Annotated in this window: 100 protein-coding genes, 1 tRNA gene and 4 pseudogenes (2 of these 105 cut by a window edge); 66 read left to right on the top strand and 39 right to left on the bottom strand. The window is 45.0% G+C overall.

The window, feature by feature from the left end; genetic code table 11:
• Together NDJ01_RS24640 and NDJ01_RS24635 are read left to right on the top strand one after the other, a co-directional pair.
• Positions 1–1,810 carry the 3' portion of a methyl-accepting chemotaxis protein gene (locus NDJ01_RS24640; protein WP_258587563.1) on the top strand. 191 nt of this gene lie to the left of the window's left edge, so only the last 1,810 of its 2,001 coding nucleotides appear in the window; its start codon lies beyond the left edge, outside the window; its stop codon occupies positions 1,808–1,810.
• Between the two features lie 300 nt (positions 1,811–2,110).
• The gene (locus tag NDJ01_RS24635; protein WP_048625240.1) at positions 2,111–2,590 is read left to right on the top strand and encodes a Dps family protein; all 480 of its coding nucleotides are present in this window, start codon (positions 2,111–2,113) and stop codon (positions 2,588–2,590) included.
• 99 nt (positions 2,591–2,689) lie between these two features.
• On the opposite strand, the gene NDJ01_RS24630 is transcribed toward NDJ01_RS24635, so the two are convergent.
• The 5 genes from NDJ01_RS24630 to NDJ01_RS24610 form a co-directional block, all read right to left on the bottom strand.
• Positions 2,690–3,310, bottom strand: a complete 621-nt coding sequence (locus NDJ01_RS24630; RefSeq protein ID WP_258587562.1) for an HAD family hydrolase — start codon at positions 3,308–3,310, stop codon at positions 2,690–2,692.
• Between the two features lie 142 nt (positions 3,311–3,452).
• Positions 3,453–4,529, bottom strand: coding sequence for a PQQ-dependent sugar dehydrogenase (locus NDJ01_RS24625; protein ID WP_258587561.1), 1,077 nt, complete (start codon positions 4,527–4,529; stop codon positions 3,453–3,455).
• A 138-nt stretch (positions 4,530–4,667) separates the two neighbouring features.
• Positions 4,668–5,816: an L-threonine dehydrogenase gene (gene yiaY, locus NDJ01_RS24620; protein WP_005391135.1), complete on the bottom strand. Its 1,149-nt coding sequence runs from the start codon at positions 5,814–5,816 to the stop codon at positions 4,668–4,670.
• Positions 5,817–6,149: 333 nt separating this feature from the next.
• Positions 6,150–6,800 carry an isoprenoid biosynthesis glyoxalase ElbB gene (gene elbB / locus NDJ01_RS24615; protein WP_150917930.1) on the bottom strand — a complete coding sequence of 217 codons (651 nt, stop codon included), beginning with the start codon at positions 6,798–6,800 and terminating at the stop codon, positions 6,150–6,152.
• 12 nt (positions 6,801–6,812) lie between these two features.
• Positions 6,813–6,962: a hypothetical protein gene (locus NDJ01_RS24610; RefSeq protein WP_006742043.1), complete on the bottom strand. Its 150-nt coding sequence runs from the start codon at positions 6,960–6,962 to the stop codon at positions 6,813–6,815.
• Between the two features lie 120 nt (positions 6,963–7,082).
• Between NDJ01_RS24610 and yddG the strand changes: the two genes are divergently transcribed.
• The gene (gene yddG, locus NDJ01_RS24605) at positions 7,083–7,985 is read left to right on the top strand and encodes an aromatic amino acid DMT transporter YddG (protein ID WP_258587560.1); all 903 of its coding nucleotides are present in this window, start codon (positions 7,083–7,085) and stop codon (positions 7,983–7,985) included.
• 91 nt (positions 7,986–8,076) lie between these two features.
• Here yddG and NDJ01_RS24600 read toward each other — a convergent pair whose 3' ends face one another.
• Both NDJ01_RS24600 and NDJ01_RS24595 read right to left on the bottom strand, forming a co-directional pair.
• The gene (locus NDJ01_RS24600) at positions 8,077–8,973 is read right to left on the bottom strand and encodes a cation diffusion facilitator family transporter (protein WP_005391129.1); all 897 of its coding nucleotides are present in this window, start codon (positions 8,971–8,973) and stop codon (positions 8,077–8,079) included.
• Between the two features lie 176 nt (positions 8,974–9,149).
• Positions 9,150–10,028: a LysR family transcriptional regulator gene (locus NDJ01_RS24595; RefSeq protein WP_006742040.1), complete on the bottom strand. Its 879-nt coding sequence runs from the start codon at positions 10,026–10,028 to the stop codon at positions 9,150–9,152.
• A 171-nt stretch (positions 10,029–10,199) separates the two neighbouring features.
• On the opposite strand from NDJ01_RS24595, the gene NDJ01_RS24590 reads away from it, so the two are divergent.
• Positions 10,200–10,775 (top strand): class I SAM-dependent methyltransferase, encoded by a 576-nt coding sequence (locus tag NDJ01_RS24590; protein ID WP_258587559.1) that lies wholly within the window; start codon positions 10,200–10,202, stop codon positions 10,773–10,775.
• Between the two features lie 156 nt (positions 10,776–10,931).
• Here the strand turns inward: NDJ01_RS24590 and NDJ01_RS24585 are convergent, their stop codons facing one another.
• Positions 10,932–12,905 (bottom strand): acetoacetate--CoA ligase, encoded by a 1,974-nt coding sequence (locus NDJ01_RS24585; RefSeq protein WP_258587558.1) that lies wholly within the window; start codon positions 12,903–12,905, stop codon positions 10,932–10,934.
• A 222-nt stretch (positions 12,906–13,127) separates the two neighbouring features.
• On the opposite strand from NDJ01_RS24585, the gene phhA reads away from it, so the two are divergent.
• On the top strand, positions 13,128–13,922 hold the full coding sequence (gene phhA / locus NDJ01_RS24580; RefSeq protein ID WP_203347321.1) for a phenylalanine 4-monooxygenase: 795 nt from the start codon (positions 13,128–13,130) through the stop codon (positions 13,920–13,922).
• On the top strand, positions 13,912–14,250 hold the full coding sequence (locus NDJ01_RS24575) for a 4a-hydroxytetrahydrobiopterin dehydratase (protein WP_005375563.1): 339 nt from the start codon (positions 13,912–13,914) through the stop codon (positions 14,248–14,250). Before phhA ends, NDJ01_RS24575 begins: the two co-directional genes overlap by 11 nt.
• A 71-nt stretch (positions 14,251–14,321) precedes the next feature.
• On the opposite strand, the gene NDJ01_RS24570 is transcribed toward NDJ01_RS24575, so the two are convergent.
• Complete coding sequence (locus NDJ01_RS24570; protein WP_258587557.1) at positions 14,322–16,091, bottom strand: choice-of-anchor I family protein; 1,770 nt, start codon at positions 16,089–16,091, stop codon at positions 14,322–14,324.
• Between the two features lie 198 nt (positions 16,092–16,289).
• On the opposite strand from NDJ01_RS24570, the gene NDJ01_RS24565 reads away from it, so the two are divergent.
• Complete coding sequence (locus NDJ01_RS24565) at positions 16,290–16,634, top strand: HopJ type III effector protein (RefSeq protein WP_053807797.1); 345 nt, start codon at positions 16,290–16,292, stop codon at positions 16,632–16,634.
• A 38-nt stretch (positions 16,635–16,672) separates the two neighbouring features.
• On the opposite strand, the gene NDJ01_RS24560 is transcribed toward NDJ01_RS24565, so the two are convergent.
• Complete coding sequence (locus tag NDJ01_RS24560) at positions 16,673–16,981, bottom strand: cysteine-rich CWC family protein (RefSeq protein WP_258587556.1); 309 nt, start codon at positions 16,979–16,981, stop codon at positions 16,673–16,675.
• Between the two features lie 143 nt (positions 16,982–17,124).
• Between NDJ01_RS24560 and NDJ01_RS24555 the strand changes: the two genes are divergently transcribed.
• Together NDJ01_RS24555 and NDJ01_RS24550 are read left to right on the top strand one after the other, a co-directional pair.
• On the top strand, positions 17,125–17,340 hold the full coding sequence (locus tag NDJ01_RS24555; RefSeq protein WP_005391112.1) for a DUF3820 family protein: 216 nt from the start codon (positions 17,125–17,127) through the stop codon (positions 17,338–17,340).
• Positions 17,341–17,380: 40 nt separating this feature from the next.
• Positions 17,381–17,626 carry a hypothetical protein gene (locus NDJ01_RS24550; RefSeq protein WP_258587555.1) on the top strand — a complete coding sequence of 82 codons (246 nt, stop codon included), beginning with the start codon at positions 17,381–17,383 and terminating at the stop codon, positions 17,624–17,626.
• 139 nt (positions 17,627–17,765) lie between these two features.
• On the opposite strand, the gene NDJ01_RS24545 is transcribed toward NDJ01_RS24550, so the two are convergent.
• Positions 17,766–18,014: a hypothetical protein gene (locus NDJ01_RS24545; RefSeq protein WP_046873682.1), complete on the bottom strand. Its 249-nt coding sequence runs from the start codon at positions 18,012–18,014 to the stop codon at positions 17,766–17,768.
• 493 nt (positions 18,015–18,507) lie between these two features.
• Here NDJ01_RS24545 and NDJ01_RS24540 point away from each other — a divergent pair, with 493 nt between their 5' ends.
• Positions 18,508–18,987, top strand: a complete 480-nt coding sequence (locus tag NDJ01_RS24540) for a DUF1456 family protein (RefSeq protein ID WP_053807794.1) — start codon at positions 18,508–18,510, stop codon at positions 18,985–18,987.
• A 934-nt stretch (positions 18,988–19,921) separates the two neighbouring features.
• On the opposite strand, the gene NDJ01_RS24535 is transcribed toward NDJ01_RS24540, so the two are convergent.
• Complete coding sequence (locus tag NDJ01_RS24535; protein WP_258587554.1) at positions 19,922–21,526, bottom strand: S8 family peptidase; 1,605 nt, start codon at positions 21,524–21,526, stop codon at positions 19,922–19,924.
• Between the two features lie 402 nt (positions 21,527–21,928).
• On the opposite strand from NDJ01_RS24535, the gene NDJ01_RS24815 reads away from it, so the two are divergent.
• Positions 21,929–22,057 (top strand): IS1 family transposase, encoded by a 129-nt coding sequence (locus NDJ01_RS24815; protein ID WP_371131087.1) that lies wholly within the window; start codon positions 21,929–21,931, stop codon positions 22,055–22,057.
• Between the two features lie 15 nt (positions 22,058–22,072).
• A pseudogene (locus NDJ01_RS24810) lies at positions 22,073–22,222 on the top strand (IS1-like element transposase); the annotation flags it as partial.
• Positions 22,223–22,445: 223 nt separating this feature from the next.
• Here NDJ01_RS24810 and NDJ01_RS24525 read toward each other — a convergent pair.
• Both NDJ01_RS24525 and NDJ01_RS24520 read right to left on the bottom strand, forming a co-directional pair.
• Positions 22,446–23,630 (bottom strand): hypothetical protein, encoded by a 1,185-nt coding sequence (locus NDJ01_RS24525; protein ID WP_053807792.1) that lies wholly within the window; start codon positions 23,628–23,630, stop codon positions 22,446–22,448.
• 562 nt (positions 23,631–24,192) lie between these two features.
• Positions 24,193–25,275: an ABC transporter substrate-binding protein gene (locus NDJ01_RS24520; protein WP_053807791.1), complete on the bottom strand. Its 1,083-nt coding sequence runs from the start codon at positions 25,273–25,275 to the stop codon at positions 24,193–24,195.
• Positions 25,276–25,483: 208 nt separating this feature from the next.
• On the opposite strand from NDJ01_RS24520, the gene NDJ01_RS24515 reads away from it, so the two are divergent.
• The 8 genes and pseudogenes from NDJ01_RS24515 to NDJ01_RS24480 all read left to right on the top strand — a co-directional run bounded on the left by NDJ01_RS24515 (position 25,484) and on the right by NDJ01_RS24480 (position 32,782).
• Complete coding sequence (locus NDJ01_RS24515) at positions 25,484–26,536, top strand: iron ABC transporter permease (RefSeq protein ID WP_053807790.1); 1,053 nt, start codon at positions 25,484–25,486, stop codon at positions 26,534–26,536.
• A 2-nt stretch (positions 26,537–26,538) separates the two neighbouring features.
• Positions 26,539–27,306, top strand: coding sequence for an ABC transporter ATP-binding protein (locus NDJ01_RS24510; protein WP_053807789.1), 768 nt, complete (start codon positions 26,539–26,541; stop codon positions 27,304–27,306).
• Between the two features lie 728 nt (positions 27,307–28,034).
• Positions 28,035–28,811 (top strand): MBL fold metallo-hydrolase, encoded by a 777-nt coding sequence (locus tag NDJ01_RS24500; protein ID WP_031817663.1) that lies wholly within the window; start codon positions 28,035–28,037, stop codon positions 28,809–28,811.
• Between the two features lie 96 nt (positions 28,812–28,907).
• Entirely contained in the window at positions 28,908–29,879 is a 972-nt protein-coding gene (locus NDJ01_RS24495) for a GlxA family transcriptional regulator (protein WP_065771895.1), read from the top strand.
• 384 nt (positions 29,880–30,263) lie between these two features.
• The gene (locus NDJ01_RS24805; protein WP_368043220.1) at positions 30,264–30,473 is read left to right on the top strand and encodes a DUF6538 domain-containing protein; all 210 of its coding nucleotides are present in this window, start codon (positions 30,264–30,266) and stop codon (positions 30,471–30,473) included.
• Between the two features lie 18 nt (positions 30,474–30,491).
• Complete coding sequence (locus NDJ01_RS24490; RefSeq protein WP_053808948.1) at positions 30,492–30,869, top strand: hypothetical protein; 378 nt, start codon at positions 30,492–30,494, stop codon at positions 30,867–30,869.
• Between the two features lie 148 nt (positions 30,870–31,017).
• Positions 31,018–31,200 (top strand): annotated as a pseudogene (locus NDJ01_RS24485) (IS5/IS1182 family transposase); the annotation flags it as partial.
• A 244-nt stretch (positions 31,201–31,444) separates the two neighbouring features.
• Positions 31,445–32,782: a serine hydrolase gene (locus NDJ01_RS24480; protein WP_065646940.1), complete on the top strand. Its 1,338-nt coding sequence runs from the start codon at positions 31,445–31,447 to the stop codon at positions 32,780–32,782.
• 37 nt (positions 32,783–32,819) lie between these two features.
• On the opposite strand, the pseudogene NDJ01_RS24475 reads toward NDJ01_RS24480, so the two are convergent.
• Positions 32,820–33,335: pseudogene (locus NDJ01_RS24475) on the bottom strand (linear amide C-N hydrolase); the annotation flags it as partial.
• Positions 33,336–33,639: 304 nt separating this feature from the next.
• On the opposite strand from NDJ01_RS24475, the gene NDJ01_RS24470 reads away from it, so the two are divergent.
• The gene (locus NDJ01_RS24470; RefSeq protein WP_258587553.1) at positions 33,640–34,641 is read left to right on the top strand and encodes a hypothetical protein; all 1,002 of its coding nucleotides are present in this window, start codon (positions 33,640–33,642) and stop codon (positions 34,639–34,641) included.
• A 122-nt stretch (positions 34,642–34,763) separates the two neighbouring features.
• On the opposite strand, the gene NDJ01_RS24465 is transcribed toward NDJ01_RS24470, so the two are convergent.
• A complete protein-coding gene (locus NDJ01_RS24465) occupies positions 34,764–35,570 on the bottom strand; it encodes a sulfite exporter TauE/SafE family protein (protein WP_006742023.1) in 807 nt (268 codons plus the stop codon).
• Between the two features lie 122 nt (positions 35,571–35,692).
• Here NDJ01_RS24465 and NDJ01_RS24460 point away from each other — a divergent pair, with 122 nt between their 5' ends.
• Positions 35,693–36,487, top strand: coding sequence for a helix-turn-helix transcriptional regulator (locus tag NDJ01_RS24460; RefSeq protein WP_053808952.1), 795 nt, complete (start codon positions 35,693–35,695; stop codon positions 36,485–36,487).
• Between the two features lie 258 nt (positions 36,488–36,745).
• Here NDJ01_RS24460 and yidZ read toward each other — a convergent pair whose 3' ends face one another.
• Both yidZ and NDJ01_RS24450 read right to left on the bottom strand, forming a co-directional pair.
• The gene (gene yidZ, locus NDJ01_RS24455; RefSeq protein WP_258587552.1) at positions 36,746–37,702 is read right to left on the bottom strand and encodes an HTH-type transcriptional regulator YidZ; all 957 of its coding nucleotides are present in this window, start codon (positions 37,700–37,702) and stop codon (positions 36,746–36,748) included.
• Entirely contained in the window at positions 37,677–38,882 is a 1,206-nt protein-coding gene (locus NDJ01_RS24450; RefSeq protein WP_258587551.1) for an MFS transporter, read from the bottom strand. The genes yidZ and NDJ01_RS24450 overlap by 26 nt, the downstream gene beginning before the upstream one ends.
• A gap of 37 nt (positions 38,883–38,919) precedes the next feature.
• Between NDJ01_RS24450 and NDJ01_RS24445 the strand changes: the two genes are divergently transcribed.
• Together NDJ01_RS24445 and NDJ01_RS24440 are read left to right on the top strand one after the other, a co-directional pair.
• Positions 38,920–39,078, top strand: coding sequence for a hypothetical protein (locus NDJ01_RS24445; RefSeq protein ID WP_258587550.1), 159 nt, complete (start codon positions 38,920–38,922; stop codon positions 39,076–39,078).
• A 381-nt stretch (positions 39,079–39,459) separates the two neighbouring features.
• Positions 39,460–40,710: a DEAD/DEAH box helicase gene (locus tag NDJ01_RS24440; protein ID WP_065646945.1), complete on the top strand. Its 1,251-nt coding sequence runs from the start codon at positions 39,460–39,462 to the stop codon at positions 40,708–40,710.
• A gap of 150 nt (positions 40,711–40,860) precedes the next feature.
• Here the strand turns inward: NDJ01_RS24440 and NDJ01_RS24435 are convergent, their stop codons facing one another.
• The gene (locus tag NDJ01_RS24435; protein ID WP_005391068.1) at positions 40,861–41,274 is read right to left on the bottom strand and encodes a VF530 family DNA-binding protein; all 414 of its coding nucleotides are present in this window, start codon (positions 41,272–41,274) and stop codon (positions 40,861–40,863) included.
• A 486-nt stretch (positions 41,275–41,760) separates the two neighbouring features.
• Between NDJ01_RS24435 and NDJ01_RS24430 the strand changes: the two genes are divergently transcribed.
• Positions 41,761–43,218 (top strand): DUF3360 domain-containing protein, encoded by a 1,458-nt coding sequence (locus NDJ01_RS24430; RefSeq protein WP_005391067.1) that lies wholly within the window; start codon positions 41,761–41,763, stop codon positions 43,216–43,218.
• Between the two features lie 196 nt (positions 43,219–43,414).
• Here NDJ01_RS24430 and trpB read toward each other — a convergent pair whose 3' ends face one another.
• From trpB to NDJ01_RS24410, 4 genes are all read right to left on the bottom strand, one after another.
• A complete protein-coding gene (gene trpB / locus NDJ01_RS24425) occupies positions 43,415–44,638 on the bottom strand; it encodes a tryptophan synthase subunit beta (protein WP_258587549.1) in 1,224 nt (407 codons plus the stop codon).
• Positions 44,639–45,050: 412 nt separating this feature from the next.
• Positions 45,051–47,297 (bottom strand): ribonuclease R, encoded by a 2,247-nt coding sequence (rnr, locus tag NDJ01_RS24420; protein ID WP_258587548.1) that lies wholly within the window; start codon positions 47,295–47,297, stop codon positions 45,051–45,053.
• A 294-nt stretch (positions 47,298–47,591) separates the two neighbouring features.
• On the bottom strand, positions 47,592–47,804 hold the full coding sequence (locus tag NDJ01_RS24415) for a cold-shock protein (RefSeq protein ID WP_005375644.1): 213 nt from the start codon (positions 47,802–47,804) through the stop codon (positions 47,592–47,594).
• A gap of 307 nt (positions 47,805–48,111) precedes the next feature.
• Positions 48,112–48,360, bottom strand: coding sequence for a hypothetical protein (locus NDJ01_RS24410; protein ID WP_005391061.1), 249 nt, complete (start codon positions 48,358–48,360; stop codon positions 48,112–48,114).
• A 287-nt stretch (positions 48,361–48,647) separates the two neighbouring features.
• On the opposite strand from NDJ01_RS24410, the gene pcp reads away from it, so the two are divergent.
• The 4 genes from pcp (at position 48,648) to NDJ01_RS24390 (ending at position 52,260) form a co-directional block, all read left to right on the top strand.
• The gene (gene pcp, locus NDJ01_RS24405) at positions 48,648–49,286 is read left to right on the top strand and encodes a pyroglutamyl-peptidase I (RefSeq protein WP_258587547.1); all 639 of its coding nucleotides are present in this window, start codon (positions 48,648–48,650) and stop codon (positions 49,284–49,286) included.
• A 197-nt stretch (positions 49,287–49,483) separates the two neighbouring features.
• Positions 49,484–49,747 carry a hypothetical protein gene (locus tag NDJ01_RS24400; RefSeq protein ID WP_047009320.1) on the top strand — a complete coding sequence of 88 codons (264 nt, stop codon included), beginning with the start codon at positions 49,484–49,486 and terminating at the stop codon, positions 49,745–49,747.
• A 63-nt stretch (positions 49,748–49,810) separates the two neighbouring features.
• Positions 49,811–50,797 carry a GTP-binding protein gene (locus NDJ01_RS24395; protein WP_258587546.1) on the top strand — a complete coding sequence of 329 codons (987 nt, stop codon included), beginning with the start codon at positions 49,811–49,813 and terminating at the stop codon, positions 50,795–50,797.
• Positions 50,798–50,967: 170 nt separating this feature from the next.
• On the top strand, positions 50,968–52,260 hold the full coding sequence (locus NDJ01_RS24390) for a DEAD/DEAH box helicase (RefSeq protein WP_005386186.1): 1,293 nt from the start codon (positions 50,968–50,970) through the stop codon (positions 52,258–52,260).
• A 63-nt stretch (positions 52,261–52,323) separates the two neighbouring features.
• On the opposite strand, the gene NDJ01_RS24385 is transcribed toward NDJ01_RS24390, so the two are convergent.
• From NDJ01_RS24385 to NDJ01_RS24375, 3 genes are all read right to left on the bottom strand, one after another.
• A complete protein-coding gene (locus tag NDJ01_RS24385; RefSeq protein WP_258587545.1) occupies positions 52,324–55,350 on the bottom strand; it encodes a DUF6701 domain-containing protein in 3,027 nt (1,008 codons plus the stop codon).
• 307 nt (positions 55,351–55,657) lie between these two features.
• The gene (locus tag NDJ01_RS24380) at positions 55,658–56,497 is read right to left on the bottom strand and encodes an arginase family protein (protein ID WP_006742009.1); all 840 of its coding nucleotides are present in this window, start codon (positions 56,495–56,497) and stop codon (positions 55,658–55,660) included.
• Between the two features lie 6 nt (positions 56,498–56,503).
• The gene (locus NDJ01_RS24375; protein ID WP_005391048.1) at positions 56,504–57,238 is read right to left on the bottom strand and encodes an IclR family transcriptional regulator; all 735 of its coding nucleotides are present in this window, start codon (positions 57,236–57,238) and stop codon (positions 56,504–56,506) included.
• Between the two features lie 348 nt (positions 57,239–57,586).
• Here NDJ01_RS24375 and NDJ01_RS24370 point away from each other — a divergent pair, with 348 nt between their 5' ends.
• On the top strand, positions 57,587–59,059 hold the full coding sequence (locus NDJ01_RS24370; RefSeq protein ID WP_258587544.1) for an EAL domain-containing protein: 1,473 nt from the start codon (positions 57,587–57,589) through the stop codon (positions 59,057–59,059).
• On the opposite strand, the gene modF is transcribed toward NDJ01_RS24370, so the two are convergent.
• A complete protein-coding gene (gene modF / locus NDJ01_RS24365; RefSeq protein WP_258587543.1) occupies positions 59,047–60,501 on the bottom strand; it encodes a molybdate ABC transporter ATP-binding protein ModF in 1,455 nt (484 codons plus the stop codon). The two genes, NDJ01_RS24370 and modF, sit on opposite strands and share 13 nt — an antisense overlap.
• 284 nt (positions 60,502–60,785) lie before the next feature.
• Between modF and NDJ01_RS24360 the strand changes: the two genes are divergently transcribed.
• Positions 60,786–62,336 (top strand): PAS domain-containing methyl-accepting chemotaxis protein, encoded by a 1,551-nt coding sequence (locus tag NDJ01_RS24360; RefSeq protein WP_237284312.1) that lies wholly within the window; start codon positions 60,786–60,788, stop codon positions 62,334–62,336.
• A gap of 161 nt (positions 62,337–62,497) precedes the next feature.
• On the opposite strand, the gene NDJ01_RS24355 is transcribed toward NDJ01_RS24360, so the two are convergent.
• Positions 62,498–62,588 (bottom strand) — tRNA-Ser (locus NDJ01_RS24355).
• Positions 62,589–62,917: 329 nt separating this feature from the next.
• On the opposite strand from NDJ01_RS24355, the gene NDJ01_RS24350 reads away from it, so the two are divergent.
• Positions 62,918–63,598, top strand: a complete 681-nt coding sequence (locus NDJ01_RS24350; RefSeq protein ID WP_005391037.1) for a MaoC family dehydratase — start codon at positions 62,918–62,920, stop codon at positions 63,596–63,598.
• A gap of 59 nt (positions 63,599–63,657) precedes the next feature.
• Here the strand turns inward: NDJ01_RS24350 and NDJ01_RS24345 are convergent, their stop codons facing one another.
• The gene (locus NDJ01_RS24345; protein WP_258587542.1) at positions 63,658–64,482 is read right to left on the bottom strand and encodes a phosphate ABC transporter substrate-binding protein; all 825 of its coding nucleotides are present in this window, start codon (positions 64,480–64,482) and stop codon (positions 63,658–63,660) included.
• A 266-nt stretch (positions 64,483–64,748) separates the two neighbouring features.
• On the opposite strand from NDJ01_RS24345, the gene NDJ01_RS24340 reads away from it, so the two are divergent.
• On the top strand, positions 64,749–65,102 hold the full coding sequence (locus NDJ01_RS24340; RefSeq protein WP_258587541.1) for a DUF3024 domain-containing protein: 354 nt from the start codon (positions 64,749–64,751) through the stop codon (positions 65,100–65,102).
• Between the two features lie 40 nt (positions 65,103–65,142).
• Here the strand turns inward: NDJ01_RS24340 and NDJ01_RS24335 are convergent, their stop codons facing one another.
• A complete protein-coding gene (locus tag NDJ01_RS24335) occupies positions 65,143–65,952 on the bottom strand; it encodes a helix-turn-helix transcriptional regulator (protein WP_258587540.1) in 810 nt (269 codons plus the stop codon).
• Positions 65,953–66,024: 72 nt separating this feature from the next.
• Complete coding sequence (rnb, locus tag NDJ01_RS24330; RefSeq protein ID WP_046873665.1) at positions 66,025–68,028, bottom strand: exoribonuclease II; 2,004 nt, start codon at positions 68,026–68,028, stop codon at positions 66,025–66,027.
• Between the two features lie 413 nt (positions 68,029–68,441).
• Between rnb and NDJ01_RS24325 the strand changes: the two genes are divergently transcribed.
• Positions 68,442–70,388 carry a DEAD/DEAH box helicase gene (locus NDJ01_RS24325; RefSeq protein ID WP_258587539.1) on the top strand — a complete coding sequence of 649 codons (1,947 nt, stop codon included), beginning with the start codon at positions 68,442–68,444 and terminating at the stop codon, positions 70,386–70,388.
• Between the two features lie 73 nt (positions 70,389–70,461).
• On the opposite strand, the gene NDJ01_RS24320 is transcribed toward NDJ01_RS24325, so the two are convergent.
• Positions 70,462–72,000: a bifunctional diguanylate cyclase/phosphodiesterase gene (locus NDJ01_RS24320; protein ID WP_258587538.1), complete on the bottom strand. Its 1,539-nt coding sequence runs from the start codon at positions 71,998–72,000 to the stop codon at positions 70,462–70,464.
• Between the two features lie 363 nt (positions 72,001–72,363).
• Here NDJ01_RS24320 and NDJ01_RS24315 point away from each other — a divergent pair, with 363 nt between their 5' ends.
• The 9 genes and pseudogenes from NDJ01_RS24315 (at position 72,364) to NDJ01_RS24280 (ending at position 81,189) form a co-directional block, all read left to right on the top strand.
• Positions 72,364–73,557 (top strand): acetate/propionate family kinase, encoded by a 1,194-nt coding sequence (locus tag NDJ01_RS24315; protein ID WP_104970111.1) that lies wholly within the window; start codon positions 72,364–72,366, stop codon positions 73,555–73,557.
• A gap of 354 nt (positions 73,558–73,911) precedes the next feature.
• Positions 73,912–74,691: pseudogene (locus tag NDJ01_RS24800) on the top strand (PAS domain-containing protein); the annotation flags it as partial.
• Positions 74,689–75,225, top strand: a complete 537-nt coding sequence (locus NDJ01_RS24795; RefSeq protein WP_370687804.1) for a methyl-accepting chemotaxis protein — start codon at positions 74,689–74,691, stop codon at positions 75,223–75,225. The pseudogene NDJ01_RS24800 and the gene NDJ01_RS24795, both read left to right, overlap by 3 nt.
• A 290-nt stretch (positions 75,226–75,515) precedes the next feature.
• The gene (locus NDJ01_RS24305; protein WP_005391019.1) at positions 75,516–76,118 is read left to right on the top strand and encodes an ABC transporter permease; all 603 of its coding nucleotides are present in this window, start codon (positions 75,516–75,518) and stop codon (positions 76,116–76,118) included.
• Between the two features lie 24 nt (positions 76,119–76,142).
• Positions 76,143–77,312 carry an ABC transporter ATP-binding protein gene (locus NDJ01_RS24300; RefSeq protein WP_258587537.1) on the top strand — a complete coding sequence of 390 codons (1,170 nt, stop codon included), beginning with the start codon at positions 76,143–76,145 and terminating at the stop codon, positions 77,310–77,312.
• Positions 77,309–78,043, top strand: coding sequence for an ABC transporter permease (locus NDJ01_RS24295; protein WP_253651246.1), 735 nt, complete (start codon positions 77,309–77,311; stop codon positions 78,041–78,043). Before NDJ01_RS24300 ends, NDJ01_RS24295 begins: the two co-directional genes overlap by 4 nt.
• A gap of 35 nt (positions 78,044–78,078) precedes the next feature.
• The gene (locus NDJ01_RS24290) at positions 78,079–78,960 is read left to right on the top strand and encodes a glycine betaine ABC transporter substrate-binding protein (RefSeq protein WP_258587536.1); all 882 of its coding nucleotides are present in this window, start codon (positions 78,079–78,081) and stop codon (positions 78,958–78,960) included.
• 4 nt (positions 78,961–78,964) lie between these two features.
• Complete coding sequence (locus NDJ01_RS24285) at positions 78,965–79,801, top strand: nitrilase-related carbon-nitrogen hydrolase (protein ID WP_258587535.1); 837 nt, start codon at positions 78,965–78,967, stop codon at positions 79,799–79,801.
• 14 nt (positions 79,802–79,815) lie between these two features.
• The gene (locus tag NDJ01_RS24280) at positions 79,816–81,189 is read left to right on the top strand and encodes an MmgE/PrpD family protein (protein ID WP_258587534.1); all 1,374 of its coding nucleotides are present in this window, start codon (positions 79,816–79,818) and stop codon (positions 81,187–81,189) included.
• A gap of 37 nt (positions 81,190–81,226) precedes the next feature.
• Here NDJ01_RS24280 and NDJ01_RS24275 read toward each other — a convergent pair whose 3' ends face one another.
• A complete protein-coding gene (locus NDJ01_RS24275) occupies positions 81,227–82,183 on the bottom strand; it encodes a GlxA family transcriptional regulator (protein WP_005375751.1) in 957 nt (318 codons plus the stop codon).
• A gap of 154 nt (positions 82,184–82,337) precedes the next feature.
• Between NDJ01_RS24275 and NDJ01_RS24270 the strand changes: the two genes are divergently transcribed.
• The 5 genes from NDJ01_RS24270 (at position 82,338) to NDJ01_RS24250 (ending at position 88,941) form a co-directional block, all read left to right on the top strand.
• Positions 82,338–83,231, top strand: a complete 894-nt coding sequence (locus tag NDJ01_RS24270; RefSeq protein WP_258587533.1) for an alpha/beta hydrolase — start codon at positions 82,338–82,340, stop codon at positions 83,229–83,231.
• 58 nt (positions 83,232–83,289) lie between these two features.
• Positions 83,290–84,159, top strand: a complete 870-nt coding sequence (locus NDJ01_RS24265; RefSeq protein ID WP_258587532.1) for an amidohydrolase — start codon at positions 83,290–83,292, stop codon at positions 84,157–84,159.
• A 55-nt stretch (positions 84,160–84,214) separates the two neighbouring features.
• On the top strand, positions 84,215–87,262 hold the full coding sequence (locus NDJ01_RS24260) for an FAD-binding and (Fe-S)-binding domain-containing protein (RefSeq protein ID WP_258587531.1): 3,048 nt from the start codon (positions 84,215–84,217) through the stop codon (positions 87,260–87,262).
• A 208-nt stretch (positions 87,263–87,470) separates the two neighbouring features.
• A complete protein-coding gene (locus NDJ01_RS24255; RefSeq protein ID WP_046873653.1) occupies positions 87,471–88,349 on the top strand; it encodes a DMT family transporter in 879 nt (292 codons plus the stop codon).
• Between the two features lie 40 nt (positions 88,350–88,389).
• Entirely contained in the window at positions 88,390–88,941 is a 552-nt protein-coding gene (locus NDJ01_RS24250; protein WP_256964611.1) for a DUF2301 domain-containing membrane protein, read from the top strand.
• Positions 88,942–88,949: 8 nt separating this feature from the next.
• On the opposite strand, the gene NDJ01_RS24245 is transcribed toward NDJ01_RS24250, so the two are convergent.
• The 5 genes from NDJ01_RS24245 to NDJ01_RS24225 all read right to left on the bottom strand — a co-directional run bounded on the left by NDJ01_RS24245 (position 88,950) and on the right by NDJ01_RS24225 (position 93,967).
• Positions 88,950–89,858, bottom strand: coding sequence for a hydroxymethylglutaryl-CoA lyase (locus NDJ01_RS24245; protein ID WP_258587577.1), 909 nt, complete (start codon positions 89,856–89,858; stop codon positions 88,950–88,952).
• Positions 89,858–90,697, bottom strand: a complete 840-nt coding sequence (locus NDJ01_RS24240) for an enoyl-CoA hydratase-related protein (RefSeq protein ID WP_005390997.1) — start codon at positions 90,695–90,697, stop codon at positions 89,858–89,860. Before NDJ01_RS24240 ends, NDJ01_RS24245 begins: the two co-directional genes overlap by 1 nt.
• Before the next feature lie 29 nt (positions 90,698–90,726).
• Positions 90,727–92,331 (bottom strand): carboxyl transferase domain-containing protein, encoded by a 1,605-nt coding sequence (locus NDJ01_RS24235; RefSeq protein ID WP_258587530.1) that lies wholly within the window; start codon positions 92,329–92,331, stop codon positions 90,727–90,729.
• Positions 92,332–92,356: 25 nt separating this feature from the next.
• On the bottom strand, positions 92,357–93,526 hold the full coding sequence (locus NDJ01_RS24230; protein WP_258587529.1) for an isovaleryl-CoA dehydrogenase: 1,170 nt from the start codon (positions 93,524–93,526) through the stop codon (positions 92,357–92,359).
• Positions 93,527–93,592: 66 nt separating this feature from the next.
• Positions 93,593–93,967 carry a MerR family DNA-binding transcriptional regulator gene (locus tag NDJ01_RS24225; protein WP_012842485.1) on the bottom strand — a complete coding sequence of 125 codons (375 nt, stop codon included), beginning with the start codon at positions 93,965–93,967 and terminating at the stop codon, positions 93,593–93,595.
• A 277-nt stretch (positions 93,968–94,244) separates the two neighbouring features.
• Between NDJ01_RS24225 and NDJ01_RS24220 the strand changes: the two genes are divergently transcribed.
• The 14 genes from NDJ01_RS24220 to NDJ01_RS24155 all read left to right on the top strand — a co-directional run bounded on the left by NDJ01_RS24220 (position 94,245) and on the right by NDJ01_RS24155 (position 111,080).
• Entirely contained in the window at positions 94,245–95,456 is a 1,212-nt protein-coding gene (locus NDJ01_RS24220; RefSeq protein WP_258587528.1) for a thiolase family protein, read from the top strand.
• Between the two features lie 23 nt (positions 95,457–95,479).
• A complete protein-coding gene (locus NDJ01_RS24215) occupies positions 95,480–96,973 on the top strand; it encodes a CoA-acylating methylmalonate-semialdehyde dehydrogenase (RefSeq protein WP_258587576.1) in 1,494 nt (497 codons plus the stop codon).
• A 19-nt stretch (positions 96,974–96,992) separates the two neighbouring features.
• Complete coding sequence (locus NDJ01_RS24210; protein ID WP_258587527.1) at positions 96,993–98,147, top strand: acyl-CoA dehydrogenase family protein; 1,155 nt, start codon at positions 96,993–96,995, stop codon at positions 98,145–98,147.
• A 38-nt stretch (positions 98,148–98,185) separates the two neighbouring features.
• A complete protein-coding gene (locus tag NDJ01_RS24205; protein WP_258587526.1) occupies positions 98,186–98,971 on the top strand; it encodes an enoyl-CoA hydratase in 786 nt (261 codons plus the stop codon).
• A gap of 8 nt (positions 98,972–98,979) precedes the next feature.
• Entirely contained in the window at positions 98,980–100,119 is a 1,140-nt protein-coding gene (locus NDJ01_RS24200; RefSeq protein WP_258587525.1) for an enoyl-CoA hydratase/isomerase family protein, read from the top strand.
• 11 nt (positions 100,120–100,130) lie between these two features.
• Positions 100,131–101,036, top strand: coding sequence for a 3-hydroxyisobutyrate dehydrogenase (gene mmsB, locus NDJ01_RS24195; protein ID WP_258587524.1), 906 nt, complete (start codon positions 100,131–100,133; stop codon positions 101,034–101,036).
• 110 nt (positions 101,037–101,146) lie between these two features.
• Complete coding sequence (locus NDJ01_RS24190; protein WP_258587523.1) at positions 101,147–101,905, top strand: SDR family oxidoreductase; 759 nt, start codon at positions 101,147–101,149, stop codon at positions 101,903–101,905.
• A 791-nt stretch (positions 101,906–102,696) separates the two neighbouring features.
• Positions 102,697–103,578, top strand: coding sequence for a ubiquinol oxidase subunit II (gene cyoA / locus NDJ01_RS24185; protein WP_005388604.1), 882 nt, complete (start codon positions 102,697–102,699; stop codon positions 103,576–103,578).
• Positions 103,579–103,583: 5 nt separating this feature from the next.
• Positions 103,584–105,620, top strand: coding sequence for a cytochrome o ubiquinol oxidase subunit I (gene cyoB, locus NDJ01_RS24180; protein WP_005375781.1), 2,037 nt, complete (start codon positions 103,584–103,586; stop codon positions 105,618–105,620).
• On the top strand, positions 105,610–106,212 hold the full coding sequence (gene cyoC, locus NDJ01_RS24175; RefSeq protein ID WP_258587522.1) for a cytochrome o ubiquinol oxidase subunit III: 603 nt from the start codon (positions 105,610–105,612) through the stop codon (positions 106,210–106,212). The genes cyoB and cyoC overlap by 11 nt, the downstream gene beginning before the upstream one ends.
• A complete protein-coding gene (gene cyoD, locus NDJ01_RS24170; RefSeq protein ID WP_012842490.1) occupies positions 106,212–106,523 on the top strand; it encodes a cytochrome o ubiquinol oxidase subunit IV in 312 nt (103 codons plus the stop codon). Before cyoC ends, cyoD begins: the two co-directional genes overlap by 1 nt.
• Complete coding sequence (cyoE, locus tag NDJ01_RS24165; protein WP_167394230.1) at positions 106,484–107,398, top strand: heme o synthase; 915 nt, start codon at positions 106,484–106,486, stop codon at positions 107,396–107,398. Before cyoD ends, cyoE begins: the two co-directional genes overlap by 40 nt.
• A 665-nt stretch (positions 107,399–108,063) precedes the next feature.
• A complete protein-coding gene (locus NDJ01_RS24160) occupies positions 108,064–109,167 on the top strand; it encodes an NADH:flavin oxidoreductase (RefSeq protein ID WP_258587521.1) in 1,104 nt (367 codons plus the stop codon).
• A gap of 527 nt (positions 109,168–109,694) precedes the next feature.
• Positions 109,695–111,080, top strand: coding sequence for an FAD-binding oxidoreductase (locus NDJ01_RS24155; RefSeq protein ID WP_258587520.1), 1,386 nt, complete (start codon positions 109,695–109,697; stop codon positions 111,078–111,080).
• Between the two features lie 105 nt (positions 111,081–111,185).
• Here NDJ01_RS24155 and NDJ01_RS24150 read toward each other — a convergent pair whose 3' ends face one another.
• Positions 111,186–112,076: a LysR family transcriptional regulator gene (locus NDJ01_RS24150; protein WP_258587519.1), complete on the bottom strand. Its 891-nt coding sequence runs from the start codon at positions 112,074–112,076 to the stop codon at positions 111,186–111,188.
• A gap of 155 nt (positions 112,077–112,231) precedes the next feature.
• Between NDJ01_RS24150 and NDJ01_RS24145 the strand changes: the two genes are divergently transcribed.
• From NDJ01_RS24145 to NDJ01_RS24130, 4 genes are all read left to right on the top strand, one after another.
• Positions 112,232–112,630: a RidA family protein gene (locus tag NDJ01_RS24145; RefSeq protein ID WP_005375789.1), complete on the top strand. Its 399-nt coding sequence runs from the start codon at positions 112,232–112,234 to the stop codon at positions 112,628–112,630.
• 73 nt (positions 112,631–112,703) lie between these two features.
• Positions 112,704–114,164 (top strand): aldehyde dehydrogenase family protein, encoded by a 1,461-nt coding sequence (locus NDJ01_RS24140; RefSeq protein WP_258587518.1) that lies wholly within the window; start codon positions 112,704–112,706, stop codon positions 114,162–114,164.
• A 69-nt stretch (positions 114,165–114,233) separates the two neighbouring features.
• A complete protein-coding gene (locus NDJ01_RS24135; RefSeq protein ID WP_006742451.1) occupies positions 114,234–115,223 on the top strand; it encodes a membrane dipeptidase in 990 nt (329 codons plus the stop codon).
• 109 nt (positions 115,224–115,332) lie between these two features.
• Positions 115,333–115,343, top strand: the 5' end (the start) of a protein-coding gene (locus NDJ01_RS24130) for a BCCT family transporter (RefSeq protein ID WP_253657991.1). Its footprint extends 1,591 nt past the window's final position; only the first 11 of its 1,602 coding nucleotides appear in the window; its start codon is at positions 115,333–115,335; its stop codon lies beyond the right edge, outside the window.

Raw genomic sequence — 115,343 nt, 5'->3', positions numbered from 1 at the left:
TTCTATTCGAGCCTACATGTTGCTAGGCGGCGATGAAGAGGCTAGCGCACGTCTGAGTGAGGACGTGCGTAATATCATGGTGTCAACAGACGAGTCGCTTCCGACGTTGCAGGCTTTGATCTCTGAACAGGATTTTCAAGCGATCCAAAGCCAGTGGGATGCGGTCAAAGTCTCTTTGAACAAGCTGATTGAACTTAGCCACAGTGATGAGAACTTACCCGCGCACAACCTCTTTATTAACGAAGCGGCACCCATTGCAGAAGTGGCACTTGATCAGCTTCAAAGCTTAATCAACGAAGAGTCAGGAAACCCATTTGGTGGAGACAGAAAGCGTCTGTTTAAAGTCTACGCCGACAGCTATACCTCGCTCGCCAATGCACTGTCTGCTTTGCGAGATTTCCTGTTGTACGGGCAGCAAGATCATCTGGACAAATACCACGACTTGATTAAGTACCACAATCAGTCTGTGGCGGAAATCGATAGCAAACTCGACAGACTGACTGATAACGACCAATCGTTGTGGTCACTGTTTAAAGAAATGCAGCAACTGTACTTTCCGTTAGCAGAGCAGGTAATTGCATTGCGTCAATCGCCAGAGTGGAATGAATCAAACTTGTTGATGGCGAACGAACTGTTGCCAGCAGCGGATGCATTAGACCAAAGCTTAGAGACGATCGTATTGGCTCAACAAAGTCGTGCAGATAAAAGCGGACAGGGTATCAATCAGTCGATCAAGAACGTACTCACCACCATGCTGATTGCAGCGGCATTGGTTTTGTTTGCCGCAGTAGCGATTTCAAAATACATGGGCAATACCATTGGTCGTCGAGTGAAAAACTTATCGGAGCGAGCAAAGACGATCGCTTCAGGGGACGTTTCTCAACCTCCGCTCACCGTTGTTGGGAAAGATGAATTGGCAGACCTTACCGATTCGATTAACCGCATGAACCAATCGTTAGCGAGCATCGTGGCAGGGGTGAGTGAGAAAGCGCACCAAGTGGATACCAGTATGGGGGCTTTGTTGGAATCGGCGCAAGTCACTTCATCGAATGTTGAACAGCAACAGACCAGCATTGTTGAAATGGGAAGCCAATTGGATGAAATCGCTTTAGCCGCGCGTAACACCCTAGATCAAGCCAATCAATCGGTGCAGAAGCTTTCTGATTCAAAAGGCGAGATTGAACAAGGTCGCGATGCGCTAGAGCAAAACAAAGTCACGATGGAAAGCTTACATGGCAGCATTGAAACCGCGAGTACGCAAGTGACGCAGTTAAGCAAAGAGAGCGAAGCCATTGGCCGAGTGACGGAAGTAATTGAAGGCTTGGCAGAGCAAACTAACTTACTGGCATTGAATGCCGCGATAGAAGCAGCGCGTGCGGGTGATCAAGGGCGAGGCTTTGCGGTTGTGGCGGACGAAGTACGTATGTTAGCGACTCGCACTACTCAGTCGACGACAGAAATCAACGGCATCATTAATGCGATTCAACGCTCGACTAATTCGGTAGTTGAGGAAATTGAACACAGCCAATCACTTGCGGAGCAGGGCGCGGAGCACATTGAAAAAGCGGTAACTCGTTTGCTTGTTACTACTGAGCAAATTGGCTCTTTGAATGAACAAATGGCAGAACTTGCGGCAGCGGCAGAGCAGCAATCTCATGCGACCAATTCCATCACTGGATTAATGTCCGATATTACTCAATCAGTGGATGAGGTTTCGAATAACAGCCAATGTGCATCAGAGATATCATTGCAAGTAAAAGAGCAAGTTACCGAGCTGAATCAACAGATGGCGACCTTCAAGATGGCGTAGATAAGGTTTGCATCTTTTCATCAACTTTTGATTGTTAACCAAATAGTAAAAAAGCCCCAATCCTTTTCACACAAAAAGGGTTGGGGCTTTTTGTTGGATGATACGCCGATATTTGTCTACTTGCTCATTGGATTTAGCTATTTAAATCATAGCTAAAACCAAATTTTCTTCACCGAGCCGGAGTCGTAATATGACTCCATCGGCAGCAAATACTGCAAAAGAATTTTTAAACTTTATACCGATCTGAGTAAGAGAATCGTTCGTTACTACGATTGGTATCATCCTTCTAGGAGTAAGATTATGAACAAACAAGTAAGCCTAATTGGTCTAGACAGCGAACAATCAGCACAACTAGCTCAACAGCTAAATCAACTACTAGCGCATTACCAAGTGTTGTACATGAACTCACGCGGTTACCACTGGAACATCAAAGGTCAGCAATTCTTCGAACTGCACGTAAAATTTGAAGAGATCTATACGGATCTACAAACCAAAATCGATGAGCTTGCAGAGCGTATTCTTACCTTGGGTCATACACCAGCGCACGCATTCAGCCACTACTTGGAAGCAAGTGAAATTAAAGAACATCAAAACGCGACTTCTGGTAAGGAGTGTGTACAAGGTCTGGTTCAAGGCTTTAGCGTTCTACTTCTAAAACAGCGTGAGATTCTACAAAACGCGGGTGAAGCAGGCGACGAAGGTACCGCGGCATTGATGGGTGACTACATCCGTGAGCAAGAAAAATTAATGTGGATGCTTAACGCTTACCTACAAGGCTAAGCGACGCATCACCCGAGCACTCACTTGGGGGCGCATAAATAAATCGGGAATAAGTCAAAGGAGCACGCGAGTGCTCCTTTTGTTTATGAAAGTGCCTAGTTAGTCGTGAATGTGCTTAAAAGACTGAAAATGTTCGAGTAAATCGGTCAGTTCTGTTACAGCAAGAGAGGCGGAGTCGTGGAATTGTGCTGTCGTATTGTGGTGAACAAGACAGGATGGCATTTGGGCGTTGTATGCGGCTTGTAGGTCATAAAGGAAATCGCCCACATAAAGTACTTCATCTGGCATTAATCGCCACTCTTTGGCTAGGACTTGGAGCGATAAAGGAGCAGGTTTTGCTGGGTAGCATTCACGAGTGAGGACATGTTCAACATCAATTCGGTTATGTTCCAACTTACGCTGCGTAGCGATCAAACAGTTGCGCGTTACTATCGCGGTTTTAACTTTATGCTGATGTAAGTATGCCAAAAGCTCGTGGCAACCCAGCATCGGAGATGATTGCTCAGCATCAGAAATTTCATGATCAAAGATAACATTATGGGCATGCTCTCTCTGATGTGGATGGTCAAGCTTATCAACAAAATCCAATAAATCTTCGTTTTGTGGACAGCCTAGTTGCTGACGAAGATCTTTGAAGTTCATATCGGAGCTGACGAGCGTATTGTCTAAGTCGAAAATAACGGCTTTGACTCTTTCAAGTTTTAATGGAAAAGGAACCATGATGACCTCGTACGACTTAAACCAAGCTATCTTTCTAAAAACAAAAGGTTATTGTTAATTTTAGATTCAAACGTGTTACTTGTACGAAAATAAATCACTGATACGTCACAAATTAAATAGTCTCAATAATGTTGGTGTTTGATTACTTCTCTTCAAGACGGAAAATTTTGCCTGTATCTGTTGAAAAATAGACATAGCCATCCGGACTGATGGTGATATCTCTGACTCGCTCGCCAAGATTCTCCATCAATCTTTTTGATTCGGTGAGCTTGCCATTCTCAATAGAAACCACGTTGATGTGCGCCAGCTTCAAGGCACCGGCGAGGATTTTTCCATCCAACTCTGGGTACTTATCACCACGATACACCACCATATTGCTTGGCGCGATAGACGGAATATAAACCAACTTTGGGTCTTCCATATTCGGTAAGCTTTTCGCTTCTCCAACGTCTAACGGTCCCCAATACTCTTTACCCTGAGAGACTTTTGCCCAGCCGTAGTTTGCACCTTTCCTAATCAGGTTGATTTCATCACCACCACGAGGGCCATGCTCAATCGACCAAAGTAGTTTTGTTGCTTCGTCGTAAAACATGCCTTGTGGGTTACGGTGCCCGTAACTCCATATTTCAGGGCGAGCCTCAGAAGTCTTGAATGGATTATCTTGTGGTACCGAGCCATCAAGGTTGAGGCGAAGAATAGTGCCTGCATGGGTTTGAGTGTCTTGCCCATTATCACGTTCGCCACGGTCCCCAATTGAGAAGTAAACCTTGTCATCGACAAACGCAATACGGCTGCCGTAATGACGGCTGGTGTCCGTGATGGCGTCGGCGACAAAGACGTCTTTCCAACCCACAAGTTGATTGTTTTTCAATTGTGCGGTCGCTAAGGCTACAGTATTTCCTTTATCGATACGTTTGCTGTAAGTAAAGAAAAACTGTGGATTTTGTGGAGCGGTATTCGGCACTAGCGCTACATCTAATAAACCAGCTTGCCCACTGGTGTTCACATTCGGTACTTTGAAGAGGGTTTGCTGTTTTCCCGAAGCAATATTAAGTAATGAAACGGTGCCGTTTTTTTCATTCACGATCATTTGTTGCTTATCGAGAAATTCAATTCCCCATGGGATTTGAAACCCATTGGCAACCTCATTGGCGCGATATTCCGCAGCATCGATAGAAAAAGCTAGGCAAGCGAGTAGGGTCGCAGTGATAGTTCTCATGGTTCCTTCCAATATGAATCCAAGATACTTAAAAACTAACACTAAAAGAGGACGTTTGGCAGGGTATGCGAACATAAAAAATCCCCAATACGAGATCGGGGATTGAATTAAGACTAGAGAATTGTTTACTTAGCGAGCCTACATCGCTTCTTCGAAGATCTTAGAGATCTCTTCGTGCGTTGCTTGTTTCGGGTTGGTGAAACCACAAGCGTCTTTTAGCGCGTTGTCCGCTAAGGTTGGGATATCTTCTAGCTTCGCACCAAGCTCTTTTATGCCTGATGGGATGCCGACATCTTTAGCGAGCTCAACGATAGCATCAATGGCCGCCGCAGCACCTTGCTCTGCTGACATACCTTCAACATCAACACCCATTGCTTTAGCAACGTCACGTAAACGCTCTGGACATACTTGCGCATTGTAACGTTGTACGTGAGGTAGAAGAATTGCGTTACATACACCGTGTGGTAGGTCGTAGAAGCCGCCTAGTTGGTGCGCCATTGCGTGAACGTAACCAAGAGATGCGTTGTTGAATGCCATACCTGCCATGAACTGTGCGTATGCCATTTGCTCTCGAGCTTCAAGGTTTTCACCGTTTTTCACTGCTGTGCGAAGGTGAGCTTGAATCAGTTCAATTGCTTTGATTGCTACCGCGTCAGTGATTGGTGTCGCAGCGATAGATACGTAAGCTTCAATCGCATGTGTTAGCGCATCCATACCAGTTGCGGCAGTAAGAGACGCAGGTTTAGCAAGCATCAACTCAGGATCATTCACTGACATCAATGGTGTTGTGTGCTTGTCCACAATCGCCATCTTAATGTGGCGCTCTTCATCTGTGATGATGCAGAAACGCGTCATTTCAGAAGCAGTACCAGCCGTTGTGTTGATTGATACGAGAGGCAGCATTGGTTTTGCTGATTGGTCAACGCCTTCGTAATCGCCGATCTTGCCGCCGTTTGACGCCACTAAAGCGATACCTTTTGCACAATCGTGCGGTGAGCCGCCTCCGAGTGAGATAACGAAGTCACATTCGTTTTCTTTTAGTAAAGCTAAGCCATCATTAACGTTGGTGATAGTAGGGTTTGGTTGAGTGCCATCGTACACAACGGTTGCTACGTCGCGTTCAGTGAGAAGGTCTTGAACTTGTTTGACTACACCGATTTGGTTAAGGATCTTATCCGTAACGATCAAACCTTTTTTAAAGCCTTGAGATTGGATGCTGTCTGCTGCGTCTTTTAAACAACCAGCGCCCATTAGGTTTACCGTAGGGATAAAAAATGCACTTGTCATATTGGATAGCTCCGTCGTTATTTTTAATAATCTTTCTTAATTTGCCATTTACTGTCGCACACTCGTTTCCAGATTGAAGTTGATCTGAAGCAAGTTTACCTATTTAGAGGTATTTGCAAGAGAAAAACTGTGACAGTGATCTTGTTGCACAGCGTATAGGTGCAACACAGATATAAAGTAGAACAAATATGAAACCAGTGACGCAATCGATTGGTAAAAATTGATATCTAATACGGATATATCTCTAAATTAGACTAAAGTATAAAAAATCCCCATTAATAACTTAACTATCAATGGGGATGAGAGGTAGGTTTATAAGTTATCTATCAATAATTAGGCAATTTCAATCAGCTTTGATACTAACTTTTCGATACCTGATGCCGCTTGAGAGATATTCTCTGCCAACATATAAGCAGGGGTTGATAGAACGAGGTGTGTTTCATCAAAAACGATATCCTCGACAGAGCAAGTGATGTGCTCGCCGCCCATTTGATTAAATGCTATCGAGATCGCTTCATCGTTGCCTACGGTGCCTTTCACGCCTTGATCATAAATCATCGGAATAATGACTGGTGAAATACACAGATAACCTGCTGGCTTTTTCGCATGAGCGAATGCGCGACATGCTTGAGCTACGTGTGTATTAATCGAGCACTCAGCCCCTGATACTGCGAAGTCAGTGAGGTTTTTAGCGGCACCAAAACCGCCAGGTAATAGTAGAGCATCAAACTCATCTGGGTTTAATCTTGCAACATCATCAATATTGCCACGTGCAAGGCGTGCAGATTCCACCAACACATTTCGTGTTTCGTCCATCTCTTCGCCAGTTAGATGATTAATCACGTGTAATTGATCGATGTTAGGAGCAAAGCAATGCCATGATGCGCCTTCTTTTTCAATGGCATGGAGTGCTAATACGGCTTCATGCAGTTCTGTGCCATCGTAAACACCTGAACCACTGAAGATAACTGCGACTTTTTTCATTTGAGAATTCCTTTAGTCTGAGGTTTCCGTTTGTTGCTCTGTTTCTTTTAGATGTTGAGTGCTCGAATCAGTTTCGGCGATTTCGCTATCGTCGTCTTCTTCATCATAGTAGCGCACAACAAAAGGTGTAAGCATAACACTCGAGGGCAGAAAATGTTTCATATCGACTCCAACTGCGTAATGGAGTGATTTTTATACTGATTTTTATAAAACAGTACGTTGAATCTGATCATTTTTGAGTTAAGCTGATGTTTCCTTTGGCATTCGTGAGTGGTAGGTCACATGAAATCAGTGCAATTTCGTTTCACACTTTATGGTTGTATTGCCATCCTCTCTTGGAGTTGCTTACTTGGCATTGCCAGGTTGGTAACCGAGAGCCTAGGTCCCGTGGGCGGGGCGGCCATGTTGTACTCTCTCAGTTCTATTTTCCTTCTTATCGTAGTTGGCATTCCGAAGTTATCGTACTTTTCTCCAAAATATCTCGTGCTTGGTGGCGCAATGTTCGTTTGTTATGAAATATTTCTCGCTTTATCTCTGGGATATTCCAACTCGCGTGCGCAGGCTATTGAGGTGTCGATTGTCAACTACCTTTGGCCAGCACTCACTGTTTTGTTTGCGGTTTTAGGCAGTAACAAAAAAACAAACTGGCTGCTTTATCCAGCGGTTGCGCTGGCGTTTATCGGAGTCTCGTGGACGGTGAGTGGTGAGAATGGCTTATCCGTTACTCAGATTATGTCCAATGTCAGTAGTAACCCTTTGGTGTACTTTATGGCTTTCGCAGGAGCTGTTATATGGGCCTTTTATTGTAATTTAACCCAGAGGCAGCAATCCAAACATAACGCGATTACGTTGTTTTTTATTGCTACTGCTGTTTCGTTATGGGTGAAATATGCGTTTGCTGATGAGCCAGAGATGACTTTTTCATGGGAAGCAATGGGCTACCTTTTTGCTTCTGCGGCGTTGATGGCTGGTGGTTATGGTTTGTGGAACATCGCGATTGTTGGCGGAAACATGGTCTTTCTTGCGACGCTTTCTTACTTTACGCCCATTTTCTCTGCGCTGTTTTCTTCCATTATTCTTGGTGTGACGTTGAGCCCGAGCTTTTGGCAGGGGGTTGTGATGGTTACGGTGGGCTCTTTGCTTTGCTGGGTTGTCACCAAGGAGAAGCGTGAAGCTGCAGGTTAAACCAAAATTATCTGGTTTTATCTTTGCGCTGTATGCTCAAATGACAGAAAGAAAAAAGTTCCCGACCGAGGGAGCTTTTTTCTTTCGTGTTCTAACAGTTTGCGACGTTTAAATGGAGTTGCAGTTTGAATCTGTGCTTCGACAGACGTTTCGTTAACTGAGTACGAGTTTGTTCCAACTTATCTAATGCGATGGTGTCGTCATCGACGTGCAAATCGATGTTAATACGAAGCTCTTGGCCCACTTTAGTGATACCCGCTAACTTCAGCTGGTGGTCAGATGTTTTTTCTATCTCTAGTACATCATTGCCAACGACCTGACATAGCTCTTTGCTTGGTGTCATCATTAGTAGTTCACGTAGTGCACCAACCAACATATCAAAAGGAACTTTCAGAAAGTAGAAGCCCATTAGCACCATCATCATAGGATCGGCATAAACCGCATATTCAGCGAATGGCGTTAGTGATACAACCCAAGCAGCAACAAATCCTACCGTCACCGCTACACTTAATAGCGTATCCATCTGCCACTGTTTTTTCTCTGCTTCAATCAAGCCTGATGAGAAGCGACGGCTGCGTTTCGCCATAAACCACCAAGCGTAACCACAACCGATGACGTTTACGATGCCGAAGAGAGTGGCAATAGAAGCATCGACTTCACGGCCTCCGGACATCAATGCTGAAATTGCAGAGTAAAGAGAAAAGCTTACAACCACTAAAATAACAGCCGCTTTTATCGCAATAACGATTGGCTCTAAGACCGCTTTTCCAAATGGGAATACAGATTTTGAGGGCTTGTTAATATAGTAGGAAGCGGCCAGTGACAATAAAGTTAACAGTAAGCTGACCAAAGAGTAAACACCGTCAAAAACGATGACAATTGATCCTACAAGCAAGCCAAGTACCATACCACCAGCAGCGAACCCAGATGCTAAAAGGGCTGAAATGGTTAGAATACGGTTTTCGTTTTTGCTTGTCCTGTCACACATAAAAGATGCCTTTAAATTTTAATACCTTACTATTCTTCTCGCATAAGGTAATTTAGGCAACCACTAAGTGATCAGGTTCTAATCTAAAAAGTTGCGTTTTTGTTTATGTTCTTATAAAACAATGATTTGCTGCATGATTGTGGTGCCAATAAAATTGGCGCTCACTGATAAAATGTTTAGAAGTCAAATAAATACTCGCTCAATTTATCCGCTAACCATGTCATTGCTGGGTGCTCAGTTTGACCGTTAGGTGAAAACATACAGTAGTCTTCTTGTGTCAATCCGTATGTATGCTTGATAACGGCGAGCTTTTGCTGGCGAAGGTAATGGCGGATTAATGGTTCTGGCAGTACACCCCAAGCGTCTTCTTCTAAGATGGTGTTGAGCATGTAGTCAAAACTCGAAAAGCCAATGTATCGAGTCGAGAAAGGCTGCAGTTCAGGGTTGTCTTTCTCATTTAGGTACACCATCAACGCTTGCATCTGGCTGCGCAGATCTTCGTCTGAGACTCGGCGCATCTTACTTAGGCGATGTTCTGCACTGCATACTGACATCATACGTATCTTGCCTAGCGGGTTATACACGATACGAGGATCGTCGACGCGCTCATAATCAACACCAAAGGCAAAATCCACTTGGTGGGTACTGACTAAGTTGGCCAAGTCGCCACTGGATGCCAAGATTAAGTTGAAGGTTGTGGAAGGGAAGCGGTTATTCAGTGTATGAGAAAGCTCCTGCCAGAGATCATCAGGTAAGGAGTCGTCACGTGCTACCCAAACTTCCGCGTTAAAACCTTCTGAGATTTGAGCACAGGTTTTTCTTATCCGCTGTGCGATGATAAGTAGGTGTTCGCAATCTTTGTAAATGGCTTTCCCAGCTTCAGAGAGAGTGAGCTGGTTGCCAGTTCGGGTAAACAACTCAACGTTGAGATCTTTCTCTAAAGCCTTAATCGACATACTGAGTTTGGTGCGATTACAATCGAGTTGCCTTGCTGCTTCAGAAACAGAACCACACTCAGCGATGGTGCAGAAGGCTTCTACTTGAGTTAAGTTCATGATTTGACACAACCAATAAATGAATTCAAATAATTTGGGTATTATGCAGATGTGCTCCCAAAGCCGTGAAAGATTATCGAAAAAAACGCGAATCCGCCAGATAAGTCTATGGTCTTTTAACGGTTTTGCGGTAATCTATGTGGGTTACAAAAAGTGAACATGGAGGCCACGATGGCACAAGATTGGGACGGCTTAGCAAAAAACTGGGAATCAAATCCAGCAACAGAGCAATTTGCGCAGTCGGTGTTTGAGCAGTTACAACAGCTAACTCAGCTTGATGGCATTAAAGTACTAGATTTTGGATGCGGAACAGGGCAGTTAAGTCAACGATTGTCACCGATGGTTAAAGACATCGTAGCATTAGACGCATCGGAAGCCATGATTGAAGAACTCGATAAAAAAGAGCTTGCCAATGTAGAACCTGTCGTAGATGCATTGTCTCGCGGCTTGGTCGCTCAGCATCCAGCGTTTCGTGGACAGTTTGACCTAGTAGTTGCATCGTCAGTTTTAGCGTTTGTGGAAGACTTAGACGCGTCATTAAAAATCTCGCATTCTTTACTTAACCACGGCGGTTACTTTGTTCATTTTGATTGGATTGCAGAATCTGAACAAGACGGTTTTACCCTTGCGAAGTCTAAACGTGCTTTGAAAAATGCAGGTTTTACTGAGGTTGAATCGCAACACGTTTTTGACATTACATCTGACGGTAAAACAATGTCGGTATTAATGGGGCTTGGTCGCCGTTAATACTGAATAAAGAACACCACATGATAAAAGCGAGCTACCTAGCTCGCTTTTTTTCTTATCGGTTGAGGGTATGTACCTAAGTTAATCTCACTTGTTCTTCAACCTGTCGCTGGGGGTGTAAGCAAAGTGGTTCTCTAACAACCAAGTGTTCTGAGGTTATTTTTGGGCGACTATCCTGCGGATCTCCTCCAACACTTCAGGGTTGGCTATTGCGCCTAAATTTTCTACGCTCCGATTGTTAACGACTTGCTTAACGGCTAACTCGACCAATTTTCCCGAACGGGTCTTAGGTATATCGCTTATTGCGTAAATTGCACTAGGTACATGTCTTGGAGAACATGCAGATTTTAGCTGTGCTTTGATGGAGGCGATCATCTCGTCGTTGAGCTCTATCCCTTTCATTAATTGGACAAACAGCCATATTTGTTCGTTGCGATCAACTTCTTTTCCTACTGCGATGGAATCTAGAATACCGTCTATACTGTTCACTTGCTGATAGATTTCGGCCGTGCCGATTCTTACGCCACCGGGATTCAACGTGGTATCACTTCGACCATAAAACACGTATCCACCAACGCTGGTCTGTTCAACATCGTCGCCGTGGTGCCAAATATTGTCGAACTTATCCCAATAAGCACGATGATATCTTTCCCCGGTGTCGTTCCAAAAGCCAGCGGGGAAGTTGGGCAATGAATTGGCACAAACCAACTCACCGCGCTCTCCAATTACGCTATTACCTTGCGGGTTAAAGACTCTGACATCGACCCCTAACCCCGCTGATTGGCACTCTCCTCGATAAACGGGAGAAATAGGGTTGCCTAACACAAAGCAGCCACAAATGTCTGTCCCGCCTGAGATTGATGCGAGGTGTACATCTTCTTTAATGTGCTGATAGACATAATCAAACTGCTCTGGATACAGAGCCGAGCCCGTTGAACAAATGGTTTTCAGACTTGGAAATGCATCACTTTTCGGTGGAGAAAAAGAAACTTTTTCCAATGCCTCTAGGTATTTCGCCGAAGTTCCAAACAGCGTCACTTCGGCTTGTTCAGCGAGGTCCCAAAGCACGTTATGAGTGGGATAAACAGGGCTACCATCAAAAATTACTAAACATGCGCCGCTTGCGAGTGAAGAAACGTGCCAGTTCCACATCATCCAGCCACAGGTCGTGTAATAAAACACTCTGTCGTTCGGTTGGATGTCGCAATGCAGTTGGTGCTCTTTCAAATGGTTAAGCACTGTTCCGCCGACGGAATGAACGATGCATTTCGGTTTGCCTGTCGTGCCTGAAGAATAGAGCACAAAGAGCGGATCGTTAAAATTAACACGAGTAAAAGTCAGCGCTTCGGGTGTATATTGATTCAGGACGTTTTGCCAATCTTGAGTGCAGACGTCGCATTCAAAAATGTGTGGTTTCAGGTAGCTAATTTGGCAAACCTGTTTAAGACCATCAAGATGATCCGCAATATGCTGGTTTTTCTCAGACATATCGAAAGTTTTGCCATTGAATGTATAGCCATCACAAGTAAACAGGATTTTAGGTTTCACTTGACCAAAGCGCTCCAAAACGCTTTCAACGCCAAAATCAGGTGAGGTAGAAGTCCAGGTTGCCCCTAAACTGGTGGTTGCTAACATGGCTATCACCGTTTGAGGTAAGTGAGGCAAATAGCCAGCGACGACATCACCTTGCTTGATTCCACATTCTTTCAACCATTGCTGGACACTCGAAACTTCTTCACACAATTGTTTCCATGTGTAGGTTTGCTTTTCTTCACGTTCATTTTCAAACCAAATCGCGAGATCATCGGGTTGGTGACACGCGTAGGTTAGCAAGTTTTCTGCGTAGTTAATTTGTGCGTTTGGGAACCATTTCATGTCCCTATTTTCGACGGGTTGCTGCCAGCGACTTTTTGCTTGCTCCTTTACGGTCTCTCCTTGAGTACCAATGACGTCGCAGAATAACCAGACTTCTTGCCAAAATTTTTCCACATGATCGAGCGACCATTGATGCAGATCGGCGAAGTTTTCAATGGTATTTCCTTGTCGATTAATGTGTTCAATAAACTGTGTGATGTTGGCTTCTTCGATACGACTTTCGCTCGGTTGCCATACTTTGCTGCTCTCGCGCATAGGTCCCTCTATAACAAAGTGGTAACAGATTTTAGTTTGAGAGGAATACACGATAAAGTCAAACAAGCTAGATATTATATCGTGTCATAAAAATCATGCAGTTACGGCGCATTGTAAACAATATGTTACATCGGATCGATACTGAGAAAATCGTGTAGGGATTGGAAGCTCTCAAGACTGAAGATAGGCTTAATGTAAAGGATTTGTTAATGGAGATGTGCCATGACTCAGTATCGTTCTAAACCCGTAAACCAGGAAGGCAGGGTTGAATGGAGCCGTGAAGAAGACGCCATTTGGCGAGATTTGGTAACACGACAAATGGGTGTGATCCAAAACAGAGCTTGTGAGGCTTATTTACACGGTTTAACGCTGCTTGATTTACCTCAAGACCGCGTTCCTCAATTGCCAGAAATTAATCGTGTCTTGATGGAGACAACAGGTTGGCAAGTGGAGCCCGTTCCCGCGCTTATTGATTTTGACCGTTTTTTTAATCTGCTCGGTAATAAGCGCTTTCCCGTCGCCACATTCTTGCGTACCAGAGAAGAGTTCGATTACTTGCAAGAGCCGGATTTCTTCCACGAAATATTTGGTCATTGCGCGATGTTAACCAACCCAGATTTTGCTGCATTTACCGAGCATTATGGTCAACTAGGGCAAGCCGCTACACCAAAACAAAGAGCCTATCTCGCTCGTCTCTACTGGTTTACCGTAGAGTTTGGCTTGGTGAAAGAAGGGGACAAAACCAAAATTTACGGTGGTGGTATTCTCTCATCTCCTGGCGAAACCCTCTACGCATTAGAGAGTGATGTAGCAATTCGCGACCCATTTGAATTACAAACTGTGCTGAGAACGCCTTATCGTATCGACATCATGCAACCTAAGTACTACGTGATTGATGACTTTTCTCAGCTCTTTAAAATCAGTCAGTTAAATTTATTGAAACAAGCTGATCTAGCGATTGAAGCTGGACTGCTTCCTCCACTTTTTGAACCAAAGGAACCTGCTCATGTTGAATGAACAAAAATGCGAAGCTTGTAGTATCGATGCTATTGCACTAAGCAAAGAAGAACAACAATCTCTGTTGCTGCAATTGTCTGATTGGCAGATCATTGAAAGAGAAGACATACCTCAACTAGAAAAGGTGTATAAATTCAAAAACTTCAAACAAGCATGGGCTTTCAGTAACAAAATCGCGGAACTGGCAGAAGATGAGTTCCACCATCCTTCTATTTTGTTGGAGTGGGGTAAGGTCACCGTAACGTGGTGGAGTCACTCTATCAAAGGTCTGCATAAAAACGATTTTATCTGCGCATCAAAGTGTGACGCACTAGCATCGGCAGAGTAGGACATTACCTCACACAAAAAATGCCCGGTTTTATGCCGGGCGTTGTGTTTCTAAATGACTTTTACATTGCTTTATAGGTTAATTCGGAAGACGGATGTCGTGCCAGATACTTCATTGCCAACAGCGATAAAATGACCACCATTGCGAGTAAAGTAATTAATGGATTCTGGGCCTAAATCGCCTGCTTTTGGATTGTATGTGCCGTTCGCGCATTCACCATCTTCGACTTCTGTGCACACTGGCTGATTGTAATCACGACGGTTTACGTAATGTAGGAACTGCACTTGTTTCGGATCGGTAATGTCATAAATCATAATACCGCCTTGGCGCTCCAAGCCGATAAACGCGTAATGGCGGCCGTTAATTTGTGCTACTTCAATCGCCTCTGGCTCAATGCCTTTATCATCACTTCGGTCATCGCCACTGTGATTGTTATCGTTGGTACTGTTGAAGTTTTTACCTTCATTCAGCAGCGCGATAGTCGCAAAATCGTCACCACTATCGAAGACCAACTTGCCGTTTTCATCCCAAATCGAGAATGAACGCGCGCCAAATGCTTGAACATTATCTTGTGCAGAAAGCGCTTGTTCCGGCTTAATCACTTTTAAACGCGCGAGTTGTTTGTTGTCTTTTAGTGCTTCTGCCAATGGGTGTTCTGCTGCTACTTTCAGCTTCTTACCGCGCACTTCATCAACATGGCTTAGACAGGTCCCTTGCTCGGATGTGTATTCATCTGTACCAAGGAAATCGTCCTCATCCCACATAAAGCCTGCTTTGTCGCACAGTTCTTGAGTGGTTTTGAATCCGTACTCACGCCCGTCGCCTTCATTTGCAGATACGATGTAAGTACTCCCATCCACTGAGTAGCTGTCGATCGTGTCAGGCATAAATAAGCCAACCAGTTGTGGGTAGCTTTTCAAGTTTCCAATAATTTTGTCTTTGTTAGATGCATCGAGTTTAGCGTCCGACCAAGACTTCTCACCTAAGCCAACAATTTTTTCTACCGATTTGCTCACTGGATTGACGATTGCCATGGCGTTATTTTCTTGTAGCGCGACATAGATTTTACCGTTATCTGCAAAAGTGAGGTATTCAGGCTCTAGATCTTGTGCGATGGTGGCGTTTGGCCCCGAAATACGTACATTCATTGGAAGCTCTGCTTTTCGTGAGCCATCAAACTCGTTAAAGCCAATTTGTGACACTTCTGCTTGAGTAACACCAAGGCTCAGGTCGATCAAAGTGACGCTACCTTCAGGATCGACGCTGTAATCGCTGTTTGGTTCGCCCTCATTAGCGGTTGCGATGTATCGGCCATCTTTCGAGAAGCCCACCATGTCTGGCAATGCGCCTGTTGGGAACGTCGTGACTAATGACAAATCGTCGGAGCGGTACAAACCAACAATACCATTCGCTTGTTTATTACTGTTTTCAATCGCAACCGCGACCAAACCATTGAATACAGCGACACTGTTTGCAGCGCCAATTTCAACGCCAGCTGCTTCGCCAGCGCTGTTGAGATCAATGAATGCGGTTTGCGTTGGTACGCCGTTGTCATCCATAGAAAGTACATCGACACGTTTTGCTTCAGCATTGACCACATAGAGCTTATCCGTACAAGCGTCATAACTGACGATTTCAGCTGCCGATGTGTCGAATGGGGCATCAGCAACGGATGTCCCGATAAACGTTAACCCTTGAATTGAAGTTTCCCCAGCAACGGGCGCAGTGGTAGGTTTGCATTGTGTAGCGAATGAAGCCACGGTATCTTCGGGTTGTGATGAACACGCGATGGCAAGTGATGACAATGCGAGTGCACCGATTGCCTTTAAAGGGGTGATCATGATATCTCCTTATCAATCCGATACGTTGTCAATCAGCATGGGTTTTATGCTGCTGTCCATTTCCGCACTGGAATGATGGAACGCTGAATGACGTGTGATTTGGTAAGGCTCTGAATATATGTATGATTGATGACTCTTATATTGGCTTTTTATGAAACTAATGTGTCATCAAAATGATGAAGTAGGGATAGAGGAATAATGGAATTAAAATCGTTTTTAGATTTATTGGCAGCGTCACCAGAGCAGGTCGAATTTGAAGCCACGATGGCGGTGATCGAAGATAACTATACGTTTGAGCCAACCGCTTTTGTTAATGGTGAGACACAAAACAATGCAGGCGAGAACAACGGTTCGTGTAAGATCTTCGCTTTCGGTTTGCTAAACAACCTAGACAAAGAAGCGACGCTAGCCTGCTTTGGTCGCTTTTATCGTGAAGATGTATTGCAGCATCCAGAGAATAACGATCACCAGAATATTCGTAATTTTATGGTGACAGGTTGGGAAGGCATTAAGTTTGAAGCACCCGCTTTAACCGCTAAATAAACACCAGTCAGAAAACGCAGAACAGTAAGCCAGTCGTATTATGCGACTGGCTTTTTTTCTAGACATTTTCGGCACAAACACAGCTGGTTGGCGCTTGGCTTGGGTAAATCACGGGTTTCAATAGTAAAGCACCAACAGGTTTCTTTGCCTGCGGCGATATCACAATGGGCTTGAGTCCCGCATTCAGGACAATTGTGCGTTGAATCTTCTCCTGCGATTTGTTCGATAATCGTGTTTCGTTGGTGATCTGTTTTGTCTTTCCATTGGATGATTTCATCCATCGTTCGGTGACAACCAGAGCATATTCCGGCGTTATTTTTACATGTTGCTCGACAAGGTGACTTCATTGCTTTCTCGTTCTCATTTTTTATGCCGCGTACTCTAGCACAAAGCGAGTCAAGGCCGCCAAAATAAACGTGAGTGCTATTTACTGGTGAGGAGGGGGCGGCAGTGATATTCTTGGACGAGTTACCTCAAATCTTTGTCACTTATGTTAGAAAAAGAAAACCTCATTAAACTCGCTAGAGTGCAAATGCCATTTGGAAAATATGCAGGGCGAGTGTTAATCGACCTACCTGAAGAATACCTATTGTGGTTCGATAAAAAGGGCTGGCCAAGTGGCGAGCTAGGGGATTTGCTCAAGCTGTGTTTAGCGCTCAAAATTGAAGGCTTAGATAGTGTCGTGAAGCCTTTGAAGCGTATGTAACTAGCCACAGAAACTCCCACTTTTAATGAAAAGACTTATTATGAATTTTGATATCGATGCACTGAAACACCACCAATTGGTCGAAGATGGTAAATTAGAGGGATGTTACATTCATCAGCCAGCTCAAGGGAGTCAGCAAGATGACAAAGCTGTTTTGGCAGAGCGCCAAGCGTTGGAAAAAATGGGGTATAAGGTAATACAGGTTAAAGCTAAAGGCGGGACAACAACGTTTGCCGAGGCGATGCAAATGCTTTCGAAGGAAACTGGTCACCTGCCTAAGGAGTAAGTGAGTGTAACCTGCCACAGCTTCCCTAGTTATCCCACGATACCATGTGTTTTCATCAAAAGAGCCAGACCGTTAGGCTGACTCTTTTTTGCTCCAAACCCGTTGAGAGCTTAAACATTGATCGTATCAATAAATTCCGTCAGTAGAGAAACCAGTTAGTTGCATAAATAACGAGAAGGACTAGAAGACCTAAAAGGAATGGGAAGGTTAGCATCATTGCGAACTTTTTCTTGAAGCTTGGTTTATCGAATACCACGCCTTCGGCCTCCCTTACTCTTCGCTCTTCATCAAAATGCCATTTAATAGCTAAGTAGGCTCCAATACCTAGTACAATAAGCTTAAAAGCGCCAGCAAAGTACGGAAAGAAGTTAGCCCAACTGTCGTTCATTATCCATCTCTCTCAAATTAAATATGGGCTTTACGGTAGCAGAATCCAAGGTTTATGTTTAGTGCTCTCCCAATGTCAGGCGCCCTGGCTAGCACAAGTCTACTGCTCGTGCTAACTGACCACAACTCTCTTTACAATATACTTAGTTATTAATAATTTAATAGAAAAGGACTAGAACACTTATATCAGTGGCGTGTCTGTATGGTTTGTAACGTTTTTGCCCCATTCCTTGCCAGTAACCTTCTACCTCACAAATAACAGTGAGGTGGTTTGACCTACTTTTTCTAATCAGCATAGTGTCTATGAAAGTGGGGTCTTACCAACTTAGCCAACTAGTTCGAATAGGTCGTCTTATTTCTATTTTTTAACCTACCGAAGAAACGTGTTCTCTGTTAGAGTCACCGTCAACTACGCTATTGAATAAAAACACCCACAGATCGCATGTCATTGATGGATTTTTATTCTCCCTTAGAACTCATTTTAGGAATCCCTAGTGACTAACAACGAAATTTTACGTCGTATCCAACACGCGTTAAACCTTAAAAACGCGCAGATAATGAAAGCTTTCGGGCAAGCCGAAGTCACTGTGGCTCACGATAAAGTGGCAAACTGGTTAAAAGATGAAAGCGACAAATCTTGCGTTAAGATGAAGGATCAAGAGCTAGCGGTATTCTTAAATGGCTTTATTAACCTCAAGCGAGGAAAAAAAGACGGCGAGCAACCTAAGCCAGAAGTCACGTTGACCAACAACATGATTCTCATGAAGCTGCGCATTGCGCTAGACATGAAAGCAGAAGATGCGTTGGACGTATTAGAAGTGGTTGGTATTAGTTTAAGTAAATACGAAATTGGTGCGTATTTCCGCAAGCCAAACAACAAAAACTACAAACAGTGTGAAGACCAACTGCTGTGCGACTTCTTAAATGGTGTGCAGTTTACCAATCGTCCCGATTCTGAAGAGTTTACTGGGTAATTTTTATCTCGAATTGAACGTGGCAATTGATTAAAAAAGCGAGAACCATTTTATTTGGCTATTCGCTTTTATCATGCTAAAGACCGATATTAGAGCTTCACAATCACGTCTACCCTTTGTCTTTCTTCAGTAGATACCTATCAAACCACGCTGAAATCTGGTCGGCTTTTAGAATCCAGACACACACCGCCCCCTATGACCCTACCAAGATAAACTCAAGCTAAAACCTTAAGCCAGTTAGGGGCCACTATTCTGGTCAAGATGTTCCAGACATCTTGTAGTGATTAACTAAAACTGGCCACGTATATAGAGTTTTTCCATACTTTTGGTCATGCGTGCAGAGTCACGACTGACGCCACTGGTAACACGAATTTGCCCCATTCCAATTTACCTCGTTTGCTCCTCTTTGCCTAATAGTTCCCATTTATAATGATCTTGCCGTGGTTCAAGGCCCATTTCATCCAATGTTACCGTTGCCAGCCCATCAACATGTGCAGTATAGGGTCTGAGTTTTGAGTGGATACAATCTTCTCGGATTAGCCACCATATCGTTCACGATGACCAACAGACAAGGTCAGGTCACGCGTTTGTCTCACAGCCTAAAATTGCAAGTGAGAACCGCGGTTACAGTAAAGAATTTGTTTTGAATCATCTTGGGTTTGCCATCATGCCAAGATTTATGATGGAGAAAGAGTTAGCTCGAGGAGATTAAGTTCGCATCCTATTTGATGTACACGACTTGGAGGACCCGACTTATGCGGGTACTACTATATACTACTAATAGAAAGCTTCGATGCCGTTTCGAGTTGAGTTCTTGAAGAAAAAGGCCGGTGCGTTTGAATAGCATCGAACGCCACCTATTAAACTCAGTATTCCCGAAAGCAAAGCCCACCGAAAAGCGGGCTTTGTTCTCTTTTAGTAACGAGAATAACAACTAGTAGTTAGCTTGAATGCTGACACCGCTATAGTTTGAGTAACCTTGAATCATGACGTGATAACGTCCACTTTGTGTCGTGCTGACCGTACATGTCTCATTGTTACCGTATTTGAAAGGTCGGCAGTCCCATGCGTTCAGTGCTGGTTTTGCACCAAAACGGAGATACAAGTCCGCATCACCGCTGCCACCATACATTTGTACGGTTAAGCGCTGCCCAGCTTCTACATCAACATAGTAATACGCTACTTGACCGATTGAGCCACTTAAACCGCTCACTGGCACACCCGAGGTTAACTTGCCTTCTGGATCCGGTGTTGGATCTGGGCCACCACAGTCTTGGCCACAATCAGCATCCGTTAAGCTATAAAGTAGCTTGTTCACGCTGCCTCTTGTGTCCGTCACCTTTCCGGTACTTGCGCGGCTAACGATCAAGGCCTCTACTTGGCTTGGCGACAGCGAACTGTTTTCTTGAAGATACAGTGCTGCTACACCCGCCACATGTGGCGTCGCCATCGAAGTACCACTAATGGTTTTGTAACCACCGTCATACCACGCAGATTTGATTTGTGAGCCTGGCGCAAATACGTCCACACAACTGCCCCAGTTTGAAAAACTCGAACGTGCATCCGTGCTGGTGGTCGAGCCGACAGTTACACCAGTAGCAACGCGCGCTGGAGAGTAGTTACAAGCATCAGCATTCGAGTTACCTGCTGCTAGCATAAAGCTGACACCTGATTGAACCGCACTTTGCACCGCACTATCGAGAGCGACAGATTGACCGCCACCTAAACTCATATTGGCGACTGAAGGTCCGGAAGCGTTCGCAGCCACCCAATCCACGCCGGCGATAACACCAGACGTAGACCCCGATCCGCTACAGCTCAATACTCTTACCCCGACAAGGTTGACGTTTTTCGCAACACCATACAAGCTGCCGCCAATGGTGCCCGCCACGTGTGTGCCGTGTCCATTACAGTCACTTGCATCTGCATCGTTGTCGACAAAGTCATACCCAGAAACCGAGCGACCACCGAACTCAACATGCGCGTTATTCACACCAGTATCGATAACATAAGCCGTTACCCCAGTCCCATCAAAGTTGGCACTGTAGTTATTATCGAGTGGCAAGTTTCGTTGGTCGATTCGGTCTAGTCCCCAAATGGCATTGGTTTGATTTGCGTCTGCCGAGACTATTGGGTCAAGCGATAGGATTCTGTCTTGCTCAATGTAGTCCACACGAGGATCAGAACGCAGATCTTTTAGTTGCTCAGGACTCAAGTTAGCGACAAATCCACTTATCGAGTGGTCAAAAACCGACTCCACTTTTATCGAATACAAACTGGACATGCGGTCTACAGACTGTTGCGTGAATTGCTCGAATTCCGGTGAGCTGCTCGCCATCATTTGCGGCTGTTGAAATACCACTATATAGCGATCTGCAATGGCGATGTCGTCCGGTGCAAGCATCAAAGTGGCAGGCAATGTGTCGGGAGCTTGTTGTAACTCTGCACTGTCCGCAATCTCATTGGGTTGCGAAAAAGCGAGAGAAGAATGAAAACAGAGCGCGGAGGTGATACAACAACTTAGTAGTTTCTTTAACATAAAATGTTCCTTGAAATCATAGTCTTGTTGATTTTACCTAGTACCAAACTGTCAACACGAAAACACAGACAATCAGCGTAGTACGCTCAATACGTGCTGCAGTGACGTTACACAAATCAAACTAGACAATGAGCAGTTATATGCATAATTGATAATGATTCGCATACTAAGAAACATGATCAATAACCAAGCTTTATTGAAATTGAAATGCAAAGATTCATTCAGATTTAGAGCAAAATCCCTAAAATAGAATAATTCTACACACCTGGCTTATTGCCTGTTATATGCACTATTCTTACCGATAATTTACGCAATAGAAACCTAACTATCCTTTCATTGGTCATGACTCAAATTGGTTGATAGATGTTAATATAGCCACCTGATTTCTGATGTTTTTAACTCATGGCTACTATCCAAGTTCAATGTCGTTTCTGTAATAAAACAGAGCCCGTCCGTGAACATGGAAAAGGGCATTCTGGCTTTCCTCGTTTCAGCTGTATCGAGTGTCGAAAGGGCTTTCAACTCGATTAAGTTTACGAAGCCCGCAAGCCAGATGTAAAAGAAAGAATTGTCGATATGTCAATGAATAGCTCTGGAGTTAGGGAAACAGCACAAGTGTTGAATGTCGCATACAACGCGGTATTGAGCACTTTAAAAAATCTCGCCAAGGTAAGTAACCTCAATACCTTTCGATAGAGCAGATATAAGACTAATTTGTAAACTTGAAAGGCTAGCTGCATTGGTTAAGGAATATGAGGAAAAACACTTCCCCATTTAAGAACTGCAACACACCTTTGCTCCTTCCCGTGCCTGTGACGCTCAATCTCACAAATCACAGTGAGTGGGTTTGACCTACTTTTCCTTGTCTGTGTAGTGTCTGGTAAGTCGGAGGACTATCATCTTATGCTTTTAAACGCCGTTAATTTTCATACGCATTGAGCGCTTGCAGCAGCAAAGGTTTAACGATGGGGTAAATTTGATTTAAACGCAACTGGTAGAAATCAAACGCTTCTTTCCAAGACTCTTCGTTCTGCCAGTCAAGAGTTATTACAGGTAGCGAGATTTTTAGCTTCTCTGGGACAAATTCAGAGTCCTCCGGCAATAGTGGCATCAATGACTCTCGCCTAGCATACAGGTACTCAAACAAGTATTGCCCAAGTGCGTCATTTCTGAATCTCACAAAGACACCCACCTCATTGGGTTTAGAGCGGTAAGTTGTTATCCAACTATTGTGTGCCCTTGGTGGTAACTCGAACCATAAGTGCCCCTTAGTCGAAGGGGTTGGTAACCTTACACTAGTGTCATCAAGCTCAAGATAATTAAGCAATGCACTCCAATACTCATAGGATTGACTAGAACCTTTGTTTGTGACTGATTCATTTTGCTCGTTGGTGGATTCCAGTTTCTCAGTAACTTCACTACTTACTTGATTAATCGAAATCACTCGGCGCTCAGTAATTTCAGTTTTGCGCATCACTTGAGGATTCACGAGCAGTTGTTCGCCTGGCATGTGGAAGATCTGCACCTCAACCATGGCAAAAGAAAACTCCATTGATGCATACGTATTAAGAAAGTCCTTTATCTCAAAAGCCCCCTCTCGAATACCATCGCCCACTACCAATAATAAGAAGCGGCCTTTTGAGAGGTTTCGCTGGACCGTATCAATGAATGAGGCTTCTAATACTTCATGGCCATCCGCCTTAACCAATTCAAAAAGCGACAGACCACCATTAATTGCACAAACCTTAGTATCAAGTTCGTCGTAGCTCCAATTCATCAAGTCTTTAGCGTAATCGAGTATCTGTCCAATCACTTCTCTACGAGATTGAGGATTACGATAGAGTTTGGTTTCCGCGATGACCAATCGGCCCGATGGCGTCACATAGATGCAGTCCACTCGACCCGACTTAGTGGCAAGCTCCATACACACTGGTACCGCACCGATATAGTCCGCATCAATCTCATAAAAGGGTAATAGGTCAGCGTTAGCAAAGATAAGTTGCTGTAACCACTTCTCATCGTAGATACCTGTTGCCTGCAACTCGACTCGTTGAAGCCTCTGAACGCTGCTTTCGGGGGATACGATGATTGGACCATTGCTCATGAAAGAACTCCGTTGCTACCTAAAAACGCTGAGAAAAACAAACCGTAAGATTAGCCCAACGCATTACTTTACGGCGTTTACGAAGTCTCATTTTCCTACTTTGACTTGCTGACTTCATTAGTCAGCGAGCAGTTCAGCACTCCCATAAGAGCAAGCTATTGCACTGTCGTGATGCAGTCAGATGGGAAGGCGTGTTGGCTAACTCAATTCTGCCCCATTCCTTTTCAGCGCAGATATAGTTAATATTTTGGAAAAAGGATATTGGCCAAGTTTTAGTAATACGAAATGAGTCCAATGTATACGACCGAATATAGGGTGCCTGAACTGTATTTCGAAAGCGTTCAACAGCTAATCGAGTAAAATAAAAGAAACGGCATAGTGATGTGAATTGGCCGTACGAGTACTCATGTGAGTACTCTCTACCAAAGAAAGCGTAAGGCAATAACGCCTGATAATGTCAAGGATTCCCGTTAGAGTCCTTTTTTTGCTTTATAAATCATAAAAATGTACATACGGTAAAGTCAGGTTGATATAAGTTCAACCTGACATATTTCAAAACAGACTACAGCTGCGTGACAAAAGAACCACTTGGCGTGACTGGCAAGTATTTAGCGTAGAAATCTAAGTAGGCTTGCTTTGGATCTAAGTCTTTAAACTGTTCTGGGTACATTGCTTTAGCGTAGAACTGCAGCATCGCGCCATCGAGAATAGTACGACAAGCGCCGTGGTAAGCCGCATACATGCGATTGTTCTTAACCGCTGCAATAGATGACCAGCCAATGCGCTGTTTAAATCCGGCTAAACGCTGCTTCGCAAGTGCCTCATCGACCCCTTGCCCCATCACCATTGCATCATCAGAGCTGCCTGATTCATACCCCGTCATGACAATCACATCAGGGTTAGCAACGATAATTTGTTCTGGGTTGAGTTTTCCCCACCATTCAACAAACGGCGCTGAAATATTGTCTCCACCCGTCATGGTAGCAATCGCACCCCACATATTTTTGCCGAAGGTATACCCGACTTCATTCACGCCAGCAGCACCATACTCGGTATAGACTTTTGGTTTTTCTAGGTTGGCAGACTCAAGTCGCTGAGTGATCATTTCTAGGTTTTGTTTGTATTCATTGGCGATTTTTTCTGCACGCTCTTCTTGACCAGTGATCACACCAATCAGCTGTGTACTTTTCAGGTGGCGCTCCAAAGTTTGTGCGTTGTAATCGACGACAACCACAGAAATTCCCGCATCTTCGATACGTTCGATTTCTGAGCCAAGGCCTTTGTATTGCCAGTCAGCGAGCATCAGGACGTCTGGGTTTAGACTAATGACTTTTTCCGCAGAAAACGTATTGGTATCGACACGACCAATTTCAGGAATTTTGTCAAGAGAAGGGCTGTGTTTAACGTAAAGCTCCCAGTTTGCAGAGCGTGCCTGCCATATGTACTTAGACATACCAACCACGTTGTCATACGCGGCTTCTGTACCAATGGCCATATAGTCTTCTGGATAGAAACCGACAACCGCGCGCTTGGCTGGTGCGTCGAAGGTAACTTCTCGACCTAGTACGTCGGTAACGGTGGTAATTTCTGCAAATGCCGAAGCACTGACAGTAAGTGCAGCAAAACTGAGTAGTGTTTTATACATGGTAACTTAGACTCTTTTCTATATGCCAGTGTCCACTGGATCCCTTATCTTGGTTGCCGATAATAAGCTTTTTATTAATCTTTATGCAAATTATTATCATTTTTGTTAGTATGCTTTCTCAATTTAGTACTCGGCGCGGTTTGCACTGAACAAGCGGCGATGCAGTAGAAAAAGAAAATCTATCCTTTAGGAAATCAGGTAACGTTAGATGCAATCCGAAGCTGTGTTACAAGCCATTGAAAATCAGAGAAAGTATGAGCGGAAACGCTTTGTTGTACTGAGTGTTTTTTGTCTTATTTTGGTCATCTCTTTTGTGCTCGATATCATGACAGGGCCATCAATGTTGGATGCAAGCCGGGTTCTGTATGCGATTTTAGAGTTTATCGGCTTACCGTTTCAGGTTGATGCCTCCACACAAGTCATTGTGACCAACTTGCGTTTGCCGATTGCACTTATGGCGATTGTTGTCGGTGGTTCGCTCGGGGTTGGTGGCGCTGAGATGCAGACGTTGTTAAACAACTCGATGGCAAGTCCTTACACGTTAGGTATGGCTGCGGCTGCGGGTTTTGGTGCTGCAATTACGCTTTATTTCGGTTCATTGGGCTTAGATAGTAATTACGCTGTCCCGCTCGGTGCCTTCATCTGCTGCATGCTTTCTGCGTGTTTTCTTTTCGCGTTGGCCTCAATGCGCCATATCAGCTCAGGTCAGCTAATACTGGCGGGTATTGCATTATTATTTCTTTTTCAGTCGCTATTGTCGTTGGTGCAGTTTGTCTCGTCCCCAGAATTAAGTCAGCAAATCCTATTTTGGCTGTTTGGTAGCTTGTCGAAAGCCACGTGGGGGAACTTGTTGATCACCTCGTTGGTTGTGGTGGCTGGTGTTACTCTGTTACTCAAAGATTCTTGGAAATTAACTGCCCTGCGTTTAGGTGAAGAGCGAGCAAAAAGTGTCGGTGTTAACGTCGCTAAGCTGCGCTTGAAAACATTATTTATCGTTGCCTTGATGACAGCAACGGTGACCAGTTTTGTTGGCATCATTGGGTTTGTTGGTATTGTCGCGCCTAACATTGCCAAAATGTTGGTTGGCGAAGACCAGCGATTCTTCTTACCTCTTTCATTCCTAATCGGCGCGTTTCTTCTTTCGACTGCGTCTGTTCTTTCAAAAGTGATCGTGCCCGGTGCGTTGTTCCCAATCGGAATAGTGACTGCGATTATTGGCGTACCGTTCTTCTTTTGGCTGATTATCGCGAAGCGAGGGTAACGATGCTGACAGCTAAGCAAATTAACATTCAAATTGGCTCATTAAACCTGGCTAAAAATATCGACTTTGAACTCAAGCCGGGTCAAGTAACCGCAATTCTAGGGCCAAACGGAACAGGTAAAAGTACGCTGCTTAAAGCGTTGTTTGGTGACATCAAGTTGGAGTCCGGTGAGGTCAATTATGGTGATAATTCGCTAACGCATAATTCGCTTTCACAGTGGCGAAGCCAGTTTGGTTATATGCCACAAGACATCAATTTAGACGTGAATCTAACAGCGATTGAAGTTGTGTTGCTTGGGCAGTTAGACGCGCTGAGCTTGAGAGTGGGCAATGACACGCTGCATAAAGCGCTGGGTATATTAGACCAGATAGGACTTTCGCATTTGGCAAACAAAGACGTGAGCAAGCTCAGTGGTGGTCAACGGCAAATGATTCTCTTCGCACAGGCGTTAATGCGTGAGCCCAAGATCATGATGTTGGATGAGCCAGTCAGTGCGCTCGACCTTCACTATCAACACGTACTGCTTGAACATTTGGTAAGCCAGACTCGAGAGCGAGAGTATGTCACGATCATGGTGTTACACGACCTTAATTTGGCTGCGCAATATGCAGATAACTTGTTGGTACTGAAAAACGGACATCTGGTGGCAAGTGGTCATCCGAAAGCGATCTTAACTTCAGACCTTGTGCAGAGCATTTATGACGTTCAGGCTCAAGTGATTAACGACGAACATGGCGTGCCATTTATCCGTACTACGCGAGCGTATTAGATCTGGTGAAGTGAAACGGTTGTAAAAAAGCCCTCTCATCAACGGCGACGAGAGGGCGGTATACGGTTAAGTAACTAGATCAAAAGTGCCTAGAACTATTCTTCGTTCGAGACGGTGACTGTGAAGTCCCAGTGATTATCGAAAAAGCTTCTAACCAGTTCAATATTGGTTAAAATGGGCGTTGTTTATCAAATCAGGTAAGGGATATAGTCCTCCTACCTAACTTACCGTCAGTTTCTAGCAGGTACACCTAGCCCCAAGATTTTGTTCATTGCCGTCTCAGAGAGTGAACGGTCGTGATAGCCAGAGTCACTTTTCCACTGAGCTAGTGTATTGTTTTTAATTGTCTCAACAGCTTCATTCCTAGGGGGTCAACCGTTTAGCTTTTGGGGCTTGAACAGTTGCAAAATTTGCAACTGTTGAAAAGGTAATTAAAGATGCTGATTTGTTTCTGAATAAGAAACAAACCCCGACTGACACCAATTGTCCAACAGCCTGTTGGACAAATTAGTCAAAATCAAAAATGCCCCAAACAATGTTACGTCAGTTGTTGAACACTAAAATGGTTTCTATTAGTTTCCCTCAATTTATCTAATAACAACTAATTCCAAGAACAAATTTTTGTCCCAATAGCATCCTTATGTGTCCTTTAAGCCACTTTTGAGCGTCTATCCTATTGCATAAAATGACTCCATTACAGCAAAACACAGCAATACTGGAGCACAATTATGAAAATCACACAAATTCGCAATGCAACACAAGTCATCGATTATGCAGGTAAAACATTCCTTATTGACCCAATGTTAGCGCCAAAAGGCACTTACCCTGGATTTGAAGGAACAGCAAATTCACACTTACGCAATCCAACAGTTGAATTGCCTCTGCCTCTTGAAAGCATCATCAATGTGGACGCAGTTCTTCTAACTCATACTCACCCAGACCATTGGGATGAAACAGCAGTGAATGCGATACCTAAAGATAAATTGATTTTTGTACAGCACGAAGGTGATGAAACTATTCTTCTATCACAAGGTTTTACCAACGTTAAAATCTTCTCTGAAGAGACTGAATATCACGGTATTTCATTTACACGTACAGTCTGCCAGCATGGCTCTGATGCAGCATTCCAACATGATCAAATGGCTGAAATTTTGGGTGAAGTGACAGGCGTGATTTTTTCCCATGCCGATGAAGAAAAGTTATATGTGGTTGGTGATACGATTTGGATCCCAAGTGTAGAAGAAACCATGAAAAAAGAACAACCAGGTGTCGTTATTCTCAATACAGGTTGGGCGCATGTACTGGGCTTTGGTCCTATTATTATGGGTAAAGAAGATGTACTAAAAACACACCAAGTACTACCTAAAGCGAAAATCGTTGCGACTCATATGGGGGCGGTTAACCATGTATTGGTGACTACTCAAGAAATGCGCGAATACGCAGCTGCAAATATGATTAGCGATTTTGTGTTTGTTCCAGAAGATGGTGAAACAGTGATAATCTAGTTTTGATGTCATAAAGCAAACCTATGGCCTGCGTTTATGAACCGCACAGAGTAGTGTACTAACATTGCTCTGTGCATTTTACTTTGGAAACGAACTATGTATCTCAATGAAAACCATAAAATTCCTTCCGTTGCTGTTGTTGTTTTCAATCGCTTTAGCCCGTTTCATATTTCTGTCCCTAGCATTGTGTTTGGAAGAGATACCCTTAATGAAGCTTTTTTCGAGCTTAAATTTGTCGCTGGAGAGGAAGGACCGATTTTATCTGATATCGGTATGGAAATTCATACCGAGGCGCAGCTTGATTTCCTAGAGTATTGCGACATCATCGTTGTACCTTATTGGAGAACAATTGACGAGCGCCCTAATGAAAAGTTGCTCAATGCTCTCTGTCGTGCTCATGCCCGAGGCGCATTGGTTGTCGGTTTATGTCTTGGTGGTTATGTTCTCGCTTATGCTGGCTTATTAGCGGGGAAGCGAGCTGCGACACATTGGGAATTAGAACAGGATTTTAGTCAACGCTTTCCAGAAGTTTCGCTCGATACGAATGCCTTATATGTTGAAGATAGCGGGGTGATCACCTCAGCAGGTACTGCCGCAGGTATCGATTGCTGTCTGTATGTTTTCCGAAAATACTACAGCAGTATGATTGCGAACCGAGTAGCAAGAAGAATGGTTGTGCCTCCATACAGAGATGGTGGGCAAGCTCAGTTTATCGATCAACCTATACCTGTGACGACATCTGATTCACGTATCAATGCATTAATGGACAATATCAGGCGTGATATCAATCAAAAATATTCACTGGATGAGCTAGCAGATTCAGTGATGATGACCCGCCGAACTTTTACGAGAAAATTTAATAGAGCTACAGGTATGTCATTTGGAGAATGGCTGACGGCTGAGCGACTAAACTTGGCTCAGGACCTACTTGAATCTACAGATTTGTCTATTGAACAGATTGTCGCAAAAACAGGGTTTAGCTCAGTTCTCATTTTCAGAGATAAATTTAAAGAGCGTTATGAGGTAACCCCTAACCGATGGAGGAAAACGTTCCACCAACAGCCTTAGACAAATATTCAGCGTTCCAACTAAGGTTTGCCATACATTTCCTCATGTCAATTCCGATTATTAGGGAGGTTAGCGTAGCTCATTAATGTCCAAAATTTTGTTACACATATGTCCGCTATGTTGTCCGCTATGTCTTCTAGAGGATTAATTGGGGTGTGGTAATTTTACAACGTTGGATTTGGGTTATTGTTAAAGTTTGCAGACTTTTGATGCAATGTTATGCGAACTTATGTCGCAAGTAGTCCTTTAACTCGTTGATAGTTGGTTCACACTATGAAGACTTATCTTGCAAGCATCACAACTCCTGCTTTACCCCTACTTATCAAGTAATTACCCTACAAATATAGCTCAGAAAGCGATTGGTACTAAATAGTGGTACTAAACATGCGCTATCTTACTCAACGTTCTTCTTCAGGTATCTGGTACTTCCGTTATCAAATTCCCGCCCGATTTCGATCTTTTTTCCCAAATGGGCGTGAAATAAAGAAATCGCTATCCACTCGTTCACTCAATACTGCTAGATTAAAAGCATCTAAATTGCAGCAGGTCATATGGGAGAGAATGGAGTTGTTAGAAAAGCACAGCAGTGATTGACGCAAGGTGAGAAGCACAGTGCTTAATCACGCACCTTTAGATGATGCCTACATTTCGCAACAGCTAAATGCCATCAAACGGCAAACTCTCTCGAAGCTATCGACCTATATTCAGTTGCTTGAGCGCAACCCCAACTTGTTGAGAGCACAGAAACAGCGTATTGAGTTGCGCAAGAGTGACAGCGACATTCCATCTATCGATATCATTGAGTCGATCTATCCACGCGACGCCAACCCCATAGAGATCGCAGAGGAGCTAGTTTCGTTGAATGACTATGCTTTTGACTTGAACACGCTGCACTATCGTGAAGATATGAAGAATATTCACATAGCGATGGGACAGTTTTATCGAGACTATCAGCGTTGTCTAGACTCGCTGAAACAGCTGGCTCATTAGTACGGCTCCAGTGTTGGTATCTTGAACACCAGTCAGTGCAACAAAAATGTGTATCGTCGAGGAGAGTTTGCGATCAAATAGCAATACGGGTTCTTCATCTCTCTCTGCCTGAATTAACTCCGACACAATATGCTGATAAATTTCATAAAAGCGGTATAGATATCACAAACGTTCACTCTCTGAAACATTGATGTATCGAGTTAAACAGTTGCTAGGAGGGCAACTGAGCTTAAGAAATTACAATGCACAGGTGGGTGAAACTTACGCGATGATAAAAGCGTTGAACAAGCTTACAGGGTTAGGTATGCCTGAAACTTATCGTCTTGACTAAGAAATACACGAAATGGGGCAGCTCTGTCTCTAAACTTAATTACGCAACAAAGCCGTTTTTGAATGATCAAGTCCTCTGAATACGAGTTGGGATATTGTTCCTTAATACTTAGGATTAACCATAGACTCACACTCTATTGCCATTGCTATTGGTAAAGTAGAAACAATACTCGCCTCTTATGCTTTTTTATTCTTTGGAGTAGTGATCAAAGCCACCATGAATAGAAACTAGGAACCTTTAAATAATGAAAATGTCAGAAACACCTTTAGTGATTGCCTTGTGTACGGCTTTTGCCGCATTGCCATCAATGTCTGCGCTTGCAACAAGCGACCTTTATATCAGTGGTATCACAGAGCAAACGACGCCAATTTCCAAGGCAAAAGAGCCACTTTCATTTCAAGAAGCTCAAACAATCCGTAATCGTTTTAGTGTGCCAAATTGGCAGGCTGCTGGTGACGATGGCGTGTATATTAATATGCATTTTTCTTCTTTCTTCCCAGTGGATACCGTGCTTCCAACGCATCCTGTACGAGATTTAGAGCGTGATATTAAACCTCAGCTTTCTAATTTGACATACCAATACAAAGATGGCTCTACCTCCAAAACACTTGATGAGTTTGTTCACAGCGACCAAAGCCGTGTGCAAGCGGTAATGATGGCTCATAAAGGTAAAGTCGTTTATGAAGCGTATCCTGGTATGAACCCTAATGATCAGCATATTTGGATGTCTACTTCGAAGACGACAGTGGGTACAGTCGCAATGATGCTTGCACAAGAAGGTGTGTTGGACCTAGATAAGCCAATCACTTCTTACGTGGCAGAGCTAAAGGGTACTGAATGGGAGAAAGTGAGTGTTCGCAACGCACTGAACATGTCTACAGCTCTTGATCTGGAAGAAACTACGGCCGCCTTCTCCGATCCAAATAGTTGGATTGAAAAGTTTTTTTCTTCATTGTTTACCCCTGTAGGTGATACTTGGATTGAAAAGTTAAAAACCGTTAAGCCGGTTGAGGGACTGAATCCAGGAGATAAATTCCAATACTCCACAGCTGTTACTCAAGCTTTAGTGTTAGCCGTTGAGCAAGCGACCAACAAAAAATGGGTAGATTTGTTTAATGAGAAAGTTTGGTCGAAGGTTGGTGTAGCCGGCCCGTACTCAGTGGGTCTTGCGGCAAATGGTACTGCGGTAGCGGGTGGCTTTAACAGTACAACACCAGAAGACATGCTTAAGTATGCGATGATCTATACCCCAAGCTGGAATAAGGTATCAGACTCTAAGGTTATTAGTGATGAACTGCTGAAAAATATTCAGACGCTAGGTCAACCAGAAGCATATCAAGGCACGACTGAGCAAGGCTACTCAGCTGATTGGTTCGGTGAGAAGGCAGAGCGTAACTCAGCGCAATGGGATGCAGTGTTTGCTGATGGCGCTATGTTTAAGCACGGTAATATGCACCAAGGCATTTACGTTGACCCAGCCCGAGACTTCGTTGCTATCGTTTTTGCGACCTCGCCGAACGACCGTGATGATCACGCCCCGGGTTACTTAAGAGAAGCAGCAAAGCAACTCTCAGGTAAATAAGTGTCTAGCGGCAAGTTGTTATGACTTGCCACTATATTTACTTGTCTAAGTCGACTTTTATCTTTTCGCCTTTTTCTAAGATCTCATACATATTCCACTCCTGATGAGACCAATTGTCTCCCCACTTATACTGGAATACAGTATCACCATTGGTTACATCAATGGTGACTTGATATTCAGTGGCATAGCCGGTCATTTCTCCATCAATTACTCTGTTATTAGCATCATGCGGTATGTTGTATGCGACAGAGGCTAATTTTAGCATCCCATTTCTAGCGGACGTAGGCGCCTCTAATTGGTTTAGGAAATAATTAGCATGAAGATATCGGTCTTCAGGGTTGATTCTTCCCCTGTTTCCGTATTGGGTTTGGCTATCTACAGTAGAAAAGTCCAAATTAACATTGGGTCTCCAGTTCTCTTGATGCTTGGCAACAGATGGCTGGTTGGTCATCACAGCGTTAGCTTCTCCTCGATAGAGTTTCACACCATCTTTGTCATGCTCAATGATGAGTCTGTCTCCACTCGCATCAGTCAATGAGTAATGCAGTGTTGGCGCAACGAGTAGTGCATCGGATTGTGATCCGCACCTACGAAACTGGACATTTCACTAAGCGACTTTCTCATACCTAAAGTTATGCGCATTTTCGTAATTTAAGTGATTACTCTAAGTAACTTTTGTCCAAGAGAGTGCTGGCGCAGTTCAAAGCAGACACTTGCTTTGGGTTACTCGACTCCGAGTAACTTTATTGTTATGTTTCGCAAAAAATATATGGAGAATCTTCTGCGCGTTATTTTTCCAGATGCCGTGCAGAGTAATGTATTGATCGGCTGGGGTAAAAATGAAAACCAAAATAATAATGTCGTTTCTACTCGCTACATTGTGTGTCAGTGTCAGCGCCAGTACGAATGAGCCGAAATACCATTCTGCGCTAACAGTCAAAACGGTATTCAGTGAAGACAGAGATAAGCCAGTAGAAGTCTACTACTGGTATCCCACAACGAATGAAAAAAACAACTTCACGTTTGGTAGGGGTAACATTTTTAAATCAGTCGAAACGCAGTTAGATGCCCCGTTAGCAAGTGGAAAATTTCCCGTTGTGCTTTTGTCGCAGGGCGGAACACGGTCAGCATTTTCCCATAGTGGTTGGATAGCTTCGGGCCTAGCGAAACAAGGTTATGTCGTTGTTGTACCAAAGCCTCCTGCACCAAACGAAATCAATGCAGAAATGGCTGTTGATGAAATCACATTCAGAACCAGTGATTTGGTGCTTGGGCTGAACGAATTAAGTTCGGTCGGGATACTGTCCGGAGGCGTAGATACTGATGCAGTGCAGGGTGTCGGCTTTTTTCTGGGCGGGACATCTATGCTGATGCTCTCCGGAGCGCAAATAAGCCCGGAAAAATACCGAACATCATGTCATGACGCCACCAATATAGACTGTCATTGGTTAAGTGAAAATAACGTTGATATTACCAACATCCCGGATCAAAAATTCCCCCGATTTCAGTCTGAAAACAAACTGAAATCGGTCGTCGTTATCAACCCTGAGCTAACGAAAACTTTTGTCCCTGAAACTCTGGCCTTGATGAACAATGCTATCACCGTGGTGACGCTTTCTGATCGGCTACATCCCGCACTGACACCAGCCGAATCACTTGTTGCTCTTCCCAATGTGACATTTCAAGAGATTCCCAGTGCGAGTCAGTTTAGTGCGTTCGCAGAATGTACTGAGCGTGGCATTAAAATTCTCGCATCAGAAGGGGAGGAAGCACTTTGCCAGGAGCGTGACGAGGTTTCCAGAAAGGATAATCACCAACAAATTTTGGATGTAATTCTGGCTAGGTTAACAGAGTCATAAGAGTGCAACAATGCAGAGCTTTCTTACACATTGTGTGCTTGAACCAGCAAAGCGAGAAGTAAGTTTTTCAGGCTTGTCCCCACACCATATTACAAGACCTATTAATGACGGTATTATTTGCCTTAATTAAGTACTTGTACCAGCATTTTAAAACTCAGAAGAACACACAAAATACCAACGATTTTCTTAAGAACTTTATTTGGGAAATACTCTGCGCAACGCACGCCGAGGCTAGTAGTTAAGTAGCTGCTAATGGAGAAGCTGATCATTGCAGGAAGATATATGTATCCTAATACTAAGTTGTTCCAATCTGTATTTTCCCATCCGTTTAACATGTAACCGAGGCTTCCAGATAGCGCGATAGGGAAACCTATCGCAGCAGAGGTGCCAATAGCTCGTTTTACCTCAAAATTTTGCTGGACAAGATAGGGGATGATCAACCCCGCACCGCTTATTGAGACAAGTGCTGATACAGAGCCAATCACAGAGCCTACAGTGATATTACCGATAGCCCCATGTGGGTTAGGGTTGTACTCATTTTCAGTGTTGAGAAACATCTTATAAGCTACATACAACATGAATACGCTGAAAAAACCTGCCAGATAGATCCCCTGTAGATACGATGCTACGAATGTGGCGCAAAATGTTCCGACTAGAACTCCGCTCAACATTTTTACTACCATTGTCGAGTCTACATTCTCTTTTTTGTAGTGAGCGCGCATGCTGCCCAATGTTGTAATAATCATTGAAGCCATTGATGTCCCTAACGCAAGATGGACCACTTCTGTATCAGCTATTCCCTGTAGTGAAAACAGAAACGCAAAAATAGGGACGGCCATTCCACCACCACCCACACCAACGAGTCCAGCGAGAAAGCCAATGCCCAAGCCTGCTGTAATGTAATAGATAATAAAGATAGGTTCGTTCATGATGGTTCTGCCTTCGATAAAATGGTCGTTGCTAAAATGTTACTCGAACGCTAACTTGCTATGGTAACGTTAAGAGGACAGAAAATAATGAATAATGGCCAAAATGGAATTGAGTAAATAAAGTGACAAACTCTGACTACAGCGAATGGAAAAATGGAGCCGCACTGATCGCTAAGGAGTGGCAGCATGAAAGGAGCGACTTCAACCATTTGGATCAACGGCCACATAATTGGCACAGTCATCATCGAGGCCAGTTACTGTGTATAGATGAAGGGCTAATTCAGGTCAAAACCGATGAAGGAACGTGGATACTACCACCTCACCGAGCTGGTTGGATCCCCCCGGGTGCGATGCACAGTGTTTATTTTTGTGGTTCTCTGAAAGGTCGTTCATTACTGTTTACTCCAGAGAGCTGTGAGCGGTTTCCAATGAGACCTTGTGTGATCCAAATGAGCGATGTGTTGAAAGCCCTATCGGTTAGAGCATCGATATGGAGCAAAACAGACGATCTATCCATACAGTCTTTACGTATTCTCGCCGTAATATCCGATGAAATCGTCAATAGCCCTCATGAGTCACTCCACATCCCACTGCCCAGAGATCCGAGACTGCAAAAAGTTACTCAAGCGATTTTAATAGACCCAAACAGCAAACATTCTGTGGAGCATTGGGCAAAGATCGGGGCAGTCTCATCTCGGACGTTAAGACGATTGATTCGAAGTGAGTTAAACATGAGTTTTAGTGAATGGCGGCAACAAGCACTGCTAATACATTCGTTAGAAATGATGGCTCGCGGAGAATCCGTAGGAGCGGTTGCACATGCTTTGGGTTATTCGACGCCCAGTAACTTTATCGCGATGTTTCGTCGGGTCTATGGCGATTCACCCACGCGTTACTTTTCGAGTCGTGGCATATAGTTGCCAAGAGCTTACCTAAATTAGGTTCGTTTTTATGTACTGAGGTTTTACATACATTTACTCACCCAACATAAGCAAGTGCTTCTAGCTTCTTTCTGCCCAAATGAGCTGAAATCAATTTCGAAGTGGATAATAGATTTCAAGATTTTAAAATATTTAATCTAATGGAAGGCAAGACCACACTCCTACGGTTCTTGACAACATAAAGGGGGGAGAATGTTCATTTCTTTGCTTTAAATGTACTTCAAAATTACCCGTTCAACTTGTGCCATACAGGCTCTTTATCGTCTCCCTCAACCACACGATTTTAGGGTTCTGGTTATTGCGCTTGTGCCAAATCATAGTAAATGGAATCAGTAGCTTGTGCTGATAATCTTCCGCAATGGGGATAGGCAACGCTATTAAGTTGGGGTGAAGCTGTTCGCAGTATCGCTGACAATATTTTGGTGCTGTGGTTAACATTTGATGATCGGGCTTTTCTGCAACAAATAAAGCTTGCTCGAAACTCGCCATCGTTAGGCTAACGTTTCGAGTGTGTCCCTGCTCAGCCAAGATCTCATCCAATGCCCAACTGTCATTTTTCTCCCATGCTACATTTATGTGGGCATAGCTTAAGAAAGTATCTAAATTCCACTCTTGCTTGAGTGCAGGATGATCCTTGCGGACATACACCATAGGTAAATCCGAGAACAGCACTTCGAAATTAATAAAATACGGGAGCAGTTCTAACGACTCTTTGGAGCGAGGATGGCTTTCACGGCCAGTAAAACCAATATCCACTTCACCGCTGGTAATGGCGTATAACGAGTCGTAATCCCAGTTATGGAACTTTACCGTTGAGTCTGGGTAAAAATCATGGATTCGTTTGGTCAGTTCATCCGCCATGATGAGTGACAATGGCGACTCTACTCCAAGATGAAATTTAACCCCGCTTGGCGCATCATCACCTCGGTGTGAAACAATCTGGTTACCGATCTGCATCCAGTCTGACAAAAGCACTTGCACGTTTGTCGCGAGATTTGTTGGTTTTAGGCCTTGCGGCGTATTCACAAAAAGCGGGTCATCAAACCAAGCGCGCAATTTGCCTAAAGACTTACTCACGGTTGAGGGAGTTACATTAAGTTTTTTCGCCGTTTTAGTAACACTCTGCTCTTGCAGTAGCAATTGCAGAGTGAGCAGTAAATTAAGATCAAGTCGGGCAAGAGATTTCTTCATGAGGCTCACTAACGTTCTGATTTGGAAATAATAATATTATGGAGAGTCCAATAACGCTACTAGCAACCAACGCTATCATTAACATCATCACAGCCGACACACCTAACGTCGCCATCAACCAAATGTAAAGCGCAGACCAAGAAACCTGCCCTATGCCAAGCATAGAACTTGCCTGACCAGCTTTACGAGAAAACTGACTTAGCGCCTGACTCATCGCCACACCAAACCCCATAGGGAAACTCATGCTGAGCAGAGTGAACCCTACCATATAAAGTGTCGGACTATCGCTATTCAAGTGAGCCGCGAGAATAACGATAGCCGACAGGAAATTGGTCATTTGTGCAGCGAACATCAATGTGGTTTGTTTAAAGTAAGACAAAGCAAATGGCACTGAAAACGATGTTGCCATACCTACCATTGCGAGTAGTGCCATCGTGGTTGAGTAATCGCCTCGAGTAAAGCCAATCGAATCCATTATTATCATTGGTGACGTATTCACATAAGAGAGAATCGCTGTGACGCCTAAAGATGTATAAATAACGCGCGATATAAAAAAACGGTTATATAGTGATTCGTTCGAATCTTCACTCATATCTAAAAGTGTGCGCTTGGTTTTAGGCAAGGTTTCTTTTAAGACAAAGCAAGCAGTTAAGCCTATCACAATACCCATCATCGCCATGGCAGTGAATAACACGGGCCACGGAAACTTGATCATAATCAGATTGCCGATCACGGGGGCAAGTACTGGAATAGAGCAGATAATTCCATTGAGCATCGATAGAACCTTAGCTCGCTTTTGCTCACCTAAAGTGTCGCGCAAAATAGCGAAGGCCACTACATAGCAACATGCTGCACCTACACCTTGGAAGAAGCGCATTATTAGGAAACTATCACTGGTCTCAGCAGAGCCCGCGAACATTGATGCAAGGGTAAAAATCACTGCACCGCAAATGGCAACAGGTTTGCGTCCAAAACAATCAGCAGCTCGCCCAACAAAAACCATAGTCGATGCTAGGCCAGCAAGGTAAATAGAAAAAGCAATATGAAGTTGTGATTCGCTCGCAGACAGGTCATTGGCGATTTGTGGTAAAGCAACCAAGTAGAGATCTATTGCCGTAGGATAAAGCAACACAAAGGCGAAGCTACATATCATATATCGGGGTAAATTAATTTGTTCCATTACTACCTCGTGAAGGAATTGGGCTTACGAGGATGATATGCAACATTACTCATCTTGGCGCGTTACCTTTCTGACAACAGGTATTTCCATATACGACATCAGCAACGATTGTGGCTACAGCAGTCAAACGTACACTGAGAAGAACCTGGTATCGGGCGAAAGTAATCTATACAACCGAGTCCACAGCATTAGCTAAATAGATAACGATGGACATTAGTGAGCTGGAGTTTTCTCAAGCTATATTGAGTTCTCAAAACCGAAGGGTTAGATAGTATGATTAAGCCTTTCAAGCGGAGCTAGTCTATCTCTGCAACCTTAATTTTTCCAAGATACAATGTGTTTTGGCTTTACAGGATTCAGATGCCTGGCTCCTTTTCCCATTGTTCGTCGCGAACGCTGCCACCGTGAGTCGTAGAGCCTTGGTTATCGAAACCATTAACTCATGTTAGTGAAAGGAGATTCCTGCTCTCTACAGTGCTTCTTTCACCAATCTTCTGTTTGGGCCATTATCTCTAACATCCAGACGCGAAATAGCATAAGATACACGGCCTTTACTAGCACTGAGCCACTCATCGTAATGACAGATAAAACACAGCAAGCGACATTTGCCGATCTTGGCCTGATTCCAACCTTAGTCGAGCGACTAGAAGCGTTAGAATACAGCCAACCGACGCCCATTCAATCTCATACCATTCCTTATATCCTTGAAGGGAAAGATATTGTTGGCGGTGCCAATACGGGCTCTGGTAAAACCGCTGCTTTTTCGCTGCCAATTCTGCAAAAAATTGTTCAGCAAGACGAAACAAATCATCGCCGTGGTAACTTCGTTTCTCACCTGATTTTAGTACCAACTCGTGAGTTGGCATCACAGGTGGCATACAACGTCAAATCTTACTCATACCATCTTAGAGATAAGATCAAAACGGTTGCCGTATTTGGTGGTGTATCGGTGAACCCACAAATGCTGGCGCTTCGTGGTGGCTGTGACATTATCGTAGCTACGCCGGGTCGATTACTTGATCTGGTATCCAGTAACGCGATTAAGTTGGACCAAGTAAAAACGCTCGTGCTCGATGAAGCTGACCGTATGTTGAGCCTCGGATTTACCGAAGAACTCAATAAGATTCTTGCGTTACTGCCAGAGAAGAAACAGACGCTGCTATTTTCTGCTACTTTCCCTGATAAAGTCACGACGCTTGCTCAGCACTTGCTCCACGACCCTGTTGAAGTTCAGTTGCAGAGCGCAGAAGCCAGCACTTTGGTGCAACGCGTGTTTAGTGTAAATAAAGGTGAGAAAACGGCGGTACTTGCGCACTTAATCAAACAGCATCAGTGGCGACAGACTTTGATTTTTGTGAATGCTAAGAATGCCTGTAACCATTTAGCTCAAAAGCTGTCAAAACGTGGTATTACTGCTGAAGTTTTCCATGGTGATAAAGGGCAGGGCGCTCGTACTCGTGTACTTGACGGTTTTAAGTCTGGCGAGATTCAAGTTCTTATTGCTACCGATATCGCAGCGCGTGGCCTTGATATTGAAAAGCTGCCAGTGGTGATTAACTTCGATCTTCCACGTAGTCCTGCTGACTATATGCATCGAATCGGTCGTAGTGGTCGTGCTGGTGAAGTGGGTCTAGGGTTATCTCTTATCGATTACGATGACTATCACCATTTCAAAGTGATAGAAAAGAAAAATAAATTCCAACTTGAACGTGAGCAGGTAGAGGGCTTTGAAGTGGAAGACGACCAAAGTGAAGCCTACTTTTTACCGATGAAGCCGCGAGCAAAGCCAGCAGGTACGGGTAAAAAGAAGAAAAAGCGTAATCAATAGAAAACGTAAACTACATGTGAGTTTACTTATGGGAGGCGTTTGAGAAGGGGGCGCACTAGCTTGAGTATTCGCTTCTAGCCATTTCTTTAAAGAACAATAGAGCCTTGCTGGAGCTACCAGTAGGGCTCTATTGCTTTTCAAGGTTATGTACTATCGACGCGTCGGACGTCCACGAGGTGAGCGTTTTTTAAATGCGGATGCAGCTTTAGCTTGTGACTTGAGGATAGAGTCAACGGTTAGCGGCATTGGCTCTTTAGGTTCAAGACCATGAGGGAACGTACGAGCTCTCGGTGGTAAATCATATTCTTCTTCACTTGCGCGTGGCATGCGCTTAAAGCGATAAAGGTAAAAGTTTTCTAATTTTTCTCTCGCCCATTCGGTCTTCTTTAAATACTTCACACTACTTGCAATCGAAGGCTTAGTGTTAAAGCAATTAAAGCGCATTGCTGTATCTAGAATGTCCCAGCCATAAAAATCCACCAACTCTTGCAACATAGTTTCTAGCTTTAACCCGTGCAGTGGGTTGTTCCGTTGCAGTTCGATTCTTTCTTCGTCAGTCATCATTTTAGGGGCCTTACTCATCAAAGGGTGGAGTTTAGCAAAGTATACATTACAGAGATATCTATAGTTAGGCAGCGATGGTTTGGGTTGCAACTCGATTTGATGTTGTTAGTGCGTACTTGCATGAGCAAAATTAACCAATTACCTGTGTGAATTCAGACATGTTTTTCTACCCTGAAAAGCACAGGTGGAGTTGCGACTGTTCCTCTTCTTGAATTGCTGTTCAAAAACTCTCACTAAAGATCGGCGTACTCTAATATAATGTTAAATATTTGTGTAACAAGTGAGATTTTTGTTGTTCTTTTACTAATGTCTAATATTCCTACCGATAGCAATACATGCTTAATAGGTTCAAATCAAAAATTAGCCATACCACTTTCTTGGTGTGGCCTCGATGTTTGATGTGGGTGTTGTCTCGTATTGGTCTGTATACCAAGCGAAACTCTAGTTGGCATAGTTCAACGTTGAAATATAACAAAGGATAGCTCAATGTCTGACTCAAGTAAGACCTTTTACAGGGATGTGCGCAAAAAACCGCATGAATTTGAAAGTCGTGAAGACTTTCTAAACCATGATTTAACTATCATGAGCTTTCGTCGCTGGGGTATTCATTTGCCATCACGTGATTACAGTATTGAAATCGAAGACTGGGTGCCTGCATTAGCCGCAACCATTGGTAAAGTGGTGATGGTCACCGCTATGGTTGCTGCCTTTGCTGCTCAGTTCGGTTTATCTCCGGAGTTTGTTGCAGAAAACGTGCGTTACGAATTGCTTATCGCGGGTGCTCTGTTCGTTATTTTGTTTTCCGCCATCCTAAACCCGAACGCAAACTTAGCCGGTACCCATGGCCCAATGATACCGCTGATTCCCATGATTGCTGCCGCAGGAGGGCATCCTCTGGCGCTTGGCTTGATGGTATGTGCTTTTGGCTTAATTCTCGCTTTGACTAAAGGCGGTTCTAAACTCATGACCTTGACTGGCATTGGGGTTCGAGGAGGATTATTGATCTACCTAGGCGCTGTTGGGTTGCTCGGACAGATTAATAAGACGGAAGCGTGGGCTGCAAGTACAGACCAAGGTTACATTTCGTTTGTTGTCATTGGTCTAACGGTTATGGTTTATGCCTACCTAGCTAAGATCAACAAGCGTTGGTTGGCAATCCCATTGTGCTCTGCACTCGCGGGGATTGTTGCTTATTTGATGGGCGCTGAGTTTGCTTTTACCACAGAGCCGGGCCTGCCTAATTTCAGTCCATTCTACTGGTGGGGTGAAGATACAGGCTGGCAGCTAGGCTGGCCAACCCTAGAGCACTTTATTGCCGTGACTCCATTTGCGCTACTGGCAGTCGCTATGTGGTCCCCTGATTATCTCGGCCATCGTGTGTTTCAAGAACTTAACTACCCAAAAGAAGCGAAAGGCGTACTCATGGATGTCGACGACACGATGGTCGGAGCGTCTGTTCGTCAGGGGGTTGGCTCACTCTTAGGGGGCGGAAACCTAGCTTCTTCTTGGGGAACGTACATGATTCCAGCCGCAATTGCCAAACGTCCTATTCCAGGTGGCGCACTGTTAACGGGTTTCATGTGTATTGCCGCCGCGGTAATTGGTTACCCTATGGATCTAGCGATGTGGGAGCCTGTTCTGCGTGTTGCTTTGATTGTCGGTGTATTCTTACCGCTTTTAGAAGCGGGTATGCAGATGATCCACAAGCATAAAGATTCACTCAGTGCCGGTATCTGTATTTTTGCCTGTGCATTCGTTAATCCAGTCTTTGGCTGGGCAATCACGATGCTGCTGGATAACCTTGGACTTATCGGCGACCATGAGCGTGCCAACGAACTCTCGCGAAAAGATAAATACCTGATTCCTGGTACTGCATTTATCGTCTGTGCAGGCTCCCTTGCTGTCGTTGGTCAGCTTCCGGGCATTCCTGCTCTGATCGGTTAATCGAATTATGCTCTAAAGGCATAGTTGGAGTGGTGAGTGAGAGGGCTTTCTCAAGCTATGCCTATTTCTCAAAAGTAAAAGGTTTGGACTGTGTAGTTAAGCCTTCAAAGCGCATGTAGGGAAAGTAAGGCGCAAACAAAAAGCTACCTAGTAATAGGTAGCTTTTTGTATAGACATTTAGCCTACCAAGCAGGGACTAAATGATTGATTCAATGCCGTATTTTGCGCCGTAGTGTTCAACGACAAAATCAATGTCTTTGTCACCGCGACCGGATAAGTTGATCAGAATTGAGCCAGTTTCTCCTTGCTTCGCAAGTTTAATCGCGTAAGCGACAGCGTGTGAGGATTCAATCGCTGGAATAATCCCCTCTTCGCGAGACAGTTCAAAGAATGCATCAATTGCTTCGTCATCAGTGATTGAGCCGTAATTGACACGGCCAATGTCTTTTAAGTAACTATGCTGAGGCCCAACCGATGGGTAATCCAAGCCACTTGCTACAGAGTACACTTCTTGAGGTTCACCTTGCTCATCTTTAAGCATGTAAGACTTAAATCCGTGCATAATACCTGGCTCACCAAGTGTGAGTGTTGCAGCGTGCTCGCCAACCTTTTGCAAAGAGCGGCCCGCGGGCTCGACGCCGTGAATAGCGACTTGTTCATCGTCTAAGAAAGCAGTAAATAGCCCCATCGCATTAGATCCTCCCCCAACACATGCAACGAGATTATTGGGTAGCTTACCAGTCATTTCTTTGAATTGAACACGTGCTTCGTTACCGATAATTGACTGGAAATCTCGTACCATTTTTGGGAATGGGTGAGGGCCAACGACGGATCCTATCGCGTAAAGTTGTGTGTCAGGATCTTTTAAGTAGGCTTCGAAGGCAGAATCAACAGCTTCTTTGAGAGTCTTGCGCCCGTGAGTGGCAGGGATGACCTTGGCACCAAGGATTCTCATACGGACGACATTCGGGTGCTCTTTGGCAATATCAACTTCACCCATGTAAATATCGCACTTCAAGCCAACCAGTGCGGCGGCTGTCGCAAGCGCGACCCCATGTTGCCCTGCGCCAGTTTCAGCAATCAGTTTCTTCTTACCCATCTTTTTAGCGAGAATGGCTTCTCCTAAGCAGTGGTTAATTTTATGTGCGCCTGTATGGTTTAAGTCTTCGCGCTTGAGGTAGATGTCTGCTCCGTATTTCTTAGACAAGTTTTCCGCATGGAAGATTGGGCTAGGTCGTCCAACAAAGTGCTTATACAGGCGAGCAAGCTCCGCTTTAAATTCAGGATCTTTGCTGCATTCCTCATAAGCTGCGTTGATATCACGCATGATTTGTTCAAGCTCCGGTGGCACGAAGCTACCACCGTATTCACCAAAGTATCCTTCTTCATTGGGCATGGTGAGATCAAACGAGTTTTTCATTATTTACATCCTAGTTAACGAAAGTATTGATACTTTTATACCCAAAATTTAGAAGTGGTTGTGTGATCAGTTGCTTAAATCAGAATTCGCGATCTAGTGAACTAGTTAAAAAGTACAATTTGTGTGGTTGGTAACGGGTTGGTAACGGGTTGGGTACAACATAAGGTGGGGTTTAAGAGGCGCAAAAAAGCCCCGAGAGATCCTAGGCTGTCATAAGAACCTCTCGAGGCAAACAGAGTGTTGGAAATACACTCTGCGATGGTGTCTGGAAACAAAAGTTAGATTCGTTTCCTTTGCCAGATATTAGGGTTTTAGAATGAGCTGATGTCAGCGAAATGTCACAAGTTAATCGCGGTATCTAAAGCTTATTTTTTATTTTTGAACAATGGGTTAGAAAATAGACTACAACAGACTAACCTACCGTGTGTTCTGCATCTTTTAAATTGAACATGATCTTTCTTTGTTTCGAATCGACGTCTTTAACCAACACGTGCACTTTAGTCCCTAAAGTAAACGTGGTGCTCTGGCTGGAAATTTTTTGTTTGACTGCATCAAATTCGAACTCACCATTTTGAAAACTTGATAAAGGAATGAGACCTTCGATTCGGTTTTCCTCTAACTCAACAAATACCCCGAAGTGTGTGACTCCAGACACCGTCCCCATGAAGTGTTGCCCGATAAATGGCTTCATGTAATGACATTTCAGTGCTGACTCAACCTCTCGACTCACTTCATCTGCCTGACGAGATTGATGCGAACAGTGCACGCTCAGTTGCTCGATTACTTTTGTATCGTAAGGGTAGTTGTTCGCAGCACCTGTCAATTGACGAATAGGTTTTAGTTTCATGAGCAGACTGCGTAGCTTGCCTGTTTTTTGCTCTCGAAGTTTAGCGCGAATGGCGCGGTGAACGAGTAAGTCTGGGTAACGACGAATTGGCGAAGTAAAGTGTGCGTATGCGTCATAGGCTAAACCGAAGTGACCCATATTCTTCGGCGAATACTCGGCTTGACTCTGAGAACGTAGCAGTAGGGTGCGAATCACATCACACTCATCTAAATCTCGTACTTGTTCCAGTAATGCGTTGTAGTCATGAGAAGTTGGTTTATCACCACCCGCAAGCGTTAGCCCTTTGTCTGCAAGCATCATTCTTAATGAAGACAGTTTTTTCATCTGAGGACCAGAGTGCACGCGGTATAAGCTCGGTATTTTTTGTTGCTGCAAAAATTGAGCGGTGGCAACGTTGGCACACAGCATGAATTCTTCGATCATTCGGTGGGCATCATTTCGAACTACAGGAACGATGGACGCGATTTTCTTTTTATTGTTTAACGTGAATGAAAGCTCTTGCGTGTCAAAATCAATGGCACCACGGACTTGACGTTGACCAGATAGGTTCAAATACAAGCGATGGAGATTCACCAGATGCTGTTTAATGTTTTGTTTTGGGTTCTTACCTTGGTATTTTTTTGCTTCCGTTGATTGGGAAACAATGCGGTAAGCTTCGTTATAAGTTAAACGAGCATGCGAGTGAATGATCCCTTCAGAAAACTCTGAATCTAGCATGTTACCTTCGTCGTCAAAGGTCATCTCACATACCATAACCAATCTGTCTTCATTCGGGTTAAGCGAGCACAAACCGTTAGATAATGTTTCTGGTAGCATTGGTACAACGTATCCGGGGAAGTAAACGGACGTTGCACGAGATTGCGCCTCAAGATCTAAATGGTCGTTTGGCTGAACGTAGTGAGATACGTCTGCAATCGCAACGAATAACTTCCAATGCCCATTGTCCATTTGGTATGCGTAAACGGCATCATCAAAGTCTTTCGCGTCGTCCCCATCGATAGTGACGAACGGTAAATCTCGATAATCCACTCGTGACGTTTTGTCTTTTTCTTCTACGTGATTGCCAAATGCGGAAGCAGCGTGAAGAACTTCATCATCCCAATGGTCATTGATGCCATGTCGACGTAACGCCAATTTAACTTCAATCCCTGCTTCTCCCGGACGCCCTAATACTTCAGCCACTTCAACTGTTGTTGATTGTCTGTGATCTGGATAGGCCGTGACTTTACAATGAACGAGTTTACCGGCACTTTTGGTGATAAGATCATTTGGTGTGACATGAATGGTTTGAGTCAGTTTCGCGCTTTCTGGCACTAGATAGAAGTTCGAACCTTTTCTCTTTAACAAGCCTACGATGTGGGTTGTTTTTCGTTCCACTATTTTGATGAAACGATGATTTGAGCGTCCTTGATGCTGAGCATTGCCTTTCAGAACCAGTACGATATCGCCATCAAACACATGAGTAAGTTGGTGTTTAGGTAAGAAAAGGTCTTTTTCATTACTGTCGTAAGTGACAAAACCAAAGCCGTCTGCGTGAATGCTGACCTTTCCAGAAACCAAAGCGGTTTGATCGACTTTCTTATAACCACGGCGATGCGTGAAAATCAACTGGCCATCGCGCTCCATAGCGCGTAAACGTTTTTTTAAAGCGTCTTTTTGTGGTTTCTCATCTAATCCAGTAGAGCGAGAAATTTGCTCGTGACTTAAGTGATTTTTAACTTTATCGAATAGGCTAAGGATAACGTCTCGGCTAGGGATAATGTGCTCGTAATTATTAGAATTTATTGATTGTGCGGATATATTTAATTTCATTTTTTTCTCTTATATTCGCCAATCGCTTTTATTTTATAAACTTTATTTATATGAGCAAAGCATGAGGCGAAGTGATTCAGATATGAATCAGATTAATTTAATTCCAAACTGGAATTGCAAGATAGGTAGTGTGATTACCTAAAGATGTATACCAAAGTGACTTTATTGAAAGTGATTAATGACGGTATGGGAGAGGTAAGTGATTTGGGTATATAAACTTAGATAGAGAATAGTAAGGGCGGTAATAAGTGGAAGGGGATGGTGGCACCAACAACGTTGATGCCACACAAAGAATTACAGTGCAGTTACTTCAGCAGCTTGTAAACCTTTGTTACCTTGTTCAACAACGAACGATACTTTTTGGCCTTCAGTAAGAGTTTTGAAGCCTTCAGAAACAATAGAACGGAAGTGAACGAATACGTCATCACCGCCATTGTCTTGAGAAATAAAACCAAAACCTTTAGTTTCGTTGAACCATTTTACTGAACCAGTTAATTTATTAGACATAGATACCTCTATATTTGATTGTTTTAAATATTGAATTTTTAGCTAATATCAAGTGCTACTATATGATTTTAGAGATAACTATTTTGTCGCAGGAACGTAAACGAGGAATTCGATGTGGAACTGAGAGAAACTTTGATCTTTAATTACATTAATAGCTCTTTCCGTAAGAGCTGATGTGCAGTATACCGACAAAATTAATAAAGGCTAGCCTTTTCTTTTTTTATTTTTTAAGTACACCAAGCGCATTGCTTTCAAAGCATACGCTTGGTGTATAAGACGGCATGGTGTTATAGATGGTGCTGAGCGCTTAGTGTTTTCTGGTTGAGCCGTTACGAACGATGTCTTTACCATTGTCATATACGTGCTGCGAAACCCAGCGGCCAAGGAGCAATTGGTGCTTTTCTCCTAATACGGCAACAAATGGACGGCCATCGGTATTAGAGGTGGCTAGCGCAACGCCAGTGACACCTTCAAGACCCAGAGCGCCGCTTTCTACTAAATGCAGAAATGCCTCTAACTCTTCAATCGTTTCGATTACATGGTTATCAATATTCATTGTATTCAATCTCTTCGAATTGCATTGCGGTCGCGTACTCTACCTAAGTTAAGCGTGGAAACCAAGTTTCTGCGTGAGTCATGTAATGAGAGAGCCAAGCCCTGCCACTAATCATCGATAGTTAGTCTCGATAGTCCGGAACTTGTGTAGATTCAATAAAGTGAAAACCCTCGCTGGTTAGACATGAGTCACATAATGTTGTCTGGCTTATGTCAACAATACTTTTGCTATTGGATGGGGTGAAGGGGAGTGCAATAATTTGTGAAACTCTTTTCCTAAAGGCTGTTATGAAGAAAGTCCTGATTACCGGTTTTGAACCTTTTGGTGGTGACGCCATTAACCCCGCCTTAGAAGCGGTCAAGCGATTAGAGGCTGCGGCAATAGAAGATGCCATGATCGTTACTTGCCCAGTTCCTGTGATTCGGTATGAGTCACTGAATACCGTTATTGATGCAATAGAAGCGCACCAGCCAGATTGTGTGATTACCGTTGGGCAAGCGGCTGGACGTGGCGCGATCACCCCAGAGCGTGTCGCAATTAATGTGGATGATTTTCGTATTCCAGATAACGCTGGTCATCAGCCGATTGATGAACCCGTAGTGGCGGACGGCCCAGATGCTTACTTCTCGACACTGCCGATAAAGCGTATTGTTCAAACGCTGCAAAAGCAGGGGATACCTAGCCAGATTTCTAACAGTGCCGGAACATTTGTATGTAACCACCTTTTTTATGGCATCCAACATTATCTAAAAGACAAACCTATTCGTCATGGGTTTGTTCATATTCCATTATTGCCAGAACAAGCAGTAGATGGCAGTCAGCCTTCCATGTCTCTGGAGATGATAGTCGAAGGGCTAAGGCTGGTGGCTCAAGTTTGTACTGCCAATGAAAACGACATATTGGTCAGCGGCGGGTCGATTTGCTAGTAAGTGTTTTACAGTCCACTAAGTGTCTGAAAGCTAGTAATAAGTTCATCGTTTGATGTTGTAATAAATGTTAGCTTTGTCAAATTTCACAAGTAGCGAAAGGAGTAGCATTGAATAGTCAGGTTGGATGTTGTTCAAACTGGCACTCCCCTAATACAGGAGGTATTAGGGGCTACCCTTACGAAAGGCGAGTTATCATGAAAAGCAACAAAAGTAAGTCTATCGCACTTATCTCTGTCGTTGTTTTCGCATTGGCTATCGCTGCGCTTAAATTCGAAAACACACTCGGAGTTCTTCCCATCGTAGTCGCTATTATCGCGTTTTTTTCCTGCGTCATTTACACCAGTATGTATCTTTCTGATATGAAGCGTTCAGAGTTGATAAGTCACTCTGATCATTCTCAAAAAATGTGTACCCACGCATCACGCAATGAGCTTGATGAGCGCGATAAAAAGCGTTGAAGCGAGTCACATTCTCCGTATACTTTGCTGGAGCATTAATGCACTAACGTGTCGGAGATAAGCATGTCAAATCGAGTACCAACCAACATACTGACCGGATTTTTGGGTGTCGGTAAAACGACCACGATTTTAAATCTACTGAAGAACAAACCGGAAAACGAAAACTGGGCGGTTTTGGTCAATGAATTTGGTGAGATTGGCATCGACGGTGCATTGATGACCGACCAAGGTGCGCTGATTAAAGAAGTGCCGGGTGGTTGTATGTGTTGCACAGCGGGCGTGCCAATGTCGGTCGGTATTACCGCATTACTGCGCCAAAAACCGGACCGTTTATTGATTGAGCCGACAGGCCTTGGTCATCCAAAACAGGTTATCGCGACGCTTACCTCAGAACAGTATGAACCTTACGTTGATCTAAAAGCGACGATCGCTCTGGTTGATCCGCGTAACTTAAGTGATGAAAAATATCTTTCTAACCAAAATTTCGTGGACCAGTTAGACAGCGCAGATGTGGTTATAGGCAGTAAGGTTGACCTTTGTACCAGTCACGACATTGATGTGTTTAATGACTGGGTGACGGACCAATCTCCCTCAAAAGTATTCAGTAAGCTTATTCATGACGGTGAGTTACCGATAGAAGTCTTGGATATCGAACGGGTTTACGGCAGCGCTTCTTCCCATATCGAGTCACATCATCATGACCATGCTCACCAAGAGCCTCAATTCCAGTTGCCGCCAGGTGAAGCCTTTGTGCGCAAAGAGAACAAAGGGCAAGGGTATTTTAGCTGCGGGTGGTTGTTTGGGGCAGAGTACACGTTTGATTTTGATAAACTTTTCTCAATGCTTTCGGACTTAACGGCGGAACGCGTTAAAGCGGTGGTCAACACGGATCAGGGGTGCTACGCGTTTAATGTTGCCAACCGAGTCGTGTCGGTGAATGAAATCAGCTTAGAAGGGTTTGAATCACGATTAGAAGTGATAGATTCTCAGCTGTTGTCATGGGATGAACTTGAGCAAATTCTCCTTCAGTTGTCTGGCATCAAGCGTTAAATCGAACAAATGTTAAACGGAAACGGTGAACCAGCAATCTGTCTGCGTTCGCCGTTTTTGCTTTTGTAGCGTTTCAATGAGAAAAGTGAGATAAATCACTCAAATTCGGGTATAGTGCACGGCTAAATTTTTAAAGCTATTTTTAGTGGTTTGTTTAAGGAATACGCTCAATGTCATTTTCATCTCAAGGTTTTGCGCCAGAAGTGGTTAAAGCACTGGCAGAATGCGGTTATGAAAAGTTAACGCCAATTCAACAGAAGGCGATTCCAATGGCTCGCAAAGGCCATGATATTTTCGCTACAGCACAAACAGGTACTGGTAAAACGGCTGCGTTTTCTCTGCCTATGATTCAGCAGTTGTTAGACAGTAACCGTAGCGCTTCTCGTAAGACTGCTCGTGCACTTATCTTGGCTCCAACTCGCGAGCTTGCTGAACAAATTGCTGACAACATCAAAGCTTACACGAAGTACACCAATCTGTCGGTGGCGGCGATTTTCGGTGGCCGTAAAATGTCTTCTCAGGTTGCGGCACTGGAAAATGGTGTTGATATCCTTGTGGCTACACCTGGTCGATTGGAAGAGCACATCGAACAAGGTAATGTCTCTGTGGCACACTTAGAGTTTTTGGTGTTTGATGAAGCAGACCGTATCTTGGATATGGGCTTTATTCATGCAGTTCGTAAGATCATGCTGGATGTGGATACAGATCCGCAAATCATGATGTTTTCGGCAACGACTTCAAGCCAGCTAAATCTGTTAGCGAAAGACATTCTGCGTAAACCAAAACGTATCGAAGTAGAGCGTGCAAATACTACGGCACAAACAGTTGCTCACGTGCTATATCCAGTTGATCAAGAGCGAAAAACGGAACTGCTTTCAGAGCTAATTGGTCGCAAAAACTGGAAACAAGTGTTGGTATTTGTGAACTATAAAGAGACCGCAAACGAAGTGGTAAAAGAGCTGAAACTTGATGGTATCAAAGCGGTGGTTTGTCATGGTGACCGTGCTCAAAGTGCTCGTCGTCGTGCGCTAGAAGAGTTTAAGTCCGGTAAAGCACGTGTCATGGTGGCTACCGATGTCGCTGCTCGAGGTCTAGATATTGAAGACTTACCTCACGTTGTGAACTATGACATGCCTTTCCTAGCGGAAGATTACGTTCACCGAATTGGTCGTACGGGTCGTGCAGGTAAACAAGGTCATGCTGTTTCATTTGTAAACCGAGATGAAGAGCTCACGGTGGTTCAGGTTGAAAATCTAATCCAGCAACGCATTCGCCGTATTGAGCTTGCAGGCTATGAACCAAAACAGCGTGAATCTTACATTGAAAAGCTGCACTCAAAACCAGCATTCAAGAATCGTCAAGGTCGTCGTAATAATCCGAACCAGTCGGCAACAGACCAAGGGTCGGCAGAGCGTCGTCTTGCTATGGTGAAGCGCCTGAAAGCGCGTCGTGGCGCAAAGTAAATTACACAGTTTGTGTGAAAAGAGCCCCTCAATTGAGGGGCTCTTTTTGTTTACCGTTTCGTGTTAATTTAGGCCAAGCATATTGGGTTCACCACGATAAATAATGCGATCGTTTCCTCGGTGAATACCAAACGTAACAATGACGGGTGGGTTTTCCTCTTCACTTGTAGAGCTATCCCAGTCGTATTTTAGCCAAGGGATGCGATTGCCTGAGCTGTCTAAATCTAGGTGGAATTGTATTTGCTCGCGCGCTGAGTCAATTTGGCTTGCAACGATATCGGTCATCCTGCCAATACTCATCGTTCCAACGCCAGAAAGCAGGGCGTTGTTTGCTGGCGCATGCGACCAAATTGGCGTGCTGAAGTAATATTCACCATTCGCCGTTGTTGAGCTGTCATCGAAGTTAGTCGTAAATCGACCGTTTTGCCAAATTTCCACATCAAGTGGCACTTTGATCACCATGCCTTGGTTGCCACCTACATCTTGAAAGTTCAAACGACCGAATCGAATGTCCGGTTGTTGTGTGAGCACTTCGCTGTTATCAAAGAAATTTACCTCATCAACGGCTTTAGTCGTGACTATACCTATTTTGCTGCTGTCACTGTTAGTCCCTTTATTAAATGGGCCATCAGGGTATTGTTTATCTGTCGTGTTCTTTTTCCAACATGGGCTATTGTTACAAGTCGCATTGGTCGACGGCTTCTCGATCACAAACGTTCCAACACTCGCGTTACCCAGTAGTTTCCAGTCTACCTTCTTAGGCTTAGGCGGCAAAAACCGATCGGAGTATGAGCTTAGCTCGCCTAAGTCGAAATGTTGTTGAAGGTTAGATGAAAAGTGGACGTAGTTCTTCACGTTTTCTTTATTCGCATTGAGTGCGACAACATCGTAAGTGACTTTCTCAAAAGGTTGATTCATGTAAGCAAAAGTTTGCCCATGTGGGTAGTGCCATTCTTGGTCTCGCACTTGAAAATATTTTGGGTAAAAACGACCGATGTAACGATAGCCTTCGTTAACAGTCATACCTAGATATTTACTTTCTAGGTTTGCTTTTACTCTCAAGCTCCCGACTTCTTCCCAATATAATCCATTAAAGACGAATTGATCATTCTTGGCTGAATTATGCGCCTGAGCCAGTGAGTCACTACTTTTTAGCAATTTTGAGGTTTGGTTCGCTGTCTCTGATGGCGTATGTTGCTCACTCGACAAGACAACCGATGCTGCTGGAGCGTCATCAAGCGTAAAATTACGGGTGATAGAGGCATCACAATAACGTGCTGATTCCACAGAGCCACTTACAGAGCCGTCAGGTTGCCAAATGATGGGCTTCACTGTTAGAGAGAAAAGTTCTCCGGCAGCAATAAACCCATCTCCTTGTTCAGAGGTGCCAGAACGCAAAGCACGTTGGTTGTCACAGATAGCCAGTGTCCATGGTCGCGAGTACACATTAAATGTCCCTTTCACTTCCACTTTGCCTTCTTCTGGGCACTCTTCAAATCCCTCACATTCAAAATGATCGGATAATGTCACTTCAAATATGCCGGACTCGTTCGTGATAAGACCATGCTCAGACAAGCCGTCTTTAAATTCCGCTGAATAGCTAAAGTTTCCTTCACTTCCTCCTAATGGTTGAACCAATGGATGAAAAACCTTAGGAGTACCATTGTAGTTGCTTGCGACTACAGGTTCGCCGGTGGAGGCACAAGCAAGCAATCGCGTATGCACGTTTTCTGGTTTACCTGCAATAACGCGTATTTCATTTAAAGTTGCGCTTTTCGTCTTTGAGTAGGCCTCAAACATAAATGGCGTAAACATAAAGCTAACCGTTTGATGCTTGCTGGTGTCTTCTGCCATAGTGAAAGTCAGCGTGTAGTTAGTACCTAACGCGATGGTATCAATATCGTTCGGGACCACTCGAACAACGAGCTCACCATTATCGTCAGACAAAAATTGGTTTGCTTTTAATATCTGCTGACCTTTGACCACCTCTAAAGTGAACAAGTCAGGGTGTGATAGGGCAGCACTGACTTCTGCGCTTACTACTTCTCCATTATCGGTTGTCATTGCTGTAAATTGCGGAAGATCGTCGCCGCACATCAGTGCCATGTCGTCCGATGGTGTGACGCTTAGGTCGAAGTCGTTCTCTGATGGAGGTTGCATGCTGCAATTCGGAACATCTTGAGGGGTAATCGGACAGACCTGAGAGGAGTAGTGACAATCAGTGTCGTCTAATCCACAGTATTGCGTGTATTTGTTGTCTTGTGCTTTCGTTTGTGCACTTCCTGGCGTTTGTTGGATTTCACCACAAACTTGACTTGGCTGATTTGGAGCGTTGTTGAAGTTCAATGTTTGGAAGTATTTAATTGCTGTTGTAGAGCCATAGAACGAACCGTTCAATGCGGCAGATGCTCCTTTAGTCTCAGTAGTGCCGTAGATCTCCATGTCATCAATAAACAGAGAACTGTGCGCCACAATGTCACCGACGACGAAATGTCGTTGGAAAGGGTTTTTCGTTTTGAGATGCAATTGATGGCCTTTTGATTCAATGGTGCCACAAACGTTAGCGTTGAATATATCGGTCGTACTGTGAGTCAAAATGTCACCAATAATGGTGTTGTACTCACCATCAATATGAAGGGCCTCACCTGTTAGCTCTATATCCCCATCGATGAGAACGTTATTCAGCTTTGTTGGGTAAGCCGATAGAAGATCACCATAGATAACCGTGTGCTTGTTTTGGTAATCGTCAATGCTTGATGCTTTCTCATTGTTAACCGTTAATCCGGTAGCGAGTGCGTGGAGAGAGATACGCTTATTGGGTTCACCAATCGTATTGTTCCCCTCTAACACAATGCCATGAGCTGCTTCTAGCGTTATCTCTTTTTCCGGTAATGAGGAGACAATTTTGTCACCTGCGGGTAGGACTAGTTTCCCTGTACAGTGATAAGTCGTACCATCGCTTTCGATACTAAAACTCTTGTGTGAGCAAAGTTGACCTAACTCAGATAGATCTTTGACGTCATAAGTGGTGGCGTGTGAGGCTAGCGGTAAAACAAGAACCGCAGCGAAAATACTGCAAAGACGCATCATCAAATGTCCTAAAAAAGTGGAACAAGATGGCATCAAGCGAGCGTGAGCAAGTGCTCACAGAAGTTGAAATGTCGGCGGTGTTTTTGGTTTTTAATCCGCTTACTTATTGAACTTTGGCTATTTTTATTTCGTATGTCATACCCAAGCTTAGTGGCGTTATTAGAACGTAAGTATGAGATTAGTTCAATAGCTAAGTGTGACGTGAGTCGCTTTATTCATGTAACTATTTGTTGGTAAAAGATAATAATTAACCATGTTGATTCAGAATCAGTAGCTTGAGCGTCCTGATTCTGAACCGAACTTGATCCTAGGCTGCGTGAACAATGAGTGGGGCCATTTGATATAACTCTTCTAGTATGGCTTTCGTTTGTCTCGAATAGACCAGACGATCGCGATCGCCTACGAGTTGAATGGCTCTGACTTTACCTGCAACCAGGCATTGCCTAATGGTGCGTAGAACCATTTGGATATCAATTTCTGAGGTACCATCAAGGCTGTTTTTGGTTTTTAGGGAGCCAAGGTCGATACTGAGGATTATTTGGTCGCAATGGTCGAGGTAATTGCCGATTAACTGCTTTACATTATTGCGATGACGAAAAGAAAACTCTTTATCGGTTACCCAGTCACAACCTTGATCCTCCGCGTATTCCCACGTTTCTTGCTTTGTATCTTGTTCGCTAACACCAGCAAAAAATAATCGCACGTTTTGATAGCGAGAAAGCGCAAAATGGAATGCCGAGCCTAAACGTGGTTCAAGTGTTGGCTTCAAGTTCATGTCATGTCCAATATTTACCACACCCACTTCGTCTCGATAGGACCCGACCACAGGTAACATGGACAAGATTGCCTCGGTACAGTTAGTTACTAAAACAGGAATTGAGTGGCGAGAAAGCGAAAGGCTTAACGCTTCCTGAAACTCGCCATTTTCCAGCTTGTCGTGGTTGAAGTGACCAAAGTTTTCAGCGGTTTCATGATCATGCTGTTGGTATAGCCAATCACTAGCATTTTCCAAACTTTGATCAGCTAATTCAAACGCGCCCTTAGACATGGGAGGCAAATACTCACACACTGTCATAAAAGAAAAAGGGTAATGCTGCGGCTGTTTCACGGTGTGGTGGAGTTTATAGCGTTTGAAAAAGCTTAACATGATGAATTACCTTTCTGGTGGTAGTGCCCTTGCCGCTTGCAACACATGCAAAATAATGCGCTGCTTATCCTTTTCGACTCGGTGGGCCGGAGCCATCACTGAGACCGCGCCGATCAGTTTGCTTCCTTTCATCACTGGTGCACTGATGCCAGAAACACCCGGGTCAATTTCTGAAGTACTGACGGCATATCCGTGTTTACGGATGGTTGTGAGCTCTTGTTCCCATTCGTCTCGTCGGTGATCTTGATTAAAGTATCTCAAGATTTTCTCGCATCGACTTTGAGGCATAAAAGCGAGCATCACTTTAGATGAGGCACCACGTAGCAGAGGTTGACTTTGACCCTGGACGAAGCTGCAACGCAGCGCCTGCATACTTTCTTTTTGTCTGACACAAAGCGCGCGATACCCTGCAGGTACCATATAAGCGGCCATTTCCCCTGTTTGTTGTACCAACCGAGCCAGTATGGTTTCGACCATATCTAAACCATGCTGTGCGGTCTCATAGCTATGCATGAGCAGCAATGCTGCCGGGCCAACGACAAATGTCTTGTCGTGTACGCTTTCTTCAATCAAGTTCCACTCTTTGAGCAGCTTCAAGTGTCGGTAGAGACTGCTCAAAGGAACGTTCAATTGCTCGCTTAGCGTTTTCGCAGAGACTGGGAATGGACTAACTGCAACTTGCATTAACAACTGCAGTGCTTTTTCGTTTACCTGGTTCGCATTAGCTTTGTTTGTCGTCATGAGAGTGTTGTAACGTGTTATATGAATTACGACAAATATAATTCTTAATCACTGAGAAAAGAAAAATAATTTTAATGGGTAATTCTCGTAGAGTGAGAATTTGACGACTAAGGGCTTACCTCGGTACCGATAGGCTCAAAAATGATGTCGTATTGACGTCTCAGGTTTGAGTCGTTTGATGCTAAATTGGAACAGGAGGGATTAAGGCATTGTTTAGTTTGCGGTATTACCAAGTGTTTCGCATACTGAGTTAATCTAAATAAATAATATTATAAACGAGAGTTGCTAGTGGGTATCAGAATCCAGATACCATCTCAGTAAATCGGTTTTATAAAAGGTTACTTTTATATGCTGAATAAGGCGCTTTTTAAAAAAGCCATCATTTTTTTGTTGCCCATTCCTTTGATTGTTGGCGAAGTCTTGTATTTAGCTCGTGAAAGCGTGCAAAACAACCTCAATCATCTATTAGAAAAAAACGTTCAAATCGCAGACGAAATTTTATTCCAAATAGAGACCGAAAACCGCACGGCTTTGTTGCATCCTAGACGATGTGAAGAGCTTCAGCAAAACTTGATGTTTGAACGAGATATCGAAGAAATGCTGATTGTAAAAAATGGGGTCATTACGTGTTCTTCTAAACTGGGCGTAATTTCTAAGCCGTTAGCCGAGCACATTATATTTCCCGAGGGACAAGCGTTAGCACTTGGAAACGTGGATAGCGTATATGACCAATTTTTGCTCGTCGTGACCGAAGGAGAGCGAGGTTATCAAGCGGTGACGATTATTGATCATGACTACTTTAATGCGAAGATAGGATTTAATAACGATTTACGTTTAAAACGCTCTGCCTTATTTATCCATGACCAAGTTGCACCTGAAGAAGCGTTGAGAACGGGAAGTAACCCTATTGGCATCAAATCGTCGCAAATGTTTGAATATGAAGCTTTGAGTGAAGCTAGCGATCTATTTGTCAAACAAAGAACACTTTCCTATTTTTTGTATTCAATTCCAATCATTTTTGTTATCTATCTTTGCTTATATGCGTTAAATAAATTTATCGATCCTCATCGAAGCTTGGTCTTAGATTTAAAGAAAGCCATAAAGAAAGGCGAGTTGACTCTGTATTACCAGCCCCAGATTAACGTCGATACTGGTCAACTATTTGGTTTTGAAGCCCTAGTGCGATGGGAACATCAGAATAAAGGGTTCATTTCTCCTGATGAGTTTGTGCCAGCGGCGGAGCAAAGTGGATTGGTCTTTTTGCTCACGGATTACGTTCTCGATAAAGCGGCAGAAGACTTTAGTAAATTAGACTTTAATCAGTCTGTTCACCTTGGTATTAATGTGCCGCCCGGTTACTTAGTTGGGCCAAACGCGATTAGAAAGATTCAACTCATTGACAGGAAGTTATGTCGAAATAACGTCTCATTAGGCATAGAGATAACAGAACGTCAACTCATTGATGCTGAAGCCAGAAAGTGCATTGCAGCGCTGCGAGTACATGGCATTGATGTGTTAATCGACGATTTTGGTACCGGTCAAACCTCGCTGGCGTTTCTGCAGCACATGCGTATTGATTACCTAAAAATCGATAAGTGTTTTGTCGAAACTATTGGCATACCTAGCCTTAGTGCTTCTGTTTTAAAAGCTATTGTTCACTTTTCGGAAGAGCTAAAAGTACAACTCATCGCTGAAGGTGTAGAAACAACGGCGCAAGCCGACCATTTGAAAAAGATGGGAGTGCGATATCATCAAGGATATTTTTACTCCAAGCCTTTACCTTATGATCAACTTGCTCAGCGAAGTCATTATGATTGGTAAACGTTAGCCCGATAACATTGGTCATTGTCATCAAAAACAAACTCTAACTCATTCTTGATGCTATCCAAGCGGTCCTCTTGGTAATGAGATACATACAATAGCTGGCTTAAATTCTCTCGGGCGATGAGCTCAAGTGTATTCTTAACTAAACGCCTACCAAGAAAATCCAACCCTTGATATGGCTCGTCCAAAATCAGTAATGTTGGTTGTTTAACGATGGCTCTTGCAATCAACAACAGGCGCTGCTGACCGTACTCTAATTGCTTGAATGAGGTTTTTCGGTATTGGCTCATATGTAGGATGTCGAGCCATTCGTTTGCGATGTCCACTTCTTTACGAGTGGGTTGGTTATACAACCCTATGGAGTCGTAAAAACCGGACAAAATCACATCTAGCACACTGCAGTTAACGCGGTATTGAAGGTGTAACGCTGAAGATACCATGCCTATGTGCTGCTTGATTTCCCAGATCGTCTCGCCAGACCCTCGCTTTTTACCAAAAATATCAATGTCATTGCTGTAGCACTGAGGATGATCACCAAAGATTAACCCAAGCAAGGTGCTCTTCCCACAGCCATTTGGGCCTTTGATCTGCCAATGCTGACCTTTGTCTATTCGCCAGTTTAAGTCAGTAAAGATCTTCTTATCAGTGTATTCAACAGACCCATTTGTTAGTTTAAATATTGGGTTGTCGAAGTGTGTCGAGTGCTGATGCTGACGTATCAAGTTCATCATTTCTTCACTCTGTTGCTCGGACTGAGATTTAATTTGTTCAATGATTGGATGATTATCCCAACTGGATTTATCCATCGTACTGTCCAGCTTTCCTGCACTGAAAAGCGCAACTCGATCAATCCACTCAGGTATATCAGACTCGCGAGAAAACGTGACCAGCAGCTGTACGGTTTGAGAAAGCGAGTGTAAATAGTGAGCGAGAGCTGCTCGATGGGCAATATCTAAACCAGTAAATGGGTTATCTAACAGTAACAAATCAGGCTGTGTTGCTAAAGCGCGAGCTAACATCACTCGTCTTGTTTCCCCTGTAGAGAGAACACGAAAGCCACTGTGTTTAAGGTGAGTTAGGTCGAGGTCGGTAATCAGCTGATCTATTAAATTAGCGTCTTGGCTGCGCTCCTGAATGAGTGAGTAAACGGTACTGCCTTGATCGATACGATCAAGAAAGTCTGTATCGTCCTTTTCTAATTCTCTTTCCAGTAATCGCTGTTGCTCTGATAACGACACTTGAGCAACGGACAGCCCATCAAGCTCAAGTTTCCCGCTTATTGGTAAAAGTTCACCACAAATAAGGTCTCCAAGTAGAGAACCAATATCCCCATCCGCGCTGAATATTCCCCAAGATTGCTGAGTATCTATTTTCCAATCGTCAATAAATAGGTGAGCCGTGTTCCCTTGAGCGGCAAGCTGACTAAAACGAATAGTCATATGTTTGTCTTCCTTGTTTTCGTTGTAATCGTTTATTTATAACAATTTACGAACTCAGTAAGGAAGCGCTTTTGTGTATTAATTTTAATCAATGCAGCATCTTGTGAGCACTCAAGGGTAGTGCTATTTGAGAGTGAAACAGCCACTACGCTTGCAGGTAATAAATTGACCTATCAGTAATTTCATTGAATTTTACAATGAGCTTATCATTATGCGCATAAATGTTATGCTGCTACACTCATACTTGCCGTTTATTTAATTAATCAATGTAAGGACACATGTTTATGAGTGAAACGGAATATGATTACCCTTCGAGTTACAGCCTAGTTTCTATCACCGATACGTCCAGCTATATCAAATATGCCAGTGAAAACTTTAATGAAGTAGCGGGGTTTGGTGATGGTGAACTTATCGGTAAGCCTCACAATGTTGTACGCCACCCCGACATGCCGAAACAGGCTTTTAAAGATTTATGGACGCACCTAAAAGCCGGAAAACACTGGATGGGAATGGTGAAAAACCGACGTAAAAACGGAGGGTATTATTGGGTTGATGCGTTTGCTTCTCCTATCAAATCCAATGGTGAAGTTGTTGAGTACCAATCGGTTCGATTTAAACCTGAGCGTATACACGTTCAACGAGCGGAAAAAGCGTATTCAAAACTTCGGAATAACGGTAAACCATTGCAAATGTATCTTCCCCGTACGCGTTTGTGGATGAGATCAGCCTTCTTTCTTTTCATTTCCAACCTTCTTGGCTTGCTAACTCTACAAATGAATCAATCACCAGCGGTGGCCTTTGGCATCGCTGCATTACTTTCCGTTTTCTCAATTTATGTATTAACAAGGCCTGTTGAAAAGCTTGCTAGACAGGCTAGGCAAGACTTCAACAATCCACTAATGGAGTATATTTATTGCGGAAAAATTAACGATCTGGCTGAAATTGAGCTGGGTATGAAGATGCGTAAGCAATTTGCAGATGCGCTATTAGGGCGAGTCGGGGTGTCTGTAAAAGACTCTTGCGAAGAAACGCGTGCAAGTGCCAACAGTGCTGCGACTAATAGCCAGCAAGTGACGGAAAACTTGAGTGCACAGAAAGTAGAGATCGACTCGGTCGCTACAGCGGTCAACGAGATGCAAGCCTCATCATCTGAGATATCAAATAATGCTCAAGCGACGGCCGATGCTACGCTAGAAGCGCAGAACACGATGACAGATAGCAGTAGCGTTATCGATAATGTTAACCACTCGGTACTAGAGCTGGTGGATGAGCTCGGCGAAATCTCTAAAGTGGTCATGCGTTTGAACCAACAAACCGAGCAAATAGGAACTGTTGTTGAAGTGATCAATGATATTGCTGAACAAACCAACTTATTAGCGTTGAATGCAGCAATTGAAGCGGCGAGGGCAGGCGAACAAGGGAGAGGGTTTGCAGTCGTTGCGGATGAAGTGAGAACCCTTGCTAAAAGAACACAGGAATCGACAACAGAAATTAAAGCGGCCATTGAAGGAATTCAAAAGGGCAGTAAATCAGCGGTTTCTGCGCTAGAGAAAGGCAATGAAATGTCGACCGGAACGGTAACATTATTAGGCACGGCTTTAGAGAGCATCCAACAGCTGCAATCTCTCGTTCAGGATGTAGTCGAGCGAAATCAACAAATTGCGGTAGCGATAGAAGAACAGGTTTACGTAACGGATGAGATTAACGAAAACATCCAGTCGCTTAACTTAAAGTACAGTGAATCGTATGATCTGATGACAGAAACGAATCAGATGAACTCTAAAGTGCAAAGTTGTACCAATGACCTATCTGAAATGATTAAGAAGTTTGCTTAAACACTAGAAAATAGAAATAAAGATCCCGCTAATTTTTAGCGGGCTCTTTATTGGAATGTGGTGAAGTTCTGGGGCCGTATACGACTAGGGGTTCGAACCTCCGTCATTTTACAAGCACTAAAACGACGAAAGCTCGCAATAAATGCGAGCTCTCTAATAAGTGGCGGAGAGATAGGGATTTGAACCCTAGATACGCTATTAACGTATGCCGGTTTTCAAGACCGGTGCTTTCAACCACTCAGCCATCTCTCCGTTGCGGAACGTATAATAGGGAGCATAGTCCGACTTGTAAAGTGCTGAATTATAATAGAAGTACTGTTTGCTCGTTTTATAGTCGCTGATGTAATGTTAAACAGTTTAAAAATGGGGTAAAAAAGGGACAAATAGTAGCAATTTATAGAGTTTTTACTTTATATTGGCGCAAGTCAATAAAATGGTGTTTTATTGTTATCTTTATGATATTTAAGAAATAACTTGCTTTTAGGGTACATGTGTTCGCCCGAAAGTATTTGCAAGACTTTGTGAACTAATTCAAAATTAACTGGTATAGCCAGTTGTGCTTAAATTTTTTAAGGGTGTTTATGAAGGTCACAAATCTATTTAAAGACAAAGTTGATGCGATTTCTGCTCATCAATCCGAGTTTATGAATTGGATGTCTCCAACGTTACGCGATTATTGGAGTGACTTTTTGGGAAAAGCTCAGAATAGCTTTCTTTTCTCAAAAGTTCGTGATCACCAACAGCCAGCTGTTAACGAAGAGGTTGCGCCTCAACCTGCACCAATCGTAATGGCACCTGAGGCTCAAAAGCTGTATGACGAGTTAAGTGAAAAAATTGGTGAAGTGATTCACACTGGTGACTGGGTGCATGTATCTCAAGAACGTATCAATCAATTTGGTGCGGTAACGGAAGACATGCAGTGGATTCACACAGATCCAGAACGTGCGTCAGTTGAATCTCCATTTAAGACAACCATCGCTCATGGCTTTTTAACATTAGCATTGTTGCCTAAATTGACTGACTCAGTGGACCCTGATAAGCCAATGTTCCCAACAGCCAAAATGGTCGTTAACTTAGGCTTAAACCAAGTTCGTTTCCCTTACCCTGTTAAAGCAGGAAACAATGTTCGTGCTGTCAGCACGTTAACAAAAGTAACGCCGATCAAAAAAGGTTTGGAGATCGAGCGTGAAATTAAAGTGGAAATCGAAGGTATTCGTCGACCTGGTGCTGTTGTCGTTTCTGTTATTCAACTGCATTTCTAATTCCAGAGCCAGATAGAAAACATATAAAAAGAGAGCATTAATATGCTCTCTTTTTGGTTTTATTGATTAAAGCTTTTTACTGGAGTGTAACCGTAATCAGCAATCGCTTTTTGTCCTTGTTCTGAGCGAAGGAAGGTGACGAACCCTTTACCTGGTTCGCTAATCTTATTGACTTTGTAGAGTACTAGGAATGGCCGCGCCAATTTATACTTGTGATTGCTAATGTTTGCCGAAGTTGGGTCAATACCATCTAATTGAATCGCTTTTATTGAGCGATCTACTGATCCCACAGAAATAAACCCAATTGCACGAGTATTATGGTTCACGATGGTTTTTACCATGCTGTTGCTATTTACAACCAAGTTGTTCGGGCTGATATCTGAGACGAGGCGATCATTTACGATTTTGGTTAGTCCTAGCAGACTTTCAAAACTGTAGCGTGAGCCTGAAGACGCCTCTCTAGTGACAACAGCGATAGGTTGATCTGCACCACCAACCTCTTTCCAATTCTTGATTTTACCTTTGTAGATATCAAACAGTTGTTGTTGAGAAAGGTTTTTTACAGAGTTTGTACGGTTTACAACAACAGCTAGGCCATCATAAGCGATAGGATATACGTTGAGATCTTCACCTTTTTCGCTTTCTGTCAGATAGCGAGAGCTCATCCCAATCTCGGCTACGCCTTTATTAACCATTGTAATACCCGCACTAGAACCAATACCTTGAACTGCAATGTAATCGTCCGGGTGTGTTTTGTTGTATTCCTCTGCAAGTACATCCATTACGCGAGCAACCGAGGTTGACCCAGAGATATTAATTTCTTTTGCAATGGCGGGGAGGGAGGCTGCTATGGCCAATAACGTCGCCACAGTAAAACGTAACATATTAAACTCCATATACGGTATAAAGCAGCGTTTATGATATTGCGTTCAGGTTACACTTTTGTGAACTGTCGGGTCTAAACAAGGGAATTCTTTCTAACCAAGAGGTGATGTAGGTAGCGTTTCCAAGCAGAGTGAGATGATAATCTGAGTAAATGAGAATATAGCCACCCTTTGTTTGAGGTAGGCAGATAATCACCATCGGTGGTGGTGTAAAGGTTATATACTAGGATCGACAGCCCTAACAATCATCCATCGGGAGAACGTTGATGTCAGTGTCCCAAATGGCGACAAGTCGTTTATACAAATCAGTTCAATCGCTCTGCTCTGCACGTAATGCTAACCTGCCTATCGAGCAGGGTAAGTGCTTATATGAGCCAGTGGAGAATGGCGTCGAGCTTCATAGGGCGCATTTTCTTCTTGATTCACAGCACAGCGAATATACCTCTCCCGTCGCGAAGATTGTGTTTGATGAGGGCAATCAGCTTTGGTATTTCTACGTCCCAACGTACCGCAACGAATTATTAAGGTGGGTACCTTATAAGCCACTTCCATACAGTCAAACGCTCGAAGACCTACTCACCGAGTTGGAAAGCGATCCTCAAGCGTGTTTTTGGGAATAGGGAGCGCTCCAACTCTAACAGCTGCCAATGTCACCATGATTTATGCTTTGGATTTAACGACTTGGTTTCTAAAGTCTTTCGGTGTCATGTTGTAAACCGATTTAAATGCGGTACTGAAATGCGCTGCACTTTTAAATCCGGATTCAAACGCTATTTCTGTTATAGATTTTTCTGACATGCGCAGCTGGGTTGCGGCGAAGTTGATCCGCTTCACTTTTAATATCTGTGAAAATGAAAGATCCTCTGCGGCGAGGCGGCGTTTTAACGTCGCGATAGACATGCCCATATGAGCCGCTAAGCCTTCCAGAGTGATATCTTTCTCGATATTGTTCTCAATATACTTGATGGCCTTTTGAGAGTCGCTTAGGCTGCTTGCATCATCTATGATTGATAGGATGTTTGGCTCTGCCTCCACCATTAACGACAGCAGTGCCATTGCGATATGACCTTGTGTGTAGTCTGGAGCATTTCGACTCGCTAAGTTGACCAATGTGTCTTTTAGTTGTGCTACTTCGCTGCTGGCTTGCGCTGAAAAAGGATAGAAGCGCCTTTCTTCTGTCTTGGAGCGTAGCATTGGGTGTGCTTTTTTAAAGTCACAGAATAGATTTGGGTTGAAGACTAGAGCCAGTGCTTTAAAGCCATTTTCACTAGGGATGGCTTCTGCGCTGCTCAAATCAGCAGAGTTGTAGAGAGTAAAATCTCCTGCTTTAAGTTCAAACTGTTCACCATTTGGTTGATGAACTAATAGGGCACCTTCTTCAACAACATATAAGCCATTATGTGTTGCGGTGTAACGCTCACTTTTGCGCGCAGTGAAGTGATTAAAGCGAATGATCTCAATGTTCGGCATATTCGTTCTTATCATTTTTACATAACAAATAAAAAAGGCGCTCAATAGAGCGCCTTTTAACTTCATTCGGTATTATTCACTTACAGTCTGTTCTGCTTGTGCTGCTGGTTGTTCAGCAAATACCTGGGTTGGCTTTGCAACTAAACTGCGGTTCTCTTGGTTTACGTCCGCAAGGACAATTTCCAATGTATCACCAAGTTTGTATACGACCTCTTTATCGATAGAGATGGTACCGTTGTCGCCATTGCACTCAATTCTTTCTTTATTATCAAGAATTAGTGCACCAGGAATAAAGGCTGCTGCGCCATTTTCGAGAAGTCGGACACGTGCACCAGCACGATTAATATCGAAAATCTCACCTGTGAAACAAGTTTTCTTGTTCGGCTCATCAGCAAGCGTACGTGCATATAACCAATCTGAGACATTTCGCTCAGCAATTTTATGATGTTTACGGTGCAGAGCTAGTTCTTCACCGACTTGATCATCAGGTTTTTGCACTGGCTCTTTGCCTAGGATGACGGCCTTCAACATGCGATGGTTGATCATATCGCCGTACTTACGAATTGGTGATGTCCAAGTCGCATAGATATCCAGCCCCATAGCGTAATGAGGAAGAGGCTGATTACCTACTTCACTGTAGGCTTGGAACTTACGAATACGATTATCTAGGTAAGAGGTTTCTTGCGCAGCCAACCAGCGACGCAATGCAGCAAAGCCTTCTAGAGTGGTAATTGACTCCGCTGTGAATTCCAGTTCACCTTCTGGGTTGACAAGTTGAACAACTTCTTCAATCTTCTCAGTCTTAATGCCAGCGTGAGTATTGAAAACACCTGTTTCAAATTTATCGCGCAGTGTACGACCAGCACAGATGTTTGCGGTAATCATTGATTCTTCAACCAAGCGATTTGCACTGCGGCGCATATCTGCATGGATAGCAACCACATCGTTGTCTTCACTCAGCTCAAAACGGTAGTCAGGGCGGTCTGGGAAGACCACTGCGTTTTTCTCACGCCATTCTGCGCGAGCAAGGGAGAAGTCGTAAAGGTCACGAACGATCGTCGCGATCTCTTCAGATGGTTGCCATGCTTCTGAGCTGCCGTTTTCTAGCCAATCAGACACGTGATCGTATGCTAAGCGTGCGTGTGATTTGATGTTTGCTGCAAAGAACTTGATATCGTCGCCAATTACGCCGTCTTTATTTACGGTTACGGTACAGCAAATAGCAGGGCGGATTTCGCCTTCAATCAGAGAGCATAGGTTGTCTGCTAGATCGCGAGGCAGCATTGGAATATTGCGGCCCGGAAGATAAATAGTATAGCCACGCTCACGTGCTACTTTATCCATTTCATCTTCTGGTGTGATGTAGGCAGTTGGATCTGCGATAGCGATTGTCAGTTCGAAATCGCCAGATTCGGTTTTCTTCGCGTACAGCGCATCGTCCATATCTTTGGTTGATTCACCATCGATAGTCACGAAAGGAACGTGTGTCATGTCTACGCGTTCTAGATCGGCGTCGTCTTTTAGTTCCCAGTTCTCGATGCCTGCTGGCTCAGAGTTTGGTAGATCGTTTTGAGCAAGCGTTACCCACCAAGGTGCAATTTTGTCGTTCGCGTCTGTGATTTTTTCAGAAATTTCCACGAAGAAAGAGTTATCGCCTTTTAGAGGGTGGCGAATAAGATGTGCGACAACCCAATCTCCCTCAGCGAACTCGTCAGGTTTTAGACCTTTCTTTAGTTTCGCTTTAAGAGAAAGCTTTTTAAGCTGTGGGTGATCAGGTGCTACGTTTAGCTTGCCTTTGAACATTTTGACTCGACCAATAAAGCGAGTCACGGCTTGTTCTAACAGCTCTTGTGGCTCTGCAACTTCGCGTTCATTTTCTGTGCGGATAATGGCGACGACTTTGTCACCGTGCATGCACTTTTTCATGTACGCAGGTGGGATGAAGAAGCTAGTCTTGCTGTCCACTTCCAAAAAGCCAAAGCCTTTATCTGTGGCTTTTATTGAGCCTTCTTTTTTCGGCAGGTTTTCTTGGATTTGCTGCTTAAGCTGAGCGAGTAGTGGGTTATCTTGAAACATCTTTTCTTAAATTACCTATGGAGTTGGGCACACTATAATCATTGCGAGCTATTATTACTACCTGTGGAGCGCAATTTCGCCGTGAATTTTGCTGATCGAATTGCAGGAAATCGGCTTAAATATTGATGAAAAACTCATCTGCGAGCTGCGCAAATCTACGGGGAATGGTGGGGATGGTGGAAAAATATGCTAAAAATGCCATTATTGAGAATAAATTGTGATGTAATTCAATTTTTTCTGGCTTTTTTTATGCTTTTAAGGAATAATCCGCCTCCCTTAGTCGTCCCTAATGGCTTATCGCGGTTGTGTACTGTGCTGTGTTCCTGTCTGAATGGAATCAGTAACTGGATGAATCAGTATCGAATTGGAAGAGCATATGGGACTGTTTTTTTGTTTAATTAAGTAGGATCCCAATGCAAGATTCTGTTATTCAATTCAGCGATTTATCTCTGAATGATTCTATCCTTTCTGCTCTAGACGGAATGGGTTTCGTGTCACCAACTCCAATTCAGGCTGCGGCAATCCCACACCTGTTGGAAGGTGCTGACGCGCTGGGTAAAGCTCAAACAGGTACAGGTAAAACGGCAGCGTTCTCTCTGCCTCTTCTAAATAAGATCGATCTCAACCAACGTAAACCACAAGCTATCGTTCTTGCGCCAACGCGTGAGTTAGCTATTCAGGTTGCGGCTGAAATGAAAAACCTTGGTAAGAACATCAAGGGTCTTAAAGTTTTAGAGATTTACGGTGGTGCTTCTATCGTAGATCAGATGCGCGCTCTTAAGAGTGGTGCACAAGTTATTGTTGGTACTCCAGGTCGTGTACAAGACCTTATCAACCGTGAACGTCTACACCTAGATGAAGTAAACACGTTTGTACTAGACGAAGCTGACGAAATGCTAAACATGGGTTTCGTTGATGACGTTACTGCGATCATGGAACATGCACCAGAGTCTGCTCAACGCGTTCTATTCTCTGCAACAATGCCTCCGATGCTTAAGAAAATCGTTGAGCGTTTCCTACGTGAGCCTGTAATGGTTGACGTTGCTGGTAAGAACCACACTGTAGACAAAGTTCAACAGCAGTTCTGGGTAGTGAAGGGTGTAGAGAAAGATGAAGCGATGTCTCGTCTTCTTGAAACGGAAGAAACTGATGCATCAATCGTCTTCGTACGTACTCGTCAAGACACTGAGCGTCTAGCTGATTGGCTATCTGCACGTGGCTTTAAAGCGGCTGCTCTGCACGGTGACATTCCTCAGTCTCTACGTGAGCGTACTGTTGATCACATCAAACAAGGTGTTATCGACATCCTAGTTGCAACTGACGTTGTTGCACGTGGCCTTGACGTTCCACGTATTACACACGTATTCAACTACGACATCCCATTCGATGTTGAGTCTTACATCCACCGTATCGGTCGTACTGGCCGTGCTGGACGTAAAGGTAAAGCGATCCTTCTTGTTCGCACTAACCAAATCCGTATGCTTCGCACTATCGAGCGCGTAACTAAGTCATCTATGGAAGAGATTCAACTTCCTCTACGTGACCAAGTTGCTGAAGCTCGTCTAGCTAAGCTAGGCGCTGAGCTTGAAGCAGAGAAAGAGCACAAAGCTCTAGACAAATTTGCTGAGCTAGTAGAGAAACTACAAACTTCTCTAGACATCGACCCAGCAACGCTTGCTGCTATGCTTCTTAAGCGCCAGCAAGGTAAACGTCCTCTGTTCTACATTGGCGAAGATCCAATGGTTGAAGCGATTGAGCGTGATAAGCAACGCCGCAAAGAGCGCCGTGAAGGTGGTCGTGACGGCGGTCGTAACTTCAACAACCAAGATTGGGATACTTACCAGCTTCAAGTTGGTCGCGAGCAAGGTGTTCAAGTTAAAGACATCGTTGGTGCTCTAGCGAACGAACTAGGTCTAGGTAAAGGCTCTATCGGTGCGATCAAGCTGGCACAAGGCCACACATTCGTTCAGCTACCAAAAGCAATGACTTCTGAAGCTGCGGGCAAGCTAAGCAAACTACGTATCCGTCAACAAGATGTTGGTGCTGTAGTATGTGACTTCGATGACTTCCGAGAGTCTCGTGGTGGTCGCCGTGACGGTGGTCGTCGCGATGGCGGTCGTCGTGATGGCGGCGGTTACCGTGGCAACCGCGAAGGCGGTAACCGTGGTGGTGATCGTCGTGAAGGCGGTCGTCGCGAAGGTGGCTTCCGTGGTAACCGTGACGGCAACCGCGATGGTAACCGCGATGGTAACCGAGAAGGTGGCGAACGTCGCTTCGATCGTAACCGTGGTGGTGATCACCGTGGTAACCACCGTGGTGAGCGTGGTCACGGCCGTGGTCGTCGCACTCAAGAAGCATAATCACGAATCAGTGATTAGAGCAATTGATTAAATTGCCTTAAGAATTGAAAGCCGAGCGAAATGCTCGGCTTTTTTATGCGCGTCGAATACGGCTTTGTTTTTCATCGTGCTCATTTACCCAGGTTATTACTTCGTTTAAGGGTAGGGCTGGGCAGAACAAGTAGCCCTGAATGATGTCGCAGCCACGACTGCGCAAAAAATGCAGTGTATCCATGTCTTGAACGCCTTCTGCGACGACTGAATACCCTAGGCCATGCGCTAACGCTATTGTGTTCTCAACGATAGAGCGGGTGCCTTCTGTCCGGCTTGCGGTACAAAGAAATGATCGGTCGATTTTAATTTGATCAACCGGGAGATCTCTCAAAAGCGACAGAGATGAATACCCGGTGCCAAAGTCGTCCAAGCTGATCTTAATACCCAATCCTTTGATTTGGTGAATTAGGGGGTTGAGCTCAACAACTCTATCAATCGCCATCGTTTCAGTAATCTCTAAGCTTATAAGGTCAGCAAATTGAGGGTTTACCTTGAGCAGTGTTTCCAAGCGGTTGAACAATAAATTAGACGAGAGATCTTTTGCAGATAAGTTAACGTGGACAGGAAGCTTGATGTCTTTTTCTATAAAGGTCTGGAGATCTTTTTCAACTTGGTTGAGGACCCACATGGTGATGTTGTGCACTTGATTACTTCGCTCCGCGATGGGGATGAAGTCGTTAGGCGAAATCGTTTTACCATTTTCATCATGCCAACGGATCACGGCTTCAAAGCCGACAGCTAAGTTAGTATGTGCGTCAATCAACGGTTGGTAGTATAGCTGGAACTCCTCTTTTTCCAGCGCACATTGAATACGAGAAGAGATTTCGAGCTGGTATTTGGCCCCGACGTTCATGTCCTCATTATAAAATGCAAAGAGATTGCCATTTCGTTTGGCGTGATACATGGCAATGTCCGCGTGCTTTATCAATAGGTCATTGGACAGAGCGTCATAAGGGTAGGTACTGACACCGAAAACAACGCGGGAAGAGACTTGAAACTCATCTAAATGGAAGCGATTAGACAGTGCCGAATCTAACTCTTCGATGAGACTTTTGCCTGTTTCCTCGCATGCTGACGAGGTGAGGATGACAAATTCATCGCCACCAACGCGGAAAATTTTGTCACTGCCTTTAAGTTTCTCTTGGAGACGTTGCCCAATTTGAATCAGTAGTTGGTCTCCACAAAAGTGTCCCATAGCATCGTTGACTTGTTTAAAGTTAACGACATCGAAAAGGATCACTGAGAAAGGGTCTCCAGACTGTATTCTATCTTCGATTAACTCAAAGCAGTATTTACGGTTAGGGAGTCCAGTAAGTGCGTCGTGAACGGCATTACGCTTCTCTTTTTCAGCAACGGTATGAAGTTCTAGTATGGAGTCGTTGCTCCATTTGATAACCAGCACCACAAAAATGCTGCCACCGAATAAAATGAGAGAAACTCCGGTTTCCAAGAGGGAAGCGATAGGTTTTTGCATTATAGCGTGTAAAAAAGCGGCATACGCAAAAATGAAACAGCTGATTAACAACAATAGGAAAGTCCACCCGGGTACATCAGTTTTCGAGCAGATGTTTTTTGTCATCTGCCATCCCCAGCAGAGCAAAATCAAACCTAAGATCACTAATAGAAATGCAATAGTGGGCACATTATTACCCCGATTTATTGATTGGTTTATTATTTTTGTTCACCCAATAAACAACGTAGCTCATATCTCTGAATTTGTACAAATTGACCTATTCATAAATTATGTTTAACAAGTCATATTTTTTAGTCTTCAAATAAAATCAAAACTTGCTACAGATCAACAAAATTTGTTCAATCAAATCGCTTTTACTAAAAGATTGTTGAAAGATTAAAAAATTATTGAATAATAGAGGGGCAAACAAGAAGTACGCAGCGCACAAGCGCTATTACAACCTCTGCTCTACAACAGGATAACTATTTCATGTCTAATTCGTTTGTACTGGTGATCAACTCTGGTAGCTCTTCATTAAAATTTGCTGTTATTGATTCTGAAACCGGTGAAGCTTTGGTATCAGGTATTGGTGAGTGTTTTGGCCTACCTGAAGCTGAAATCAGTTGGAAATATCAGGGAGAAAAAACCGTTGAAGCAATTCCTGCTGGCGGTAACCATCATCAGTACGCTGTTGAGCGAGTGGTAAAACTACTCGAGACTTTGGGTTTGAGCTCAAAATTTGTAGCAGTAGGTCACCGCATTGTTGCTGGTGGCGAAACCTTTAAAGGCACAGTGAAAGTCGATGAAAAAGTTATTCAAGAAGTTGAGCGTCTTGCTGAGCTAGCGCCACTTCATAACAAAGCGAATGCAGAAGGTATGCGAGCAGCAATGGCAGCATTCCCTTCACTGCCTCAATTCGCGGTGTTTGATACTGCTTTCCACCAAACAATGCCTGCAAAAGCGTTTATGTACGCGCTTCCCTACGAGCTTTACGAAGAGCATAAAGTGCGTCGTTACGGTGCTCACGGCACAAGCCACTACTACGTAAGCCGTGAAGCAGCGAAAATGCTAGATAAGCCGGTTGAAGAAAGCAGCTTTATCACCGTGCACTTAGGTAATGGTGCATCAGTGAGTGCGGTTAAAAATGGCGAATGTGTTGATACAAGTATGGGTTTGACGCCGTTAGCTGGCCTAATGATGGGTACTCGTTGTGGTGACCTCGACCCAAGTGTTATCGAGTTCCTTTTCCGTAAAGGTTGGGAAAAAGACGAAGTGTTCGAGATGATGAACAAGAAGTCAGGCTTCTTAGGTGTATCCGGTGTAACAAGTGACGCACGTGGTGTACTAGAAGCCATGGAAGCGGGTAACACACGTGCGAAGTTGGCATTTGAAATCTTCACTTACCGTGTTGCGAAATACATTACTTCTTACCTAGCTGCTCTGGATTCATTAGACGGCATCATCTTCACTGGTGGTATTGGTGAAAACTCACTACCAATTCGTCGTGAAATCTTGAAAAACCTGAAACTGCTAGGTTTTGTTGAAGATGAGAAAGGCAACGAAGATGCAAGATTTGGCAACGCAGGTGTTATTGCAACATCTGAGTTGCTCGGTGCGAAAGCACTAGTTATTCCTACCAATGAAGAGTGGGTAATCGCTCAACAGTCGGTGGAACTGCTGTAAAACGGCAAAAATTTTGGGAACTAAGTCAAAGCCCTTTCCTTTATGGAAAGGGCTTTTTTTGATCCAAATACATCCTTTCTCCATACAACTATCCGCATTAATACGGATCTCTAATAGCTGCCAATTGCCTTAATATTGATAAATATATAAACAACTTGGGCGGTGAAGAAATTTCAGTATACTGCGCTTAAGTCATACCAAAGAAAAATAGCCTTATGTCATGTAGGTGTCTCAGCTCGGAGACAGGAATTGCGTTTGAAGAACGATCAAACGAAATCGTATCTTTGCAGGCTATTGGGCATATAAATAATAAACCGTTGACTAGTTCGAAAATTAGTCAAATGAGAGAAAGTTATGTTTTTTAATAAGTCGCTTCAGCAAGAAAACCAACGATTAAAGCAGGATCTGCAACGCTTGCAGCAAATCCAACACAGTTTAGATGAAGAAATGCTTCGCTTAACGCTGGATAAGAAAGGCTGCATTACCTCTGTAAATACAAAACTTCACCAACAACTCTTTTTCGCTGATGCGGATATTTTAGCGAAACCGATTACCGAGTTGGTACCGTCAAATTCGCGCAATACAGATCACTTTCATCGAATGAAGAGAGCCGTTCAGGAAAAAGTCTTTTGGAATGGCGCGATGCAAGTACTTAAAGGCAACGGCGAAGAAGCGTGGTTACGAACGGTTATCCAGCCTGTTTTAAACGAACATCAAGAAGTCGAAAGCTTTTTTGTGTTTGCTTCTGAGCTTACGCGAACGATCAAAGCATCGCGTGAGCAAGAGGACATGCTGAATGCGTTGAGCCGTTCTATGGCGGTTATTGAGTTCACGTTAGATGGTAATGTATTAAAGGCCAATGATAATTTCCTTAGTACGATGGGTTATACACTGGATCAAATTAAAGGTAAGCATCATCGTATGTTCTGCGATCAGGAAGAGGCTGGTTCTGAAGCTTATCGCGAGTTCTGGCAACGTTTGGCAAAAGGACAGTTTGCTTCAGACCGATTTAAGCGAGTTAACCGTTACGGTGAAGAGGTATGGTTAGAAGCCTCCTATAATCCTATCCATAACGATAGAGGAGAGCTCTACAAGGTCGTCAAGTTCGCGACCGACATCACCCAGCAGGTGATGCAAGAGCAGCAAATGGCTCAGGCTGCGCAATTGGCTAATGAAGTTTCTCAAGAGACCGGAACACAAACACTGCAAGGTCAGCAAGTGATAGGTTCGACGCTAGAAAAGGTGCAAACACTGTCTGACCAGATGCAGCAAGCGAATACGGCCATTGACGAGCTCAAAGCGCACTCATCACGCATTAGTGAACTGGTTAATAGCATCAGTGGTATTGCAGACCAAACTAACTTACTAGCGCTAAATGCGGCGATAGAAGCAGCTCGCGCGGGTGAGCATGGTAGAGGCTTTGCCGTGGTGGCTGACGAGGTGAGACAGCTTGCCACAAGAACCAATGCGACCACTGATGAAATTGTCACAATGGTAACTGAAAACTTAGAGCGAACCGATAATGCTGTCCAACTGATCGCCAAATGTCAAAAAGAAGCACTAGATACGCTAGAACTTTCAGAAAAAGCGGGGAATGTGATGAACGAAATACAAGATGGCGCTAGCCGTGTCGTAGAGGCTGTGGAGCAATTTAACCGCTCATTGTAGTTGGTTCTTCATGCTATCAATGGCTTTTTTCAGTTCCGATATAATCAACTTGTTTACTACTGCTGCTCATCGCCAATAAAGCGCTTTTTTTGGTGATGAGAAAGCCAATTATTTCCCTCCTTAATATTTCGTATTTCTATCTTAACGTGTCGCTATTTTACAACACTGTTAATAAAAAGTAGCGTAATTTAATCCCCTGTTAACTTGGTTGCGAATCACAGTTGGGGGAGACCTACTTGGACTTACTAAATTTCACCATAGATAACTTAGCGCTGCTAGGTACGCTTACCATGGAGCACATCTCTTTGGTCGCTCTGGCTGTTGGGCTTGCCATCCTAACTGGCGTACCTATCGGCATTCTTATCACACAAAATGAGCGCGTTGCGAAAGTGGTGCTTTACGTAGCGTCCATCATTATCACCATTCCTTCAATCGCACTGTTTGGTTTGATGATTCCTCTCTTATCGACCATTGGTCATGGGATTGGCTACGTGCCCGCCGTGATTACCGTACTGCTTTATTCTCAGCTGCCTATTATTCGCAACACTTATACCGCCATTCACAACGTAGAACCGTCACTCCGAGAGGCAGCTCGCGGCATCGGGATGACGCCTTTTCAGCGTTTGAAAATGGTGGAAATTCCGTTGGCGATTCCGGTGATTATGGCGGGTGTGAGAACGGCAGTAGTAATGAATATTGGCGTTATGGCGATCGCCGCGTATATCGGAGCAGGAGGGCTAGGCGTGTTTATCAGCCGCGGCATCTCGCAAAGTGATCCTCGACAACTGATCGTTGGTGCCATCGCCGTTAGCCTTCTGGCTATCATCGCGGATTACGGATTGATTCGACTACAAAAGAGATTAACGCCACCGGGCCTAACCGCTGCTCGATAAAGGATAAATAATAGGGACATTCAAATGATCAAAATTGACAAGCTAACCAAAATTTTTGAAACGCCTAATGGCCCGGTGACTGCCGCAGATCACATTGAGATGGAAGTTCCCAGTGGTGAAATATGTGTGTTACTTGGCCCGTCCGGTTGTGGCAAAACCACCACGCTGAAAATGGTCAACCGAATTATTCCCGCGACATCGGGCAAGATCTATCTTGGTGGTGAAGATACTTCTGGGATGGATACGGTCACTCTGCGCCGCAACATTGGCTATGTTATTCAGCAAATTGGCTTATTTCCCAACATGACGATCGGCGAAAACATCGCGGTGGTTCCCAAGTTATTAGGGTGGGATAAGGCAAGGTACATGACGCGTGCAAAAGAGCTATTGGAGATGGTGGCTCTTGATCCTAGTGTCTTCCTTAATCGTTATCCAAATGAGTTGTCTGGCGGACAGCAGCAACGAATTGGTGTTGCCCGAGCGCTAGCTGCGGATCCTCCCGTCATGCTGATGGATGAACCTTTTGGCGCGATTGACCCGATCAACCGTGAAGTAATCCAGGATGAGTTCCTTAAAATGCAGCAAGAGCTCAACAAGACCATCATGTTTGTCAGTCATGACATTGATGAAGCGGTCAAAATGGCCGATAGAATTGCGATTTTCCGCGATGGTCATCTGGTTCAGTACGATACGCCTGACGATTTACTCGCACACCCGAAAGATGATTTCGTGAAAAACTTTGTCGGAGATGATCGCGCACTTAAACGTCTACGCTTAGTTACAGCTGAATCCGTCATGCAGACCACCTTTGCGCACGTGAAACCTAACGAGACGCTTGCCGACGCCCTAACCAAAATTGACGCGTATGGGTATCGCGACGCCGTGATATTAGTGAATGACCAACACCAACCTATCGGTTATGTGCCAAAAGCTACCGCAATCAATATGAAGGGGTACTGCGGCGAACATTATGTCGGCCTGAAAACAATCGCCCGAACCACGGATGATCTGCGTAAAGTCGCGTCGAAGATGTTCACGCACGACATTGTTTGGATGCCGTGTATTGACGAGAATGGCCGCTTAGTGGGCGAAGTCACACAGCGCGGCATTACCCATTATCTAGGCGCAACTTATCAGCGCGATATCTCTCCTAGTCAGCCACAGCCATTGCATCAGGCTAAGGAGGCATCGTGACCAACCAGCTCAAACAAATCTACTATTTCGTTTTATTGGCGTGTGTCTTTGCGCTGGGTATTTATTTACAAGGCGCGGGTACGATCGATGATTTTCTTTACTACCAAGAAGACATTGTTTATTTGACGGTTCAGCACATTGAACTGGTGCTGCTGTCTGGTGGATTGGCGATCCTAATCGCGATTCCCGTCGGCGTATTGCTCAGCCGTCCCCGTTTTCAGAAAGTCGCAGAATCGGCGATGCAGGTTTTGAATGTGGGGACCACGATTCCTACTTTAGCCATTCTCGCGCTGGCAATGAGCTTTCTTGGCATTGGCACCGTGCCTGCGGTATTTGGGCTGACGATTGCCTCGTTGTTGCCGATTGTCAGAAACACCTACATTGGACTGAAAGAAGTGCCCGCTCATTTAAAAGAAGCGGCGTCAGGCATTGGTATGACCGAGTTACAAATGTTGTTTCAGGTTGAAATTCCTAATGCGCTGTTCGTCATTTTTGCCGGTATCCGCACGGCGTTAGCTGTCAACGTGGGCACCGTTCCACTGGCCTTCTTAATTGGTGGCGGTGGGTTAGGGGAGCTCATTTTTACTGGTATTGATCTGGATGAACCCATCATGATGCTGGCAGGCGCTATTCCTACAGCGATGCTGGCTATCGCTATCGACAGTGTGGTAGGAGCCGTTTCCTATGTCACTGTACCTAAAGGCTGTAACCCTATTAGAGCTAGACAATAACAATCCTAAAAATTGAACACAGACAGGAGTCAAACATGTTGAAGCAAATTACTCGCCGCTTGCTGGCCGTTGGTGTACTGCTTTCAAGTTTTCACGCATCTGCGGAAATCGTCGTAGGTGGTAAAAACTTTACAGAACAACAGCTTTTAACGGAAATTACGTCTCAATATTTAACCAAAAAAGGCTACGACGTTGATAAACGTTCGGGCATGGGCAGTGCGGTTTTGCGTAAAGCGCAAGAAAACGGCCAGATTGATCTTTATTGGGAATACACGGGCACATCACTGATCATTTACAACAAAGTCAAAGACAAGCTCCCAGCAGAGCAAGTGTATCAACGCGTTAAGGAACTCGATGCGAAGAAAGGTCTAGTTTGGCTTAAGCCTTCAAAAGCGAACAACACCTACGCGCTCGCTATGCGCAGTGACGATGCGAAACAACGTGGTATCTCAACCTTATCCGACTTCGCCGAGCAAATGCGCCAAGACCCGCCAATGACCATTGCTTTGAATGCGGAATTCTATGCACGAAAAGATGGCTTCCGACCTTTACAGAAAACCTACAAATTCAAAGCGTCACGAGACCAAGTGAAACGCATGGATACGGGGTTAACTTATGATGCGCTGAAAGGGAAAGAAGTCGATGCTGCGCTCGTATTCGCAACAGATGGTCGTATCAAAGCATTTGGTTTTACCGTTTTAACGGATGACAAACAGTTCTTCCCTGATTACGCGATCACTCCTGTGGTTCGCCAAGAAACGCTAGATGCGAACCCAGAGCTTGCCGAGCAAATGAACGCGCTTTCTGCGGCGATCGATGGCGATACGATGTCGACTTTGAATCAACAAGTTGATGTGGAGCGACGTTCGATCTCAGAAGTCGCAAGCCAGTTCCTATCTGAGCATAACTTGGGGTAATACCATGACTATCCTGCAAGTCAGTGTGGCCCAAACCAACGCCCAGTTAGGCGATGTGAATGCTAATCTGAATACTCATCAGGATTACATAAAGCAAGCTGCGGCCTTGGGGTCGCAGCTATTGCTATTTCCTGAACTCTCCTTGACCGGATACCAGCTCCAATCTTCTGTGCGTGAAGTTGCCATGAAGCGTGATGATGCTCGGCTTAAAGAGCTTGCGCAACTTGCACCGCACATGTCCGTGATTGTCGGCTTTGTTGAACAGGCTGCTCCGGGAGAGTACTACAACGCGATGGCTTGGTTGCTCGGTGGTACGGTGGTTGCTGTGCATCGCAAAATCAATTTACCAACCTATGGTGGGCTTGAAGAGGGCAAGTGGTTTCATTCTGGTGACGCAACCACCAGCGTTTCTCTTGATGATAATTGGCGAGGCTCGGTTTTAATTTGTGCCGATTTATGGAATCCACCTTTGGTTCATTGTGCGCTACTCGATAAGCCTGAAATCTTGCTCGCGCCGATCAACTCGGCCAGCAGTATTGTCAGTAAAGACTTTTCCAATGAAGACAACTGGTTAGTTAACGTTAAATTTTATGCGGTGCTCTACGGAACCCCAGTTTTGATGGCCAATCGTTACGGGCCAGAGGGCGAAGCGTGGTTTTGGGGAGGAAGCTGTATTTTGTCTGCAACGGGCGAGCTCTTGGCGCAGGCAGAAGACGGTGAAACCTTGGTAACTGCGACCTTGTCATTGGACGATATTGATAAAGCCAGATTCGAGCTGCCTACCATGCGAGACAGCAATACACCATTGATCACAACGATATTGTCGAAGGCAAAACGCTAAAACTGGAGCAGTAGATGATGCAATCTATTCATCGATTTATTCACGAATTAACCTTTGAACAGCTTCCTGCTGACGTTATTGAACAAGCGAAATATTGCGTCTTGGATTTGTTAGGTGTCGCCGCAGCTGGTAAAGCGACGCAGCTGCAAAATATGGTAGCCAAACTCGCGCAGAAGCAGTTTGCCGGTGATACGCCGATGCTGTTTTCTGATCACACGGCCAGTGGTTGTGGGGCGACTCTATATGGCGGCATGTTGATTGACAGTATGGACGCGCACGACGGCCAAGTCCTGACGAAAGGCCATGTAGGCGTTGCTGTTTTGCCGGGGCTGCTCGCCAGTATGCATGAGTTAGCAGTTACGGGAGAAGAGTTATTAACGTCCCTCGTCATTGGCTACGAAATAGCAACTCGCGCCGGAATCGCGCTGCATCAAACCGCTTGTGACTACCATACTTCTGGTGCTTGGAATGCGCTGGGCGTCGCCGCAGTATCTGCAAGAAGAAAAGAATTAACGGAGGCACAAACAGGGCATGCGCTCGGCATTGCCGAGTTCTATGGCCCGCGCAGCCAAATGATGCGTTGTATTGAACATCCAACCATGCTCAAAGACGGCTCTGGCTGGGGAGCGATGGCGGGCTTTGCCAGTGCAGAGCTGGCAGAAGAGGGATTTACTGGCGCGCCAGCCGTGACTCTGCTGGACCAACAAACTCACGCTTTGTGGGCAGATTTAGGGCAGCGTTGGTATATCCTGGAGCAATACTTTAAACCGTATCCGGTTTGTCGTTGGGCTCAACCCGCGGTTGAAGCAGTGAGAGCGCTTCAACAAGAAAATAAACTAGAACCTGATGAGATTGAACTTATCGAAGTTCATAGCTTTCACCAGGCGGTGTGCCTGCATACCAAGCGCCCTGAGACAACCGAGCAGGCTCAGTACAGTTTGCCATTTTCAGTCGCGAGTGTGGTCATGGATAATACGGTCACGGTAGAAGCCGTTACCAAAGGACTGAAAGATCCTGCTCGCTTGGCAATTACGGAGCGGATGAAGTTAATTGAAGAGCCTGCTTACAATGATAAGTTTCCAGCCGAACGCTGGGCGCATGTCGTGGTGACGTTGAAAAATGGCGACAAACTGACTTCGCCTCCCTGTATTGCGCGAGGTAATCCTGAAAATCCTCTCAGTCGAGACGAGATGCGAGGTAAGTTTCGCACTTTGGCAGAGAAAGAACTGCCCGCTTCACGCGTTTCAGCGATAGAAGAGGGCTGTTTGCAACTTGATAAAGCCAGTAAAGAGCAGGTACTTGCTTGGCTATCACTGCTTTACCAAGGCACGTTGTCTGACAAGCTGTCTGACAAGCTGTCTGACACGTCGCCTGACACATCACGATGAGATCGAAGAGATCGAGCTTCTCTTCTCTTACTCAATCTTAAGCTAAACGTCGCTCTTCACGCGGCGTTTTTTCATAGCGTTTTTTGTAGCAGCGCGCAAAATACGATGTAGAGCTGAACCCACAAGCGGTGCTGATTTGGGTAATAGACAACATGGTTTGCAACAACAAATGTTGAGCGCGCTCTAGGCGCAGTTGAAGGTAGTAATTGCCTGGTTTGTCTTGCAAGTATTGCAAAAATAACCTTTCCATCTGCCTGACCGATAACCCTACTTGTTCGCCAATTTCATAGCACTTTAGTGGCTCTTCCATGTTGGCTTCCATGATCTCTACAGCGTCGAGCAGGCGCGGGTGGCGGATGTTGTGTTTACGGATTAACGACATCCGCTGTTTATCATGCGCTGGTCGAATCGCAGGGTGAATGCATTGCTCAGCCACTTGATTCGCCAAGTCACTACCATGTTGGTTTGTAATTAAATGAAGCATCATATCCAAACCGGCTAGGCCGCCCGAACAAGTTGGTGTGCGTGGGTCGAATTCGTACAACTCACTGGTCACGTTAATGTTTGGAAACTCCTCTGCCAGGCTGTTGGCGGACTCCCAATGCACCGTACACGTCTTGTTTTTTAATAGCCCAGCTTTTGCTAACAACACGCTGCCTGTCGAAGTCGAGCCCACGGCGATGCCTTGACGAAGCGCTTGCTTTAACCACTGATTCACCGAGCCACTCGCAGCAGCAACGTGGGCGCCAATACCTGCTACAACCAGCAGCAAGTCTAAATGAGCAATGTTGTTGACTGACTGTGTTGGCGAGAATGAAACGCCATTACTGGCCGATACTTCTTTATCTTCGAATCCATAAATATCCCACTGATACAAATCGCAACCAGCGAGGCGGTTGGCCATTCGAAGAGGTTCGATAACCGCCGAAAAAGAGAGCATCGAAAAATCAGGAATAAGGAAAAAACCAATGCGATACGTGTGTGTCGTTTTCATTCTCTGTGGTCACCAAGTGGGCAGTTCATCTATGTCGTATTTCTGGATAAGAATGTCGCAATTGTTAAATTATTGCTATCAAAATTCGAACATGATGTGACTTAAGACAAGGACTTCTTTGTCGAGCATACACATTCATTTGGACGAGATAATTATGATTGAACAAAAAGCCCCAGTAATTAGTGATGGTCTACGCCTTGATGGCGCTTTCTTTACTGACGAGAACGTTAACAACCCAGACTTACCGATCGTTATTGTCTGCTCAGGCTTTACTGGGCAAAAAAATATTCACCCAGAGCGTTACGCGAGAGCCTTAACTGCGAAGGGTTTTACGGTGTTCGGATTTGACTACCGTGGCTTTGGGGAATCTGAAGGCATTCGTGAGCGAGTTATTCTGGATGAACAAGTACGCGACATCGCCAACGCGGTTGCGGTTGTGAAAAAGCGCGCTAACGAGGAAGGTCGCAAAGTCGTACTGGCTGGCTGGGGCATGGCGGGTGGATTAATTCTTGATGCTTACCGAGTTTGCCAAGATGCGATTGATGGCCTTATCTCCATGAACGGCTTTTATGATGCGGTACGTGTTCAGGTTGCTCAACGTGGCGAGCACGGCTGGAAAGCGTTCCGTCAATTTATGTTAGAAGAGCGTACACGTCTTGCTCTTGGTGGAGAAAAGCAGGGGATTGATCCATTTGAAATCTACCCGCTTGATCCAGTAAGCCGCGAATATGTATTCACTGAACTGGTCAAAGCGCCAGGCTACGGCGTGACATCTGATCTGGACTTTGCGGATTCTCTCATCAATTTCAAACCGGAAGCTCTACTGGACGAGCGATTTGCAGACGCGCCAATCTTGATTGCGCACGGTGCAGAAAACGACCTTCACCCAGTGACCGAAGCAAAGTCGCTGTACGCGAAATACCCTGGGCCGAAATCTCTATTCTTACTGCCTGAAGGTGGTCACACCGAGTGGATGTTGGACGACGATCCTAAGTTTATTCAGTTCTCTGGCGTGATCGCGAACTGGTTGAGTGAGAACTTCAGTTAAGTCTTCAAGAGGTGCCTTCGTTGATGGCACCTCTACCTTTCTGACAGGATGATTTTCGATGAGCATAATTCCATTTTGTGAAGCGGCGGCCCCATTTGTAAATAAACCAACAATCGCGACTCCTGAAGGCGCGGTTGATTGTCACGCCCACGTTTTTTCTTCACGTTATCCGTACTGTGAAACGCGAACCTACACTCCGCCTGATGCCAGCGTCGGCGCGTACCTGCATTTGCACCAGCAATTAGACATCCGTCATGGCGTTCTCGTTCAGCCGAGTGTGTATGGCAATGACAACCAGTTGCACCTTGATACATTGCGATATTTACGCCAGCAAGGTTACGACTACAAAGGCGTCGCGGTCGTGGATGCGGATGTGTCCGAGCAAATGCTGGATGAGCTACAAGAAGCGGGATTTTGTGGGGTGCGGATGAACCTGCTGTTTAAAGGTGGTATTGAGTGGGGTGATGTTGAACGTTTAGCGGCTCGTCTTGCAGAGCGACACTGGCACCTTCAATGCTTAATTGATGTTTCGCAGTTTGATGACTTATATCACCGATTAAGGGCTTTACCCGTGCCCGTAGTGATTGATCATCTTGGACATATGCCAACAAACAAGCTGATTTCTCATCCTGGTTTTCAAACCTTATTGAAGCTTAAAGCTGAGGGGAAAGTGTGGACAAAATTGTCGGCGCCGTATCGTTTGTCGCCTCAATCACCGCCTTATGATGATGTTTATCCATTTGCTCAAGCTTTGTTAGAAGCGAATGAAGAGCAATGTGTCTGGGGATCGGATTGGCCTCATCCATGTTTTGCTGCTGAGATGCCAAATGATGGCCAGTTGTTAGATACCTTGTGGCACTGGACGCAAGATACGACACTGTTTAGTAAGATTCTGGTCGATAACCCCAAGCGCCTCTACCGCTTTTAACTCCGCATTCATGTTACGAACCTAAAAAGACAACCGTAAGGCACCGATTCAAATTATGCTTCCTGCACTTCCGCTACAGGTTTCCTCTGATCCTGTGGTTATCAAGTTCTTTAACACCCTTAAACAACTTGGTTTCAAGGGGGATACTGATGCTCGTTATACCACTCGATTGAGTATGGCGACTGACAACAGCGTCTACCAGCAACTTCCTTTGTCGGTCGTCTTTCCTGCCAACCATCATGATGTGGTAATACTTGGCAAGGTCAGTGCACGTGATGAATTTAAGCACCTGACCTTTTCGCCCAGAGGAGGCGGAACGGGCACCAACGGACAATCATTGAACTCGGGGATTGTGGTTGACCTGTCTCGTTACATGAATCGAGTGTTAGAGATTAACGAGCAGGAAGGCTGGGTGAGAGTGGAAACTGGGATAGTCAAAGACCAACTCAATGACATCGTTCGTCCTTATGGTTATTTCTTCTCGCCAGATCTGTCGACCAGCAACCGCGCAACATTAGGTGGGATGATTAATACCGATGCATCAGGCCAAGGCTCTTTGCAATATGGTAAAACCTCGGATCATGTGTTGGCGCTCAAAGCGGTATTGGCGGATGGTTCGGTGCTCGATACCGAAGCTATTCAACAAAACAAATGGTTAAACAGTGATGTAGTATCGCGAGCGTTAAAAATTACAGAGAAAGTTTGTCGAGACAAGCGTCAACAGATTTTGGATAAGTTTCCTCCTCTGAATCGATTTCTTACTGGTTATGACCTAAAAAATGCCATCAACGACAAGAGTGAAGAGTTTGACGTCACGAGAATATTATGTGGCTCTGAAGGCACGTTAGCTTTTATCACTGAAGCCAAGCTCAATCTTACGCGAATACCTACCACGCGACGGTTAGTGAACGTTAAATACGATAGCTTTGATTCTGCATTGCGAAATGCTCCCTTGATGGTCGAAGCAGAGGCGCTATCGGTAGAGACGGTTGATGCAAAGGTGCTTAATCTTGCAAGAGAAGACATTGTCTGGCACTCGGTAAAACACGCGATCTCAGATGTGCAGGGCAAAGAGATGCAAGGGATTAACTTTGTCGAATTCGCAGGCAGTCACAGCGATGATATTGAGGATAAAGTTGAACGCTTACTTTCAATTCTCGATAAAGAAATGGCTCACCGACGCAGTGGTATCATCGGTTATCAAGTCTGTCGCGACCCCCAAGACATCCAGGCTATTTATGGAATGCGCAAGAAAGCGGTTGGGCTGCTTGGCGCGACTAAAGGTCAGGCAAAGCCGATTGCATTCGCGGAAGATACCTGTGTGCCGCCTGAAAATTTAGCGGACTTTATCGCGGAATTTCGTACGTTGCTAGACAGCAATAACCTGCATTATGGCATGTTTGGTCATGTGGATGCTGGCGTCCTTCACGTGCGTCCGGCGCTCGATATGTGTGACCCTGAGCAGGAAGCGTTGATGCATCAACTGTCCGATGATGTGGTCGCGCTGGTGGCAAAATACAATGGCTTAATGTGGGGAGAGCACGGTAAAGGATATCGCTCAGAATATGGACCTGCCTTCTTTGGTGATGAGCTCTTTACTGAATTAAGGCGCATTAAAGCGGCGTTTGACCCAGACAATAAAATGAATCCGGGGAAGATTTGCACACCACTGAATAGCGACGCTGAAATGGTAAAAGTCACAGCGACCAAGCGTGGCTACTATGATCGTCAGATCCCCGTAGCAGTCCGAGAGTCGCTTAAGCCCGTGCTGTCTTGCAATGGCAATGGGCTGTGTTTTAATTACGATGCTGATAGCCCAATGTGTCCATCATTTAAAGTAACAGCCGATCGTCGCCACTCTCCGAAAGGGAGGGCTGGGATAATGCGTGAATGGCTGCGTCGCCTTAATGACAGTGGCTTCGATTTGCTCGCTAACGAACAACAGCTTCTCAATCAAACGTTATCGGTTAAGCTTTTGGCTCAGAAGCTGAGTAAGTTGATATCTCGCCCCACATCTGATGATTTATCGCATGAAGTTTATGAGGTGATGAACGGTTGTCTAGCGTGCAAAGCATGTGCGAGTCAGTGTCCTGTTAAAGTTGATGTACCTGATTTTAGAGCGCGTTTTTTAAACCTCTATCACTCTCGTTATCGCAGACCGCTGCGCGACTATCTGGTGTCGAATATTGAGCAACTGTTGCCGATTATGGCAAAAGCCCCCAAGCTGGTTAATCAAATTGCATCTAGTAGGCCTGTTACGCAAGTATTAGAGACATCCATCGGTTTTGTTGATTCGCCAGTGCTATCGATCCCTACGTTGCAAAGTCGATGTCAGGCACTTGGCGTGAGCCCGTTCGACTTTGCGTATCTAGAATCGCTTTCCCCAGAAGTGAAGCAAAATTACGTCTTGATTGTTCAAGATCCATTTACCAGCTTTTATGAAGCCGAGTTGGTTTCGGACTTTATTCAGTTATTGCAGCGGTTAGGGAAACACCCTGTTGTTCTACCTTTCAAACCCAATGGGAAAGCTCAACATGTAAAAGGTTTCCTTAAGGCATTCGCCAGAAATGCACAAAATACCTCGGATTTTCTCAACCAAGTTGCTGAGCTTGAAATTCCTATGATCGGTATCGATGCAGCCTTAGTACTTTGTTATCGCGATGAATACCGTCAGGCTCTAAAAGAAAAGCGGGGCGAGTTTACAGTTAATACGGCTCATGAGTGGCTGGTGGATACACTCAATGAATGGCCGCCAGTAAGTGTATCAGACGCAGAACCTTGGTATTTGATGGCGCATTGCACAGAAAAGACCAAAATCCCGGAGACTGAGAAATCTTGGCAGTCTATTTTTCATTACTTTGGCTTAAAGCTGCATGTGATACCTACCGGATGTTGCGGTATGGCGGGGACATTCGGCCATGAAGTGGATAAGAAAAGTACGTCTGAAGCTATTTATCAGCTTAGTTGGAAACCGAATATAAATAACCTGCCCACTGAGCGTGTGTTAGCCACGGGGTACTCCTGCCGCAGTCAAGTTAAGCGTTTTGAAGGAGAGGTCGTTCGACATCCGGTCCAAGTTTTAGCCAGTTTGTTTAGTGCATAAGATGCTTAGGCAATTTAGTATACGAAAACGCTTGCCTTAAGACTTTGCCTGCCTTTAATGTATCCGACCGCAGAACTTCAATCTGCTTAACAACACAGGAGAGAATCGGGCTTTCACTTCCGCTCGACAGAAACTCCTTTCAAATTGATACAACAGCGCAGCAAACTTCCCTTGCTGCGATACTGTGTTCCATATTTTGTGAGTACTTATGTTTAACTCAGAACGCAAAGCGACGGTTATTCTGGTTGCGACGACGATGATCGCGGCACTTGGCTGGATATTCTCTAAGGAAACAATACAGGGGTTACCACCTTTTGGCTTTATTGGGGCGCGATTTACTATCGCTTCGCTCTGCTTACTGCCGCTATGTTACCGACCTTTGCTGAAAGCGAACTTAAAAGATGTGTTATCTGCTGGTGGTGTCGGACTACTATTAGGTAGTGCCGTTATGACATGGATTTACGCCATCTCCATCAGCGACACGCTCGGGGAAGGCGCATTTATCATGAGTCTCTCCATGCTATTTGTGCCGATTGTTGCGTGGGTTATGTTTCGTCAACGACCACAACGAATTTTCTGGCTTTCTTTGCCTATCGCGGTATTAGGTCTCGCCTGTCTCTCTTTAGTTGGCGGTTGGAAGCAATCGGCCAGTCAATTTTGGTTTCTTGGAGCGGCACTGGTTCTTGCGCTTCACTTTAATGTGAACAGTAAATATTCTCAAAAATTGCCTGTGTTGCTGCTTACTTGCGTGCAGCTTTTTTCTGCTGGTTGTTTAGGTTTGTTGGTTTCTTTCTTTATGGAGTCTTTTCCGGCAGAGGTTGACTCCTCCATTTGGTGGTGGTTCGCGTTGAGCACTTTGCTAGCGACGAGCTTGCGTTACGTAATGCAAACCATGGGGCAAAAATTTGTTCAGGCAGGTAATGCTGCCTTGATCATGATATTAGAGCCAGTTTGGACCGTCATTCTAAGCGTGCTGTGGTATGGCGAAGTGCTAACGGCAAATAAGCTAGTAGGCTGTGTGCTTATCTTATTCTCTCTTATTATTTATCGTACTGGCGGGCGATTTCGTTTGTCTATCCCTAGGTAGCTTCAAGAAATGTGGGTAGGGAACAATTTAGGAGTGAAGCATGGCCAATACTGAGCATCAGGAATCACTAGACTTTTTAGATATTTTAAGTGTCTGTTTATACCGTTTAGGAATTAGCGTATTTGCCTTTGGACTTATCGCGATGACGATATCGGGTTTGCACCTTATTGAAGGTTCGGCATTTTATGATCGAAATGTGTTGCTGCTCATCGCCATTGCAGGTGTATTAACTGCAGCAAATATCCATCTCTACAGTAAAACTGTGCGTACTGTCATCAGCTGGTCAACTTGGGTGGGACTGCTCTTCATGGTGAGCGATCCAGACTTATCCCGCGTGTGGCTTTCTCTTGGTTTTGTCTTTGTCACTTTTTCCGGTGTGGCGCTGAAAGAGTCCTTTTGTTTTAAAGTTCCAGGCTTGAAAGCGGTGCCAGTGCTACTTGCCATCGCAACCTTTGCGTTTTGTTTCGAAATACTGACGGTAGCGAATATTGCAACAGGGTTGTCTGGCTTAATTATGGGTTTCCTGTCTATATCAAAGTGGCGGATGCCACTTCATTTTGATATTGGTATTAAAGCAAACTACGAGGTTTAATAAACGTCTTATGTTAGAGATGTCATACGGTTACGCAAAGCTAGCGATACTTTTGACGTGGGTTCTCGATTAAGCTCTTCGCTGATCATCCAGCCAGCTTTTGCTAACAGCTCCAAGTCGATCCCCGTTTCGATCCCTAATCCTTGGCATAAATACAGTACATCCTCCGTCGCGACATTCCCCGAGGCCCCATGAGCGTATGGGCATCCACCTAGCCCAGCTACACTACTGTCGATGGTATTGATGCCCATACTTAATGCTTGATGAATATTGGCGAGCGCTTGTCCCCATGTATCGTGGAAATGGACAGCAAGCAGGGGGAGAGGTGTAACCAACATGACGGCTTCCAGCATGGCTGCAATTCGATTTGGCGTGCCTGTGCCGATGGTGTCACCTAGAGACACCTCATAGCACCCTAAATCGATGAGGGATTTGGTCACGCTCGCCACCTGTTTAGGGGCCGTCGGACCGTCGTAAGGGCAATCGGCAACGCAGGATAGATAACCTCGAACAGGGATGCCGTGTTTGGTGGCTAATCGCATTACAGGCTCGAAGCGAGTTAAACTTTCTGCAATCGAGCAATTGATATTGTGTTGGCAGAATCCTTCTGATGATGAAGTGAAAATTGCGACCTGATTGGCACCAGCCTCCAAGGCTTGTTCGAAGCCTTTTAGGTTTGGTGTCAGGGCAGAATAAGTAACATGATTTCGCCTTGTTATTACTTTCATTACCTTTGTTGAGTCCGCCATTTGTGGCACCCATTTGGGCGAAACAAAAGAGCCCGCCTCAATATGCGTTAGCCCAGTATCAGAGAGTAAGTTGATCAACCGGATTTTAGTCTGGGTCGCAACAGGAGATTCATTTTGCAACCCATCTCGTGGACCTACTTCGACAATATTTACTTTGGAAGGCAGCATTACTTGTCCTGTGATTTGGTTACCCAACTTGGGCTTCGTTTTTCAAGAAACGCTTGCAAGCCATCTTGGCCTTGTGGCGATACCCTAATGTCCGCAATGAGCTTGCTGGTATAGTGAATCAGTTGTTGATCGATGGGGTTTTGATGACATTGGTGACAGAGCGTTTTCGCTTTACGCATCGCATCTGGGCTATTAAGTAGTAACGTCTTGATCACGCTATCGACCGCACTTTCAAGTTGTTTGGCTTCTTTCACTTCATGCACAATACCAAACCGTTCGGCATCCTCGGCTGAAATGACTTCACCACTTAAGATATAGCGTCTAGCTTGTCGATTCCCCATCGCGCGCATGACGTAAGGCGCAATGGTTGCCGGAACTAAACCAAGCTTAACTTCACTTAAGCAAAAGTTAGCACATTGGCTCGCGATGGCGATATCACTGCAACAAATCAATCCCAGCGCGCCGCCGTAAGCGGAGCCTTGTACAACCGCGATGGTGGGTTGAGGGAACGAATCTAGTGTTTCCATGAGTCTTGCCAAGTTTTGGGCATCAACGAAATTATCTTGCCTCGTGCTGTCGGCCATCGACTGCATCCAATTCAGGTCGGCCCCGGATGAAAAGTGCTTGCCGTTACTTTTTAATACCAAGCATCGCACATCCGTTCGTAAAGCGAGATAATCTAGGCGGTGGATCAGCAAGTCGATCGTACAAGCGTCAAAAGCATTGTGCTTGGCTGTTCTGTTTAGAGTGATGGTCGCTACGCCATTGTCATCGACATGCCAAAGAACATCATCTTGCCTTTGGGCGTTGGGAATAATGCTTGGTTGCATTTCCTGCATACTAACTTCCTTAATTCATCTTTGGATATTTACATTCTGAAGACGCCAAACTCGCTATCAGGAATAGGAGAATTTAATGCTGCCGTTAGCGCCTGACTCAACACCTGACGCGTTTGTTTGGGGTCAATAATTCCATCATCCCATAGCCGAGCGCTCGCAAAATAGGGATGTCCTTGTGCTTCATACAAGTCTATGATTGATTCTCTAAAAATATGTTCTTCTTGCTCTGACCACGCTTCCCCCTGGCGTTCCTTCGCGTCTTTTCGAACTTGTGTTAAGACGCCTGCCGCTTGTTCTCCGCCCATCACAGAAATACGCGCGTTCGGCCACATCCACATCATGGTTGGATCATAAGCTCGGCCGCACATGCCATAATTGCCAGCGCCGTACGACCCACCGATGATCACGGTAAACTTCGGTACATCAGCACAAGCGACGGCCATCACCAGCTTGGCGCCATGTTTTGCGATGCCTTCTTCTTCCACCTTTTTCCCGACCATAAATCCGGTAATGTTTTGGAGAAAGAGAAGCGGTGTTTTCCGTTTGGCGCAAAGTTCAATAAAGTGTGCGCCTTTTTGTGCCGATTCAGAAAACAAGATGCCGTTGTTTGCCACAATACCGATCAAGTGTCCGTGAACGCGAGCAAAGCCACAGACTAACGTTCTGCCGTACAAGGCTTTGAATTCGTCAAAATCAGAATCATCGACGATGCGGGCAATAATTTCTCTAACGTCGAATGATAGTCGTAAGTTGGCATTCACGATTCCGTAGATTTCTTCAGCATCGTAGCGGGGAGGTAGCACGGTGTTTTCCGGCTTAATCGGTTTTGCTCTATTGGCATTGGTAATGGCTTCTCGGGCAAGCATTAGGGCATGCTCATCATTTTCAGCGTAATAATCAGCAACACCAGATTTACGACAATGCACGTCTGCACCGCCGAGCTCTTCACCCGTCACGACTTCGCCAGTGGCCGCTTTAACTAGAGGCGGTCCCGCCAAAAATATGGTGCCTTGCTCTTTGACCATAATGGACACATCCGCCATGGCAGGAACATATGCGCCCCCAGCAGTGCAAAGCCCCATCACAACAGCAACCTGAGGGATGCCTTTTGCTGACATCCTCGCTTGGTTAAAGAAAATGCGACCAAAGTGTTCTTTGTCGGGGAAGACGTCGGACTGATGAGGGAGATTTGCGCCACCGGAGTCCACCAAGTACACGCAGGGGAGTTGGCAACGTTGGGCTATCTCTTGCGCTCTAAGGTGTTTTTTTACCGTGAGTGGGTAGTAGGTTCCGCCTTTTACCGAAGCATCGTTGGCGATGACCATGCATTGAATCCCCGTTATGAAACCAATGCCGGCGATAACGCCAGCGCAGGGGATGGATTCGTCATACACTTGCCAGGCGGCAAACTGGCTGATTTCAAGAAAGTCAGTGTTGTCATCAAGCAAGCGCGCGATGCGTTCTCGGGCGGGGAGTTTTCCTTTTTGCCTCTGGTGCTGAATGGCTTTTTCACCGCCTCCCTGTTTGATGGTCTCGATGTGTTGATTCAGTTGAGTGACCAACGTTTCCATCGCAGCTTTATTGGAAAGAAATAACTCGTCAGTTGGCTTAGTTTTACTTTTGATAATGGCCATAATGACTTCCTTGTCGTATGTTCCTTTAGCGAGATTCTTCGAACAGTTCTCGGCCTATTAACATGCGGCGAATCTCTGAGGTACCCGCGCCGATTTCATAAAGCTTTGCATCACGTAGCAAACGACCAGCAGGGTATTCATTGATGTAGCCATTCCCACCGAGCAACTGTATTGCATCAAGTGCCATTTGTGTGGCGAGTTCTGCACTGTACAGAATCGCTCCTGCGGCATCTTTGCGTGTTGCGTTACCTCGATCACAAGCCGCTGCGACGGTATATACATACGCTTTTGCTGCACTCATTCGAGAATACATATCGGCGATCTTGCCCTGAACTAACTGAAACTCGCCAATGGATTTTCCAAACTGCTCTCGTTCATGTACGTACGGGACCACAATGTCCATGCAAGCTTGCATTATCCCGAGTGGTCCGGCAGCGAGGACGACGCGCTCGTAATCCAGCCCACTCATTAACACCTCGACGCCTTGATTCAGCTCGCCAAGAATATTCTCTTTCGGCACTACGCAATTGTTAAACACAAGTTCGCAAGTGTTCGAGCCTCTCATGCCTAGTTTGTCCAGCTTTTGAGCATGGCTGAAACCTTCGACGTTGCGTTCAACAATGAATGCGGTAATACCTCGTGAACCTGCGCTGACATCCGTTTTAGCGTAAAGCACCACTATGTCAGCGTCGGGACCGTTGGTGATCCACATTTTGTTGCCATTCAGTACAAAATGGTCGCCCTTGTTCTCCGCTTTCAGTTGCATGCTTATCACGTCTGAACCTGCATTGGGCTCACTCATCGCTAGGGCGCCAACGTGCGTGCCATCAATGAGTTTGGGAAGGTATTTCTTGCGTTGAGAAGGCGTGCCATTGCGAAAAATCTGATTGACGCACAGATTAGAATGAGCACCGTAGCTTAAAGCGACGGAGGCAGAGGCTCGGCTGATCTCTTCCATCGCAGCAACGTGAGCGAGGTATCCCATGCCTGCTCCACCAAATTCTTCATCGACGGTGACACCGAGCAACCCCATATCTCCAAACAAAGGCCACAAATGGTTCGGAAACTGGTTATCGCGGTCTATATCTGCGGCGATGGGCGCAATATGTTCCGTAGCAAAGGCATTAACGTGGTCTCGGAGCATATCGATGGTATCACCAAGTCCGAAATTGAGTGGGGCGTAGGTGCTTTTCATAACGTCTCCCGATATCAGAGGTAAGGTGGAAAAGCCGATTGCAGTGTCGCTATTTGAGTATAGCGGTTATGTCTCTTTGCTTTTGAGTGTTTGAATACAGCGTTCTTTAGCTGCATTCAACTCTGCCATTACGACGCTGATGTCATTGAGTTGCTGTTGTAGGACGGCTTGTTTCTCTTCAATGATATTGAGCATTTTCAATAACTGTCCTTCGGTTTGTTGCATGTCATAGAGCTCGAAAAGTTCACGAATTTCTGCCAGTGAAAAACCGAGCCGTTTCCCTCTTAAAATCAGTTTGAGACGAATTTTATCTCTGCGTTGATAAACGCGCATGTTGCCTTTTCGCTCTGGTTCAATCAGACCTACGTCCTCATAAAACCGGATACTGCGAGTGGTAATATCAAACTCCTTGGCGAGGTCACTGATCTTGTATTTTTCCATAACATACTTACCTCGAATAAAAATCCAGTTTCTGGAAATCGAACCTTCAACGGAAAGGCCGAACGCAAATTTTAAGAGATAAACGCCTACTTGGTGTGTTTTTTCATCTCATTGTAAAGGCTAGTGCTATGCTTACGTAAACGTCAAGAAATCGCAGTATGAAAGTTTGTCAGTGAGAAAGGGCGACAAAGACTGGCGTAGCACTTGGTAAGCAATGTCATGCATGGGCGTTATCAGTCAGTCTAGTGTTCACATATACCTCAAGGGAATGCGAATCATGGAAAAAGACATCTGGATTGTCAGCGCGAAGAGAACGCCGATCGGGCGCTTTCAAGGAAAGTTGCAAACTTACTCCGCTCCCCAATTAGGCGCACTGGCGATCAAGGCGGCAATGCACGAAGTGAATGTGACATCTGTAGATGAAGTCTTCATGGGATGTGTGCTCCCTGCGGGTTGTGGGCAAGCCCCGGCGAGACAAGCGGCAATTGGTGCGGATTTACCCATGAGTGTAGGGGGCACGACTATCAATAAAGTGTGTGGTTCCGGCATGAAGAGCGTCATGTTGGCGCACGATCTTATCAAAGCTGAAACGATTCGAACGGCCATTGCTGGTGGTATGGAGAGTATGACCAATGCGCCGTATTTATTGAAAGAGGCGAGAAAGGGAATGCGCATGGGCCACCAGTCGACGTATGACCACATGTTTCTCGATGGATTGCAAGATGCGTACGAAGGGCACTTAATGGGTGTTTATGCTCAGCACGTCGCAGACAGGCTTAAGTTTACCAGAGAGCAAATGGACGAATGGGCAGTGATGTCGGCAAAACGTGCGTTGGAAGCTCAAGAGCGAGGCTTATTTGCAGACGAGCTCTCAGCGATTGAACTCAACACCAAGTCTGAACAAGGAACGCTGGATTACGATGAGCACCCACGCTCGATTGATCTGGATAAAATCCCTCAACTCAAACCTGCATTTGATAAAAAAGGCACGGTGACCGCTGCGAATTCGAGTGCGATTTCCGATGGCGCTGCAGCGCTTGTTCTAATGGATGAAGAGACTGCGCTCCACCAAGGTCTTGAGCCACTCGCCGTTATCAAGTCTCACGCCACACACGCCAGAAAACCTGCTGAATATACTTTGGCTCCCGTTTATGCGATTGAACAGTTGTTGTCCCAGTTGGATTGGTCAATTGACGAAGTGGATCTGTGGGAGATAAATGAAGCCTTTGCTGTCGTGACACAAATCGCGGTAGCAGAACTTGGGCTTGATATAAGCAAAGTCAATATTAAAGGCGGAGCGTGTGCACTCGGGCATCCGATAGGCGCAAGTGGCGCACGAATTCTGGTGACATTGATTCATAGTTTGCGTCAGCTACAAGCTTTAGGTACCGACGGTGATCTAGACGCCAAAAAAGTGATGCGAGGCGTTGCGTCACTTTGTATCGGTGGTGGAGAGGCAACGGCGATAGGCATTGAAATACCGCTTTAATTGAAATCAGAAAGGAGTAAATGATGACTCGTTTGGTTCCCTTGTTTATTGGTGGAGAGTTTCGTGAATCTCAAACTTCGGATTGGGTTGAGGTGACCAATCCCGCCACTAATGATGTCATTGCGTACGTTCCCTGCTCAACGGATCACGAGATGGAAGCCGCCATTGATAATGCGAAAGAGACATTCCAATCCTGGAAGAAAGTGGCAGTATCCGAGCGTGCTAGAGTCATGCTTCGTTATCAGCACCTTCTCAAAGAACATCATGATGAGCTTGCCACACTGCTTTCTCATGAAACGGGTAAGATTTTAGCGGATGCTAAAGGCGATGTGTGGCGAGGCATAGAGGTTGTTGAGCAGGCTGCAAACATTGCCAGCAATATGATGGGCGAAACCGTCGAAAACGTTGCCACGGATATTGATAGTTACTCAATGATTCAGCCCCTAGGTGTGTGTTGCGGCATTACGCCGTTTAACTTTCCTGCCATGATTCCGTTGTGGATGTTCCCAATCGCTATCGCGGCGGGCAATACGTTTGTGCTCAAACCTTCCGAACAAGTGCCGTTGACTTCTATTCGTTTAGCCGAACTATTTGAGCAAGCTGGCGCGCCGAAAGGAGTGTTGCAAATCGTTCACGGTTGCAAAGACCAAGTCGATTTTCTGCTGGCTCATCCTGACATTCGAGCGGTGTCATTTGTTGGCTCGGTTCCTGTTGCCCGTTATATCTACACCACGGGTACGAAACACTTTAAACGCGTTCAAGCTTTTGCTGGTGCTAAAAATCACATGGTGATCATGCCTGATGCGAACAAAGAACAAGTGGTGAATAACCTAGTGGGGTCCTCCGTTGGGGCGGCGGGGCAGCGTTGTATGGCAATTTCTGTTGCGGTATTTGTCGGCGATTCAAAACAATGGATTACAGACCTCAAACAGGCGATGGCGAAAGTCCACCCAGGGCCTTGGGACGATGAGCAGGCTGCTTATGGCCCACTGATCAGTGAGCAAGCTAAACAACGCGTATTGGACCTAATTGAAGATGGCAAACAACAAGGCGCAGTGTGTGAACTGGATGGCAGTCAGTGTGAAGTGGAAGGCTTTCCCGATGGAAACTGGATTGGCCCAACCTTGTTTAGCGGTGTAACAGCGAATATGTCGATTTACACGCAAGAGATATTTGGCCCTGTTTTAGTTTGTTTGGAAGTCGAAACGTTGCAAGATGCCATTGAGTTGGTGAATCGCAACCCTTACGGCAACGGAACTTCCATATTTACCGCTAATGGTGCTGCTGCGAGAAAATATCAGCATGACATTCAAGTCGGTCAAGTGGGGATTAATGTGCCAATTCCAGTCCCTTTACCATTTTTCTCCTTTACTGGTTGGAGAGGCAGTTTCTATGGTGATTTACATGCGTATGGTAAACAAGCGGTACGTTTTTATACCGAGACTAAAACGGTGACGGCACGTTGGTTTGATGACGATATTCCAACGGGGCCTAATTTGACCATCCAACTGCGCTGAGTGAATAGAAGGAGCTTTTATGGACTTTGAACTTAATGAAGATCAACGTGCATTTGCCGATACCGCTCAGCAATTTGCCGATGAGTGTTTAGCACCGATGGCGGCGGAGTGGGATGAAAAACAGATCTTCCCCAAAGACGTATTGAGAGAGGCTGGAGAGTTAGGCTTCCTAAGCCTCTACACTCCAGAAGCGCAAGGTGGCCTAGGGCTGAGTCGCTTAGATGCTTCAATTATCTTTGAACAACTGGCCATGGGATGTACGTCCACTACGGCGTTTATGACGATTCACAACATGGTCAGTTGGATGATAGCCAGTTTTGCTACCGATGAAGCCAAAACGCAGTTCTGCCCGAAGTTAGTTACGGGGGAATGGTTAGGCTCCTATTGCTTAACCGAGCCCAACGCAGGCTCAGACGCCGCTGCACTGACCACTTCCGCCACAAAAAAGGGGAATAAGTATGTGCTCAACGGTGGCAAAACCTTTATCTCTGGCGCAGGAGAGACAGATGTTTTGGTCGTGATGGCGAGAACCGGAGAAGCGGGGGCCAAAGGCGTGTCTGCATTTGTTGTTCCTGCTCAAACAGATGGTATCAGCTATGGGCGCAAAGAACCCAAAATGGGTTGGAACAGCCAACCAACACGAGCGGTTACTTTTGAAAATGTCGTTATTCCAGCTAGCCATTTACTGGGCGAAGAAGGGCAAGGTTTTGTCTTTGCGATGAAAGGGCTTGATGGAGGGCGTATAAATATTGCGACCTGTTCCGTCGGTACGGCTCAACAGGCCATTAATCAGGCGGCACGGTATATTCAAGAACGTAAGCAGTTCGGCAAGCCGCTTGCGCAGTTTCAAGCCTTACAATTCAAATTGGCAGACATGGCGACAGAGCTAGTGGCTGCGCGGCAGTTGGTGCGCTATGCCGCCAGTAAACTCGACCGAAATGACCCGGATGCCACGGCTTATTGCGCGATGGCAAAACGGTTCGCAACCGATGTAGGCTTTCAGGTTTGCGACCAAGCGCTGCAGCTTTATGGCGGCTATGGTTACATCAAAGAGTATCCAATGGAGCGTCATTTCAGAGATGTGCGTGTGCATCAAATTCTGGAGGGAACGAACGAAATTATGCGCTTGATCATCGCGCGCCGTTTGCTCTCTGAGGAATCGGCCTTGCTGTAGCGAAGTATTGGATTTGCTCATTGAGAAAGGATTCAGATATGCCATTAACCCAAGAAGCCATTCAACATACGATCACTAATCACGTTGCGGTGGTGACAATGAACAACCCGCCAGCCAATACGTGGACAGCAGAGAGCCTCAAGGTACTGAAGTCGCTGATACTCACACTTAACAATGATAAGCAGGTCTACGCACTGGTTTTAACCGGCAGTGGAGAAAAGTTTTTCTCTGCAGGTGCGGATCTCAAGCTATTTTCTGATGGTGACAAAGCGGTTGCGTTAGACATGGCGCGATGCTTTGGTGAAGCGTTTGAAACGCTCTCGGAATTCCGTGGTGTTTCCATTGCCGCCATTAATGGTTACGCCATGGGCGGAGGTTTAGAAGTGGCATTAGCTTGTGATATTCGAGTAGTTGAAGAGCAAGCGGTACTTGCTTTACCTGAAGCCAAAGTCGGACTTTTGCCCTGCGCTGGCGGTACCCAAAATCTCACAGCGTTAGTAGGGGAAGGCTGGGCAAAGCGCATCGTTTTATGTGGAGAACAAGTCAGCGCTGACAAAGCAAAAGAACTAGGCTTGGCTGAGGAGTTGGTTCCCAAAGGCGAAGCGTTAAGTAAAGCGTTGGAGCTTGCTGAATCTGTTGCGAACCAGTCACCATCTTCTGTCGCCGCATGTAAGGCGCTCATTCAAAATATGCGCTCTGCGCCACTTAAGCACGGCTTAATGAAAGAGCGAGAGTTGTTTCTGAATCTTTTTGATACGGAAGATCAAGTTGAGGGTGTTCGTGCCTTTTTAGAAAAACGCCCTCCGCAATGGAAAAACCGATAGGAGGCCACATGGCAGGGATGGTAACCATTAGTGAAATAGAGTGCTTAGATGGCGTGCACCGCATTGGTATCGCAACGTTAGACAACACCGCTTCATTGAATGCATTGACGTATGACATGTTAGTCCAACTTAACGATCAGCTTATCAAGTGGCAAGACGATCCGCATGTGACTTGTGTGGTACTAACCGGCGCTGGAGAAAAAGCATTCTGCGCTGGTGGCGATGTTCGAGCTATGTATCACGTCATGCATAACGAGAGTAAAGAAAAAATCGTAGAGTTCTGTACGGACTATTTCTCGTTGGAGTATGAGTGTGACTATCTCATTCACACTTACAACAAACCTATTATCGGCTGGGGAGAAGGTATTGTCATGGGCGGTGGAATGGGACTTTTTATGGGAACCAGCCATAAAGTTGTGACAACAACATCACGCCTTGCTATGCCAGAAGTCAATATCGGACTGTATCCTGATGTGGGAGGTACGTGGTTTTTAAGCCAGATAGATCCGCAAGTGGGTTTATTCCTCGGATTGACAGGTTCAATGGTGAATTCAAGTGACGCTGTCACTATTGGTTTGGCCGATTGGTTACTGTTGGAAGAGCAGTATCCCACCTTACTGGATGAGCTAAAGCGGCTCCAGTGGGGCAAAGAAGATGCGAAAGAGTTGGTAACTGCGCTACTACAATTAATGGAAGAACAGGTTATTGATAGCAAACCAACCACGCAAATTTGTCCATACTTAGATCAGATAGAGGAAGCGTGCAAAGGCTTTGATCTTAATGCAATAGCACAGCGAATCATGGCTATCGAAGGGAACAGTCAGTGGATAGAAAACGCGAAACAAACGTTCGCCGCGGGCAGTCCGATCACCGCGCATATTTGCTTCAGACAAGTGAAAGAATGCCACAGCTTACCACTTGCAGATTGCTTCCGCTTGGAGCTGAGTTTATCGGTTCGCAGCGCCTTATTAGGTGAGTTTAAAGAGGGCGTCCGTTCTCGGCTTATTGACCGGGATGGCGAACCTAACTGGATGTTTAACAGTGTCAGTGAAGTCGATGAAGATGTCATCGATACCTTGTTTACCTCACTTTGGCCGGATGACGAACATCCGCTTGCTGATTTGGGTGAACAAACACTAGGTCAATAAGGAGAATGATCATGAGTACCATCGCATTTATCGGTTTAGGAAGAATGGGGCATCCGATGGCGCAAAACTTATTAGCGTCTGGATTTAACGTGCAAGTATTCGATGTCGATAGCGAAGCGGCAAAGCAACTTGCACCTTTTGGTGCGGTGGTGGCGAGCTCTATTGAGGAAGTCGTGGATGGTGCAAGCACAGTCATCACGATGCTACCAGCAGGATCTCACGTTCGTTCCGTGTATCTTGGCGACTTACACGGTGGCGTAGGTGTCCTCAATCTTGTCTCGCCAAGTACCTTGATGATTGATTGTTCAACCATTGATCCGGACTCTGCGCGATTAGTCGCCAATGAAGCGGCAAATAAACGCGTGCTATTTGTCGACGCGCCCGTTTCGGGTGGCGTTGCCAGCGCTAAAGCGGCGACATTAACCTTTATTGTTGGTGGCTCGGATGAAGCGTTTTCTAAAGCCAATGCCATTTTGCAGTACATGGGCAAAAATGTTTTCCATGCCGGTAAAGCGGGCGATGGTCAAATGGCGAAAATCTGTAATAACCTGATGCTCGGCATTTTAATGTCTGGTACGTGCGAGGCGCTAAATCTAGGTATCGATCATGGGCTCGATCCCAAAGTGTTATCAAACATCATGCTGCAAAGCTCTGGCCGAAATTGGGCATTGGAGCTTTACAATCCTTGCCCAGGCGTGATGGACAGTGCACCTGCCAGCAACGATTACCAACCGGGCTTTATGAGCAAACTCATGTTGAAAGATCTCGGTTTGGGGTTAGATGCGGCGTTACAAACACACTCTTCGGTTCCGATGGGCTCACTGGCGCGTAATTTATATTCTTTCCACAACGCGAGCGGCCACGGCGAGCTCGACTTCTCAAGCTTGTTTGAGTTTTACAAGAGTAAGAAAGGCTAGACTGAGTTTTGCTACAAAGCCGTCTGAAATGGTGAAGTAAAACTCATCATTTCGGACCACCGAAACAGGCTTGAAATAGGGAACATTATTAGCGACGGAGTGCAGTAACTATGGATATTAAAAATAGTGTCATTGTCATTACAGGTGCAGGGCAGGGACTTGGGCAAATGATGGCAATTACGCTTGCTCAAGCCGGTGCAGATTTAGCGTTATTAGATGTAAACGCTAGCGGCTTAATGGAAACACAAGAGCAGTGCCGAATGCTGAGCGCAAAAGCGTTGACTTATCAAGTGGATGTAACGAGCGAAATCGATGTTGAAAACACGTTTGAAGCGGTTATCCAAGATTTTGGCCAACTCAATGGGCTAGTCAATAACGCTGGCGTGCTAAGAGATGGGTTACTTGTAAAATCAAAAGACGGCGTGATCAGTAAGATGTCTTTGGATCAATTCAATTTGGTCATGAACGTCAACGTTACGGGGACATTTTTGTGTGGGCGTGAAGCTGCCGTCAAGATGATTGAGAGCGGTTCACAAGGCGTTATCATCAATATTTCTAGTGTCGCGAGAGCAGGGAATATCGGTCAAACCAATTATTCTGCATCTAAAGCGGCGGTCGCAACCATGGCGACAACGTGGGCCCGTGAGTTAGCAAGATACGGTATCCGCGCGGCGGCGATTGCACCAGGTGTGGTACATACCGCGATGGCAGAGCAAATGAAACCAGAAGCCATAGAACGGCTAGAAAAGATGATCCCAATTGGAAGGATGGGTGAAACAAGTGAAATCGCACATGCAGTAAAATACATTTTTGAGAGTGATTACTTTACTGGCAGAGTTTTAGAAGTGGATGGAGGCATTCGTATGTAAAGCCCTAGGGTTAGGCCCCACAGACCGGAATGACAAGCTTCTTTCCCTTTCAACATTTCCTATTTTTCCGAGAGCCAGTTCTGGGCAACGTAAGTGTGTTTATTACTCATGTTTGGATTCGCCCTGTGAATGCTTTGCCAAAAGTAAATAATGAGAAGTAAATACCACTCAAATACTAAGTGAAATCATTAATTTGACATTGATCACAATTTGCCACTTTTAATTTCCCCTTCGTAATCAAGCTATCTATGTAAATGCAGTTGATAGTCAGTCTCATCAAAATGAATTTGCAACTGTCTGTTTCAAAAGACATTAACTGTGAAGCACGTGAAATTCGTGTTGAGGTTAATCTCCCATTTTAAGTGTGTGGGTTTCATTAATGGAAGGTTAGTTTCCAGTTGTGGCTAATGAGCTTTAACTTTTTACTCCTCATAATGCGCCAAATGTAACATTGTGTTTCAAAGTGTAACAATAAACTCACACTAATAGTGTGGTTTTGATCTCCACTCAATTCCGTTTTGTTTCGCTCTGATCCCGACGTTACTCATGCTCAACACATAAACATTCTAATGACTATAACAACTGGTTCTTAGCTTGATACCAATCGTAGCAAGTAATTGTTCATTTTAGCTGGTTAAGATGCTTGATAACGGCGCTGAAAAATTTGTAAGTAGAATAACTACTTATCAAAATTTTTGCCTTTTTATCAAACATTCCCCTGCGCTGTTTCTGAGCTCTTATTTACTGTGATTGGCATTTGTTTTGAAATCAGACAACCATCGAGAAAGTTAATGGAAGCCTCAAGATATAAACGCATCTTGTCGAGGGGAAGTTTGGCGTCCGTCATACTTATGCTCTCAGGATGTAATTCAGCTTTACTTGACCCAAAAGGTGCCATTGGTGTGCAGGAAAAAGAGCTAATTATTACTGCTCTTTTGCTGATGTTGATCGTTGTAATCCCTGTGATTCTAATGACGATTTACTTCGCTTACCGATACCGCGCCTCTAACACTGAAGAAGAGTACGCTCCCGAGTGGTCACACTCGACCAAAATCGAAGTGGTGGTATGGACAATTCCAATCATCATCATTGCTATTCTTGCGACGATCACATGGCGTTCGACTCATGAACTAGAGCCCTCCAAACCATTGGAAAGTGATGTTAAACCAATGACCATCGAAGTGGTGTCACTCGATTGGAAATGGTTGTTCATCTATCCAGAAGAAAACATTGCGACGGTGAACTATGTGGCGTTCCCGAAAGATGTGCCAGTGCAGTTCAAACTGACTTCGGACAACATCATGAACGCGTTTTTCATCCCTCGCTTGGGTACACAGATCTACGCGATGCCAGGCATGGTTACCAAGCTCAACCTGATAGCGAACCACGAAGGTGACTACAAGGGGTTTGCATCGAACTACAGCGGCGAAGGCTTTTCGCAAATGAAGTTCACAGCTTCAGCAATGTCTGATCGTGCTGCGTTCCTAAATTGGGTGCAGAAAGTGAAGGCGAGCCCTGATCGTATTGAAGATTGGGAGCAATACAGCTCACTGGCAGCGCCAAGTATCGCAGAGCCAGTCACTTTGTTCTCTAGCGTTCCTCCGTTCTTGTTCACCGACGTTGTGACTCAGCATCCTGGTTCAATGAACTGTTTGCCTGAAAACCAAGGATAATCGTAATGTTTGGAAGATTAACTCTTGATTCAGTTCCATTCCACGAACCTATTATCGTCATCACCTTAGCGGTTGTGGCGCTGGTTGGTTTAGCCGTAGTTTACGCGGTAACCAAAGCCGGAAAGTGGCAATATTTGTGGAATGAATGGTTTACTTCAGTAGACCATAAAAAACTTGGCTTCATGTACATCGCAGTAGCGATGGTGATGCTTGTTCGTGGTTTTGCTGACGCAGTCATGATGCGTAGTCAGCAACTCCTTTCTTCTGCGGGTGAAGCAGGTTACTTGCCACCGCATCACTACGATCAAATTTTTACTGCCCATGGCGTGATCATGATCTTCTTCGTAGCGATGCCATTGGTCATTGGTCTGATGAACATCATCGTGCCATTGCAGATTGGTGCGCGTGACGTAGCTTTCCCTTATCTGAATAACTTGAGCTTCTGGCTGTTTGTTGTAGGTGTCATCCTAACAAACATGTCTCTCGGCTTAGGTGAATTTGGTCGTACCGGCTGGTTGGCGTATCCGCCGCTTTCAGGTATTGAGGCTAGCCCAGGAGTTGGGGTCGATTATTGGATTTGGGCGCTGCAGATATCAGGTGTCGGTACGACGTTAACAGGCGTGAACTTCTTCGCGACCATTTTGCGTATGCGTACACCGTCTATGCCAATGATGAAGATGCCAGTTTTCACTTGGGCGTCTCTGTGTGCAAACATTTTGATCATCATTTCATTCCCAATCCTAACGGTGACTATCGCTCTGCTAACGCTGGATAGATACCTCGGCATGCACTTCTTTACCAATGATCTTGGCGGCAACGTAATGATGTACGTCAACCTGATTTGGGCTTGGGGCCACCCAGAAGTGTACATTTTGATCTTGCCAATTTTTGGTGTGTTCTCAGAGGTCACCGCAACCTTCTCACGTAAAAAGTTGTTCGGTTACACATCGCTAGTTTGGGCTACCGTAGTTATCACGATTCTTGCGTTTGTCGTTTGGCTACACCACTTCTTTACGATGGGATCTGGCGCGAACGTAAATGCCTTCTTCGGTATTGCCACGATGATTATTTCTATCCCAACAGGGGTGAAGATCTTCAACTGGCTATTCACCATGTACAAAGGCCGCATCCGCTTTACGACGCCAATGATGTGGACGGTGGGCTTCCTGATCACCTTTACTGTTGGTGGTATGACAGGCGTACTCATGGCTGTTCCGGGTGCAGATTTCGTTCTGCATAACTCAGTATTCCTGATTGCTCACTTCCACAACGTTATCATCGGTGGTGTGGTGTTTGGATGTTTCGCTGCGATCACTTACTGGTTCCCGAAAGCGACAGGTTTCACCATGAATGAAACTTGGGGCAAACGTGCGTTCTATCTTTGGATTATTGGTTTCTTAATGGCGTTCCTACCGCTTTACGCGCTGGGCTTTATGGGGATGACTCGTCGTTTAAGCCAAGACATCAACCCTGAATACTTCCCACTGTTGTCGATTGCCGCAGCAGGTACGGTTGTGATTGCACTGGGCGTATTGTCTCAGTTCATCCAAATTTACGTGAGTATCCGTGACCGCGAGCAAAACCGTGACCTAACTGGTGATCCGTGGGGTGGTCGTACTCTTGAGTGGGCAACATCGTCTCCACCGCCGTTCTACAACTTTGCGCACCTGCCAAAAGGTGATGTGCTGGATGCCTTCTGGTACCAGAAACAAAGTGGCGAGTTCGATCCAACTAAAGAAGTGGAATACGAACGTATTCATATGCCAAAAAACACGGCAACAGGCATCTACGTGTCGGCTTGGTCGCTCCTATTTGGCTTCGGCATGATTTGGTACATCTGGTGGCTAGCGGCAGCAAGTTTGGTCGGTATTATCGTGACGTGTATTCAGCACAGCTACAACGATGATGTGGATTACTACGTGGAAGTTGAAGAGATCAAAGCAATTGAGGCCGAGCGTCGAGCTCAGCTTGAAGAAGCGAAGAAAAACTCAGTGAAAGACAGCGAAAGTAAAGATGATCTGGAGGTGACGTATGCAAACTAATATCGCAGCACATCACGACCATGATCACCACCATGACACGAATGGCAACAAGCTATTTGGCTTTTGGGTTTACCTGATGAGTGACTGCGTACTGTTTGCGACCTTGTTCGCGACATACGCTGTGTTGTCGAGCAATTCAATTGCGGGCCCAACAGGTAAAGACATTTTCGAACTCCCATTCGTGTTTGTCGAAACCATGCTGCTGCTGTTTAGCAGTATCACATTTGGTTTTGGCATTATCGCGATGAAGCGCAACAACGTTGCTGGTCTCAAACGTTGGATGCTAATAACGTTCGCACTTGGTCTTGGTTTTATCTGTATGGAGGTCTATGAGTTCCATCACCTGATTGAAGAAGGCTATGGTCCACAAACAAGTGCATTCCTATCGGCATTCTTTACGTTGGTTGGTACGCACGGCCTGCACGTAACCTTTGGTCTGATTTGGTTAGCGGTAGCGTATCACCAACTGTCGACGAAAGGTCTGAACGACAATATGGCAATGCGCTTTAACTGCTTAAGCCTATTCTGGCACTTTCTAGATATCGTCTGGATTTGTGTCTTTACCATCGTTTACTTACTGGGGGTAATGTAATGGATCAACATGTAGAAACCAGTGCGTCAGATTACGTGAAAGGCTTCATTGCCTCACTGATTCTGACGGTAATTCCGTTCTACTTTGTTTGGACGAAATCATTACCAGATACAACAACCTATGCGATTCTATTTGGATGTGCATTAGTGCAGATATTTGTTCACTTCAAATACTTCTTGCACATGGAAACAAAAACATCCGACGGACGTTGGAACCTTGTATCACTGATGTTTACCGCCATTGTTGTACTTATCCTTATCGCTGGCTCGGTATGGATCATCTACAACATGAACGTCAACATGAAGTTGTAGGCCAAGGTATGCTGAAAAGTTATTTGTCTATCACCAAACCGGGCATTATTTTCGGCAACCTGATTTCTGTTGCGGCGGGGTTCTTCCTCGCCGCAAAAACAGAACCAGCCAGTCTAATGTTGTTCGTTACAACGTTAGTTGGTGTGGGGTTAGTCATCGCTTCAGGTTGTGTGGTGAATAATATTTTTGATCGTGATATCGACCAAAAGATGGCACGTACACAAAATCGTGAAACAGTGAAAGGCAACATCAATATCGATATTGCGTTTGTTTATGCACTTGCTTTATTGCTGGTAGGAACCGCACTGTTATTTATCCGAGTGAACCCACTATCCGCTGTCGTCGTGTTGCTTGGCTACGTGTATTACGTGTTCTTTTACACGATGTGGTACAAACGTAACTCGGTGTATGGAACTTTAGTGGGAAGTATTTCAGGCGCAGTTCCGCCATTGGTGGGTTACTTGGCGGTAACAAACTTTATTAGCTTGGAAGCGATTTTACTCTTTACCATGTTCTGTCTCTGGCAAATGCCGCACTCGTACGCGATTGCCATGTTCCGGATGCAAGACTACCGAGAAGCCGGGATTCCCGTATTACCAGTTAAAGAGGGCATTCATAAAGCGCATCGACACATGAAAGCGTATGTCGTGGCGTTTGGGGCCGTATCGTTGGGGTTATTTTTACTTGGTGAAGCCGGGTATGAATACTTAGCGGTTGCAGCGGTTGTTTGCTTTATGTGGACGAAAGTGACCTTTCGCAGTATTGACGACAGCAACTACATCGCTTGGTCAAAGTCGGTGTTTAAAGTCTCACTGCTAGTGGTGATGGGGATTAGTGGTGTGCTTGGTGTCGAGTTGATTCCTCTAGCTCTGTAACAACCAGACCTAAGCGTTTGCTACGCGCTAATATCTTTTGCTGCTGAATGCATGAATGACCTTACCTAGAAGTAAGGTCATTTAACTTTCTATTGTCCTTTATTTTCCCTGTTTCTCCTCTAGCTTCACTATCACGTATTCATATCTAAAAGCAAAAACAACCAGTGTGTAACATAGTGGATCGCGCGTTTCCGCTGACGCGTAATAATGCCAAGAGATAGCGACTATTGAGCTAAAAAGTATAAACAGCGCAATAACTCTATTTGCCATATGAAAATTCAATATCGATAGTTTGTAATGTAAACATTTTGGGGGGGGAGTGCTAGTTCCCATGGCAGCATACAAACTAACAATGTGAATTTTTGAGTTGAATCACCAGCTAGCGAAATACAAAAGTTTTACGACTGAAAGTGGGTGAGGAAGCATCTTAACTCCAGTGAAATGAACACGATTAAGAATCATCCTTTTACATAATCTAAAAACTCACTAAACCTTAACCCAGATTAAAGTTTTGTCGTCTCCGAGGCATTAAGGTGCGCCTGTAGTTTGCAGGTCTCACGGATTCAGAGAAGGAACAGCCATACGTTGGGTATCGCTGTTCCTTTTTTGTTCTTGGTTACTTGGGAAAAGATAGAACCATAAAGACAACATTAAGAGGACTGGTTTTGAGCATTTTGTTTTCCGAAGCCCGCATTGGCAACATGACCCTAAAGAACCGTTTTGTGCGCAGCGCAACGTGGGAGAACATGGCGACCGAAGATGGCCACATGACGGATAAGCTTTACGATATTTACGAAGAGTTGGCGAAAGGTGAAGTGGGTCTAATTGTTACTGGTTATGCCAATATCGTGGAAGAAGAGAAACCCAACGCTGGGATGATGGGGATCTACAACGACTCTTTTATTGAAGAATACAAAAAGCTAACAGAGCTAGTACATCAACACGATTCTAAAATCGTAATGCAAATTGCTTACGGTGGCACCAAAACCACCTACAACGTCGGTGAGCGTGTCATCTTCGCTCCGAGTGACGTGCCTGAGCGTGGCACGAATACGCAAGGCAAAGCGATGACAAAAGACGAAATTGACTACATCGTAAAGGCATTCGCATTGGCGAGTAAACGTGCTCAAGACGCTGGTTTTGACGGCGTAGAGATACATGCGGCACACACTTACTTAATTAACCAGTTTTTAAGCCCGTACTATAATCGTCGCGAAGACGAATACGGTGGTAGCTTAGAAAATCGCATGCGTTTCCTTTTAGAAATTTTTTCTGAAAGCAGAAAGCTGGTTGGGAATACTTTCCCAATCCTTGTGAAGCTTACCGCGACAGAATTCTTTGACGGCGGTTTAACGTTCGATGAAACTCGCGTCGTTTGTAAGAAACTCGAAGAAGTGGGCGTTGATGCGATCATCGTGTCTGGCAATATTCACGGCAAAGCAAACGAGCTTGTTGGTGAAACGTTCGATGGTTACACACTACAAGAAGAAGGCTATTTTCACGAATATGGACATGTGATCAGTCAAGATGTGAGCGTCCCGGTGATTACTGTCGGCGGATTGAGTGACATTGATGCGATTGAGAAAATTGTAGAAAACACAGATATCCAATTTTTCGCTGTGTCACGTCCTTTATTGGCTGAGCCTCAGTTAATAAAGCGCTGGAAAGAGGGTAATCGAGCGCCAGTGGATTGCGAGCGCTGCTCAAAATGCCGAACCAAACGTGGTAACTTTTGCGTGGTGTATAAGAACCGAAATCGTCGTAAATAACCCACCTAAAGTGGCGGTATGTCATTGATAAATAGCGCAATAGTCTTCTAAAGCACTAAGAAGGCTATTCAATTTAATTCAATATCACTGCCTCTAACGGCTATTCACTATTCGCAGTCCGAAATATGTTTATAATCCTATTTAATTGATAAATAAAGGTAATATAACTAATTATTAAAAATATTAATTATAAGACAAAGTTTCATATCTGAAACTAAATTGCATTCTAAACTTACAATGAACTTATTAATAATTAGGTGCGAGTGTCACACAGGGTAAAGAATACAGAAGGTGTTTTGAGGTGCGGTATCATTGCGATAACTATCTGATTTTTATAACTGTGTTTCAGCTTTATCGAACCCAAGAGAGTAAGGGAATTTGTGACCCTACGGTATCGTTACTGTGGGGCCTTGTTTATTTTCTGAAAATAGCTACTCAAACGTCACGTTTAATTGTGAGGGACTTGTATTAGCTTGTCGTTGCATTGTGCTTTGCAAGCCTCATGTAAAACGTGAGAGGCAACTAATATGAATAGTCTAGAAAATGCAACCATTGAACACTTTAAAAATCAATTTCAGGGTGATGTTGTTTTGCCCGGAGATCCTACGTACGACGAAGTTCGTCAAATCTGGAATGGCATGATAGATCGCAGTCCCGGTGTTATCGCTCGCTGCAAGTCTGCCGATGATGTCGTGATGGCGGTTAACTTTGCTCGGGATAACAATCAGCTACTTTCGGTCCGAGGTGGTGGGCATAATATTGCGGGCAATGCGGTTTGCGATCATGGTGTGATGATCGACTTGTCACTTTTGAATCATGTTCAAGTGGATGAAAGCGAAAGAAGGGCTTTCGTTGAACCTGGCTGTACGTTGGCTGATGTCGATGAGGCCACACAAAAATATGGATTAGCAACGCCTGTCGGCATTAATTCAACCACGGGAATTGCGGGGTTAACGCTTGGTGGTGGTTTTGGTTGGTTGAGCCGAAAATATGGTATGACGATAGACAACTTGGTCTCTGCAAATGTCGTAACTGCAGATGGTCGTCAACTGCTCGCGAATGAGACAGAAAATGCTGATTTGTTCTGGGCGTTACGTGGGGGCGGCGGTAACTTTGGTATCGTTACGCGTTTTGAATTCCAGCTACATCCTGTCGGTCCAGAGGTGTTAAGTGGTCTCATTGTCTTTCCATTTGAGCGAGCGAAATCCATTATCACCCAGTTTGCGAAATTCACTGAGTCGGCCCCTGATGATCTAAGTGTCTGGATGGTGAGTCGGAAAGCGCCGCCACTCCCATTTTTACCTGAAAGCGTTCACGGTAAAGAAGTGGTTGTGCTCGCGATATGTTATGCGGGTGACCCGGCTGAAGGTGAGAAGTTAATTGCACCGTTGAGAGAGTTTGGTGATGCACATGGTGAGCATGTTGGTGTACAGCCATTTGCGGCGTGGCAGCAAGCGTTTGATCCATTGCTTACTCCGGGCGCACGTAACTATTGGAAATCGCACAATTTTAACTCGCTAAGCGAAGGTGTGATTGATGCAGCGATAGAATACGCAGGTAAGTTACCATCGCCTCAGTGTGAGATTTTTATCGCCTCTCTTGGCTGCGCTGCCTCTAGACCTGAGCCTGAGTCTATGGCTTATTCTAGCCGTGATGCAAACTATGTATTAAATGTGCATGGAAGATGGGATTTAGCAGAAGATGATGAAGCTTGCATCAACTGGGCAAGGGAATTTTTTGCCAAGACTAAGCCCTATGCAAGTGGCGGAGCGTATATCAATTTCCTTACACAAGACGAAGCTGAACGTACAGAGTCTGCCTACGGTCCAACCTTTGCGCGTTTACAAGAAGTGAAGAAGAAGTTTGATCCAAATAATTTGTTCAGAATGAATCAGAATATCAAGCCAGAATAAGTGCAATAAGAGCCTCGTCATTTCATATGACCGGATCTGTCACTTAATATCAAATAACAGTGGCTCTAAAATCTAATGGAGCCACTGTTAGCTAAAACCTTCGAACTACGTTTCTTCATCTTGATAGTTTAGATAACGTACACACAAATCATGAAACGCTTTAGCTTGAGGCGAGATCGTGCGGTCAGTCAACGTAAAGATACCAATTTGCCTTTCAAGCGGTGGATCGATAAGTGGGATCCAAACCAAGCGTGTTTCATTGGTTGGGAAAGCAAGCTTAGGTAGGGTCGTGACACCAATCCCAAGTTCTAAGACAGAAAACAGCGAAGTGATATTCTCGACCGAATAGAGCGCTTGCTCACTCAGTGCTCTGGCTGGGGTTGGATCGAGAAGCGTACAGGTGCCGTTGCGAATGAAAGGTTGTTCGAGCAAAGTTTGCCACTCGATTCCCTCTGTTTGATTGGCAATCGGGTTATCTTTTAAACACACCACGCCAATGGGGTCGGACAACAGCGGCGTAAAGTCAATACCGCCTTCATCGAGGTGAGAGGGGTTACCGAGCGCCAAGTCGACTTCACCAGAGAGTAAGCGAGCCTCGACACCTGCCGCGTTATCGTCGATCAAGCTTACTTCTACATTTGGATACTGTTCGCAGAAGGCAGCCAACACGCTCGGGATGAGTTTCGCTGCAACAGAAGGAACGCTCGCAATTCGCACTCTCCCTTGCTGTCCGGCCGCGGCAGCTTTGAGATCGTTGTCCAGCGCACTGTAGATATTGAGAAACTGAACCACCTTGGGCAAACAAATCTCACCAAAAGGCGTTAATTTGGTTTTGTTGCCGGGCTCAAACAGCGTTTGTCCTAGCATTTTCTCTAGCTCTTTTATCGACGTGGAGAGCGCAGCCTGAGATCGATTTGCACGATGTGAAGCGGCTCGAAACCCACCTTCCTCGACTACCATCACAAAATGCATTAATTGTTGAAGCTTAATACTCATCCCTAATGCCTCTTAATCCCTTTATTTACGTTATTCTCAATGAGGTGATAAGTTTTATTTATCAAATGTAAAAAATTTACCGTTAGATTTATCGCCTGTCAATGTGCATCATTTAACCATATTGAAACAAAGCTGTTACAAAGGTTGAAAGGCACGTGAATACTCCTACTAAAAAACACCCAGTTAAAACCAGTCTATTTGCTTCTAAAGCGCCGCTTGAATGGGCGATAGTCAACAACGGAACCCTGTATACGGCTCAAATTCCTATTGATGACACAGGTGCGGTTGTGGAAGGCGGCATCGAAGCACAAACACGTCAAACCTTTAACAATCTCATTCACACCCTGGAGTGTGCAGGGGAGTCTTTGGACTCGGTGTTGCAGGTCCTGATTTATGTGACCGACAGAGAATACTTAAAGACCGTTAACCAAGTGTACGCGGAATATTTTGAAGCGCCGTACCCAAATCGCGCCGCCATGGTGGTTGCAGGGTTAGCGCGAGAAGAGATGTTGGTGGAGTTTGTCGTCTACGCGTCGGCAAGCCAACCAGAATAAATCCAATAAGAACAATTAGAGATCAGTGAGTGGGTGGCTTGCCATCACAAATCGGAAGAACAAGGAAAGAACCATGACTTTTATTAACAATGTTCAAGCAGAAAAATCCCTCTATATAGCGGGTGAGTGGCAATCGGGCATGGACACCATCGCCAATATTAACCCTTCTGATATCAGCGAAAACATTGGCGATTTCGCACAAGCGAGTGTGTCGCAAGTAGAGCAAGCGATTCAAGCGGCTAAATCAGCGCAGCCAGAGTGGGAAAAAACACCAATCGAGCGCAAACAAGTAGTGTTACAAGCGATTGGTGATGAGCTCATTGCACGATGTGACGAATTGGGCACCTTGCTTTCGCGTGAAGAAGGTAAGCCATTTGCTGAAGGTCGAGGTGAGATTTACCGTGCTGGCCAATTCTTCCAATACTTTGCTGCTGAGGTTCTGCGTCAAATTGGCGATAACGCTGCTTCCGTCCGTCCAGGTGTCTCCGTTGAAGTTACGCGCGAAGCCGTCGGCGTTATCGCCATTATCTCTCCTTGGAACTTCCCAACAGCAACAGCGGCTTGGAAAATCGCGCCAGCACTTGCGTTTGGCAACAGCGTCGTCTGGAAGCCTGCCAACCTAACCCCAGCAAGTGCCGTTGCGCTGACAGAGATTATCCATCGCCAAGGTTTACCTGCTGGCACGTTTAACCTCGTTTTGGGTAGCGGTTCGCAAGTAGGTAATACCCTTATCAATTCGAAGGATGTGAACGGCGTGAGCTTCACTGGGTCTGTGGACACAGGCCGTAAAGTTGCAGCGGCTACGGCACCAAACTTTGTACGTTGTCAGCTAGAGATGGGCAGCAAAAACGCGCTCGTAGTGGCAGATGATGCAGACATTCAAATTGCCGTTGAAGCCACAATCGCAGGCTCATTCTCGGGTGCAGGTCAAAAATGTACCGCGTCTTCTCGTCTTGTGGTTATGGACGGAATTCACGACGCGTATGTTGAAGCGTTAATCAAACGCATGAGCGAATTAAAAGTGGGTCACGCACTGGAAGAGGGCGTATTCATGGGTCCTGTTGTTGATGGTAACCAGCTGAATGCGAACTTTGAGTGGATCGAAAACGCTCGTCAAGCGGGCGCAGAGCTGGCTTTTGGTGGCGAGCGTCTGAGCCTAGAGCATGACGGGTACTACATGTCACCAACCCTGTTCTTGAACACACAAAACAGCTGGGAAGTGAACCAAGAAGAAGTCTTTGCACCAATGGCAAGCGTGATTCGCGTTTCTGATCTGGATGAGGCGATTGCGGTCGCGAACGATACGCGCTTTGGCCTGACAGGCGGCATTATCACGCAAAGCCTGCGCAATAGCGCGATCTTCAAACAGCAAGTCCAAACGGGCTGCGTCATGGTTAACTTGCCAACCGCGGGTACGGATTATCACGTCCCATTTGGTGGCCGTAAAGAATCTAGCTTTGGTCCTCGTGAGCAAGGTCAGTACGCCAAAGAGTTCTACACCGTGGTGAAAACCGCTTATCAGCGCCCTTACTAAGAACAGCAGGGTAGCTGATGGTGTCAGTTACCCGCACTGAAAGGCTAAGAAATTGTTTAAGGAGTGGTTATGTACCAACAACGGATTGTGATTGACGGATTGCAGTACTGCAATTGGGATCGAGAGTATTTCCAAACGCTTAAGGCGAGTGGCATTACGGCCGTTCATGCCACCATCGTCTACCACGAAACTGCGCGCGAAACCTTAACGCGTTTTGCTGAATGGAACTTGCGCTTCGAGCAAAATGCGGATCTGATCATGCCTATTTATTCAATGGCAGATGTAGAAAAAGCCAAAGCAGAAGGCAAAGTCGGCATCTTCTTCGGCGCGCAGAATTGCTCGCCAATCGATGATGAAATTGGCCTGATTGAAGTGATGCGCCGCCAAGGTCTGCTGATCATGCAACTGACCTACAACAACCAAAGCTTACTGGCGACAGGTTGTTACGAACAAAACGATTCCGGCGTAACTCGCTTTGGTAAGCAAGCGATTGAAGAGATGAACCGAGTTGGGATGATCATTGATATGTCCCACAGCGCGGAGCGTTCAACGTTGGAAGCTATCGAGCTCTCTTCGCGTCCAATTTGTATCAGCCATGCTAACCCGACATTTGCGCATGACGCACTGCGCAACAAGTCCAACACCGTGATCAAAGCATTGACGGAGCGCGGCGGTTTGATCGGATTCAGTTTATATCCGTTCCATTTACCAAATGGCAGTCAGTGCACGCTGGATGATTTCTGCCAGATGGTTGCGAAAACCGCAGACATGTTTGGCGTTGACCATTTAGGTATCGGTAGCGATCTGTGCCTAAACCAGCCGCAACAAGTGTTGGAGTGGATGCGCAACGGTCGTTGGTCAAAAGCGATGGATTACGGCGAAGGTTCAGCAAGTAACTCGGGATGGCCAGATGCGCTGCCATGGTTCTGCGGCAGTGCAGGGATGGAGAACATCTACAACGGATTAATGCGTCACGGATTCAGTGAATCTGAGGCAGGAAAAATATTGGGTGAAAACTGGTTCAACTTCCTCAAAGAAGGATTAGAGCCTATTTCATAGTACTCCCAAAATTAGGTACCGCCTGCCTACATAACAACAATACGGCAGGCGTAAAACTCACATTTGTAGCCAGTCTTTGGCAGCTGCAAAGAACCTCTGGAGCCAGAGTATGTCTGATTT

Source organism: Vibrio sp. HS-50-1 (assembly GCF_024747315.1).
Lineage (GTDB): Bacteria > Pseudomonadota > Gammaproteobacteria > Enterobacterales > Vibrionaceae > Vibrio > Vibrio diabolicus.
This window is presented reverse-complemented; position numbering and strand designations above follow the sequence as displayed.

Bases quoted from the DNA above. Each gene is read 5' to 3' on its own strand.
- NDJ01_RS24135 (WP_006742451.1), top strand. From the start codon at position 114,234: ATGTACCAACAACGGATTGTGATTGACGGATTGCAGTACTGCAATTGG.
- NDJ01_RS24235 (WP_258587530.1), bottom strand. From the start codon at position 92,331: ATGGCCATTATCAAAAGTAAAACTAAGCCAACTGACGAGTTATTTCTT.
- yidZ (WP_258587552.1), bottom strand. From the start codon at position 37,702: ATGAAGAAATCTCTTGCCCGACTTGATCTTAATTTACTGCTCACTCTG.
- NDJ01_RS24290 (WP_258587536.1), top strand. From the start codon at position 78,079: ATGTTGAAGCAAATTACTCGCCGCTTGCTGGCCGTTGGTGTACTGCTT.
- NDJ01_RS24400 (WP_047009320.1), top strand. From the start codon at position 49,484: ATGAAAAGCAACAAAAGTAAGTCTATCGCACTTATCTCTGTCGTTGTT.
- NDJ01_RS24630 (WP_258587562.1), bottom strand. From the start codon at position 3,310: ATGGTTCCTTTTCCATTAAAACTTGAAAGAGTCAAAGCCGTTATTTTC.
- NDJ01_RS24635 (WP_048625240.1), top strand. From the start codon at position 2,111: ATGAACAAACAAGTAAGCCTAATTGGTCTAGACAGCGAACAATCAGCA.
- NDJ01_RS24520 (WP_053807791.1), bottom strand. From the start codon at position 25,275: ATGTATAAAACACTACTCAGTTTTGCTGCACTTACTGTCAGTGCTTCG.
- NDJ01_RS24465 (WP_006742023.1), bottom strand. From the start codon at position 35,570: ATGAACGAACCTATCTTTATTATCTATTACATTACAGCAGGCTTGGGC.
- NDJ01_RS24545 (WP_046873682.1), bottom strand. From the start codon at position 18,014: ATGAACGACAGTTGGGCTAACTTCTTTCCGTACTTTGCTGGCGCTTTT.
- NDJ01_RS24610 (WP_006742043.1), bottom strand. From the start codon at position 6,962: ATGAAACATTTTCTGCCCTCGAGTGTTATGCTTACACCTTTTGTTGTG.
- NDJ01_RS24360 (WP_237284312.1), top strand. From the start codon at position 60,786: ATGAGTGAAACGGAATATGATTACCCTTCGAGTTACAGCCTAGTTTCT.
- NDJ01_RS24395 (WP_258587546.1), top strand. From the start codon at position 49,811: ATGTCAAATCGAGTACCAACCAACATACTGACCGGATTTTTGGGTGTC.
- NDJ01_RS24155 (WP_258587520.1), top strand. From the start codon at position 109,695: ATGAATAGTCTAGAAAATGCAACCATTGAACACTTTAAAAATCAATTT.
- NDJ01_RS24370 (WP_258587544.1), top strand. From the start codon at position 57,587: ATGCTGAATAAGGCGCTTTTTAAAAAAGCCATCATTTTTTTGTTGCCC.
- NDJ01_RS24300 (WP_258587537.1), top strand. From the start codon at position 76,143: ATGATCAAAATTGACAAGCTAACCAAAATTTTTGAAACGCCTAATGGC.
- NDJ01_RS24390 (WP_005386186.1), top strand. From the start codon at position 50,968: ATGTCATTTTCATCTCAAGGTTTTGCGCCAGAAGTGGTTAAAGCACTG.
- cyoE (WP_167394230.1), top strand. From the start codon at position 106,484: ATGGATCATCTACAACATGAACGTCAACATGAAGTTGTAGGCCAAGGT.
- mmsB (WP_258587524.1), top strand. From the start codon at position 100,131: ATGAGTACCATCGCATTTATCGGTTTAGGAAGAATGGGGCATCCGATG.
- NDJ01_RS24575 (WP_005375563.1), top strand. From the start codon at position 13,912: ATGTTGAATGAACAAAAATGCGAAGCTTGTAGTATCGATGCTATTGCA.
- NDJ01_RS24345 (WP_258587542.1), bottom strand. From the start codon at position 64,482: ATGTTACGTTTTACTGTGGCGACGTTATTGGCCATAGCAGCCTCCCTC.
- rnb (WP_046873665.1), bottom strand. From the start codon at position 68,028: ATGTTTCAAGATAACCCACTACTCGCTCAGCTTAAGCAGCAAATCCAA.
- NDJ01_RS24315 (WP_104970111.1), top strand. From the start codon at position 72,364: ATGTCTAATTCGTTTGTACTGGTGATCAACTCTGGTAGCTCTTCATTA.
- NDJ01_RS24275 (WP_005375751.1), bottom strand. From the start codon at position 82,183: ATGAAAACGACACACACGTATCGCATTGGTTTTTTCCTTATTCCTGAT.
- cyoA (WP_005388604.1), top strand. From the start codon at position 102,697: ATGGAAGCCTCAAGATATAAACGCATCTTGTCGAGGGGAAGTTTGGCG.
- NDJ01_RS24270 (WP_258587533.1), top strand. From the start codon at position 82,338: ATGATTGAACAAAAAGCCCCAGTAATTAGTGATGGTCTACGCCTTGAT.
- NDJ01_RS24260 (WP_258587531.1), top strand. From the start codon at position 84,215: ATGCTTCCTGCACTTCCGCTACAGGTTTCCTCTGATCCTGTGGTTATC.
- NDJ01_RS24140 (WP_258587518.1), top strand. From the start codon at position 112,704: ATGACTTTTATTAACAATGTTCAAGCAGAAAAATCCCTCTATATAGCG.
- NDJ01_RS24805 (WP_368043220.1), top strand. From the start codon at position 30,264: ATGCGCTATCTTACTCAACGTTCTTCTTCAGGTATCTGGTACTTCCGT.
- NDJ01_RS24285 (WP_258587535.1), top strand. From the start codon at position 78,965: ATGACTATCCTGCAAGTCAGTGTGGCCCAAACCAACGCCCAGTTAGGC.
- NDJ01_RS24590 (WP_258587559.1), top strand. From the start codon at position 10,200: ATGGCACAAGATTGGGACGGCTTAGCAAAAAACTGGGAATCAAATCCA.
- NDJ01_RS24210 (WP_258587527.1), top strand. From the start codon at position 96,993: ATGGACTTTGAACTTAATGAAGATCAACGTGCATTTGCCGATACCGCT.
- NDJ01_RS24560 (WP_258587556.1), bottom strand. From the start codon at position 16,981: ATGAAGTCACCTTGTCGAGCAACATGTAAAAATAACGCCGGAATATGC.
- NDJ01_RS24220 (WP_258587528.1), top strand. From the start codon at position 94,245: ATGGAAAAAGACATCTGGATTGTCAGCGCGAAGAGAACGCCGATCGGG.
- modF (WP_258587543.1), bottom strand. From the start codon at position 60,501: ATGACTATTCGTTTTAGTCAGCTTGCCGCTCAAGGGAACACGGCTCAC.
- NDJ01_RS24510 (WP_053807789.1), top strand. From the start codon at position 26,539: ATGCTGACAGCTAAGCAAATTAACATTCAAATTGGCTCATTAAACCTG.
- NDJ01_RS24240 (WP_005390997.1), bottom strand. From the start codon at position 90,697: ATGCAGGAAATGCAACCAAGCATTATTCCCAACGCCCAAAGGCAAGAT.
- NDJ01_RS24600 (WP_005391129.1), bottom strand. From the start codon at position 8,973: ATGTGTGACAGGACAAGCAAAAACGAAAACCGTATTCTAACCATTTCA.
- NDJ01_RS24350 (WP_005391037.1), top strand. From the start codon at position 62,918: ATGAAGGTCACAAATCTATTTAAAGACAAAGTTGATGCGATTTCTGCT.
- NDJ01_RS24150 (WP_258587519.1), bottom strand. From the start codon at position 112,076: ATGAGTATTAAGCTTCAACAATTAATGCATTTTGTGATGGTAGTCGAG.
- NDJ01_RS24190 (WP_258587523.1), top strand. From the start codon at position 101,147: ATGGATATTAAAAATAGTGTCATTGTCATTACAGGTGCAGGGCAGGGA.
- NDJ01_RS24385 (WP_258587545.1), bottom strand. From the start codon at position 55,350: ATGATGCGTCTTTGCAGTATTTTCGCTGCGGTTCTTGTTTTACCGCTA.
- NDJ01_RS24555 (WP_005391112.1), top strand. From the start codon at position 17,125: ATGTTAGAAAAAGAAAACCTCATTAAACTCGCTAGAGTGCAAATGCCA.
- NDJ01_RS24515 (WP_053807790.1), top strand. From the start codon at position 25,484: ATGCAATCCGAAGCTGTGTTACAAGCCATTGAAAATCAGAGAAAGTAT.
- NDJ01_RS24255 (WP_046873653.1), top strand. From the start codon at position 87,471: ATGTTTAACTCAGAACGCAAAGCGACGGTTATTCTGGTTGCGACGACG.
- NDJ01_RS24495 (WP_065771895.1), top strand. From the start codon at position 28,908: ATGTATCTCAATGAAAACCATAAAATTCCTTCCGTTGCTGTTGTTGTT.
- NDJ01_RS24565 (WP_053807797.1), top strand. From the start codon at position 16,290: ATGGAATTAAAATCGTTTTTAGATTTATTGGCAGCGTCACCAGAGCAG.
- yddG (WP_258587560.1), top strand. From the start codon at position 7,083: ATGAAATCAGTGCAATTTCGTTTCACACTTTATGGTTGTATTGCCATC.
- NDJ01_RS24340 (WP_258587541.1), top strand. From the start codon at position 64,749: ATGTCAGTGTCCCAAATGGCGACAAGTCGTTTATACAAATCAGTTCAA.
- NDJ01_RS24245 (WP_258587577.1), bottom strand. From the start codon at position 89,858: ATGCTGCCTTCCAAAGTAAATATTGTCGAAGTAGGTCCACGAGATGGG.
- NDJ01_RS24815 (WP_371131087.1), top strand. From the start codon at position 21,929: ATGGCTACTATCCAAGTTCAATGTCGTTTCTGTAATAAAACAGAGCCC.
- NDJ01_RS24500 (WP_031817663.1), top strand. From the start codon at position 28,035: ATGAAAATCACACAAATTCGCAATGCAACACAAGTCATCGATTATGCA.
- pcp (WP_258587547.1), top strand. From the start codon at position 48,648: ATGAAGAAAGTCCTGATTACCGGTTTTGAACCTTTTGGTGGTGACGCC.
- NDJ01_RS24570 (WP_258587557.1), bottom strand. From the start codon at position 16,091: ATGATCACCCCTTTAAAGGCAATCGGTGCACTCGCATTGTCATCACTT.
- NDJ01_RS24440 (WP_065646945.1), top strand. From the start codon at position 39,460: ATGACAGATAAAACACAGCAAGCGACATTTGCCGATCTTGGCCTGATT.
- NDJ01_RS24525 (WP_053807792.1), bottom strand. From the start codon at position 23,630: ATGAGCAATGGTCCAATCATCGTATCCCCCGAAAGCAGCGTTCAGAGG.
- phhA (WP_203347321.1), top strand. From the start codon at position 13,128: ATGACTCAGTATCGTTCTAAACCCGTAAACCAGGAAGGCAGGGTTGAA.
- cyoB (WP_005375781.1), top strand. From the start codon at position 103,584: ATGTTTGGAAGATTAACTCTTGATTCAGTTCCATTCCACGAACCTATT.
- NDJ01_RS24280 (WP_258587534.1), top strand. From the start codon at position 79,816: ATGATGCAATCTATTCATCGATTTATTCACGAATTAACCTTTGAACAG.
- NDJ01_RS24380 (WP_006742009.1), bottom strand. From the start codon at position 56,497: ATGTTAAGCTTTTTCAAACGCTATAAACTCCACCACACCGTGAAACAG.
- NDJ01_RS24305 (WP_005391019.1), top strand. From the start codon at position 75,516: ATGGAGCACATCTCTTTGGTCGCTCTGGCTGTTGGGCTTGCCATCCTA.
- NDJ01_RS24450 (WP_258587551.1), bottom strand. From the start codon at position 38,882: ATGGAACAAATTAATTTACCCCGATATATGATATGTAGCTTCGCCTTT.
- NDJ01_RS24470 (WP_258587553.1), top strand. From the start codon at position 33,640: ATGTCGTTTCTACTCGCTACATTGTGTGTCAGTGTCAGCGCCAGTACG.
- NDJ01_RS24445 (WP_258587550.1), top strand. From the start codon at position 38,920: ATGCAACATTACTCATCTTGGCGCGTTACCTTTCTGACAACAGGTATT.
- NDJ01_RS24265 (WP_258587532.1), top strand. From the start codon at position 83,290: ATGAGCATAATTCCATTTTGTGAAGCGGCGGCCCCATTTGTAAATAAA.
- NDJ01_RS24435 (WP_005391068.1), bottom strand. From the start codon at position 41,274: ATGATGACTGACGAAGAAAGAATCGAACTGCAACGGAACAACCCACTG.
- NDJ01_RS24535 (WP_258587554.1), bottom strand. From the start codon at position 21,526: ATGTTAAAGAAACTACTAAGTTGTTGTATCACCTCCGCGCTCTGTTTT.
- NDJ01_RS24320 (WP_258587538.1), bottom strand. From the start codon at position 72,000: ATGACAAAAAACATCTGCTCGAAAACTGATGTACCCGGGTGGACTTTC.
- NDJ01_RS24325 (WP_258587539.1), top strand. From the start codon at position 68,442: ATGCAAGATTCTGTTATTCAATTCAGCGATTTATCTCTGAATGATTCT.
- cyoD (WP_012842490.1), top strand. From the start codon at position 106,212: ATGGATCAACATGTAGAAACCAGTGCGTCAGATTACGTGAAAGGCTTC.
- NDJ01_RS24585 (WP_258587558.1), bottom strand. From the start codon at position 12,905: ATGCGCGAGAGCAGCAAAGTATGGCAACCGAGCGAAAGTCGTATCGAA.
- cyoC (WP_258587522.1), top strand. From the start codon at position 105,610: ATGCAAACTAATATCGCAGCACATCACGACCATGATCACCACCATGAC.
- NDJ01_RS24550 (WP_258587555.1), top strand. From the start codon at position 17,381: ATGAATTTTGATATCGATGCACTGAAACACCACCAATTGGTCGAAGAT.
- rnr (WP_258587548.1), bottom strand. From the start codon at position 47,297: ATGAAATTAAATATATCCGCACAATCAATAAATTCTAATAATTACGAG.
- NDJ01_RS24250 (WP_256964611.1), top strand. From the start codon at position 88,390: ATGGCCAATACTGAGCATCAGGAATCACTAGACTTTTTAGATATTTTA.
- NDJ01_RS24230 (WP_258587529.1), bottom strand. From the start codon at position 93,526: ATGAAAAGCACCTACGCCCCACTCAATTTCGGACTTGGTGATACCATC.
- NDJ01_RS24625 (WP_258587561.1), bottom strand. From the start codon at position 4,529: ATGAGAACTATCACTGCGACCCTACTCGCTTGCCTAGCTTTTTCTATC.
- NDJ01_RS24480 (WP_065646940.1), top strand. From the start codon at position 31,445: ATGAAAATGTCAGAAACACCTTTAGTGATTGCCTTGTGTACGGCTTTT.
- NDJ01_RS24410 (WP_005391061.1), bottom strand. From the start codon at position 48,360: ATGAATATTGATAACCATGTAATCGAAACGATTGAAGAGTTAGAGGCA.
- yiaY (WP_005391135.1), bottom strand. From the start codon at position 5,816: ATGACAAGTGCATTTTTTATCCCTACGGTAAACCTAATGGGCGCTGGT.
- NDJ01_RS24430 (WP_005391067.1), top strand. From the start codon at position 41,761: ATGTCTGACTCAAGTAAGACCTTTTACAGGGATGTGCGCAAAAAACCG.
- NDJ01_RS24415 (WP_005375644.1), bottom strand. From the start codon at position 47,804: ATGTCTAATAAATTAACTGGTTCAGTAAAATGGTTCAACGAAACTAAA.
- NDJ01_RS24335 (WP_258587540.1), bottom strand. From the start codon at position 65,952: ATGCCGAACATTGAGATCATTCGCTTTAATCACTTCACTGCGCGCAAA.
- NDJ01_RS24795 (WP_370687804.1), top strand. From the start codon at position 74,689: ATGCAAGAGCAGCAAATGGCTCAGGCTGCGCAATTGGCTAATGAAGTT.
- elbB (WP_150917930.1), bottom strand. From the start codon at position 6,800: ATGAAAAAAGTCGCAGTTATCTTCAGTGGTTCAGGTGTTTACGATGGC.
- NDJ01_RS24200 (WP_258587525.1), top strand. From the start codon at position 98,980: ATGGCAGGGATGGTAACCATTAGTGAAATAGAGTGCTTAGATGGCGTG.
- NDJ01_RS24215 (WP_258587576.1), top strand. From the start codon at position 95,480: ATGACTCGTTTGGTTCCCTTGTTTATTGGTGGAGAGTTTCGTGAATCT.
- NDJ01_RS24595 (WP_006742040.1), bottom strand. From the start codon at position 10,028: ATGAACTTAACTCAAGTAGAAGCCTTCTGCACCATCGCTGAGTGTGGT.
- NDJ01_RS24375 (WP_005391048.1), bottom strand. From the start codon at position 57,238: ATGACGACAAACAAAGCTAATGCGAACCAGGTAAACGAAAAAGCACTG.
- NDJ01_RS24225 (WP_012842485.1), bottom strand. From the start codon at position 93,967: ATGGAAAAATACAAGATCAGTGACCTCGCCAAGGAGTTTGATATTACC.
- NDJ01_RS24205 (WP_258587526.1), top strand. From the start codon at position 98,186: ATGCCATTAACCCAAGAAGCCATTCAACATACGATCACTAATCACGTT.
- trpB (WP_258587549.1), bottom strand. From the start codon at position 44,638: ATGAAAAACTCGTTTGATCTCACCATGCCCAATGAAGAAGGATACTTT.